General features: G+C 52.7%; 105 protein-coding genes, 4 tRNA genes and 3 rRNA genes (1 of these 112 cut by a window edge). 38 read left to right on the forward strand and 74 right to left on the reverse strand.

From position 1 onward, the window contains the following. Positions 1–143: 143 nt before the first annotated feature. The 3 genes from JM656_RS17145 to proB all read right to left on the reverse strand — a co-directional run bounded on the left by JM656_RS17145 (position 144) and on the right by proB (position 2702). Positions 144–219: transfer RNA gene (locus tag JM656_RS17145), tRNA-Thr, on the reverse strand. 114 nt (positions 220–333) lie between these two features. Next, positions 334–1587 carry a glutamate-5-semialdehyde dehydrogenase gene (gene proA, locus JM656_RS17150; protein WP_203358814.1) on the reverse strand — a complete coding sequence of 418 codons (1254 nt, stop codon included), beginning with the start codon at positions 1585–1587 and terminating at the stop codon, positions 334–336. Positions 1588–1598: 11 nt separating this feature from the next. Further along, positions 1599–2702, reverse strand: a complete 1104-nt coding sequence (gene proB, locus JM656_RS17155; RefSeq protein ID WP_203358815.1) for a glutamate 5-kinase — start codon at positions 2700–2702, stop codon at positions 1599–1601. 289 nt (positions 2703–2991) lie between these two features. On the opposite strand from proB, the gene phoE reads away from it, so the two are divergent. Continuing rightward, positions 2992–4047, forward strand: coding sequence for a phosphoporin PhoE (phoE, locus tag JM656_RS17160; RefSeq protein ID WP_203358816.1), 1056 nt, complete (start codon positions 2992–2994; stop codon positions 4045–4047). 45 nt (positions 4048–4092) lie between these two features. Here the strand turns inward: phoE and crl are convergent, their stop codons facing one another. The 3 genes from crl to gpt all read right to left on the reverse strand — a co-directional run bounded on the left by crl (position 4093) and on the right by gpt (position 6351). Beyond that, positions 4093–4491, reverse strand: coding sequence for a sigma factor-binding protein Crl (crl, locus tag JM656_RS17165; protein ID WP_192611196.1), 399 nt, complete (start codon positions 4489–4491; stop codon positions 4093–4095). A gap of 57 nt (positions 4492–4548) precedes the next feature. Then, positions 4549–5793 carry an esterase FrsA gene (gene frsA / locus JM656_RS17170; protein ID WP_203358817.1) on the reverse strand — a complete coding sequence of 415 codons (1245 nt, stop codon included), beginning with the start codon at positions 5791–5793 and terminating at the stop codon, positions 4549–4551. Between the two features lie 99 nt (positions 5794–5892). After that, positions 5893–6351, reverse strand: a complete 459-nt coding sequence (gene gpt / locus JM656_RS17175; protein ID WP_203358818.1) for a xanthine phosphoribosyltransferase — start codon at positions 6349–6351, stop codon at positions 5893–5895. A 260-nt stretch (positions 6352–6611) separates the two neighbouring features. Between gpt and pepD the strand changes: the two genes are divergently transcribed. Continuing rightward, entirely contained in the window at positions 6612–8069 is a 1458-nt protein-coding gene (pepD, locus tag JM656_RS17180) for a cytosol nonspecific dipeptidase (RefSeq protein ID WP_203358819.1), read from the forward strand. Positions 8070–8110: 41 nt separating this feature from the next. On the opposite strand, the gene JM656_RS17185 is transcribed toward pepD, so the two are convergent. Both JM656_RS17185 and dinB read right to left on the reverse strand, forming a co-directional pair. After that, a complete protein-coding gene (locus tag JM656_RS17185) occupies positions 8111–8569 on the reverse strand; it encodes a GNAT family N-acetyltransferase (RefSeq protein ID WP_203358820.1) in 459 nt (152 codons plus the stop codon). 2 nt (positions 8570–8571) lie between these two features. Continuing rightward, positions 8572–9627 (reverse strand): DNA polymerase IV, encoded by a 1056-nt coding sequence (dinB, locus tag JM656_RS17190; protein WP_203358821.1) that lies wholly within the window; start codon positions 9625–9627, stop codon positions 8572–8574. Positions 9628–9883: 256 nt separating this feature from the next. Here dinB and dpaA point away from each other — a divergent pair, with 256 nt between their 5' ends. After that, positions 9884–10624, forward strand: coding sequence for a peptidoglycan meso-diaminopimelic acid protein amidase (gene dpaA, locus JM656_RS17195; protein WP_203358822.1), 741 nt, complete (start codon positions 9884–9886; stop codon positions 10622–10624). On the opposite strand, the gene JM656_RS17200 is transcribed toward dpaA, so the two are convergent. Both JM656_RS17200 and lpcA read right to left on the reverse strand, forming a co-directional pair. After that, complete coding sequence (locus JM656_RS17200; protein WP_203358823.1) at positions 10595–11362, reverse strand: class II glutamine amidotransferase; 768 nt, start codon at positions 11360–11362, stop codon at positions 10595–10597. The genes dpaA and JM656_RS17200 overlap by 30 nt on opposite strands. Positions 11363–11407: 45 nt before the next feature. Beyond that, complete coding sequence (gene lpcA / locus JM656_RS17205) at positions 11408–11986, reverse strand: D-sedoheptulose 7-phosphate isomerase (protein ID WP_103776897.1); 579 nt, start codon at positions 11984–11986, stop codon at positions 11408–11410. A gap of 239 nt (positions 11987–12225) precedes the next feature. On the opposite strand from lpcA, the gene fadE reads away from it, so the two are divergent. The 3 genes from fadE (at position 12226) to JM656_RS17220 (ending at position 16144) form a co-directional block, all read left to right on the forward strand. Further along, positions 12226–14670: an acyl-CoA dehydrogenase FadE gene (gene fadE / locus JM656_RS17210; protein ID WP_203358824.1), complete on the forward strand. Its 2445-nt coding sequence runs from the start codon at positions 12226–12228 to the stop codon at positions 14668–14670. Positions 14671–14780: 110 nt separating this feature from the next. Continuing rightward, positions 14781–15551: an amidohydrolase gene (locus JM656_RS17215; protein WP_203358825.1), complete on the forward strand. Its 771-nt coding sequence runs from the start codon at positions 14781–14783 to the stop codon at positions 15549–15551. Between the two features lie 182 nt (positions 15552–15733). Beyond that, positions 15734–16144 carry a Spy/CpxP family protein refolding chaperone gene (locus JM656_RS17220; RefSeq protein WP_203358826.1) on the forward strand — a complete coding sequence of 137 codons (411 nt, stop codon included), beginning with the start codon at positions 15734–15736 and terminating at the stop codon, positions 16142–16144. 71 nt (positions 16145–16215) lie between these two features. Here JM656_RS17220 and JM656_RS17225 read toward each other — a convergent pair whose 3' ends face one another. The 9 genes from JM656_RS17225 to JM656_RS17265 all read right to left on the reverse strand — a co-directional run bounded on the left by JM656_RS17225 (position 16216) and on the right by JM656_RS17265 (position 25321). After that, on the reverse strand, positions 16216–16935 hold the full coding sequence (locus JM656_RS17225; protein WP_203358827.1) for an EAL domain-containing protein: 720 nt from the start codon (positions 16933–16935) through the stop codon (positions 16216–16218). A 1-nt stretch (position 16936) separates the two neighbouring features. Next, the gene (locus JM656_RS17230; RefSeq protein WP_203358828.1) at positions 16937–18604 is read right to left on the reverse strand and encodes an O-antigen ligase; all 1668 of its coding nucleotides are present in this window, start codon (positions 18602–18604) and stop codon (positions 16937–16939) included. 1 nt (position 18605) lies between these two features. Continuing rightward, positions 18606–19148 carry a fimbrial protein gene (locus JM656_RS17235; protein WP_203358829.1) on the reverse strand — a complete coding sequence of 181 codons (543 nt, stop codon included), beginning with the start codon at positions 19146–19148 and terminating at the stop codon, positions 18606–18608. Positions 19149–19157: 9 nt separating this feature from the next. Then, a complete protein-coding gene (locus JM656_RS17240) occupies positions 19158–20222 on the reverse strand; it encodes a fimbrial protein (protein ID WP_203358830.1) in 1065 nt (354 codons plus the stop codon). Next, entirely contained in the window at positions 20219–20824 is a 606-nt protein-coding gene (locus JM656_RS17245; RefSeq protein WP_203358831.1) for a fimbrial protein, read from the reverse strand. Before JM656_RS17245 ends, JM656_RS17240 begins: the two co-directional genes overlap by 4 nt. A 13-nt stretch (positions 20825–20837) precedes the next feature. Continuing rightward, positions 20838–21614 (reverse strand): molecular chaperone, encoded by a 777-nt coding sequence (locus JM656_RS17250; protein ID WP_203358832.1) that lies wholly within the window; start codon positions 21612–21614, stop codon positions 20838–20840. A 26-nt stretch (positions 21615–21640) separates the two neighbouring features. Then, positions 21641–24112, reverse strand: a complete 2472-nt coding sequence (locus JM656_RS17255) for a fimbria/pilus outer membrane usher protein (RefSeq protein ID WP_203358833.1) — start codon at positions 24110–24112, stop codon at positions 21641–21643. A 42-nt stretch (positions 24113–24154) separates the two neighbouring features. Beyond that, complete coding sequence (locus tag JM656_RS17260) at positions 24155–24649, reverse strand: fimbrial protein (protein ID WP_238929166.1); 495 nt, start codon at positions 24647–24649, stop codon at positions 24155–24157. 123 nt (positions 24650–24772) lie between these two features. Next, entirely contained in the window at positions 24773–25321 is a 549-nt protein-coding gene (locus JM656_RS17265; RefSeq protein ID WP_203358835.1) for a fimbrial protein, read from the reverse strand. A 642-nt stretch (positions 25322–25963) separates the two neighbouring features. Here JM656_RS17265 and JM656_RS17270 point away from each other — a divergent pair. Beyond that, entirely contained in the window at positions 25964–26752 is a 789-nt protein-coding gene (locus JM656_RS17270; RefSeq protein ID WP_203358836.1) for a winged helix-turn-helix domain-containing protein, read from the forward strand. 1 nt (position 26753) lies between these two features. Continuing rightward, entirely contained in the window at positions 26754–27272 is a 519-nt protein-coding gene (locus JM656_RS17275; protein ID WP_203358837.1) for a hypothetical protein, read from the forward strand. Between the two features lie 257 nt (positions 27273–27529). On the opposite strand, the gene JM656_RS17280 is transcribed toward JM656_RS17275, so the two are convergent. Both JM656_RS17280 and dnaQ read right to left on the reverse strand, forming a co-directional pair. After that, positions 27530–27606, reverse strand: a tRNA-Asp gene (locus JM656_RS17280). A 133-nt stretch (positions 27607–27739) separates the two neighbouring features. Further along, on the reverse strand, positions 27740–28471 hold the full coding sequence (dnaQ, locus tag JM656_RS17285; RefSeq protein ID WP_203358838.1) for a DNA polymerase III subunit epsilon: 732 nt from the start codon (positions 28469–28471) through the stop codon (positions 27740–27742). A 65-nt stretch (positions 28472–28536) separates the two neighbouring features. On the opposite strand from dnaQ, the gene rnhA reads away from it, so the two are divergent. After that, the gene (gene rnhA, locus JM656_RS17290) at positions 28537–29004 is read left to right on the forward strand and encodes a ribonuclease HI (RefSeq protein ID WP_203358839.1); all 468 of its coding nucleotides are present in this window, start codon (positions 28537–28539) and stop codon (positions 29002–29004) included. Here the strand turns inward: rnhA and JM656_RS17295 are convergent. Continuing rightward, on the reverse strand, positions 29001–29723 hold the full coding sequence (locus JM656_RS17295) for a class I SAM-dependent methyltransferase (RefSeq protein ID WP_203358840.1): 723 nt from the start codon (positions 29721–29723) through the stop codon (positions 29001–29003). The genes rnhA and JM656_RS17295 overlap by 4 nt on opposite strands. A 32-nt stretch (positions 29724–29755) precedes the next feature. Between JM656_RS17295 and gloB the strand changes: the two genes are divergently transcribed. Together gloB and mltD are read left to right on the forward strand one after the other, a co-directional pair. After that, positions 29756–30511 (forward strand): hydroxyacylglutathione hydrolase, encoded by a 756-nt coding sequence (gene gloB / locus JM656_RS17300; RefSeq protein ID WP_203358841.1) that lies wholly within the window; start codon positions 29756–29758, stop codon positions 30509–30511. Positions 30512–30582: 71 nt separating this feature from the next. Beyond that, positions 30583–31947 (forward strand): murein transglycosylase D, encoded by a 1365-nt coding sequence (gene mltD / locus JM656_RS17305; RefSeq protein WP_203358842.1) that lies wholly within the window; start codon positions 30583–30585, stop codon positions 31945–31947. Between the two features lie 47 nt (positions 31948–31994). On the opposite strand, the gene JM656_RS17310 is transcribed toward mltD, so the two are convergent. The 3 genes from JM656_RS17310 to JM656_RS17320 form a co-directional block, all read right to left on the reverse strand. Next, a complete protein-coding gene (locus JM656_RS17310) occupies positions 31995–32762 on the reverse strand; it encodes a class I SAM-dependent methyltransferase (protein ID WP_203358843.1) in 768 nt (255 codons plus the stop codon). Between the two features lie 74 nt (positions 32763–32836). Beyond that, the gene (locus JM656_RS17315; RefSeq protein WP_203358844.1) at positions 32837–33637 is read right to left on the reverse strand and encodes an endonuclease/exonuclease/phosphatase family protein; all 801 of its coding nucleotides are present in this window, start codon (positions 33635–33637) and stop codon (positions 32837–32839) included. A gap of 131 nt (positions 33638–33768) precedes the next feature. After that, complete coding sequence (locus JM656_RS17320; protein ID WP_203358845.1) at positions 33769–34944, reverse strand: MFS transporter; 1176 nt, start codon at positions 34942–34944, stop codon at positions 33769–33771. Positions 34945–35048: 104 nt separating this feature from the next. Here JM656_RS17320 and yafC point away from each other — a divergent pair, with 104 nt between their 5' ends. Further along, positions 35049–35960, forward strand: a complete 912-nt coding sequence (gene yafC, locus JM656_RS17325) for a DNA-binding transcriptional regulator YafC (protein WP_203358846.1) — start codon at positions 35049–35051, stop codon at positions 35958–35960. On the opposite strand, the gene dkgB is transcribed toward yafC, so the two are convergent. From dkgB to gmhB, 7 genes are all read right to left on the reverse strand, one after another. Then, entirely contained in the window at positions 35957–36760 is an 804-nt protein-coding gene (dkgB, locus tag JM656_RS17330; RefSeq protein WP_203358847.1) for a 2,5-didehydrogluconate reductase DkgB, read from the reverse strand. The genes yafC and dkgB overlap by 4 nt on opposite strands. A gap of 163 nt (positions 36761–36923) precedes the next feature. Beyond that, positions 36924–37000 (reverse strand) — tRNA-Asp (locus JM656_RS17335). A gap of 51 nt (positions 37001–37051) precedes the next feature. Continuing rightward, a 5S ribosomal RNA gene (gene rrf / locus JM656_RS17340) occupies positions 37052–37167 on the reverse strand. Positions 37168–37259: 92 nt separating this feature from the next. Then, positions 37260–40169, reverse strand: a 23S ribosomal RNA gene (locus JM656_RS17345). A gap of 216 nt (positions 40170–40385) precedes the next feature. Then, a tRNA-Glu gene (locus tag JM656_RS17350) sits at positions 40386–40461 on the reverse strand. 85 nt (positions 40462–40546) lie between these two features. Further along, a 16S ribosomal RNA gene (locus JM656_RS17355) occupies positions 40547–42088 on the reverse strand. Together the 16S, 23S and 5S rRNA genes with 2 tRNA genes alongside form the textbook arrangement of a ribosomal RNA operon. Before the next feature lie 368 nt (positions 42089–42456). Continuing rightward, positions 42457–43023 carry a D-glycero-beta-D-manno-heptose 1,7-bisphosphate 7-phosphatase gene (gene gmhB / locus JM656_RS17360; protein ID WP_203358848.1) on the reverse strand — a complete coding sequence of 189 codons (567 nt, stop codon included), beginning with the start codon at positions 43021–43023 and terminating at the stop codon, positions 42457–42459. Positions 43024–43210: 187 nt separating this feature from the next. Between gmhB and metN the strand changes: the two genes are divergently transcribed. The 6 genes from metN to proS all read left to right on the forward strand — a co-directional run bounded on the left by metN (position 43211) and on the right by proS (position 48922). Beyond that, the gene (gene metN, locus JM656_RS17365; protein WP_203358849.1) at positions 43211–44242 is read left to right on the forward strand and encodes a methionine ABC transporter ATP-binding protein MetN; all 1032 of its coding nucleotides are present in this window, start codon (positions 43211–43213) and stop codon (positions 44240–44242) included. Next, complete coding sequence (locus JM656_RS17370; protein WP_192611166.1) at positions 44235–44888, forward strand: methionine ABC transporter permease MetI; 654 nt, start codon at positions 44235–44237, stop codon at positions 44886–44888. The genes metN and JM656_RS17370 overlap by 8 nt, the downstream gene beginning before the upstream one ends. 39 nt (positions 44889–44927) lie before the next feature. Further along, positions 44928–45743: a methionine ABC transporter substrate-binding lipoprotein MetQ gene (gene metQ / locus JM656_RS17375; protein ID WP_192611165.1), complete on the forward strand. Its 816-nt coding sequence runs from the start codon at positions 44928–44930 to the stop codon at positions 45741–45743. Positions 45744–45861: 118 nt separating this feature from the next. Continuing rightward, entirely contained in the window at positions 45862–46266 is a 405-nt protein-coding gene (rcsF, locus tag JM656_RS17380) for an Rcs stress response system protein RcsF (protein WP_198906381.1), read from the forward strand. Next, on the forward strand, positions 46263–46970 hold the full coding sequence (gene tsaA / locus JM656_RS17385) for a tRNA (N6-threonylcarbamoyladenosine(37)-N6)-methyltransferase TrmO (protein ID WP_203358850.1): 708 nt from the start codon (positions 46263–46265) through the stop codon (positions 46968–46970). The genes rcsF and tsaA overlap by 4 nt, the downstream gene beginning before the upstream one ends. A 233-nt stretch (positions 46971–47203) precedes the next feature. Continuing rightward, positions 47204–48922 (forward strand): proline--tRNA ligase, encoded by a 1719-nt coding sequence (proS, locus tag JM656_RS17390; protein ID WP_203358851.1) that lies wholly within the window; start codon positions 47204–47206, stop codon positions 48920–48922. A gap of 61 nt (positions 48923–48983) precedes the next feature. Here proS and nlpE read toward each other — a convergent pair whose 3' ends face one another. From nlpE to JM656_RS17405, 3 genes are read right to left on the reverse strand one after another with little or no spacing between them, the layout of a single operon-like run. Then, on the reverse strand, positions 48984–49688 hold the full coding sequence (gene nlpE / locus JM656_RS17395; protein WP_203358852.1) for an envelope stress response activation lipoprotein NlpE: 705 nt from the start codon (positions 49686–49688) through the stop codon (positions 48984–48986). Positions 49689–49720: 32 nt separating this feature from the next. Then, positions 49721–50143, reverse strand: a complete 423-nt coding sequence (arfB, locus tag JM656_RS17400) for an alternative ribosome rescue aminoacyl-tRNA hydrolase ArfB (RefSeq protein ID WP_203358853.1) — start codon at positions 50141–50143, stop codon at positions 49721–49723. Continuing rightward, complete coding sequence (locus JM656_RS17405; RefSeq protein WP_203358854.1) at positions 50140–50685, reverse strand: YaeQ family protein; 546 nt, start codon at positions 50683–50685, stop codon at positions 50140–50142. Before JM656_RS17405 ends, arfB begins: the two co-directional genes overlap by 4 nt. 199 nt (positions 50686–50884) lie before the next feature. Here JM656_RS17405 and JM656_RS17410 point away from each other — a divergent pair, with 199 nt between their 5' ends. Both JM656_RS17410 and rof read left to right on the forward strand, forming a co-directional pair. After that, complete coding sequence (locus JM656_RS17410) at positions 50885–51085, forward strand: YaeP family protein (RefSeq protein ID WP_203358855.1); 201 nt, start codon at positions 50885–50887, stop codon at positions 51083–51085. Continuing rightward, a complete protein-coding gene (gene rof, locus JM656_RS17415; protein WP_162381175.1) occupies positions 51072–51332 on the forward strand; it encodes a Rho-binding antiterminator in 261 nt (86 codons plus the stop codon). Before JM656_RS17410 ends, rof begins: the two co-directional genes overlap by 14 nt. Before the next feature lie 91 nt (positions 51333–51423). On the opposite strand, the gene tilS is transcribed toward rof, so the two are convergent. From tilS to rpsB, 20 genes are all read right to left on the reverse strand, one after another. Next, positions 51424–52722, reverse strand: a complete 1299-nt coding sequence (tilS, locus tag JM656_RS17420; protein ID WP_203358856.1) for a tRNA lysidine(34) synthetase TilS — start codon at positions 52720–52722, stop codon at positions 51424–51426. A gap of 61 nt (positions 52723–52783) precedes the next feature. Next, entirely contained in the window at positions 52784–53173 is a 390-nt protein-coding gene (locus JM656_RS17425) for a VOC family protein (RefSeq protein ID WP_203358857.1), read from the reverse strand. Between the two features lie 61 nt (positions 53174–53234). Then, complete coding sequence (gene ldcC, locus JM656_RS17430) at positions 53235–55373, reverse strand: lysine decarboxylase LdcC (protein WP_203358858.1); 2139 nt, start codon at positions 55371–55373, stop codon at positions 53235–53237. Between the two features lie 98 nt (positions 55374–55471). Next, positions 55472–56431, reverse strand: a complete 960-nt coding sequence (accA, locus tag JM656_RS17435) for an acetyl-CoA carboxylase carboxyl transferase subunit alpha (protein WP_203358859.1) — start codon at positions 56429–56431, stop codon at positions 55472–55474. Positions 56432–56443: 12 nt separating this feature from the next. Continuing rightward, the gene (gene dnaE, locus JM656_RS17440) at positions 56444–59926 is read right to left on the reverse strand and encodes a DNA polymerase III subunit alpha (protein WP_203358860.1); all 3483 of its coding nucleotides are present in this window, start codon (positions 59924–59926) and stop codon (positions 56444–56446) included. Positions 59927–59962: 36 nt separating this feature from the next. Next, complete coding sequence (rnhB, locus tag JM656_RS17445; protein ID WP_203358861.1) at positions 59963–60559, reverse strand: ribonuclease HII; 597 nt, start codon at positions 60557–60559, stop codon at positions 59963–59965. Next, entirely contained in the window at positions 60556–61704 is a 1149-nt protein-coding gene (gene lpxB, locus JM656_RS17450; protein WP_203358862.1) for a lipid-A-disaccharide synthase, read from the reverse strand. The genes rnhB and lpxB overlap by 4 nt, the downstream gene beginning before the upstream one ends. Beyond that, positions 61704–62492 carry an acyl-ACP--UDP-N-acetylglucosamine O-acyltransferase gene (lpxA, locus tag JM656_RS17455; RefSeq protein ID WP_203358863.1) on the reverse strand — a complete coding sequence of 263 codons (789 nt, stop codon included), beginning with the start codon at positions 62490–62492 and terminating at the stop codon, positions 61704–61706. The genes lpxB and lpxA overlap by 1 nt, the downstream gene beginning before the upstream one ends. Before the next feature lie 3 nt (positions 62493–62495). Further along, entirely contained in the window at positions 62496–62951 is a 456-nt protein-coding gene (fabZ, locus tag JM656_RS17460) for a 3-hydroxyacyl-ACP dehydratase FabZ (RefSeq protein WP_003018528.1), read from the reverse strand. A 105-nt stretch (positions 62952–63056) separates the two neighbouring features. Further along, positions 63057–64082: a UDP-3-O-(3-hydroxymyristoyl)glucosamine N-acyltransferase gene (lpxD, locus tag JM656_RS17465; protein WP_203358864.1), complete on the reverse strand. Its 1026-nt coding sequence runs from the start codon at positions 64080–64082 to the stop codon at positions 63057–63059. Positions 64083–64085: 3 nt separating this feature from the next. Further along, positions 64086–64571 (reverse strand): molecular chaperone Skp, encoded by a 486-nt coding sequence (skp, locus tag JM656_RS17470; protein WP_192611148.1) that lies wholly within the window; start codon positions 64569–64571, stop codon positions 64086–64088. A gap of 122 nt (positions 64572–64693) precedes the next feature. Continuing rightward, positions 64694–67123, reverse strand: coding sequence for an outer membrane protein assembly factor BamA (gene bamA / locus JM656_RS17475; RefSeq protein ID WP_203358865.1), 2430 nt, complete (start codon positions 67121–67123; stop codon positions 64694–64696). A 29-nt stretch (positions 67124–67152) separates the two neighbouring features. Then, positions 67153–68505: a sigma E protease regulator RseP gene (rseP, locus tag JM656_RS17480; RefSeq protein ID WP_203358866.1), complete on the reverse strand. Its 1353-nt coding sequence runs from the start codon at positions 68503–68505 to the stop codon at positions 67153–67155. 11 nt (positions 68506–68516) lie between these two features. Then, complete coding sequence (gene cdsA, locus JM656_RS17485; RefSeq protein WP_192611145.1) at positions 68517–69374, reverse strand: phosphatidate cytidylyltransferase; 858 nt, start codon at positions 69372–69374, stop codon at positions 68517–68519. A gap of 12 nt (positions 69375–69386) precedes the next feature. Next, a complete protein-coding gene (gene ispU, locus JM656_RS17490; protein WP_162381150.1) occupies positions 69387–70145 on the reverse strand; it encodes a (2E,6E)-farnesyl-diphosphate-specific ditrans,polycis-undecaprenyl-diphosphate synthase in 759 nt (252 codons plus the stop codon). A 188-nt stretch (positions 70146–70333) separates the two neighbouring features. Continuing rightward, positions 70334–71530, reverse strand: coding sequence for a 1-deoxy-D-xylulose-5-phosphate reductoisomerase (gene ispC, locus JM656_RS17495; RefSeq protein ID WP_203358867.1), 1197 nt, complete (start codon positions 71528–71530; stop codon positions 70334–70336). A 95-nt stretch (positions 71531–71625) separates the two neighbouring features. Then, on the reverse strand, positions 71626–72183 hold the full coding sequence (frr, locus tag JM656_RS17500; RefSeq protein ID WP_203358868.1) for a ribosome recycling factor: 558 nt from the start codon (positions 72181–72183) through the stop codon (positions 71626–71628). Positions 72184–72335: 152 nt separating this feature from the next. Then, positions 72336–73061, reverse strand: coding sequence for a UMP kinase (gene pyrH / locus JM656_RS17505; protein ID WP_046475796.1), 726 nt, complete (start codon positions 73059–73061; stop codon positions 72336–72338). Positions 73062–73212: 151 nt separating this feature from the next. Further along, positions 73213–74064, reverse strand: a complete 852-nt coding sequence (tsf, locus tag JM656_RS17510; RefSeq protein WP_203358869.1) for a translation elongation factor Ts — start codon at positions 74062–74064, stop codon at positions 73213–73215. Positions 74065–74200: 136 nt separating this feature from the next. Next, positions 74201–74926 carry a 30S ribosomal protein S2 gene (rpsB, locus tag JM656_RS17515; protein ID WP_203358870.1) on the reverse strand — a complete coding sequence of 242 codons (726 nt, stop codon included), beginning with the start codon at positions 74924–74926 and terminating at the stop codon, positions 74201–74203. Positions 74927–75247: 321 nt separating this feature from the next. Here rpsB and map point away from each other — a divergent pair, with 321 nt between their 5' ends. From map to JM656_RS17535, 4 genes are all read left to right on the forward strand, one after another. Then, a complete protein-coding gene (map, locus tag JM656_RS17520) occupies positions 75248–76042 on the forward strand; it encodes a type I methionyl aminopeptidase (RefSeq protein WP_203358871.1) in 795 nt (264 codons plus the stop codon). Positions 76043–76155: 113 nt separating this feature from the next. After that, positions 76156–78828: a bifunctional uridylyltransferase/uridylyl-removing protein GlnD gene (gene glnD, locus JM656_RS17525; RefSeq protein ID WP_203358872.1), complete on the forward strand. Its 2673-nt coding sequence runs from the start codon at positions 76156–76158 to the stop codon at positions 78826–78828. A gap of 30 nt (positions 78829–78858) precedes the next feature. After that, the gene (gene dapD, locus JM656_RS17530) at positions 78859–79683 is read left to right on the forward strand and encodes a 2,3,4,5-tetrahydropyridine-2,6-dicarboxylate N-succinyltransferase (RefSeq protein WP_203358873.1); all 825 of its coding nucleotides are present in this window, start codon (positions 78859–78861) and stop codon (positions 79681–79683) included. 110 nt (positions 79684–79793) lie between these two features. Continuing rightward, positions 79794–80180, forward strand: a complete 387-nt coding sequence (locus JM656_RS17535; protein ID WP_192611139.1) for a DUF3461 family protein — start codon at positions 79794–79796, stop codon at positions 80178–80180. A gap of 124 nt (positions 80181–80304) precedes the next feature. Here JM656_RS17535 and JM656_RS17540 read toward each other — a convergent pair whose 3' ends face one another. The 3 genes from JM656_RS17540 to dgt all read right to left on the reverse strand — a co-directional run bounded on the left by JM656_RS17540 (position 80305) and on the right by dgt (position 83977). Next, a complete protein-coding gene (locus JM656_RS17540; protein ID WP_203358874.1) occupies positions 80305–80715 on the reverse strand; it encodes a helix-turn-helix domain-containing protein in 411 nt (136 codons plus the stop codon). A gap of 178 nt (positions 80716–80893) precedes the next feature. Beyond that, entirely contained in the window at positions 80894–82330 is a 1437-nt protein-coding gene (gene degP / locus JM656_RS17545) for a serine endoprotease DegP (protein WP_203358875.1), read from the reverse strand. Positions 82331–82462: 132 nt separating this feature from the next. Further along, positions 82463–83977 carry a dGTPase gene (gene dgt, locus JM656_RS17550; RefSeq protein ID WP_203358876.1) on the reverse strand — a complete coding sequence of 505 codons (1515 nt, stop codon included), beginning with the start codon at positions 83975–83977 and terminating at the stop codon, positions 82463–82465. Between the two features lie 83 nt (positions 83978–84060). Between dgt and mtnN the strand changes: the two genes are divergently transcribed. The 3 genes from mtnN to JM656_RS17565 are packed head-to-tail and all read left to right on the forward strand — an operon-like array spanning position 84061 to position 86213. Next, positions 84061–84759 (forward strand): 5'-methylthioadenosine/S-adenosylhomocysteine nucleosidase, encoded by a 699-nt coding sequence (gene mtnN / locus JM656_RS17555; RefSeq protein ID WP_203358877.1) that lies wholly within the window; start codon positions 84061–84063, stop codon positions 84757–84759. Continuing rightward, positions 84752–85552, forward strand: a complete 801-nt coding sequence (gene btuF, locus JM656_RS17560; protein WP_203358878.1) for a vitamin B12 ABC transporter substrate-binding protein BtuF — start codon at positions 84752–84754, stop codon at positions 85550–85552. The genes mtnN and btuF overlap by 8 nt, the downstream gene beginning before the upstream one ends. 37 nt (positions 85553–85589) lie before the next feature. Continuing rightward, on the forward strand, positions 85590–86213 hold the full coding sequence (locus JM656_RS17565; protein WP_203358879.1) for a TRIC cation channel family protein: 624 nt from the start codon (positions 85590–85592) through the stop codon (positions 86211–86213). A gap of 44 nt (positions 86214–86257) precedes the next feature. Here JM656_RS17565 and erpA read toward each other — a convergent pair whose 3' ends face one another. Genes erpA through clcA form a run of 3 tightly spaced genes read right to left on the reverse strand, consistent with a single transcriptional unit; the run spans position 86258 to position 88104 of the window. Further along, the gene (erpA, locus tag JM656_RS17570; protein WP_006686771.1) at positions 86258–86602 is read right to left on the reverse strand and encodes an iron-sulfur cluster insertion protein ErpA; all 345 of its coding nucleotides are present in this window, start codon (positions 86600–86602) and stop codon (positions 86258–86260) included. Next, positions 86595–86759, reverse strand: a complete 165-nt coding sequence (yadW, locus tag JM656_RS22525) for a small protein YadW (protein WP_370552279.1) — start codon at positions 86757–86759, stop codon at positions 86595–86597. The genes erpA and yadW overlap by 8 nt, the downstream gene beginning before the upstream one ends. Then, entirely contained in the window at positions 86683–88104 is a 1422-nt protein-coding gene (gene clcA / locus JM656_RS17575; RefSeq protein ID WP_203358880.1) for a H(+)/Cl(-) exchange transporter ClcA, read from the reverse strand. The genes yadW and clcA overlap by 77 nt, the downstream gene beginning before the upstream one ends. Before the next feature lie 151 nt (positions 88105–88255). Between clcA and hemL the strand changes: the two genes are divergently transcribed. Continuing rightward, complete coding sequence (hemL, locus tag JM656_RS17580; protein ID WP_192611131.1) at positions 88256–89536, forward strand: glutamate-1-semialdehyde 2,1-aminomutase; 1281 nt, start codon at positions 88256–88258, stop codon at positions 89534–89536. A gap of 103 nt (positions 89537–89639) precedes the next feature. Here hemL and fhuB read toward each other — a convergent pair whose 3' ends face one another. The 6 genes from fhuB to hrpB all read right to left on the reverse strand — a co-directional run bounded on the left by fhuB (position 89640) and on the right by hrpB (position 100900). After that, positions 89640–91622, reverse strand: a complete 1983-nt coding sequence (fhuB, locus tag JM656_RS17585) for a Fe(3+)-hydroxamate ABC transporter permease FhuB (protein ID WP_203358881.1) — start codon at positions 91620–91622, stop codon at positions 89640–89642. Then, positions 91619–92509 carry a Fe(3+)-hydroxamate ABC transporter substrate-binding protein FhuD gene (gene fhuD, locus JM656_RS17590; RefSeq protein WP_203358882.1) on the reverse strand — a complete coding sequence of 297 codons (891 nt, stop codon included), beginning with the start codon at positions 92507–92509 and terminating at the stop codon, positions 91619–91621. Before fhuD ends, fhuB begins: the two co-directional genes overlap by 4 nt. Then, positions 92509–93306: a Fe3+-hydroxamate ABC transporter ATP-binding protein FhuC gene (fhuC, locus tag JM656_RS17595; RefSeq protein WP_203358883.1), complete on the reverse strand. Its 798-nt coding sequence runs from the start codon at positions 93304–93306 to the stop codon at positions 92509–92511. The genes fhuD and fhuC overlap by 1 nt, the downstream gene beginning before the upstream one ends. Before the next feature lie 48 nt (positions 93307–93354). Beyond that, a complete protein-coding gene (fhuA, locus tag JM656_RS17600; protein WP_203358884.1) occupies positions 93355–95598 on the reverse strand; it encodes a ferrichrome porin FhuA in 2244 nt (747 codons plus the stop codon). Between the two features lie 219 nt (positions 95599–95817). Then, positions 95818–98349, reverse strand: coding sequence for a bifunctional glycosyl transferase/transpeptidase (gene mrcB, locus JM656_RS17605; RefSeq protein WP_203358885.1), 2532 nt, complete (start codon positions 98347–98349; stop codon positions 95818–95820). Between the two features lie 121 nt (positions 98350–98470). Further along, positions 98471–100900 carry an ATP-dependent helicase HrpB gene (hrpB, locus tag JM656_RS17610; RefSeq protein WP_203358886.1) on the reverse strand — a complete coding sequence of 810 codons (2430 nt, stop codon included), beginning with the start codon at positions 100898–100900 and terminating at the stop codon, positions 98471–98473. Between the two features lie 73 nt (positions 100901–100973). Between hrpB and thpR the strand changes: the two genes are divergently transcribed. From thpR to panD, 9 genes are all read left to right on the forward strand, one after another. Beyond that, positions 100974–101504, forward strand: a complete 531-nt coding sequence (gene thpR, locus JM656_RS17615; RefSeq protein WP_203358887.1) for an RNA 2',3'-cyclic phosphodiesterase — start codon at positions 100974–100976, stop codon at positions 101502–101504. 13 nt (positions 101505–101517) lie between these two features. Further along, complete coding sequence (sfsA, locus tag JM656_RS17620) at positions 101518–102222, forward strand: DNA/RNA nuclease SfsA (RefSeq protein ID WP_203358888.1); 705 nt, start codon at positions 101518–101520, stop codon at positions 102220–102222. A gap of 177 nt (positions 102223–102399) precedes the next feature. Next, positions 102400–102855, forward strand: a complete 456-nt coding sequence (gene dksA / locus JM656_RS17625; protein ID WP_003829221.1) for an RNA polymerase-binding protein DksA — start codon at positions 102400–102402, stop codon at positions 102853–102855. Positions 102856–102927: 72 nt separating this feature from the next. Continuing rightward, the gene (gluQRS, locus tag JM656_RS17630) at positions 102928–103824 is read left to right on the forward strand and encodes a tRNA glutamyl-Q(34) synthetase GluQRS (RefSeq protein WP_203358889.1); all 897 of its coding nucleotides are present in this window, start codon (positions 102928–102930) and stop codon (positions 103822–103824) included. Between the two features lie 59 nt (positions 103825–103883). After that, a complete protein-coding gene (gene pcnB / locus JM656_RS17635; RefSeq protein ID WP_238929257.1) occupies positions 103884–105281 on the forward strand; it encodes a polynucleotide adenylyltransferase PcnB in 1398 nt (465 codons plus the stop codon). Then, positions 105278–105757, forward strand: a complete 480-nt coding sequence (gene folK / locus JM656_RS17640; RefSeq protein ID WP_203358891.1) for a 2-amino-4-hydroxy-6-hydroxymethyldihydropteridine diphosphokinase — start codon at positions 105278–105280, stop codon at positions 105755–105757. The genes pcnB and folK overlap by 4 nt, the downstream gene beginning before the upstream one ends. 119 nt (positions 105758–105876) lie before the next feature. Then, on the forward strand, positions 105877–106668 hold the full coding sequence (gene panB, locus JM656_RS17645) for a 3-methyl-2-oxobutanoate hydroxymethyltransferase (RefSeq protein ID WP_203358892.1): 792 nt from the start codon (positions 105877–105879) through the stop codon (positions 106666–106668). 126 nt (positions 106669–106794) lie between these two features. Further along, positions 106795–107649, forward strand: a complete 855-nt coding sequence (gene panC / locus JM656_RS17650; RefSeq protein ID WP_203358893.1) for a pantoate--beta-alanine ligase — start codon at positions 106795–106797, stop codon at positions 107647–107649. Between the two features lie 93 nt (positions 107650–107742). Further along, positions 107743–108123 (forward strand): aspartate 1-decarboxylase, encoded by a 381-nt coding sequence (panD, locus tag JM656_RS17655; protein WP_203358894.1) that lies wholly within the window; start codon positions 107743–107745, stop codon positions 108121–108123. A 6-nt stretch (positions 108124–108129) separates the two neighbouring features. Here the strand turns inward: panD and JM656_RS17660 are convergent, their stop codons facing one another. The 4 genes from JM656_RS17660 to JM656_RS17675 all read right to left on the reverse strand — a co-directional run bounded on the left by JM656_RS17660 (position 108130) and on the right by JM656_RS17675 (position 111658). Next, positions 108130–109359, reverse strand: a complete 1230-nt coding sequence (locus JM656_RS17660; protein ID WP_203358895.1) for a polysaccharide deacetylase family protein — start codon at positions 109357–109359, stop codon at positions 108130–108132. 62 nt (positions 109360–109421) lie between these two features. Then, a complete protein-coding gene (locus tag JM656_RS17665) occupies positions 109422–109862 on the reverse strand; it encodes a PTS sugar transporter subunit IIA (protein ID WP_203358896.1) in 441 nt (146 codons plus the stop codon). Between the two features lie 102 nt (positions 109863–109964). Continuing rightward, positions 109965–110735, reverse strand: coding sequence for an ABC transporter permease (locus JM656_RS17670; protein ID WP_203358897.1), 771 nt, complete (start codon positions 110733–110735; stop codon positions 109965–109967). Continuing rightward, entirely contained in the window at positions 110732–111658 is a 927-nt protein-coding gene (locus tag JM656_RS17675) for an ABC transporter ATP-binding protein (protein ID WP_203358898.1), read from the reverse strand. The genes JM656_RS17670 and JM656_RS17675 overlap by 4 nt, the downstream gene beginning before the upstream one ends. 108 nt (positions 111659–111766) lie before the next feature. Between JM656_RS17675 and can the strand changes: the two genes are divergently transcribed. Continuing rightward, positions 111767–112429 carry a carbonate dehydratase gene (gene can, locus JM656_RS17680; protein WP_203358899.1) on the forward strand — a complete coding sequence of 221 codons (663 nt, stop codon included), beginning with the start codon at positions 111767–111769 and terminating at the stop codon, positions 112427–112429. A 103-nt stretch (positions 112430–112532) separates the two neighbouring features. On the opposite strand, the gene hpt is transcribed toward can, so the two are convergent. From hpt to JM656_RS17695, 3 genes are all read right to left on the reverse strand, one after another. After that, positions 112533–113069, reverse strand: coding sequence for a hypoxanthine phosphoribosyltransferase (gene hpt, locus JM656_RS17685; protein WP_203358900.1), 537 nt, complete (start codon positions 113067–113069; stop codon positions 112533–112535). Between the two features lie 346 nt (positions 113070–113415). Next, the gene (locus tag JM656_RS17690) at positions 113416–114720 is read right to left on the reverse strand and encodes a glycoside hydrolase family 28 protein (protein ID WP_203358901.1); all 1305 of its coding nucleotides are present in this window, start codon (positions 114718–114720) and stop codon (positions 113416–113418) included. A gap of 28 nt (positions 114721–114748) precedes the next feature. After that, positions 114749–115343, reverse strand: partial view of an MFS transporter gene (locus tag JM656_RS17695; RefSeq protein WP_203358902.1) — the 3' portion only. It continues 833 nt past the right edge of the window; only the last 595 of its 1428 coding nucleotides appear in the window; its start codon lies beyond the right edge, outside the window; its stop codon occupies positions 114749–114751.

The raw sequence follows: 115343 nt of genomic DNA on the forward strand, positions 1-115343 counted from the left end.
ACTTTGGTGGCTGGTGGCTGGTGGCTGGTGGCTGGTGGCTGGTCAGGACTACTGGCATACATTGCGGATGCTTACACAGTGCTTACATGACTGGCTGGTATTCAGAGGAGAGTGGAATTTTAAGGGCTAACTGCTTGATATCATGGTGCCGATAAGAGGAGTCGAACCTCCGACCTTCGCATTACGAATGCGCTGCTCTACCAACTGAGCTATATCGGCCCTGATGAGGACATGTCCACAAGTGCGAACACGGGGTAGAAGGTTAAAACTAACCGGGCGATGCGTCAATGGCCTTGCGAATCAAACGCCTATTTTTGCATCACCCGGTGTCAATTATGCACGAATAGTGTCGTCACCAATGCCAATCCACTTGTAAGTGGTCAGTGCTTCCAGTCCCATCGGACCGCGTGCGTGCAATTTTTGCGTGCTCACGGCCACTTCTGCACCGAGACCAAACTGGCCGCCATCGGTAAAGCGTGTCGAGGCGTTAACGTACACCGCAGATGAATCCACCTCGTTTACGAAACGATCGGCGTTGCGCAGCGTACGCGTCAAAATGGCGTCAGAGTGTTGAGTGCCATGCTCACGAATATGGGCAATAGCATCATCGAGGTCAGTCACGATTTTGACATTCAGATCCAGCGACAAAAACTCGTCGTCGTACTCTTGCGCTTTCACCGCCACTACGTTCGCCGGTCCCGCTTTCAGCGTTGGCAGCGCCGCGTCGTCAGCGTGCAGCGTAACACCGCTCTCCGCCATCTGCTGGCTCAGTGCAGGCAGAAAACGCTCTGCGATATCCTGATGCACCAGCAGCGTTTCCACCGTGTTACAGGTGCTCGGGCGCTGGGTCTTAGCATTAACGATGATCTTCAGCGCCGGCGCAATCTCTGCGCTGTCGTCAACATAGATATGGCATACCCCAATCCCGCCCGTGATCACCGGGATCGTAGCGTGTTCGCGGCACAGTTTGTGCAGCCCAGCGCCGCCGCGCGGGATCAGCATGTCGATATATTTGTCCATGCGCAGCATTTCGTTCACCAGCGCACGATCCGGGCTGTCGATCGCCTGTACGGCGGCTTCTGGTAGACCGCAGGCTTTTAATGCCTGCTGGATCACGCTTACCGTCGCCGCGTTAGTGCGATACGTCTCTTTCCCGCCGCGCAGAATCGCAGCGTTGCCTGTTTTCAGGCACAGGGACGCAACATCAACGGTGACGTTAGGACGCGCTTCGTAAATGACGCCAATGACGCCCAGCGGCACGCGACGGCGTTCCAGGCGCAGGCCGCTATCCAGCAAACCACCGTCGATCACCTGTCCGACCGGATCGGCCAGATTACAAACCTGACGAACGTCATCGGCGATAGATTTCAGGCGTGCTGGCGTTAACGCCAGACGATCCAGCATCGCTTCGCTGAGACCATTTTCGCGCGCCTGGGCAACGTCCAGCGCATTCGCAATCAGGATGCTTTCAGTTTGCGCTTCCAGTTCATCGGCTATTTTTTCCAGCACGCGGTTTTTTTCACGGCTGGAAAGCAGCGCCAGCTTATACGACGCTGCTTTGGCAGCAATACCCATTTGTTCCAGCATACGTCGGCTCCTTAACGGGTGATCATGTCATCGCGATGGACGGCAACCGGACCATATTCATAGCCAAGAATAGCGTCAATCTGTTGAGAGTGGTGACCCGCAATACGGCGCAGCGCGTCGCTGTTATAGCGGCTAACGCCATGGGCGATATCACGCCCTTCCAGATTGCAGATGCGGATCACTTCACCACGCGAGAAGTTACCTGTCACGCTTTTAATACCTTTTGGCAATAACGAGCTACCGCGTTCCAGAATCGCCGAGGAGGCGCCTTCATCAACGGTAATTTCACCGGCGGGCGGCGCACCGAAGATCCAGCGCTTACGGTTCTCCAGTGGTGAAGCCTGCGCGTGGAAGCGTGTACCGACGGAAACACCTTCCATCACATCACCAATGACACCCGGTTTGCTGCCTGCGGCAATGATCGTGTCAATACCTGCGCGGCAGGCTACATCCGCCGCCTGTAGCTTCGTTCCCATACCGCCAGTCCCAAGGCCAGAAACGCTGTCCCCGGCAATCGAACGCAGCGCGTCATCAATACCGTAAACGTCTTTGATTAACTCGGCTTGCGGGTTGGTGCGCGGGTCGGCGGTGAACAGCCCCTGCTGATCGGTCAGCAGCAGCAGTTTATCGGCACCGGCCAGAATCGCCGCCAGCGCAGAAAGATTGTCATTGTCGCCGACTTTAATTTCAGCGGTCGCAACCGCATCGTTCTCATTAATGACAGGGACGATGTGGTTGTCCAACAACGCACGCAGCGTGTCACGGGCGTTAAGAAAACGCTCCCGATCTTCCATATCTGCACGCGTCAGCAGCATCTGCCCGACATGAATGCCATAAATAGAAAATAGCTGTTCCCAAAGCTGGATCAGACGACTCTGCCCTACCGCTGCCAGCAGCTGTTTAGACGCAATGGTCGCCGGGAGCTCTGGATAACCAAGATGCTCACGCCCGGCGGCAATCGCCCCCGAGGTAACGATAACAATACGATGCCCCGCGGCATGTAGCTGCGCACATTGGCGAACAAGTTCAACGATATGGGCACGGTTCAGGCGGCGCGATCCGCCTGTTAGCACACTGGTGCCAAGTTTTACCACCAGCGTCTGACTGTCACTCATGATTCTCTGCCGTTCAAAGTGGGAAAAATGATATCAAACGAACGTTTTAGCAGGACTGGCGGCGGTTGCCAATAACCAGCGTACAAAGCATGAGACTTTGTTGAGCAGGATCAGCAAGCGTAGCGGCAATTTTTGACGTTTTTATTACTGTAATAATAAATCACCCTTTTTTAAAAATAGTCTTAATTTGTCATAAAACCTTCACTGCCAAACGTTAAAAATCCTCCTGTTTTTTTAACGGGGATCGCACCCAGCAAATTTTAGTGCGTTATTTAAATCAGGAATGAAAATGAAAAAGAGCTCTCTGGCATTAATGGTGATGGGTATTGTTGCATCAGCCTCTGTACACGCAGCAGAAGTCTATAACAAAGACGGAAATAAACTGGATGTATATGGCAAAGTGAAAGCAATGCACTATATGAGCGACAATGACAGTAAAGACGGCGACCAAAGTTATGTGCGTTTTGGGTTTAAGGGCGAAACGCAAATTAATGACCAATTGACCGGCTATGGTCGCTGGGAAGCAGAATTTGCCGCCAACAAAGCAGAAAGCGATTCATCACAACAAAAAACGCGTCTGGCCTTCGCGGGTTTGAAATTAAATAATATGGGCTCTTTTGATTACGGTCGTAATCTGGGCGCACTGTATGATGTCGAAGCCTGGACCGATATGTTCCCGGAGTTTGGCGGTGACTCTTCCGCACAGACCGATAACTTTATGACCAAGCGCGCCAGCGGTCTGGCGACGTACAGGAATACAGACTTCTTTGGCGTTATCGATGGCCTCGATATCACACTGCAGTATCAGGGGAAAAACGAAGACCGTGATGTGAAAAAACAAAACGGCGACGGTTTTGGCACCTCTCTGACCTATGATTTCGGCGGCAGTGATTTCGCCATCAGCGGCGCGTATACCAACTCTGACCGAACCAATGAGCAAAATCTACAAAGCCGGGGCACCGGTGATAAAGCGGAAGCCTGGGCGACCGGCTTAAAATATGATGCTAACGATATTTATCTGGCAACCTTCTATTCCGAAACCCGCAATATGACCCCCATTTCGGGTGGTTTTGCGAATAAGACACAAAACTTTGAAGCCGTGGCCCAGTATCAATTTGACTTTGGTCTGCGCCCGTCGCTGGGGTATGTCCTGTCAAAAGGTAAAGATATTGAAGGTGTAGGCGATGAAGATCTGGTGAATTATATCGATGTCGGCGCGACATATTACTTCAACAAAAATATGTCCGCATTTGTTGATTATAAAATCAACCAACTTGACAGCGACAATAAGCTCGCGATCAACAACGATGATATCGTTGCTGTGGGGATGACCTACCAATTCTGATGCGATGGCCGGATGGCTTCGTGAAGCCATCCGGCCAAATATCTATTACGCGGATAATTTAACCGGCTCTTTAAAGTTCTCAGCGGGTTCCAGCGCCAGATTTAAAGACTTCAGCAACTCGCGCAATTTTTCATGAAACTCGCGTAAGGTGTATTCCAGTCGGTCCACAACCTCAGCCTCTTTTATGGGTACGGCGGTCCAGTTACCGTCTTTGTCAAACAGACCAAACTGGTAGCTGTAGGTAAAGCGCTTCTCTTGCGCTTCCAGTTCCATCCACCATCCCCAAAACTCACGCTTTTCAGGCGCAGGCTTCACGTTGACGCAAACTGCCAGACAATCGAAAAAAAATCGATTATCTTCGCACTGCCCTTCACGGATGTAAGGGCCGAGCGCGGTAAATTTCTTAATCAACCTACTTCTCGGGTGTCCACTCGGTAACGTCATTGCGATCTCCTTAGGTGAAGCAACTGTTTTACCAAATCGATAAAATTTAGCAATCTCTTAACACAATCTCTGATTGATCCACTCAGCAATTTCTTTCAGAGCTTTGTCAAAATTGCGATACACCGGATTAAACGGGATCTCCATCAACTTACCGTCCGAAGATGAAGATGTGATTAAGCGCGACTCCTCTTCCGGACTAAACGGATCATTTTTCCAGAAGCCCGATAACATCGGCGTAGGACAACGTCTACCCAACAATCCCTGAACCTTCAGAGAGTAGCGATTCAGTTCGACCCGCAGAGCTTCATCGGACGCATCGTGCATCCCCAGACGGCTAGCCAGAACGTCAAGATACATTTCGGGTACTGCCCCCTGCCGTTGCGGATCGCTTAACAGCGCATGTACCACTGGCCCCAGACACGCCACTGCTTTCAAACGAGGCGCTTCGAGATAAGCCAGGCGTACCGCGACGTTAGCGCCAAAGCGAAAACCAAATGCCGCTACGCGGGTATGATCCACCCAGGCAACGTCAGGCAACGCTCTCAGGACATGCTGATGCAATTGACTGGAGTCCTGCGTCAATTTCCATTTTGAGGAGAAGCCCACCGACGGCATATCCAGCGTCAACATGGCAATACCGCGCGGCGCGAAATAGCGCTCATACAGCGTGTAATAGTCGGTTTGCATGGCATCGAGGCCCCCGCACATTAACACCGTTGGGAACGGGCCTTCGCCTTTTGGCATATGCAAAAAACCGGTAATCGGCGCGCCGCCGGGCACGGAGAATTCTATTTCACGTAATGTACCGGGTAATCGTTGCGCTGCCTCTTCATAGGCACGGTTCGCCAGAGCCTGTGCCTGCTCCGCCAGATCGTCGCCTTTCAAATGTGGATAGGCGGCAACGCTGTATAAGGTCGCTGCATGTAACCAGTGGCGGCCGCTGAGTTGCGCGTCTTGCTCCTGGCTGGCCTTCTGCTGCCACTCCATGGCCTGTTTTGCCCATTCATAGATCCAGTTGCCGCCACGATAGCCGATGACCGTGTCGTACAGCTCCTTGTCTGTCCGCTCGGCCTCGCTCATGACAATGCGGGCCTGCACTTCAAGGATTTCACGTGGATCAACGCCGCGCCAGATCCACATCAGACGGTTAACCATGCGATACCAGTGTGGAATGGTTTTACCATCCAGCGTGGACTGCACAGACGACGACGGCCCGTTATTGAATCGACGGACAAGCGTTGACGTTTCAGGGTGTTTGAAGCGGGGTTTAAACAGGGTTTCGCTGAGGTTAGCCTGTGACATTCGTGCAGCCTCCATAGGTACTTACTGAGGCCTATTGTAACGCGTGTGTGAGTAAAAAGAACAACGCCCGGCATTACCGGGCGTTGAAAATTTCAGAGATTAGCGACCGGAAATCGGCGGAATGAACACGACGCCCATATCCCACGGTTGCTCAATCCAGGTATCCTGAGGAATATCAACAACATAATCGTTCACCAGCGGACGACCAGCCGGTTTCGCGAAGATGGTGACAAAATGTGCCTTGGGATACATTTCACGGATTGCCACGGCGGTGCCGCCGGTATCGACCAGGTCATCGATCACGATGAAACCTTCGCCGTCGCCTTCCGCACGTTTCACCACTTTCAGCTCGCGCTGGTTGTCGTGGTCATAGCTGGAAATGCAAACGGTATCGACATGGCGAATACCCAACTCACGCGCCAACAATGCGCCCGGTACCAGACCACCACGGCTAACGGCAATAATGCCTTTCCATTGTTCAGAAGGCAGCAGGCGGCTTGCCAGTTTGCGTGCGTGAATCTGCAACATGTCCCAGGTGACGACGTATTTTTCGCTCATGTGAAGTGTCCCAGCCTGTGTATCTACGGCTTAAAAAGTGTTCGAGGGGGAAATAGGTTGCGCGAGATTATAGAGATCTGACGCGCTAAAAACCAGTGTTTAGCGGAATCCGCCCCTCTTTTACGTGCTTTCTACTACCCGCCGCCGGATAAAGTGGTATTCTCAATTGCATCTCGCAAGCCTGACTTGTGGTGTTTTATATTCTGCTAACCCTGTGGCCTGCAAGAAAGTTTCGCAGGACATCGCCAAGGAGACTCATCGTGTCTGAACTGTCTCAATTATCTCCACAACCGTTGTGGGATATTTTTGCAAAAATTTGTTCTATTCCTCATCCTTCTTATCATGAAGAACAACTCGCTGAGCACATTGTCGGCTGGGCAAATGAGAAAGGTTTCCACGTAGAGCGCGACCAGGTCGGGAATATCCTGATTCGCAAACCTGCTACCGCTGGGATGGAAAACCGCAAGCCGGTCGTCCTGCAGGCGCACCTCGATATGGTGCCGCAGAAAAACAACGACACCGTACACGACTTCGCCAAAGATCCTATCCAGCCGTATATCGACGGCGAATGGGTGAAAGCGCGCGGCACAACTCTGGGGGCGGATAACGGTATTGGTATGGCTTCCGCTCTGGCGGTGCTCGCCGATGATTCTGTGGCGCACGGTCCGCTGGAAGTGCTGCTGACCATGACCGAAGAAGCAGGTATGGATGGCGCATTTGGCCTCCAGGCAAATTGGCTGCAGGCAGACATTCTGATCAACACCGACTCCGAAGAAGAAGGTGAGATCTACATGGGATGTGCCGGTGGTATCGACTTCACCTCTAACCTGCCGCTGACCCGCGAAGCGGTTCCCGCAGGTTTCCAGAGCTTCAAACTGACCCTGAAAGGGCTGAAAGGCGGCCACTCTGGCGGCGAAATTCACGTCGGTCTGGGTAATGCCAACAAACTGCTGGTTCGCTTCCTGGCGGGCCATGCTGAAGAGTTAGATCTGCGTCTGATCGATTTCAACGGCGGTACTCTGCGTAACGCTATCCCGCGTGAAGCCTTTGCTACCGTTGCCGTTGCCGCTGATAAAGTCGATGCCCTGAAAGCCCTGGCGAACACTTATCAGGAAATCCTGAAAAACGAACTGGCGGCAAAAGAGAAAAATCTGGTTGTTCTGCTGGATGCCGTTACCAACGAGAAAGCGGCGCTGACCACATCCTCTCGCGATGGCTTCATCCGTCTGTTGAACGCCACGCCAAACGGCGTGATCCGCAATTCCGACGTGGCGAAAGGCGTCGTCGAAACCTCCCTGAACGTGGGTGTGGTCACCATGACTGACGACAACGTGGAAATCCACTGCCTGATCCGCTCGCTGATCGACAGCGGTAAAGACTACGTGGTCAGCATGCTGGATTCTCTGGGCAAGTTGGCTGGCGCGAAAACGCAGGCGAAAGGCGGTTACCCAGGCTGGCAGCCGGATGCCAACTCCCCGGTCATGCACCTCGTGCGTGAAACCTATCAGCGTCTGTTTAACAAGACGCCGAACATCCAGATCATCCACGCCGGTCTGGAATGCGGTCTGTTTAAGAAACCGTACCCGGATATGGACATGGTTTCTATTGGGCCAACCATTACCGGTCCGCACTCCCCGGATGAACAGGTTCATATCGAAAGCGTAGGCCATTACTGGACCCTGCTGACTGAACTGCTGAAAGCGATTCCGGCCAAATAAGTTGCTCTCCTGCCCGGTAGGTTCAGCTTACCGGGCAATTTTCACATCGCGGCCTTTCGCATGACGAAATTGGTAAAAACCGCCCCTCTGGCCTCTACCTGTTGCTCTTTGACTATCTGATAACCTTGCCCAAGAAAAAATGGTCTTGCGGTGATGCTGGCTTCGACCCAAAAAACCGTATCAGGATGCCGTCGTTCCAGATGGTGAAGCAGGCAGGTCGCCACGCCCAGGCGTTGTGCGGTCGGCAAGACAAATAGCAGGTCGATGTAATCCTGTCGGGCCGTGAGGAACCCCACAATTCTCTGCTGGCAAACCGCCACCAGCCCCTCCGATTGCCGCAGTTTCTGGTGCCAGGCAATCTCATCAATTTGCGCCCACGCGGCGATCTGTTCCGGCGAGAAATCCTGACTGGCTCCCTCTCTGATAGCGCTGAGGAAAATCTCGCACAGCGCATCGAAATCATCAGGTTGATATTCCCGAATGTATACGTCAATCGTCATGGTCAAAGCCCCAGCAGCAGTTGTCTTTCCAGTTGCGGATCCAGCAGCGTCACGTGTAATCCGACCAACCGGACGCCGCGTCCTCCCCGACGTTCATCCCAGGTTTTTCTGGCTGTGGCGATCAGGTCTTCTTTCGTTAACCGAGGCCAGACATGTTCCTGCGTGGTCTGCTGAAAATCATTAAACTTTAATTTGATGCCCTGGCGGGCGATGAGCAAATCCGGCTTTACCTTTGCCAGACGTCGTTCGAGTTCAGGATACAATCGTTCAATGATCGCCTCGCACTCGGCCCATTCATGAATATCTTCCGCCAGCGTACGCTCAACGCCGACCGATTTACGTAGCCGTTCATTATTCACATCCCGCTCATCAATGCCCTGGCTGCGCTCCCACAACACCCGACCAAACTTGCCGAAGCGTTTGAGTAACATCGCCAGATCGTAGCGCTGCACATCCTCACAGGTGCGTAGCCCCATCGACTCCAGTTTGGCGGCAGACACCTTCCCGACCCCAGGAATTTTTGCCAGCGGCAACGTTTTGATAAACGCAGGTACATCGGCGGGGGCAATGACATATTGCCCGTTCGGTTTATTAAGATCGGAGGCGATTTTTGCCAGGAATTTCACTGGGGCAATTCCCGCAGAGGCCGTCAATTGCAGCTCGTTAAAGATCGTCTGACGGATTTCCTGGGCAATCAGCGTGGCGGAACCCTGGCAGTGAGTACTATCAGTAACATCCAGATAAGCCTCATCCAGCGAAAGCGGTTCGATCAACGAGGTATAACGCGAGAAGATCGCCTGAATTTGGCAAGAGGCCTCTTTATAAGCCTCATAGCGCCCCGGCAATAACGTGAGATGAGGGCACAGTTTAAGCGCCATTCCAGTGGGCATAGCGCTACGCACACCAAATTTACGCGCCGGATAGTTCGCGGTGCTGATCACTCCCCGGCGCTCGCGACTGCCGCCAATAGCAACAGGAATATCGCGCAGTGCGGGGTTGTCGCGCATTTCAACCGCAGCGAAAAAGCAGTCCATATCGACATGTATGATTTTACGCATCTCCCCTCTCCCCCGCACATCACTGTTTAAGTATACAGTATTAATGTGCAATAAAAAGAGCGTAAATCCGTCCGTTTCCGACTGAACTTTCCTTTAGTGTCTTATATAAAGGAATACTAAATTGTAAACGCTATACGAGAGACTTGCGAAAAACTTCAGTGGTGCTAATGTGAGCGCTCCAAATCCAGATTAGTCCGATTTGGGGACTCTTTTGCCGTTCTGGCATGTGTAACCGTTTTATCAAGGAAAAAGCAGTATGCGTAAAATCGCATTGTTTATTGCGATGCTTTTGATTCCGTGCGTCTCATTCGCCGGTTTGCTGAGCAGCAGCAGCCCGACCATGCCAGTCAGCAAAGAGTATAAGCAACAGTTGATGGGGTCGCCGGTCTATATTCAGATCTTCAAAGAAGAGCGCACCCTTGATCTCTACGTCAAGATGGGCGAGCAGTATCAATTGCTCGACAGCTACAAAATTTGCAACTATTCCGGTGGGTTAGGCCCTAAACAACGCCAGGGCGACTTCAAAAGTCCTGAAGGCTTCTATAGCGTTCAGCGCAGTCAGCTCAAACCGGACAGCCGCTTCTACAAAGCCATCAATATCGGTTTCCCCAATGCTTATGACCGCGCTCACGGGTATGAAGGGAAATATCTGATGATTCACGGTGCCTGCGTTTCCGTCGGCTGTTATGCCATGACCGATAGCGGTATTGATGAGATTTTCCAGTTTGTTACAGGCGCGCTGGTCTTTGGCCAGTCCAGCGTTCAGGTCAGCATTTACCCGTTCCGCATGACCGATGCAAACATGGAGCGCCATAAGTACTCCTATTACAAAGATTTCTGGGCGCAGTTAAAACCGGGATACGACTACTTTGAACAGACCCGTAAACCACCGACTATTTCGGTTACCGGTGGTCGTTATGTAGTCAGCAAGCCGCTGAGCCACGAAGTGGTCCAGCCGCAACTGGCATCAAACTACGCGCTCCCCGAGACAAAATAATCGCCATTCGCCTGGCATGATCTTTTGCCAGGCTTCATTCCCTGTCAGCGGTTGGGTGGCAATCACGGTGACCACATCATTGGGTGTGGTTTCCGAGCTAAAGTCGATCTCAACGTCCTGATCCAGCAATGTCGCCACGCCAAACGGCGCACGACGCGTGATCCAGTACAAATTCGTTGAGCAGAACGCCATCACATAGCGCCCGTCTGACAGCAGCATATTAAAAACACCCTTCTCGCGTAATTCCCCTGCCAGCGTGGCAATGTATTTAAAGACAGATGTCATATTGCCCGGCGTGCGCGGGTAGCGGGCGGTCAGTTTGTGTAACAGCCAGCAAAAGGCCTTTTCGCTGTCAGTTTCGCCGATGGGACGGAAATTGCCGGTCTCCAGGGATTTATACCCGGTGAGTTGCCCGTTGTGGGCGTAACTCCAGTTTCGTCCCCATAACTCACGCGTAAAGGGATGGGTATTTTCCAGCGCCACTTCCCCACGATTCGCCTGACGAATATGCGCAATCACGGAACACGATTTAATCGGGTAGTCCTGCACCAGTTTCGCAATGGGGGAATTAAAGCTTGGTTGCGGATCTTTGAAGGTGCGACAGCCTTTACCCTCATAGAAGGTAATTCCCCAGCCGTCTTTATGCGGCCCGGTTCCTCCACCACGCTGCACCAGCCCGGTGAAACTAAAACAGATATCGGTGGGCACATTGGCGCTCATCCCGAGCAGTTCGCACATACTTCACCTCCACAACAGCGGGGGCGCAACGCCCCCAGCGAAGATTTACTTAACCATCTCTTTTTCAATTAACTGAATCAGGATATGGATAACTTTGATATGGATTTCCTGGATACGATCAGCATAGCCAAAATGCGGTACGCGGATTTCGATATCCGCACTGCCCGCCATTTTGCCGCCGTCTTTACCGGTCAGGGTGATGACTTTCATTCCCTTTTCACGCGCTGCAGCAATCGCCTTGATCACGTTGCCTGAATTTCCTGACGTGGAGATCCCCAGCAGAACATCACCTTCGCGCCCAACGGCTTCAACGTAGCGGGAGAAGACATAATCGTAACCAAAATCGTTACTGACGCAGGAGATATGGCTGACATCAGAGATAGCAATGGCCGGATAACCCGGGCGGTTTTCACGATAGCGACCGGTCAACTCTTCCGCAAAATGCATTGCATCGCAATGGGAGCCGCCGTTACCACAGGAAAGTACCTTGCCGCCCGCTTTAAAACTGTCTGCCAGCAGGACCGCTGCGCGCTGAATGGCGTGAATATTGGCATCATCTTTTAAAAAATTAGCCAGCGTTTCCGCCGCTTCGTTCAGTTCGTTACGAATAAGATCCTGGTACATGAGGATATCCTTCAGCATAAATGTAAATGACAGGATGCAGTGTACCGGATACCACAGAAAGCGAGAAGTCCAGGCCACCGGAAGCCCCCTGTCTTTTGATTTTTTGTGCCGGAGAAAACGGCAACAATGTGAGCTTTGTTGTAATTATTTTGTAAACATATTGCTAAAAGAAATGACATCCACTACAACCATATCATCACAAGTGGTCAGACCTCCTACAAGAAAGGGAGCTTTTCGTTATGATGATTTTGAGTATTCTCGCAACAGTTGTTCTGCTCGGTGTACTGTTCTATCACCGCGTAAGCTTATTTCTCAGCAGTCTTATCCTGCTCGCCTGGACTGCCGCGCTTGGCGTCGCTGGCCTGTGGTCAGTCTGGCTGCTGGTTCCTCTGGCCATTATCCTCGTACCGTTTAACTTTACGCCGATGCGTAAATCGATGATTTCTGCCCCGGTGTTTCGCGGTTTTCGTAAAGTCATGCCGCCAATGTCTCGCACCGAGAAAGAAGCTATCGACGCGGGTACGACCTGGTGGGAAGGCGATTTATTCCAGGGCAAACCCGACTGGAAGAAACTGCACAACTATCCACAGCCTCATTTAACGGCTGAAGAGCAGGCGTTTATTGATGGTCCGGTGGAAGAAGCCTGCCGCATGGCGAACGATTTCCAGATCACCCATGAACTGGCCGATCTTCCTCCCGAGCTGTGGGCCTATCTGAAAGAACATCGCTTCTTCGCGATGATCATCAAGAAAGAGTACGGCGGCCTCGAGTTCTCCGCCTATGCGCAATCTCGCGTACTGCAAAAACTCTCTGGCGTCTCCGGGATCCTGTCGATCACCGTGGGCGTCCCTAACTCGTTAGGCCCGGGTGAGCTGCTGCAACATTACGGTACTGAAGAACAGAAAAATCATTACCTGCCGCGTTTGGCGCGGGGCCAGGAGATCCCTTGCTTTGCGTTGACCAGCCCGGAAGCCGGTTCTGATGCTGGCGCGATCCCAGACACCGGTGTGGTTTGCATGGGTGAATGGCAGGGTCAGCAGGTGCTGGGTATGCGCCTGACCTGGAACAAGCGTTACATTACGCTGGCGCCTATCGCCACGGTGTTAGGTCTGGCGTTTAAACTCTCGGACCCGGAAAAACTGCTGGGCGGCGAAGAAGATCTGGGTATCACCTGTGCGCTGATCCCCACCACCACGCCTGGCGTTGAAATCGGTCGCCGTCACTTCCCGCTAAACGTTCCGTTCCAGAACGGCCCGACACGTGGAAAAGATATTTTCGTCCCGATCGATTACATCATTGGTGGACCGAAAATGGCCGGTCAGGGCTGGCGTATGCTGGTGGAATGTCTGTCGGTTGGCCGTGGCATTACCCTGCCGTCTAACTCTACCGGTGGTGTTAAATCGGTAGCCCTGGCGACCGGTGCCTACGCGCATATCCGCCGTCAGTTCAAAATTTCTATCGGTAAAATGGAAGGGATTGAAGAACCGTTGGCGCGTATTGCAGGCAATGCCTACGTGATGGACGCGGCGGCATCGTTGGTTACGTACGGTATTATGCTGGGCGAAAAACCCGCAGTGCTCTCTGCCATCGTGAAGTACCACTGTACCCACCGCGGACAGCAGTCTATTGTCGACGCAATGGACATCACGGGCGGTAAAGGCATCATGCTGGGCGAAAGCAACTTCCTGGCGCGTGCTTATCAGGGCGCCCCTATCGCCATTACCGTTGAAGGCGCGAACATTCTGACCCGTAGCATGATGATCTTCGGACAAGGCGCCATTCGCTGCCATCCTTACGTCCTCGAAGAGATGAACGCCGCGCAGAAAAACGACGTCAATGCCTTCGATAAATTGTTGTTCAAACACATTGGTCATGTCGGCAGTAATAAAGTGCGCAGTTTTTGGCTGGGCCTGACTCGCGGGCTGACCAGTCACACGCCGACAGGGGATGCCACGAAGCGTTACTATCAGCACCTGAACCGTCTGAGTGCTAACCTGGCACTGCTTTCCGATGTCTCAATGGCAGTGCTGGGCGGTAGCCTGAAACGTCGTGAGCGCATCTCTGCGCGCCTGGGCGATATTTTAAGTCAGCTGTATCTCGCCTCTGCCGTACTGAAGCGTTATGACGATGAGGGCCGTCACGAAGCCGATCTGCCGCTGGTTCACTGGGGCGTCCAGGATGCGTTGTATCAGGCTGAACAGGCGATGGACGATCTTCTGCAAAACTTCCCGAACCGTTTGGTGGCAGGTTTGCTGAACGTGGTGATCTTCCCGACAGGTCGCCACTACCATGCACCTTCCGACAAACTGGATCACAAAGTCGCGAAGATTCTGCAGACGCCGAGCGCAACCCGTACCCGCATTGGTCGTGGCCAGTATCTGACACCAAGTGAACATAACCCGGTCGGTTTACTGGAACAAGCGCTGCTGGATGTGATGGCCGCAGACCCTATCCACCAGCGTATCTGCAAAGAGCTGGGTAAAAACCTGTCATTTACCCGTCTGGACGAGCTGGCGCATAACGCACTGGCGAAAGGGTTGATTGACAAAGATGAAGCAGCGATTCTGGTCAAAGCCGAAGAAAGCCGCCTGCGCAGTATCAACGTTGATGATTTTGAACCCGAGGAGCTGGCGACACAGCCGGTAAAGTTGCCGGAGAAAGTGCGTAAAGTCGAAGCCGCATAAACATCCGCTACCCGTTCCAGCCCCGCTTTACGCGGGGCTTTTTTATTGCCACCTATCCGCCGTGGCGCATGCTACAGTGTAAAAATGCTGCTTAACGAGGAACCACGATCGTGCCCGGTTTGAAAATCACGCTTTTGCAACAACCTCTGGTCTGGATGGACGGTCCTGCCAATTTGCGCCACTTTGACCGGCAACTGGAAACCATCGCCGGACGTGACATCATCGTATTACCCGAGATGTTTACCACCGGCTTTGCCATGGAAGCGGCAGCCCGCTCACTCTCTCAGGAAGCCATCATCGAGTGGATGCGCACAAGGGCTGAACAGACCAATGCCCTGATTGCAGGCAGTGCGGCGCTACAGTCAGAACGCGGGCCGGTTAACCGATTTTTACTCGTTGAGCCGCAAGGAACCGTTCATCATTATGATAAACGTCACCTGTTCCGTATGGCGGAGGAACATCACCATTATGAACCGGGTACTGAGCGCGTCATTGTGAACTGGCGAGGCTGGCGTATCCTGCCGCTGGTCTGTTACGACCTGCGTTTTCCGGTGTGGTCCCGCAATCTCAACGATTATGATCTGGCATTGTTCGTGGCTAACTGGCCTGCTCCGCGTTCATTACACTGGCAGGCGTTGCTGACCGCGCGGGCCATTGAAAATCAGGCATATGTTGCAGGCTGTAACCGGGTCGGTACTGACGGCAACGGCCACCATTACCGTGGAGACAGTCGGGTGATTAGCCCGCAGGGCGAGATTATCGCCACGGCTGAACCCCATCACGCAACCCGCATCGATGCAGAGTTATCGCTCAGCACGCTGCGGGAATACCGGGAAAAATTCCCGGCATGGCAGGATGCCGATCCGTTCACGCTGCAATAAATCCGCGCGCCACTTCCGCTATGGCGAACCGTTTCCCATAGCGGGGATTGTTTCACTCAGTAACCTCCCGTAAAACAAATTCGCGTGGCGCCCCTCACCTTTCAACGTATCCTGAGCGAGATATTCACTCATCGTTTACCCGTGGTAAGCACAGTTCAAAATTTCTTTATCAGGATGAAATAATGAAGAATTTCGTACGTATGACCTTAGTCGCTGCAGCGCTGGCTGGTGCCTCTTTCAGTACTTTTGCATCAAACGTGTCTGATACACCCGTTCCTTCCCAGGATCCGGTGGTGCAACAGCTTAAGCTGACCGACACTCAGGTTGAGCAAATTAAAAAGCTGCACAGCGAGCTGGAAGCTAACGTGAGCAAGATTTCCATGAAGGACATTAAAGACGGCGAACTGATCAATGTCATTAGATCCGGGAAATGGGACGAGTCCGCAATAAACAAACAGCTGACGGCGATCGGCAGTGTTGAACAGCAATCCCGCTACTACCGCGTGAAATACTACTTTGAGCTGAACAAAGTCTTAACGCCGGAACAGCGTAAACTGGTACAAAATGAGATTGCCCAGACGCTGAGCGAATAATGTCGATAGCCCGTTGCGCCAGGTAGCGGGCTTTCCTGATTTTATTAGCATGAAAATAACGAAGCCCTGCCTCATTGCGGATTAAAGTCTTCAGGCAAAACTTCCTGCTCAAACAGATATCCCTGTACGGCATCAGCGCCGCTTACACGGCAAATGGCATAATCCTCTGGTGTTTCAACCCCTTCGATCACCACCCGTCCCCCCAGTCCACGGAATTGATTGACCAGAATAGTCAGCTGCGATCCCGATGCCCTGAACTGATGAAACAATCCGGTTTCGATTTTGACCGCATCAAATTGAATGCCAGCCTGCCGCCAGATAAAAAACTGCGCCGGTGACACGTCATCCAACCAGATGCGAAACCCATACCGTATGAGAGTGTTTAATGCAGCGCACACCTCCTGCTGTTCTGCCTTTTCCAGACGCATCATCGTGCCAGGATCCTGAATTTCGATAATGATCCGCCCCTGATGCACCTGTTCAGTAAGCAGGCTTACCCACCGCTGGCAGGTCAGCATCCTGACAGATAAATTCAGCGAAAAGCATCCCCGCAGCGCCAGTACCCGCTGCATTTGCCACAGAAAGAGTTGCTGCTTCTCTATTACGGAAAGGCGCTGGAAAAACAGATCCAGATGCTGCGGTGTCCGTACCAGGCTCAATACCTCGCGGACATCCCGCGCTGCATCATGAAAAAAATGGATACGCTGCAGGCGGATCCCGGTGATCTGCGTCAGTTCGGCATTGCGGGGAAGCTCTGGCGTATAAAGAGCCGGTTCACTGAGTCTGTTCATGTCATTCCATTTTTTGATTAAAAGGGCGTCGTGCATCCTGCAACCAGGGGATACGGCGATCGTTTGGGTATTCGAGGTAAAAGCGTGCCGCCAGACGACGCGCACCGGGTATATCGTGCTGCTGCAACGCAAGCAAGATTTGCGTGAAGGAGATATTCGGGTCCGGGTGAACACGCACGTATTCAGGCGCCCAGCGGCGAACCGGCACTAGCCAGAGAGCATCCCGGGTTCGCTGATAACGTTGCAGATAACCCATTTCGACATCAAACCGGTAACGCGTGGCCAGCAGCCATCCACCCACAGGGAGTGATTCGGCAAGACGCCACTGTTCTGACTGCCGCTCCGCCGCCGTCAGTCGTTGTTGCGTCTGCAGCGTGAGGAGCAACAACGGCGTCAAGGTCAGTGCCGCGATAAACGCCACCACGCGAACAAAGTCAGTCGCAGGAAGCGCCAGCCGGCGCCTGCTCACCGCGCTGTCTGCACAACGTAGCAACAGGATCAGTAGCAGCCAGTGAGGTGTCGACTGTCTGACTGGGTATTCCGTCAGCATATGAATCACCACGGGCAGCGCTGCCGCCAGGCATGCACGCCGCCAGTGATTTCCACTGATCCAAAGCCAGAAACCGCCTGCAATAAAACAGACCGCGCCAGCCAGACCGACCAGGCCGCCCTCCACCATCCACAGCATCAGTTCGTTATGTGGATGCGACATGCTGCTCAGCCCAAAACGCCCCGCACGTTCAAGAAATACCGCGGCAAAACTGCCGACACCCCAGCCCATCCACGGTCGTTCTACAAACAGCGCCAGAGACGTTTTCAGTACCGACCAGCGAACATGAGATGACGTCAGATGATCCACTGTCGCAACAGACAGGAAATGGCGAGTGACTTCCCCCATCGCCATTCCAGCCGCCACCAGCACCAGGAGTCGCAGCAACGTCCGCCGTTGCGAAGGAAAAATGGCCAGCAGCAATACTTCTCCAACGGCCAGAGACAAATAGCCGGTTTGCGACTGACATTCATGCAGCACAAATCCCATCAACACACAGGCAAACCCAATGGCTATCCGGGTTCGTCCATGGATCCGTAAAAAGAGTAGCGCCGACAGCAATACGCCACAGGCGGTAAAACTGGCCATCAGATTGACCTGCTGAAAAATGCCGTAAGGCCGCGTACTGCGCCACCAGGCAAACTCCCAGTAGCCAACGCCCGGCAGATGCAAATACTGATAGACAAACGCGAGGCATTCGAGGAGACAGGCACCCCATAACAGAGCCAACAAGACCGTCAGTGTGTTTGCCGTCAGCGGAATTTGCAGCACCACCAGGTATAAAAATACGCCGCCCAACAATGCGCCTGCCACCAGCAATGCCTCCGTTTTCCAGACCACGGGCGTCAGCAGGCAAAGCAACGTTAGAATCAGCGCTCCCGCCATAAAACCGACGGCAGGTAACGTGAGACGCCAGCGTCGACGGGGCAGCAGCACAGACGCGCTCCCCGTCAGCACCACGGCGTAGATCCAGGACAGAATATTGAGCGGTAACGACAGACCGCTGCCGCCGTTATTCGGCCAGTAAAGATGCATACCCCCACACCAGAAAAGCAGACTGGCAGCTAGTAAGAATCTCTGCGCGGACAACGGGGCTATACGATTCAGTGTGTTCATCATGCTACTGGTAATTCAGCGTCCAGGTTCCGCTGGCGCTAAACGGGCCGTACTCAAGGGACTGGTTTTTTATCGCCGTCGGCTCTGCCGCGACCCATGCCAGAAAATTGAGTGTCATCGACCCTTCAGTAATCTCTTTCACTGACGTGCTCTCGCCGAGCCGGATTGCCGTACCATTCTCTTCACTCATCCCAATGCCGATCCCAGCCGCACCGCCTTGCTCACTGCTGTCCAGCGCCAGATGATCGGGTAATTCCGCATCTTCGGTGCCACCGAAGGTGACGGAGATCCCGCGAAAAACCTCTGGGTTACAGTCGCGTAACTGAATACTGAATTTTTCTGGCTTACTGCGCCCCGACGAATAGAGATCCTGGGTGGCTATCTGCCCAAAATCGACCTCAATTTTATCGCCCCCCGGAGGAAGGCTGCAGGCGAGCGCCCTGACGGTGCCGTGAAAATACATATCGCCGCCGACCAGTTTAGTGTCAGCCTGCGTCATACCGCTGAGCAACAATGCACTAACCGCAATTAACGTCCTGAATCTCATGGCATCACCCTACTGAAACTGCGCAACAACGGTGGCAGAGGCTTCAAACTCCCCCTCCTTAACGCTACCCACGCCCGGCTTTGCCACCGGTGCGGCAGTGAGATTCCAGTCGCCCTGGTTCTGGTAGAAGCCCTTCACGTTGTAAAACTGATTCGGCACCACGGGGTTTCCGCTCTCATCCTTAATGACGATCCCGAGATCGTCGCGTTTTTGCCCATTGCTGAGAGTTCCGAGGAAATGATCGTTAAACCCCGCGGTACCTGAGGCCGTGCTGGTTTGTACGCCGAGATCAATGTTCAGCGCCCCCTTGTCAAAACTGCCGCCTTCACAGACCACGTGTATGGGGATCGACTTGCTGAAATTGGTGCCGTTGAGTTTTGCGGCGGAACCGGGCAGATCGCCAAATTCAATACTGATCTTGTCGCCCCGGTTAAAGGTGCATTTATCCGGCACGGTAATCAGCCCGGATTTAATCACCACCCGGGAAATCGCTGTTGTTGGTGTAGGCCCCGAGTTACCCATGCGCCCGGCAACCTCCAGCAGGGACTGCGAAGCAATATTGATGCCGTTAATTATTGGTTTGGTGACTATAAACGTCACTTTTCCTTTCGAACCACTTTTAACGTTAGTGGCGCGTACGTAGCCTTTACGCTTCTTGCAACTGTTATTGCTGTTGCGGTTAGAAACATTGGTAAAAGGTGCCTGAGCATAATTGTTATAGCGTCCGGCAACCCACACCTGCACTTCCACATCCAGATACTCGTTCAGACGAAAACGGTTCGGTCCCTGGTTTGAGAGAGGCATCGTCGAGGTCGTGGTGTAGTAAATCGGCTGTCGGGAGATATCCGCCTGCTCGCAGTGAAAATCCACCACATACAAGCTTCCCAGATTCCAGGTAAACGGGTTTGTTCTTCCGCCCGCGTGGTTTTTGCTCACATCCAGTGATTTCAGCTCAATCTCATATTGATGTGGCGCCCCCCCCTGCGGCTCCCCTTCCCCCTGAGTAAACGCCTGCGCTGCCAGCGGACAGCCTGCCAGTACTAGCCACAACAGCGTTTTGTGCAATACGCTCATAGATACTCCAGCTTCAGTCTGACCAGACCGTTAAATTCGCCAGCGGTCACCTCACGCCCGATGGATTCCAGCGCCGCGAGAAAGTATATGGCGTTATCTCCCGGTTTAAGGATCCACATACGCTGCGGCTGACTGAGGTGGATCAACTGATTACGTTCAGTCAACAACCGGATGCCCGCTCCCCGCACATCGCCATGAATACGGCCCAGATCGCTGTTTTCCGGCGCGCTTTCGGCCATCAGCGTCATCGAAACGCCGCGTTCCACCGTGCTGTGCGTCCGTTCAGGCATTTCACTTGTCTGCCCGGGGAAATCCCGCAGGGTATGACCGGAACCTTTTAAGCAGTCGTTCAGGTACAGCGTGACCAACACCGGATCGCTTCGATCGCCGCCCTGGCGAAACCGGCTGGCGGAAATATCACCAAGATCGATGGTCTGGTCGCGTGACGCCATATCCAGCACACACGGCGAAACGAAGACCCGACCGTGAAAACGGACGTTGCCATACTCGCCGGACACGTTGCTCATATCCTGGCGCCCGCCTTTGGCCTGAACCGTACAGGCCACTCCCGCCATCAGCAGAGCGCAAAGCATCTTTTTCATTTACCGAGTCCTGTTACCGGGGCTGCTTCTCCATTGGCAATGCCTTACACACATTGCCTGTGCAGCTGAAATTCAGTTCGGGATGACCACCAAAATCGTTCACGTACATCATGCTGAACTGGCTGACGCTGCCGTCAGTGACGATGAAATCGTGAGAGGATTTTGGCGATACCATAATTCCGGGGAAGTCCGTCAGCTTGCCACCTCCTTGCGCTTCCGGCTTACGACTCAGGCCGATGAGGGTGACGAAATAAGGCGTCGGGTTATCCACGGTCCAGTGGGTGCCCTGCTTGTGAAAGACCACCTGGTTCTGCCACACAGCACCGGGGGTTTCCGGCACGATGGCGGTCGGACGGTAAAACAACTTGATGCGCGACTGCATCGCCAGCTGCAGTACGTTCGGCTTGTCCGGTTTGGGCGGAATTTCGCGAACGTTCAGGTAGAAGAGGCTTTCGCGATCCTGCGGCAACGCGTTAATGCCACCGGTTTTTGTGACGCGGGCAATGCCCTTTTGCCCACCGTTGATGCGTTGCAGCGGCGGCAGGACCATCAACGGCGAGGTGATTTTTGTCCCGCTTGCATCTTCCACCCACGACTGCGCCAGAAACGGGATACTCGGGCTGGTGTTGGTTAAGTTCGCACTGACAGAGCGAGCATCACCGGTGATAATCAGTCGGGTGCGGTCGAGCGCAATGCCCGCCCATGAGGTATTGATCTCTGCGGCAAACAGCAAACCGCAGGCCACAGGTTTCAGCCAGCGCTGCACGGAGTAAAAAGCTTGGTTTTTCATGACACGATTCATTCAAGTTATGGAAATTATTCACAAGGCAACAGCACGTTGCCTTCCGGATTGAGTTGTTGCGGTACCTGTAAGTGACACTGCGCGCGACCGCCCCAGGCAACGGAAAGACGTTCGGCAGGATTCACACCGGCAATCCAGGCCATGCCGTTTTCCATCACCATGGCGACGCTGACGCCGTTGGCATTGAATACTTCGGCACCAAACGGCGGTACCGAACCATCTTTCAGGCGCAGCAGCGCCATCATTTTTTGCCCCTGAGCCACGGCAAAGCGCTGATAGCCAATCGCCCCTTCCGTCAGGGTATTGGTGACGATGGCTTTGGTGGCGGAAATGTCTTCATCCATCGCGTCCACGTCGATGCGGGTATCAAAGCTGTGATAACTCACGACATCCGGCACCACGGCAATGCCGAAGCGGTTCGAATGCGCCTGTTCACCGTTCAGCGGCACGTTAGCGACACCGTCGGTATCGACCATCACGCGGGCGGTGTTCATCGACGCCTGGCTGTTGTGAAGCGCCGCACCGTGACGCGTCGCGGTGAAGCCGCCACGCATCGTGCCGCCAACTGAGAAATAGCGTGACTGCTGCCAGCTGACGTTCGATTCCAGCTCAGCCATCATGCTGCGGTGCTTGTAATAGCCATCAAACGCAGTGCGCCCTTCACCAGAGACCCCGGCGCGCAGACGCCACGGGTTGTTGCTATCGCGGTTATCGGAATACGAAACCATCTGGCTGGTCTGGTTGCCGCTGTTTTGCAGTTCATAATCCATTGAACGACCATCGTTCCACGGAATTGAGAGGGAGAGCGAGAGGCTGTCATCCCGTTTTCCCTGATACTCAGAGCGGTAAGCCGAAAGGTTGGTGCTAATCCCCCGAATCCCGGCGAACGAAAAGCTGTGCCCCATCGACATCCCGTAACGATCCTGTGAACGGCGGTCCCAGTAGTTCTGGTGGGTGTAGGTCAGGTATAGCGTCGTGGCCAAACGCGGATCGTCAGCAAAAAAGGTCTTGTTGCCGGTGATGGTGTACATCTCTTTCTCGTTCCCGACACTGTCGTTATTTTCATACTGTTCGTCGAGGAACTGCGAGAAAGAGCGGAAGTTTCGCTGCGAAAAGCGGTAACCCGCAAAGGTGATGGCACTGTTGTATTCATCAAAGGTTTTGGCATAGCTGAGCTTAAAGGACATGCCTTTTTTCTCATCCTGATGCTTCACCCGACTCACGGATTGCGTCGCATCAGCCGACAACGCACCCAGCCAGCTCAGATCCCGCCCGATACCCATCGACCAGGCGTTATAGCGCTCACCTGCCAGCAACGCACCGCCATACAGAGACCACGCATTACTGACCCCCCATGAAAAATCGCCGCTGTAAAACGCCGGTCCCTGAACGTCGTGGTTATAACGCGAAGGCTTACCGACAGCGGTGTTATAACGCACGTAGCCCGGACGCGTCAGATAGGGAATATCGGCCGTGTTGACCTGAAAGGTTTGTACGGCGCCATCTTGCTCTTCGACTCTTACATCCAGCGTGCCGCGTACCGAGCCGTGCAGATCCTGAATATTAAACGGCCCCGCAGGAACGGTGGTTTGATAGATGACTCGCCCCTGCTGGCTGACGGTCACTTTTGCGTTGCTGCGGGCGATACCGTGAACTTCAGGCGCGTAGCCCTGCAAATTCGGCGGCAGCATGCGCTCGTCGCTGGCGAGGTTAACGCCTGTGAAACGCACCGAATCAAATACCTGAGAATTCAGGTAGATTTCGCCTACCGTCAGCTTAGCGGCCTGCATCGGCAACGGCCGATAGGCGTAGATCTGGTCCCAGTCAATACTTCCCCGATTATTATCCGAGGAGTAATCAGCCTGATACTGTCCGCGAAAACGCCAGCCGCCGAGGTTAAACCCTGTCTGCCCGTAGCCCGACAGAGAGCGGTAATGACCGCCGCCTTGTTCGTAGTGTGTGGTCTGACCCGAGATGCTGTAGTCAAATATCAGCCCCGCCACGCCATTATCCCAACGTTCAGGCGGCGTCCAGTCAGGATCGGTATATTTCATCCATGCCTGCGGTACGGTAATGTCCAGCACCCCGGCGCTGTTATTTAATGCCACCCCCGGCAAACGGGAAATGTCATAGCAGGTCTCAGTAACCGGACGAATATGCACCAGCGCCTCTTCTTTGAGCGCCAGTAATTCGAGCTGTTCCGGCGTCAGGCATGCCATGGATTTATGTTTATTTTCAGGATCGACAATATAGCGGATCGACTGTTGTGGGATCTCCTGACCATTAATGCGAACATCCAGAAGATATTCGCCGGGTGTGACAAAGTTGCCTTCAGAAAAGCGCTGCAAATCTACATTCTGCCTGTCGCTGGCATCCAGAACGTCGGTATTAAATTCAATTGACTCATCCGCTTCAACCCATGAAGAAGCGCAGACCAGAGCAATAAAAAGCGCCAGACGTGTTTTATCTGTTTTCAGCGTGATCATTTTCGTTCGCAAACCTTCAGATACCCGAATTGCCGGTGCGGCTCAGAGATAATTCACAACAAAATGCGTGGCCGCGGTAAATTCACCGGATGTCATTCGTCCGTCGCGGGAGATCAAATAAGCCGTAAAATTGAGCGTGTTTTTTCCTGGGTTAAGCGCATAGTCCGGTGACGGTTCGCCCAGATGAATTTGCTGTCCTTTGCTGTCATATATTTCTATCGCTAAATTTTCAGTTTCCGACTGCACGCTCAGATAATCGGGATTATCGCGATCGGATGCGCCGGAAAAGGTAATGTTGGCGCGTTGAAACACATTCCCTGGGTGTTGAGAATCCCCTAATGAACATCCCAACAAATGAATACTGAAATCGTGCGCCGAGACTTTTTCGGGCTTCCCGGAAATATCCCTGGCGGAGAGGTCGTCAAATTCAACCAGCAGCGAGCGGTCCCGCGGATCGACATAGCAGGCAGCCTCAATAATATTTCCCCGCATCCGCATTTTGCCGGGCGTACTAGCGATATGATCTGTGCCAGCCATAACCCATGCTGGCGATATAAAGATAAAAAGCAGTAACGTTCGCCATCCAGGCATAACCGCATTTCCTTTCAGTGAATCGCAGGAAGGGTTAAGCAGGCGCAATAATGCGCCCGCAGCAGATCATTACTGATAGTCGATCTGGAAATTAACGGTGGATTCGAAATCACCTGGAGTCACCGCTGCAGAGGCGTTGCTCGCCTGCAGGTAAGCCACGAAATCGATATCGGTTTCGCCGTCGGTGATGTTGACCTCGGAAGCGGCTTCGCCCCATTTCACTTCCTGGTTGCCGCTGTCAATCATACCGATGCCCGCACCCTGCGCAGTACCAGAGGTGAATGCAGCCAGCGCGTTGTTGTCCTTGTCAATTGTTGCCGGGGTGTAGGTCACGGTTGCGGTTTTCGCGACTGTCGTATCACAACCCTGCAGAACGATTTTGGCATGCTTAACACCAGCACGCTGATTGTCTTTTAACTGAGACGTCGGGATCTCGCCAAAATTTACCTGTACTGGGCTAGATTCAGGAGCCAGACCGCATGCGGAATTCACCAAAGAACCGGTGAAATGAATTTTACCGTTAGTCGGTTCTACCTTTTCAGCAGCAAAACTAGAAGCGGCAGTAAAAGTCATTCCCGCCATCAGCGCACAGGCCATAGCCACGTTTTTCATTTTCATATTAAATCTTAACCTTATATCTATTTTTGGTTATTTCGACGTTCTATTCCCGCAGACGATTTTTGTCTGGGAAATCCTGATATTCAGGTAGCAGCGGTGCATTTCCTTGCAGATAATCCCTCTCAAGCTACTCCTTATTTTGAACTTCACAGGCATTACATACGGAATACCCTCCACAGCCGTTCACGCTGTTTCGGGGTTTATATTAAGTCGTTGAAAAAATGAGACAACGAGAAAACCTGCTCTCCATCAAACTCAGGGAATCGTGTTGTTTCACAGCCACTGAACGGATCAATCACGAAAAACAGACCAAACAAAACACAAAAACCAGCACAAAACACTACTTTTTATATTATTTATAATATTTTTATCTGTTCTGTATTTTTTAATTTAGCTTAAATGATAAAAAAAAGTATTTATGAATATTTTGTAAAAATGACAATGGATATCAAATGTGAGCCATGACAATAAGATAGCGAAGACGAGAAGAAGAATTGGTAATTTCAGAAAAGGATATTAAAATATTGTTATGAAAACATTAAAAAAACGTTCTTTGGTACAACCATTTTTTATAAATGAATTATGTTATGCTATTGCCTTAACCACTCGAATGCGAGATTTCCTGCCTTAAAGGAGACATCAGTGATTTCTCATATACCAATAAAAAAAATCAAATCCGTAATTATCGGTGATGGCCTTATTTTTAGACCGCATAAAAATACGCTAAAAGACCTAACCTCTGGTGAAACGGCCACACTGAATAATGTAGCATCACTATTACTGCTGTATTTATTGCAAAATGGTAAAGAGATTTCCACGCGCGACGAGATTCTGCTGAATGTTTTCCAGCACAATGGAGCCAGAGCGACAGATGCTAATCTCAACCAGCATATTTCATTTCTACGCAAAGCAATAACGTCAACGGGACACCCTGCAGAATTCATCGTGACGATTCCCCGTATGGGATTTCGAATGGGCGATGTCAGTATCAATATTCAGCAACGGGAAGAGGTACAGATTCCTGACAAAACTCCCACCTCGATGCCGGCACAAAAGAAGAAGAAGCATAACCGATGGCCTGTTGCGATAACCGCATTAATTACCGGCATTGCTGTGCTGGCGACGGCCTGGTTGACCTGGATACCTAATGAAATCTACATGACGGATGCTTCTATTCTCAGGACGATCAACTATGAGAAATGCCGTGTGCATATTTTAGGTAATGCCCTCACCGACACCATTACCGAAAAGAAGGCGCGGGATATTTTCCAGTCCGTTGGCATTAACCCGGACTGTTCACACACGAAAGATCTCTATCTCAATACCTGGTCGAGCAACCATAACCTGATTGACTGGTCGTTTGCTGCTGAATGCGGTCTTAACCTCGGCTATTACCACTGTGCCAGCCTGTATCGTCATCATGAGGAATGATATGAAGCCGGAAAGCGATCACTCTCCTTTATTGTGGTCAGTCGTGATTACCATTTGTGGGCTGGCGGCTATCGCCTTCCTCATCATTACCGGAGATGCGAAGAAAAAAGAGATCAGTTTTTCCTGCTCTTCGGAATTCACGTCGATACTCGACGTCCATAACTCGAAGAAGGTACTCAATGGGATCCTGTTGATAACCAGCTACAACTCCGGGCACCTTTCACTGTCAGTACAAGGGAAGTTCAAAAGCGATGAGGGCGAGTTCACTGTTGACCGTAAACTGTTCTTTCGCTACGCCAGCCCACTCGGCCATACCGCAGGCGTTTTCACCCTCACCCCCGACGGACGTGAAAAAGCCCCCGATGATGATGCAGCAGATGAAATCGATTATCTTTTTTTCGACGCCTACAAACGCGTCGACAAACTGTACATGCTGAAACGCATTAATAAAGAAACGATCATTATCGGTGATAGTTTTTCACCCCGCTTAGCCTGCGTGATGAATCGCTTTTCAGGTTAACCGCTCAGTAATCTTCGTCAGATTAAAGATGACATGGTGTGCTGTATTTACCGGCGCCTTCCCTGCCGTGCTCGCTGGCAGGAAGTCGTCGGGCGAGAGTCTACTCCACGAAAGCGCAACAATTGTGTTGAGGGAGAGATCGGTGAGCGGCTCCAGGAGGAAGGTAACAAACCAAAGGGGAATGGCATACCGGGGGAAAATACAAATATGAAAACGACGAAGGCCTGAATCATTTCTGATTCAGGCCTTCTGAATAGTGGCGGAATGGACGGGACTCGAACCCGCGACCCCCTGCGTGACAGGCAGGTATTCTAACCAACTGAACTACCACTCCGCGTTGTGTTCCGCTTGGGAACGAAGCGAATATTACGGATTGCTTCGCACCTCGTCAACGCTTTTTCTCACGTTTCGAATCGTTTGCTGTAAAAATCGCCCGAGAGGTTATTTTTAGCGCGTAAAAAGGCAAACTAGGCTCGCCAGAGACAACTTCCGCCCTTCTTCTGAACAAGGTCAAGACGCGACTCATGCGCCGCCAGCTCTTCATCAGTGGCTAAAACAACGCGTAACCTACCCGCCTGGCGAACAATGCGTTGGATCCCCGCCTCACCCTGCTGCTGCTGACTTTCCCCTTCCATCGTAAAAGCCATCGTCGTTTGACCGCCCGTCATCATCAGATAAACGTCGGCCAGAATCTGGGCATCGAGCAATGCGCCGTGCAGGGTTCGTTTGCTGTTGTCTATTTCATAACGTGAGCACAACGCATCGAGGCTGTTACGCTTGCCAGGAAACATCTTCCTCGCCAGCGCCAGGCTATCGGTCACTTTGCAGAAGGTGTTCGTCTTTGGGATGTCGCGATGGAGTTTACCGAACTCATAATCCATAAAGCCGATATCAAACGACGCGTTATGAATAACCAGTTCAGCGCCCCGAATGTAATCGAGGAACTCATCGGCTACCTCGGCAAACGTCGGTTTATCGAGCAAAAATTCATCTGCAATACCGTGTACCCCGAACGCTTCCGGGTCCACCAGCCGGTCAGGTTTAAGGTAGACGTGGAAGTTATTCCCCGTCAGACGACGATTGACCACCTCGACAGCACCAATTTCAATAATCTTGTGCCCTTCGTAGTGCGCGCCGATCTGGTTCATACCCGTGGTTTCGGTATCCAGGACGATCTGTCGTGTAATTGCAGTGCTCATAGCGGTCATTTATGTCAGACTTGTCGTTTACAGTTCGATTTCAAATTACAGGAAGTCTACCAGAGATGCTTAAACAGGTAGAAATTTTCACCGATGGTTCTTGTCTTGGCAATCCAGGGCCTGGCGGTTATGGCGCTATTTTACGCTATCGCGGCCGCGAAAAAACCTTTAACGAAGGGTATACCCTCACGACGAATAACCGCATGGAGTTGATGGCGGCCATTGTCGCACTGGAAGCACTGAAGGAGCACTGCAACGTTGTGCTCAGTACTGACAGTCAGTACGTCCGCCAGGGGATTACGCAGTGGATCCACAACTGGAAAAAACGTGGCTGGAAAACCGCGGATAAAAAACCGGTGAAGAACGTTGATCTCTGGAAGCGTCTCGACGCGGCGTTGGGCCAGCACCAAATTAAATGGGAATGGGTAAAAGGCCATGCCGGCCATCCGGAAAATGAACGCTGCGATGAGCTTGCACGTGCCGCCGCAATGAATCCCACTCAGGAAGACACCGGGTATCAGCCGGAAACTTAGGCGTCGGGTTTACGGTAATGGCGGGTCGCACCGACAGTTTGTCGAATCCGCGCTGTGTTTTTATTTTGTTTCATTGGGTTAAGCGTGAGCGGAATGGTTCGCTTGCGCGCGACAATAAGCTGCAGACAACCCAATGCCGGAACATGCGCACTCAACAGCTTCCCGCCCTGCTTTGCCCAGGGCAAGACGTGAAAGCGGCTATAGTGTAACACTTCAAAATTCAGCAGGGATAACCAGTCGAACTGACGCATAAGCGTAAACATTCGGCTGTTATAGGGGCTCGTTTTACGTAATACCGGCACCAACTTGCGTAATCCCATCAGGCTCACAGGATTGAACCCGCTTAACACAAGCCAGCCATCATCAATTAACACGCGGTCAGCTTCATTAAGTAAACGGTGCGGATCTGCGCACCAGGGCAACGTATGCGCCAACAAACACACATCAACAGATTTATCGGCAAAGGGCAGATGCAATGGGTCGGCCTGAACCTGGACCGGCGAACCTTGTGCGGAAACATTTACCTGGTGGGAGACAGCGCACGCTTCCGAGTTGATTTCTGCGCTTAAATTACCGACCTTAAGCAGGTGAAAACCATACATTTTAGCGAACCACGGGTTAAGTTGTTGTTCCAGCGCCTCACGATAGTACTCACCCCAGGGCAGATCGCCCCAGCATTCAGGTGCTATAGCAGTTTGAGGGATCCTTGCCGGTTTCATCACGACCTTCCGCTACGTTTGAGAGGTAATCTATGAATCTTAACAGTATTCCCGCGTTTCAGGACAATTACATCTGGGTTCTTACTAATAATGAAGGACATTGCCTGATTGTCGATCCCGGTGACGCAAAACCGGTGTTGGATGCGATTGCGGAGCATAACTGGCAACCGGAAGCGATTTTACTCACTCATCATCATCAGGATCACGTTGGCGGTGTGAAAGAACTCCGTGAGCATTTTCCTAAAATTGTGGTTTACGGACCGGCAGAGACACAAGATAAGGGAACGACTCAGGTAGTCAAAGATGGCGAAAGTGCCTTCATTTTAGGGCATGAATTTAGTGTATTTGCCACACCGGGTCACACTTTAGGACATATCTGTTACTTTAGCCACCCTTATCTATTTTGCGGGGATACTCTGTTTTCAGGGGGATGTGGACGTTTGTTTGAAGGCACTTCAATTCAAATGTATCAATCACTTAAAAAAATATGTGCACTTCCTGATGATACATTGGTGTGTAGCGCCCATGAATATACGTTATCAAATATTAAGTTTGCACTCAGCATCCTACCGCACGATTCGTTCATTAATGAATATTATCGTAAAGTTAATGAGTTACGCGCAAAAAACCAAATGACACTACCCGTTACTCTGAAAAATGAGCGGCAAAACAATATTTTTCTAAGAACGGAAGATATTGATTTAATTAATGAAATAAACAAAGAAACAATATTGCAACACCCTGAAGAGCGTTTTGCCTGGTTAAGGTCAAAGAAAGACAGGTTCTGACAATTCCTACTTGTCATTCGCAAACTTCGCCGTTATGATCGGTCGTCTTTTAAGCAACTATTGACACACACATGAAGGCAAAAGCGATATTACTCGCCTCTGTCCTGCTCGTGGGGTGCCAGTCGTCTCAGAACGCTGGTGTTCAACAGCACGCACAGAGCCTTTCTGCAGCTGGTCAAGGGGAAGCAGGAAAGTTTACGAGTCAGGCTCGATGGATGGACGATGGGACGTCTATCGCGCCGGATCAAGACCTGTGGGCTTTCATTGGTGACGAGCTAAAGATGGGAATTCCGGAAAATAACCGGATTCGCGAACAGAAACAGAAATATTTACGCAATAAGAGCTATCTCCACGATGTAACTTTACGGGCAGAGCCGTATATGTACTGGATAGCCGGGCAAGTTAAAAAACGTAACATGCCTATGGAACTGGTACTACTACCCATAGTGGAGAGCGCTTTTGATCCTCACGCGACGTCTGGCGCCAATGCAGCTGGCATTTGGCAGATCATTCCGAGCACGGGGCGCAATTATGGTTTAAAACAGACGCGCAGTTATGATGCACGTCGCGATGTTGTGGCATCCACAACGGCGGCGCTGGACATGATGCAACGTCTGAACAAAATGTTTGACGGCGACTGGCTGTTGACCGTAGCGGCTTATAATAGCGGCGAAGGTCGCGTGATGAAGGCGATGAAAGCGAACAAAGCTCGTGGCAAAGCGACGGACTTTTGGTCACTTCCATTACCTCAGGAAACGAAGCAGTACGTGCCAAAAATGCTGGCTTTGAGCGATATTCTCAAAAACAGCAAACGCTATGGCGTGCGTCTGCCTACGACAGACGAAAGTCGGGCGTTGGCGCGTGTTCGCTTGAGCAGTCCGGTAGAAATGGCGCAGGTTGCAGATATGGCGGGAATTTCCGTCAGCAAGCTAAAGACGTTTAATGCTGGCGTGAAAGGCTCTACGTTGGGTGCAAGCGGCCCGCAATACGTGATGATTCCAAAGAAGCATGCAGCACAACTGCGTGAGTCTCTGGCTTCCGGCGAAATTGCGGCGGTACAGTCAACGTTAGTTGCAGATAATACGCCACTGAACAGCCGTAGCTACACGGTTCGCTCTGGCGACACGCTTTCGGGCATCGCTTCGCGTCTTGGCGTGAAAGCAAGCGATCTGAAGCAGTGGAACAATCTGCGTGGTTCCAGCCTGAAAGTTGGGCAAAGTTTGACGGTTGGCGCGGGCACTAGCGCGCAGCGACTGGCTAACAACAGCGACAGTATTACCTATCGTGTGCGTAAAGGGGATTCTCTTTCGAGCATCGCTAAGCGTCACGGCGTTAACATCAAAGATGTGATGCGCTGGAACAACGATACGGATAATCTGCAGCCCGGCGATCAGCTAACGTTGTTTGTGAAAAACAACGGTATGCCAGACTCCTGATAAGCATAATGTGAAAAAGGCACCGATTCCCCCGGTGCCTTTTTTATTTACGCTTTACGCGCTTCAATCATGATGGTGTCGCTGGTAAAGGAACCATCCTCCTGCAACGCAAAGTAGCCCTTCACCTCCCCCGATGCGCTCTCCTGATACATGCGTATGGCTTGTGCTAATGCGGCCGGTGTGCGCATCCGTGCTACCCATGAGCTGAATTCCAGGGGTAAACGATCGGTCAGCAGCGTGTCGACGACCAAATTCGCGTTATTAATGAAAGACAGCCACTCGCCGCTTGAATAGTTACGCACGTGCGAGGTATCACGCAACGCTTCAACCGTCTGCAACCAGATGTCACGAACCGGATGCCCTGGCGACATCACATCCATCATTATCAGTCTGCCACCCGGTTTCAATACACGGCACACCTCACGCAGCGCCATACCAACATCATGCCAGTGATGGGCTGAATAACGGCTGATAACCACATCAAACACGTGATCGTCGAAGGGTAACTTTTCGGCATAACCTTGCCGCGTAGCAATATTACTTAACCCTTTCTCGCTCGCAGCTTGTGCAACGACTTCCAGCATTTGAGAGGACAAGTCGTACGCCACAACGCGTTGCACATTCTGTGCGGCAATAAAACTGGCATGCCCCGCCCCACACCCCATATCCAGAACATGAGCCAGAGGAAACGCAGACAGTCTTTGCGCCAGACGCTGTAAATCACGGCCAGTGGCGTGTACGGCACTGGTTAAATAGGCATTCGCCTGCGAACCGAACTGTTTTTCGACGTTGTCATGATGAGAGTGTGTTGTCATTGTATTGCCCTTTTCTGGTTGGGAGGTAAAGGGCAGCACCGCTACTGGCCTGCCCTACGGCAGACCTGACACACCTACTGCTCAGGTTTGCCGGGACTGAATTCAACGAGTAGTGGGTTATGATCGGACGCGCGCGTGACCAGTACAGAGGCTTCACTAACGTTCAGACCACGATAAAAGACAAAATCGAGAGGACGGCCAAAGGCCCGACGGCGCTGATCATCCGTAAAGCGCACCTGACGAAGCGACATTTCACGCGCAAAGCGATACAGCGCATTCATGCGCTGGCGGCTCCAGGCATTGAAATCGCCTGCCATTATCACCGGGCCACTATGGTGTGCAATCTGGTCACCAATAGGAAGTAGCTGCTTACTGTACACATCGACCCCCAGGCTGAAATTAACCGCATGGATATTGACGACCATTAATAATCGCGAATCAGGCAACGGATAGACCGTTACCAGCGCAGATTTCGCCAGGCGTAAGATCGGCTCGCGTTCGCGCAGTGGGCAGCAGTATACAGGGTGAGCAGCTGAAAGCGTCATCACGCCGGAAGGATGTTGAGGCAGAACAAAAGCCGGAACCTGGTCAGCCGCCAGATAGTTTGCGGTGGCAAACTGCACCAGCTCTGGCGTGGTTTGCGCTTCTTGCAATAGAACAAGATGCGCATCTTTGCCGAAGTTCTTCAGCACCGACAGCCATTCGGCACGCTGCTGTTTGAAGATATTCCACACCAGGATCCGAATGCGGTCTTCACTGCTTAACGGCTCTCCGGCGGGTAATGCCTGGCCGATACTCGCAAACGACCCAGGCGGTAAAATCCGTTCTGCAGGTTGTCCGGCGACATAGCGCATGGCATAGGTGTTTTTTCGCACTTTTGACTTTCAAACCTCTATAACGTCAACCAGCCCGGATCCGGACTGGTTCTTCTGTTATAGGGATTTTAGCTCACACTTTCAACGGACAATTACATATTGTTTTGTAAGCGAGCACTTACATCAACAGCTTAGCCCAGGGCAACGCGTGACGGTTTATCCAGCCTTCCACTGACTCCCATGAGTAAGAAGGCTCCCAGCACAATCACCGCGCCAATCCACGGCGTTTGTGCTAAACCAAAATGCTGTACGGTTTGCCCGCCCACGACGGATCCTATCGCAATCCCAATGTTGAATGCCGCAATATTCAGGCCTGAAGCGACATCCACGGCATTGGGCGTAAATTGTTCCGCTTTTTGTACCACATATACCTGCAATCCTGGCACGTTGCCAAAAGCAAAGATCCCCATCACCAGGATGGTCGCCAGCGCAGCATATTGTACTGATGCCGTGAACTGGAAGACCATCAACAACACAACCAGCGCGGCAAAGATAAATTTCAATGCCGGAACTGCGCCATGCTTATCCGCCAGCTTACCGCCCCAGATATTGCCGATAGCAACAGAAACACCATACCCCAGCAAAATCCAGCTCACGGCTGCCGGTGAAAACCCCGCCAGGTTCTGCATCATTGGTGCCAGAAAGGTAAACGCGGAAAATACGCCACCGTAGCCTAACGCGGTGATGGCATAGATAATCAGCAGGCGTGGGTGTGTTAACACGCGTATCTGATCGCGGATCGTCGCGGCAGCACGGCCTGGTATATTCGCCGGAATCAGAATCAGGCTGCTGATCAATGCGATGATACCGAGCATTGAGACAGCAAGAAACGTTTCACGCCATCCAAAATGCTGACCGATAAATGTTCCCAGCGGAACGCCGGTGACCAGGGCAACAGTTAAGCCGCCAAACATAATGGCAATGGCTGACGCGGCTTTCTCTTTTGGCACCAGACTCGTCGCAATTGTCGAGCCAATAGAGAAGAACACACCATGCGCCAGTCCCGTCAGCAGACGAGCGACTACCAGTGTCATATACCCAGGTGCCTGCCATGCCAAAATATTCCCGGCAGTAAACAGAACCATCAATGCAACCAGCAACTGTTTACGCGGTAAACGTCCGGTTAATGCTGTCAGCACTGGAGCGCCGATCGCGACCCCCAGAGCGTAGATTGAGACCAATAACCCCGCAGAAGGCAACGAGATCGCCAGTTGTTCGGCAATGGTAGGCACCAGACCCACTATCACAAATTCGGTTGTGCCAATTGCAAAGGCACTGATTGTCAGTGCAAGTAACGCTAACGGCATAAGTCACTCCATATCATCACTAAGTAGATGACACGTAGTATGCAGTGGTGTTTTAATGACAAAAATATCCAAAATCTCAATATAATTTTGCTTCAGGTGCAAAAATGAAAGCAACATCAGAAGAACTCGCGATTTTTGTTGCTGTGGTAGAAAGTGGTAGTTTCAGCCGCGCCGCAGAACAACTTGGCCAGGCTAACTCTGCCGTTAGTCGTGCCGTCAAAAAACTGGAAATGAAATTGGGTGTGGGTTTGCTTAATCGCACAACACGCCAGTTAAGCCTCACAGAGGAAGGCGAGCGTTATTTCAGGCGCGTACAGTCAATATTGCAGGAAATGGCCGCCGCCGAGACGGAGATTATGGAAACGCGCAATACCCCACGTGGATTGCTGCGTATAGATGCCGCAACACCGGTGACGCTTAACTTTCTGACGCCGCTGATCAAGCCATTCCGCGAACGTTATCCGGAGGTAACTCTTTCGTTGGTCTCCTCGGAGACCTTTATCAATCTTATCGAGAGGAAGGTTGATGTGGCGATCCGCGCAGGTGCATTAAGCGATTCCAGTCTTCGCGCTCGCCCACTGTTTACCAGTTACCGTAAAATTATCGCTTCGCCGGATTACATTGCACAGTATGGTAAGCCCGAAACCGTCGCCGATCTGAAAGATCATCTCTGTTTAGGTTTTACCGAACCGGCTACGCTGAATACCTGGCCGGTCTCCTGCTGCGATGGGCAGCTTCATGAGATTACCAGCGGGCTTTCTTCTAATAGCGGAGAGACGATAAAGCAGCTGTGCCTGAGCGGCAACGGGATCGCGTGTCTGTCAGACTATATGATTGCGAAGGAGCTGGAGCGGGGAGAATTTGTTGAACTGCTCGCCGAACATCGTGTTCCGATCGAGATGCCGTTTAGTGCGGTTTACTACAGCGATAAGGCAGTCAGCCCGCGTATTCGCGCGTTTATCGATTTTCTCAGTGAACATGCGGGTAGCATTACCACCCGCACGCAGGTGAGTTAATCCCAGTTCGGTGCCAGCCCTTCCGGACTCACCAGACGATCGTTGCAATCCAGTGCGGCGATCGCTTTTTTGTCCTCAGAATCCAGTTGCAGATCCAACGCCTGCAGGTTGCTTGCCAGATTTTCACGCCGGGTTGAGGACGGGATCACTGAATAACCTTCACCCATCGCCCATGCCAGAATCACCTGAGCAGGAGTGGCGTTATGCTTCGTCGCGATACGGATAATCGTCTCATCTTTCAATGCCTTGCCATAAGCCAGTGTCATGTAGGAGGTAATGTGAATACCGTGTTCGCTCGCCCAATCCACCACCTTACGGTTTCGCAGATACGGAGAGAGTTCGATCTGGTTCGTTGCGATATTCCCGACACCGATCGCGCTAATCGCTTTTTCCATGAGAGGGATAGTGAAGTTCGAAATACCAATTTCGCGCGTCAGACCTTGTTTTTTCGCATCCAGCAGCGCCTGCATAAACTCTTCTACTGACACCGCATCATTAGGTGACGGCCAGTGAATCAGGGTTAAATCAACATAGTCCGTGCGCAGTTTTTTCAGACTCTCTTTGAGGCTTGGGATCAGCCTCTCTTTGCTCAGGTTTTCTGTCCAGATCTTGGTGGTGATGTAGAGTTCGCTGCGCGGTACGTTGCTTTCTGCTATTGCCTGGCCGACAGCGGCTTCATTATCATATATTTGTGCAGTATCAACAGCACGATAACCCAGCTCAATAGCGGTTTTTACGGATGCGATGACGACGTCGTCTTTCAGGCGAAAAGTGCCTAAACCAAATGCAGGGATTGTCATTGAATTCCTCTTTATTAATGCTGTTCATTAGCAGAGGAGGATTATCGCTGTGACAGATATGAGAAAAAAGAGGGTAAAACGCAGAAGATTTTTGCGAATGTAGCAATAACCAAATCGCAGATAAAGAAAAAGCCCTGAGTGTTAACTCAGGGCTCTTAATAAGTGGCGGAACGGACGGGACTCGAACCCGCGACCCCCTGCGTGACAGGCAGGTATTCTAACCAACTGAACTACCGCTCCACCGAATTTTTCTACAACTACCGGAATACTCCGGTTACTGCTTAATTTGATGCCTGGCAGTTCCCTACTCTCGCATGGGGAGACCCCACACTACCATCGGCGCTACGGCGTTTCACTTCTGAGTTCGGCATGGGGTCAGGTGGGACCACCGCGCTACAGCCGCCAGGCAAATTCTGTTTTCAACACACCTCTACGGTCTGTCGATTAATCTGTATCAAGCTGATTATTGGTCTCTTCGCCAAAACACCTTTGGCGTTGTAAGGTTAAGCCTCACGGTTCATTAGTATCGGTTAGCTCAATGTATCGCTACACTTACACACCCGACCTATCAACGTCGTAGTCTTCAACGTTCCTTCAGGAGACTTATAGTCTCAGGGAGAACTCATCTCGGGGCAAGTTTCGTGCTTAGATGCTTTCAGCACTTATCTCTTCCGCATTTAGCTACCGGGCAATGCCATTGGCATGACAACCCGAACACCAGTGATGCGTCCACTCCGGTCCTCTCGTACTAGGAGCAGCCCCCCTCAATTCTCCAGCGCCCACGGCAGATAGGGACCGAACTGTCTCACGACGTTCTAAACCCAGCTCGCGTACCACTTTAAATGGCGAACAGCCATACCCTTGGGACCTACTTCAGCCCCAGGATGTGATGAGCCGACATCGAGGTGCCAAACACCGCCGTCGATATGAACTCTTGGGCGGTATCAGCCTGTTATCCCCGGAGTACCTTTTATCCGTTGAGCGATGGCCCTTCCATTCAGAACCACCGGATCACTAAGACCTGCTTTCGCACCTGCTCGAGCCGTCACTCTCGCAGTCAAGCTAGCTTATGCCTTTGCACTAACCTCCTGATGTCCGACCAGGATTAGCTAACCTTCGTGCTCCTCCGTTACTCTTTAGGAGGAGACCGCCCCAGTCAAACTACCCACCAGACACTGTCCGCAACCCGGATCACGGGTCTACGTTAGAACACCAGCCATTAAAGGGTGGTATTTCAAGGTTGGCTCCATGCAGACTGGCGTCCACACTTCAAAGCCTCCCACCTATCCTACACATCAAGGACCAGTGTTCAGTGTCAAGCTATAGTAAAGGTTCACGGGGTCTTTCCGTCTTGCCGCGGGTACACTGCATCTTCACAGCGAGTTCAATTTCACTGAGTCTCGGGTGGAGACAGCCTGGCCATCATTACGCCATTCGTGCAGGTCGGAACTTACCCGACAAGGAATTTCGCTACCTTAGGACCGTTATAGTTACGGCCGCCGTTTACCGGGGCTTCGATCAAGAGCTTCTCCTTACGGATAACCCCATCAATTAACCTTCCGGCACCGGGCAGGCGTCACACCGTATACGTCCACTTTCGTGTTTGCACAGTGCTGTGTTTTTAATAAACAGTTGCAGCCAGCTGGTATCTTCGACTGATTTCAGCTCCACGAGCAAGTCGCTTCACCTACATATCAGCGTGCCTTCTCCCGAAGTTACGGCACCATTTTGCCTAGTTCCTTCACCCGAGTTCTCTCAAGCGCCTTGGTATTCTCTACCTGACCACCTGTGTCGGTTTGGGGTACGATTTTGTGTTACCTGATGCTTAGAGGCTTTTCCTGGAAGCAGGGCATTTGTTACTTCAGCACCGTAGTGCCTCGTCATCACACCTCAGCGTTAATAAGGAACCGGATTTACCTGGAACCTCCGCCTACATGCTTAAACCGGGACAACCGTCGCCCGGCCAACATAGCCTTCTCCGTCCCCCCTTCGCAGTAACACCAAGTACAGGAATATTAACCTGTTTCCCATCGACTACGCCTTTCGGCCTCGCCTTAGGGGTCGACTCACCCTGCCCCGATTAACGTTGGACAGGAACCCTTGGTCTTCCGGCGAGCGGGCTTTTCACCCGCTTTATCGTTACTTATGTCAGCATTCGCACTTCTGATACCTCCAGCAACCCTCACAGGCCACCTTCAACGGCTTACAGAACGCTCCCCTACCCAACAACACATAGTGTCGCTGCCGCAGCTTCGGTGCATGGTTTAGCCCCGTTACATCTTCCGCGCAGGCCGACTCGACCAGTGAGCTATTACGCTTTCTTTAAATGATGGCTGCTTCTAAGCCAACATCCTGGCTGTCTGTGCCTTCCCACATCGTTTCCCACTTAACCATGACTTTGGGACCTTAGCTGGCGGTCTGGGTTGTTTCCCTCTTCACGACGGACGTTAGCACCCGCCGTGTGTCTCCCGTGATAACATTCTTCGGTATTCGCAGTTTGCATCGGGTTGGTAAGTCGGGATGACCCCCTAGCCGAAACAGTGCTCTACCCCCGAAGATGAGTTCACGAGGCGCTACCTAAATAGCTTTCGGGGAGAACCAGCTATCTCCCGGTTTGATTGGCCTTTCACCCCCAGCCACAAGTCATCCGCTAATTTTTCAACATTAGTCGGTTCGGTCCTCCAGTTAGTGTTACCCAACCTTCAACCTGCCCATGGCTAGATCACCGGGTTTCGGGTCTATACCCTGCAACTTAACGCCCAGTTAAGACTCGGTTTCCCTTCGGCTCCCCTATTCGGTTAACCTTGCTACAGAATATAAGTCGCTGACCCATTATACAAAAGGTACGCAGTCACCCTGATAAATCAAGGCTCCCACTGCTTGTACGTACACGGTTTCAGGTTCTTTTTCACTCCCCTCGCCGGGGTTCTTTTCGCCTTTCCCTCACGGTACTGGTTCACTATCGGTCAGTCAGGAGTATTTAGCCTTGGAGGATGGTCCCCCCATATTCAGACAGGATACCACGTGTCCCGCCCTACTCTTCGAGTTCACAACACATGCGATTTTGTGTACGGGGCTATCACCCTGTATCGCCGGACTTTCCAGACCGTTCCACTACCACACATGCTGATTCAGACTCTGGGCTGCTCCCCGTTCGCTCGCCGCTACTGGGGGAATCTCGGTTGATTTCTTTTCCTCGGGGTACTTAGATGTTTCAGTTCCCCCGGTTCGCTTCATTACGCTATGTATTCACGTAATGATAGTGTGACGAATCACACTGGGTTTCCCCATTCGGAAATCGCCGGTTATAACGGTTCATATCACCTTACCGACGCTTATCGCAGATTAGCACGTCCTTCATCGCCTCTGACTGCCAGGGCATCCACCGTGTACGCTTAGTCGCTTAACCTCACAACCCGAAGGTGTTTCGTAAAACACATCGTGTTGCGAAAATTTGAGAGACTCGAACACACCGCTTGTCTGTTCTTATTACGGAGAACAGACACAGTGTGTCGTTTCAATTTTCAGCTTGATCCAGATTTTTAAAGAGCAAATATCTCAAACATGACTCGGAAGTCAGTTTTGAGATATTAAGGCAGGTGACTTTCACTCACGAACCAGCAAGTGGCGTCCCCTAGGGGATTCGAACCCCTGTTACCGCCGTGAAAGGGCGGTGTCCTGGGCCTCTAGACGAAGGGGACACTGAAGTCTCAATCGCAAGACGCCTTGCTATTTACTTTTCATCAGACAATCTGTGTGAGCACTACAAAGGCAGGTTCTTTAAGGTAAGGAGGTGATCCAACCGCAGGTTCCCCTACGGTTACCTTGTTACGACTTCACCCCAGTCATGAATCACAAAGTGGTAAGCGCCCTCCCGAAGGTTAAGCTACCTACTTCTTTTGCAACCCACTCCCATGGTGTGACGGGCGGTGTGTACAAGGCCCGGGAACGTATTCACCGTGGCATTCTGATCCACGATTACTAGCGATTCCGACTTCACGGAGTCGAGTTGCAGACTCCGATCCGGACTACGACATACTTTATGAGGTCCGCTTGCTCTCGCGAGGTCGCTTCTCTTTGTATATGCCATTGTAGCACGTGTGTAGCCCTACTCGTAAGGGCCATGATGACTTGACGTCATCCCCACCTTCCTCCAGTTTATCACTGGCAGTCTCCTTTGAGTTCCCGGCCGAACCGCTGGCAACAAAGGATAAGGGTTGCGCTCGTTGCGGGACTTAACCCAACATTTCACAACACGAGCTGACGACAGCCATGCAGCACCTGTCTCACGGTTCCCGAAGGCACTAAAGCATCTCTGCTAAATTCCGTGGATGTCAAGAGTAGGTAAGGTTCTTCGCGTTGCATCGAATTAAACCACATGCTCCACCGCTTGTGCGGGCCCCCGTCAATTCATTTGAGTTTTAACCTTGCGGCCGTACTCCCCAGGCGGTCGACTTAACGCGTTAGCTCCGGAAGCCACGCCTCAAGGGCACAACCTCCAAGTCGACATCGTTTACGGCGTGGACTACCAGGGTATCTAATCCTGTTTGCTCCCCACGCTTTCGCACCTGAGCGTCAGTCTTTGTCCAGGGGGCCGCCTTCGCCACCGGTATTCCTCCAGATCTCTACGCATTTCACCGCTACACCTGGAATTCTACCCCCCTCTACAAGACTCTAGCCTGCCAGTTTCGGATGCAGTTCCCAGGTTGAGCCCGGGGATTTCACATCCGACTTGACAGACCGCCTGCGTGCGCTTTACGCCCAGTAATTCCGATTAACGCTTGCACCCTCCGTATTACCGCGGCTGCTGGCACGGAGTTAGCCGGTGCTTCTTCTGCGGGTAACGTCAATCGACACGGTTATTAACCGTATCGCCTTCCTCCCCGCTGAAAGTACTTTACAACCCGAAGGCCTTCTTCATACACGCGGCATGGCTGCATCAGGCTTGCGCCCATTGTGCAATATTCCCCACTGCTGCCTCCCGTAGGAGTCTGGACCGTGTCTCAGTTCCAGTGTGGCTGGTCATCCTCTCAGACCAGCTAGGGATCGTCGCCTAGGTGAGCCGTTACCCCACCTACTAGCTAATCCCATCTGGGCACATCCGATGGCAAGAGGCCCGAAGGTCCCCCTCTTTGGTCTTGCGACGTTATGCGGTATTAGCTACCGTTTCCAGTAGTTATCCCCCTCCATCGGGCAGTTTCCCAGACATTACTCACCCGTCCGCCACTCGTCACCCAAGGAGCAAGCTCCTCTGTGCTACCGTTCGACTTGCATGTGTTAGGCCTGCCGCCAGCGTTCAATCTGAGCCATGATCAAACTCTTCAATTTAAGTTTGATGCTCGTGAATTAAACTTCGTAATGAATTACGTATGTTCACTCTTGAGACTTGGTATTCATTTTTCGTCTTGCGACGTTAAGAATCCGTATCTTCGAGTGCCCACACAGATTGTCTGATAAATTGTTAAAGAGCAGTTGCGACGCGCTTTAGCGCTCTGTCGCGAGGTGGCGTATATTACGCTTTCCTCTTTCAGAGTCAACCCTGATTTTCAGGATTTTTCTCTTCAACCGAACCGGCTGTTTGTGTGAAGTGATTCACATCCGCCGTGTCGATGGAGGCGCATTATAGGGAGTTATTTCGGGCTGACAAGTCAAAAATAGAAAAAAAACGCCAACCGTTCACCTTTTCACCATAATGCCTATTTTTGCTGCTTTTTGATGGCCTGAGGCAGATCTGCAAGGCTATTTATCACCCAGTCTGCTGCATTTTCTGCTTCAGGGGTGACAGGTTTACCTGTACGCACCAAAACTTTTGTCCCTACATTGGCTGCTGCCGCTGCCTGCATGTCTTCTACTTTATCGCCGACCATATAAGAAGCAGCCATATCGATGTGCAGGAAATCGCGAGCGGAGATAAACATACCGGGATGCGGTTTACGGCAATCGCAGACCTGACGGAACTCTTCCACACTCCCCTGCGGGTGATGCGGACAATAATAGATACCGTCCAGTTCAACATCCCGGTCGGCCAGAGACCAGTCCATCCATTCAGTCAGCGTTTCAAACTGCGCTTCGGTAAACTTACCGCGTGCAATACCCGACTGGTTGGTGACAACCACCAGCGCATACCCCATCTTCTTAAGTTCACGCATTGCGTCGATAACGCCATCGATAAACTCAAACTCGTCTATTTCATGCACGTAGCCATGATCCACATTGATTGTGCCATCACGGTCGAGAAAAATTGCAGGTACTGATTTTGCCACCGGTTTACTCCTGAATAAGGTATATGCCGCTAGTATCGCATGTTTCCGCAAGCAAGAAAGTGCTCATCGTCGAAAGCTGGATTGATTTAGACGTCTGGATGCCTTAACATCCATCTTGTTGACGGCGTCGACCGTATCAGGCAGACGAAAATGCCACGGCTAACTTAATTACGATAATAAATAATCAATGATTAAACTTTCGAATATCACCAAAGTGTTCCAACAGGGGACTCGCACCATTCAGGCTCTGAATAATGTCAGCCTGCATGTCCCTGCCGGGCAAATTTATGGCGTTATTGGCGCCTCCGGTGCCGGTAAAAGTACATTAATTCGCTGTGTAAACCTGCTTGAACGTCCAACCGAAGGCAGCGTGCAGGTTGGAGGTCAGGAACTGACTACGTTGTCAGAATCTGAGCTGACAAAATCCCGTCGCCAGATAGGCATGATTTTTCAGCATTTTAACCTGTTATCTTCACGTACCGTATTTGGTAACGTCGCTTTGCCGCTGGAACTGGACAACACGCCGAAAGACGAGATTAAGCGTCGCGTGTCAGAGTTGTTAGATTTGGTTGGCCTCAGTGATAAACATGACAGCTACCCGGCCAATCTCTCGGGCGGTCAAAAGCAACGTGTCGCGATTGCCCGCGCACTGGCCAGCAATCCGAAAGTCTTGCTGTGCGATGAAGCCACCAGTGCACTGGATCCGGCAACAACGCGCTCCATTCTGGAGTTATTGAAAGACATTAACCGTCGTCTCGGTCTGACCATTCTTCTTATTACGCATGAAATGGACGTGGTTAAACGTATCTGTGACTGCGTAGCGGTGATCAGTGACGGCGAACTGATTGAACAGGACACGGTGAGCGAAGTGTTTTCACACCCGAAAACCCCGCTGGCACAGAAATTTATTCAGTCCACCCTGCATCTGGATATTCCGGAAGATTATCTGGAACGTTTAAAACCCGAGCCGCACGCAGACAGCGTCCCAATGCTGCGTATGGAATTTACCGGTCAGTCGGTTGATGCCCCTCTGCTCTCAGAGACGGCACGTCGCTTCAACGTGAATAACAACATTATTAGTGCGCAGATGGATTACGCAGGCGGTGTGAAGTTCGGCATCATGCTGACGGAGATGCACGGTACGCCAGAAGAAACGCAAGCTGCCATTGCCTGGCTGCAGCAACACCATGTAAAAGTAGAGGTACTGGGTTATGTCTGAGCCGATGATATGGTTGCTGGTGCGTGGCGTCTGGGAAACGCTGGCAATGACTTTTGTGTCCGGCTTTTTTGGTTTTGTCATTGGACTGCCAGTGGGCGTGCTGCTGTATGTCACTCGTCCAGGGCAAATTATTGAGAACGCAAAGCTTTACCGTACGCTTTCTGCGTTGGTCAATATTTTCCGTTCTATCCCTTTCATTATCTTATTGGTGTGGATGATTCCATTCACGAGAATGATTGTTGGCACGTCAATCGGTCTACAGGCGGCCATCGTACCGCTGACGGTTGGCGCCGCGCCGTTCATCGCACGTATGGTAGAAAACGCCCTGCTGGAAATCCCTGCCGGGCTTATCGAAGCTTCCCGGGCGATGGGGGCCACACCGCTGCAGATCGTACGTAAAGTGCTCCTGCCAGAAGCATTGCCTGGTCTGGTGAACGCAGCAACCATTACGCTCATTACGCTGGTCGGCTACTCGGCGATGGGTGGTGCCGTCGGCGCTGGCGGGTTGGGCCAAATTGGCTATCAGTATGGTTACATCGGATACAATGCGACCGTGATGAATACGGTGCTGGTATTACTCGTCGTTCTGGTTTATTTAATTCAGTTATCCGGCGATCGCATCGTTCGGGCAGTGACGCACAAGTAACATTAAACACAACACAAATAACTCATTAAGGAAATAAGCATGGCGTTCAAATTCAAAACCTTTGCGGCAGTTGGAGCCTTGATCGGTTCTCTGGCACTTGTGGGTTGCGGCCAGGATGAAAAAGATCCGAACCACATCAAAGTGGGCGTGATTGTCGGCGCGGAACAACAAGTTGCTGAAGTGGCCCAGAAAGTGGCAAAAGAAAAATACGGTCTGGATGTTGAGCTGGTCACGTTCAACGACTATGTTCTGCCAAACGAAGCGCTGAGCAAAGGCGATATCGATGCTAACGCGTTCCAGCACAAACCTTATCTGGATCAGCAGATCAAGGATCGCGGCTACAAACTGGTGGCAGTAGGCAATACGTTCGTTTACCCGATTGCTGGCTACTCCAAAAAAATCAAATCGCTGGATGAGCTGCAGGACGGTTCACAGGTCGCTATCCCAAATGACCCGACTAACCTTGGTCGTTCCCTGCTGCTGCTGCAAAAAGTGGGCTTGATCAAGCTGAAAGAGGGTGTTGGCCTGCTGCCGACGGCGCTGGACGTTACCGAAAACCCGAAAAACCTGAAACTGGTTGAGCTGGAAGCGCCACAGCTGCCGCGTTCTCTGGACGATGCACAGATTGCACTGGCAGTGATCAATACGACCTATGCAAGTCAGATTAACCTGACCCCAGCAAAAGACGGTATCTTTGTTGAAGACAAGGACTCCCCGTACGTTAACCTGGTCGTCACTCGTGAAGATAACAAAGATGCTGAAAACGTGAAGAAATTCGTTCAGGCTTACCAGTCTGACGAAGTCTACGAAGCAGCAAATAAAGTCTTCAATGGCGGCGCGGTTAAAGGCTGGTAATTTTTAGGCTGTTTGCACAATCTGTAATATTATTCAGGACGGGCGAAAGCCCGTCTTGTCATTTATGCAGGCAACTGATTCAATATCTGACGATTAGATCATTCATTGAGGAAATATTATGCGTGCTTTACCGATCTGTTTAGTAGCACTCATGCTGAGCGGCTGTTCTATGTTAAGCAGATCCCCTGTTGAACCCGTTCAAAGCACCGCAACCCCGCCTAAAGCGGAGCCGGAAAAACCAAAAGCACCGCGCGCGACACCGGTCAGAATTATTACCAATGCTGAAGATTTAGTGGGTAAACCGTTCCGCGATCTTGGCGAAGTCAGCGGTGAATCCTGCCAGGCATCGAATCAGGACTCCCCTCCGAGTATTCCAACCGCGCGCAAACGCATGCAGATTAACGCATCTAAAATGAAAGCTAATGCGGTACTGCAGCACAGCTGCGAAGTCACCAGCGGTACGCCAGGTTGCTACCGTCAGGCGGTTTGTATTGGTTCGGCCCTGAACATTTCGTCTAAATGAGCCATTTTCAGTTCGAGCAAATAGGCGTTATCCGCTCCCCTTATAAAGAAAAGTTCGCTGTTCCGCGCCAACCGGGTCTGGTGAAAAGCGCCAACGGCGAACTGCATTTGCTCGCACCTTATAACCAGGCCGATGCTGTTCGCGGCCTGGAAGCGTTTAGCCATTTGTGGGTGATTTTTGTCTTTCACCAGACAATGGAAGGCGGATGGCGCCCCACAGTGCGGCCACCTCGCCTGGGCGGCAACGCCAGAATGGGCGTTTTCGCCACGCGCTCCACTTTTCGTCCGAATCCCATCGGGATGTCGCTGGTCGAGCTAAAAGGAATTCATTGCCAGAAAGACAACGTCATCCTGAAATTAGGCAGTCTGGACCTGGTGGACGGAACGCCAGTCATCGACATCAAACCCTACCTACCGTTTGCTGAGGCGCTGCCGGATGCCACAGCCAGCTATGCGCAACATGCGCCCATAGCCGAAATGAAGGTCAGCTTTACTGCCGAGATTGAGCAGCAACTTCTGTCACACGAAAAGCATTATCCGCAATTAAAAGCGTTTATTCGCGAAGTGCTGGCGCAGGATCCGCGCCCTGCCTATCGTAAGGGTGAAGAGACGGGCAAAACCTATGCCGTGTGGCTACACGATTTCAACGTGCGCTGGCGCGTCACTGAAGAGGGTTTTGAAGTCTTTGCACTGGAACCACGGTAATTTCGCGGCCTTCTCTTTTGACATCCCTTTCTCGCTGGTAAACTAGCCCCTAAATAATTCGAGTTGCAGGAAGTTAGCGACGCAGTGAACCCCCTGGAGCGTACACCAGTACGTGACTGGGGTGAACGAGGAAAGCCAACGCACATGCAACTTGAAGTATGACGGGTAAATCACTTTTTTTGTGTCAGGCTCGCATTGAGCCTGTTCGATCGTCCAACTGGAACCGTAACAACATGCGTACTAGCCAATACCTGCTCTCCACTCTGAAGGAGACACCTGCCGACGCCGAGGTTATCAGCCACCAGCTGATGCTGCGCGCCGGGATGATCCGCAAGCTGGCCTCCGGGTTATACACCTGGCTGCCGACCGGCGTGCGCGTCCTGAAAAAAGTCGAAAATATCGTGCGTGAAGAGATGAACAACGCCGGTGCCATCGAGGTGTTAATGCCAGTGGTTCAGCCATCTGAACTGTGGCAAGAGAGTGGTCGTTGGGAACAGTATGGCCCGGAACTGCTGCGTATTGCAGACCGTGGCGATCGTCCGTTCGTACTCGGCCCGACTCACGAAGAAGTGATCACCGATCTGATTCGTAACGAACTGAGTTCTTACAAACAGCTGCCGCTGAACTTCTACCAGATCCAGACCAAATTCCGTGACGAAGTTCGCCCACGTTTCGGTGTGATGCGTTCCCGTGAATTCCTGATGAAAGATGCTTACTCTTTCCATACGTCTCAGGAATCCCTGCAGGAAACCTACGACGCCATGTACGCGGCTTACAGCAAAATCTTCAGCCGTATGGGCCTGGATTTCCGTGCTGTGCAGGCTGATACCGGTTCTATCGGCGGTAGCGCATCCCATGAATTTCAGGTGCTGGCGCAGAGCGGCGAAGATGATGTGATCTTCTCTGACTCTTCTGACTACGCAGCAAACATCGAATTCGCTGAAGCCGTCGCGCCGAAAGAGCCACGCGCTACTGCGACTCAGGAGATGACGCTGGTTGATACGCCGAACGCGAAAACCATCGCCGAACTGGTTGAACAGTTCAATCTGCCGATCGAAAAAACCGTGAAAACCCTGCTGGTAAAAGCAGTGGAAGGAAGCGCTTACCCGCTGGTTGCGCTGCTGGTTCGTGGCGACCACGAGCTGAACGAAGTAAAAGCAGAAAAACTGCCGCAGGTTGCCAGCCCGCTGACCTTCGCGACCGAAGAAGAAATTCGTGCCGTGGTGAAAGCAGGCCCAGGTTCTCTCGGTCCGGTGAACATGCCGATTCCGATGGTTATTGACCGTACCGTGGCTGCGATGAGCGACTTCGGCGCGGGCGCGAACATCGACGGTAAACACTACTTCGGCATCAACTGGGATCGCGATGTTGCAACGCCTGAAGTCGCGGACATCCGTAACGTGGTCGCTGGCGATCCAAGCCCGGATGGTAAAGGTACGCTGCTGATTAAACGCGGTATCGAAGTCGGTCACATCTTCCAGTTGGGTACGAAGTACTCTGAAGCAATGAAAGCGGCCGTACAGGGCGAAGATGGCCGTAACCAGATCCTGACCATGGGTTGCTACGGTATCGGGGTCACTCGCGTTGTGGCGGCGGCGATTGAGCAGAATTACGACGATCGCGGCATCGTATGGCCTGACGCCATCGCCCCGTTCCAGGTTGCGATTCTGCCGATGAACATGCACAAATCCTACCGTGTGCAGGAGCTGGCCGAGAAGCTGTACGCAGAGTTGCGTGCGCAGGGTATCGAAGTGCTGATGGACGATCGTAAAGAGCGTCCGGGCGTGATGTTTGCCGACATGGAGCTGATTGGTATTCCGCACACCATCGTGCTGGGCGACCGTAACCTCGACAACGACGATATCGAATATAAATATCGTCGTAACGGCGAGAAGCAGCTGATCAAAACCGGTGACATTCTTAACTATCTGGTGAAAGCCATTAAAGGTTAAGCCATAAAAAACCCCGCAAATGCGGGGTTTTTTTATAACGTTATTCGCAACGATTCACGCGTTATTTACTGGCGCAATCCTGACCAGAAATAAATTTCATCGCTTTATCCGCCATCAGTGTTTTTACCTTCTCACCCGTATCCGGATTGGCTTCCAGCGTAAAGTGACCTTCAACCGTCAGCAGAACGGGTTTGCCCGTTTCCCCACGCGCCGATAAATAGTCTCGTTCCAGTTGGGCATTATTCGCTACCGGCATCCGTTTTCCGGTTGCACAATCGGTAAAGGTCGCCGCGTCAGCCATATAGAAATACATGCCGCGCATGGGCATTGGCGTTACCGGCAGGCTGGCAGACACAGACTCAAGCGTGTAGTTGAACTGCGACTCAATCGGATTACCTTCACGATCGAGCATCTCCAGAGCATCGCCTTTCGCGCGATAGTAAGACTTCTCGCCTTTACTGTCCGTCAGCACCAGCTTATCAGCGGTACGTGCCCATGTGCCGTATGAAGCAAATGACGAAGGCTCTTTGCGTACACCCTGATAGCGTTCGTTCATCACCCATGTTCCGTCTTTTTCAAGAAACAGAGACGTTTCAATGCCTTCGCAATCCGCGCAGGGCAATACACCGCGCCAGCTTTGCTGCATTGGTTTTAATTCTGCTGCCTGTGCGGGCTGTAACGCCTCCACGTCGTGACGATTATTACACCCCATTAATGAAAAGAGTGTACAGGCTGCCACGACGGACAAAATCGCTGTTTTCACCATGAATTCCTTATAAAAATTTTCAATCTCGCTCGTCAATCCTGAGAATGGCGAACTTTACCGCGTAGCGCTTTCACTGAAGACTTTTGCGCCTTCGACGACAACCGACGCTCCTTTGCAGCGCGCCCAGGTCGCGTCGCCAGACGGCTTTTCTGTACTGCGGTTAATTCTTTTATAACCGCCACTAACCGGGCAATTGCGGCTTCCCGGTTTAGCTCCTGGCTGCGGTATTCCTGCGCCTTGATAATAATGACACCCTCCTGACTAATCAGATGGTGACTGGCGCTTAACAGGCGTTCCTTATAATACTCTGGCAGCCCGGAGGCCCGAATGTCAAAACGCAAATGGATAGCCGTCGACGTCTTATTAACGTGCTGCCCACCCGCTCCCTGAGCACGAATCGCCGTGATCTCCAGCTCATTGTCGGGAATAGAGACGTTTCGGGAGATAACGATCATGAAGCCTGTTGCCACGCAGACAGATGAATTTCCAGATTATTCTGAGCATCCGACAGCCAGATAGCGCCATCTTGTATGGTCGCCTGCAATGTCATGGTACGACCGGCAAAATCGCTCAGTTGCGCCAGCTGTTCATCATCCAGATACCACACGGACAAGTTAGAGAACTGCGCGCACTTGCTCTGGTTTTGTTGCCACCAGATTTGTGCAGCGCGGCTATTGTAGGTAAACAGCGCGACCTCTGCGGCCTGAGTACAGGCTTTCTTAATACGGCGCTCATCGGGGAGTCCAAGCTCAATCCACAAATCAATACCGAGGTGATCGTTACGCAGCCACGCTTCCGGCTCATCTTCCGCACTCAGGCCGCGCGTAAACTGTAGCCGTTCATCGGCATATTTAATCCACGCCAACAAGCGCAGCATCATGCGCTCCTGCGTTTCAGAGGGGTGACGCGCCAGCGTTAATGTCGCATCAAGGAACTGGTTGCGATCCAGGTCCGCCACATTGACAACAGCTTTATAAATTGTCGCTTTAAGCGCCATGAGAGAGCTCCTTTCGAATCAGGCGCACATTGTAACGAAATCGGCGCCAAAAGGCTGTTAACGGATGCCTTATGTCTCCTCTATCAAGACGCTGATATTGCTTGAATGAGTATGGTATAGTCACCTTGCTAAACAGAGTTTATCTTCGTAGGCTTAGACTTGCATCCACGGTTAAGTCAGAATGCTGACAGGAGGGCATGTGGAAAAATATTGTGAGTTAATACGCAAGCGGTACGCGGAAATCGCCAGCGGAGACTTAGGGTATATCCCGGATGCGCTGGGTTGCGTATTGAAAGTGCTTAATGAAGTGGCGGAAGACAGCGCCATTTCAGAGTCGGTCAGGGAAAAGGCGGCCTATGCTGCCGCGAACTTACTGGTGAGCGATTATGTCAATGAATGAAACATATCAACCCATCAATTGCGATGACTACGACAATCTCGAGCTCGCCTGCCAGCATCATTTAATACTGACGCTGACGCTGAAAGATGGCGAGGTTATGCAGGCAAAAGCCAACGATCTGGTCTCTCGTAAAAACGTGGAATACCTGATTGCAGATGTCTCAGGCGAAACGCGTGAGCTACGTCTCGACAAAATTTCCAGTTTCAGCCACCCACAAATTGGAACCGTGGTGGTCAGCGAATCCTGAATATGTGTTGCCGGATGGCGGTGCAAGCACCTTATCCGGCCTACTCTCCATGCGATATGTAGGCCCGATAAGCGCAGCGTCATCAGGCATTTCAGATGCGCTTATCCCACACCAATTTCACACCCGATTCATCCTCTGCAAGCCCCTCACGCGTCACAAATACTCCAGCAGCCGCAATCAGCGTTTCGCCGTAAAACAGCATCGGCGTGGTATCCCGTCGCCAGGAGGGAACACCCAGCTCCTGCCAGATTTTCTTCAATTTGCGTCCACCATTGCGCCCCACAATGTGCAGTAATCCAGATGCTTTAAAACGGATACTGACAGGCTCGTCGGCACGTGGCATTCGCAGGTCACCACCGGTCACCAGGTGTACAGTTCCAAGGCCCGCAGGCAACATCAGCGGCGTTTGCCACGACAGCCAGCTCAAAACCGTATCGCTTTGCCCTGCAACGGATTTAACCCACCACAGTTGTGACTGGTAACGACGGATTTCATACTCGCCAAAACGCAAGCACGGGGAGGCATCCTCGCGCGCCAGCGCCGCTTCCTGCCAGATTCGTTCCAGCCCGTCACGCGAGGGCATCGGCGCATTCTGCGCCGCCAGCCAACGACGTAATATTGCAGCACGGCGGGCATCGCTCATCGCCATGAGCGGTTCCAGCTGTAGCGAGCCTTGCGGCGTGGTGCAGTCAGCAACCTCGTTAGCTAACAACTCATCCAGCAGGTTCTCCTGCTCAGCGCACAATGCGGCGCTACGGGCTGTCGCCCCGGCAAAGTGCGGCCAGCGTTGTTGCAGGAGCGGAATGATGCGCAGCCGTAAATAATTACGATCGTAGGCATCATCCTGATTGCTCTCATCTTCAATCCAGCGTAACTCATGCGCTCTTGCCCACTGTTCAAGCGCGCTACGCGTTTCCATCAGCAGCGGGCGAATAAGAGACGAACCGGCAAACGGCGAACGCTCCCCCATCGACGACAGACCCGCCGGACCGCTACCGCGCTTAAGCGCCAGCAGAAAGGTTTCGCACTGGTCGTCGAGGTGTTGGGCGGTGACCAGCACTTCACCGGGCAGCAATGTTCGGGCAAAAGCGTCATACCGCGCGCGGCGAGCCTGCGCCTCAATCCCTAGCCCCTTATCCTCAAGCTGGACGCGCTCGACCACCAGCGGCACCTGCCATTGCTGACAAACCGCTTCACAGTGGGCCACCCAGCTGTCGGCATGGGGACTGAGTCCATGATGAACATGAATCGCGCGCAGAGTGAGGCCTGGGCTATGTTGCCGCCACTGCACCAGTTGATGCAGAAGCACAGTGGAATCCAGACCACCGCTAAAAGCCACCAGAATCTGGCGGCAGGTCAGAAGAGAAGTGTTCAGGGTGAGTGTCGTCATGATGCTTACTTACTGTGGCGTTGCCCGGCACGTTACCGGGCAGAAGCCGTAATGACAAGTCTTACTGCTCGTACAACTCAAGCGGCAACCCGTCAGGATCATTAAAAAAGGTGAAACGTTTGTGGGTAAACGGATCAATACGCACTGGCTCGCATTTCACGCCGTTTTCTTCCAGATGCGCAATGGCCTTTTCCACATCATCCACGCTAAAGGCAAGATGACGCAAGCCACAGGCTTCTGGTCGACTGGGGCGCGCCGGCGGGAAGGGAAACGAAAACAGCTCAATGACATACTGCCCGTTTAACGCCAGGTCACCTTTCCAGGAGTCACGCTCCTCTCTGTACGCTTCGCTCATCAGCGTAAATCCCAGCACATCGCAATAAAATGCCTTACTGGCGGTGTAGTTTGTCGCGATGATCGCAATATGGTGAACCTGTTTTAATCCCAGCATAGCGTCTCCTTTAGGCATGTTGTCAGCACGTTACCCGTCAAACACTGGCGAAAGCAAGCTGTTAGACCGTTTTTAGGACTCTCACACGGTATACCCCATCGTCATCCTGCTTCGCACCATGAATATCCGTTTCAAACCCGGGATAGTGATGGCCGATAGAACACAGCATTAACAGAAAATCGAGCACAGCCCGACTCTCTTCAGTGATCATTTCCCCCGGCATCAGCAGCGGTACTCCCGGTGGATAAGGCAACACCATATTGGCCGAAATACGCCCCACCAGTTGATCAATCGCGATGGTTTCGACTTCACCTTTGATTTGCCGCTGCCAGGCTTCGTGAGGCGTCATTTTCATTTCAGGCAATGTATCGAACGCCCGCAGCATCAGGCCAGAAAGATCGTGCTGACGGATCAGTGTATGGATCCCCTGAGCCAGATCCTGAATCCGCATATTTCGATAAAAATCGGGATCTTCCGCGTACAGATCCGGCAGCATATTTTTAACGCGAAGATTAAGATCGTAGGAGCGTTTGAACTCAGTCAGACCGCGCAGCAATCCCATCGCCCGCGTTTTATCGATACCGATGCTAAACAGGAACAACAGGTTATACGGCCCTGTTTTCTCAACAACCACACCACGTTCATCAAGGAATTTCGCCACCAGCGCCGCCGGTATCCCTTCCTCGCTCATGGTGCCCAGCTCATCCATCCCCGGCGTCAGGATCGTGACTTTGACCGGGTCGAGAAACATGTGATCGCTATCGGCATCGGAAAATCCATGCCACGCTTCCCCTGGCGCGACGGGCCAGCACTGCGCGTCATCGACATCTTCTGGCTGCCAGATATCAAAGAACCAGCTATCCGACTCTTCCCGTAATCGCTGCACCTCTTTGCGGAAATGGAGCGCGCGTTCTACCGAACGGTTGATTAACCGCTTACCCGGATTTCCACGCAGCATTGCCGCCGCCGTCTCGATGGATGCCACAATGGGATAGCTGGGTGACGTAGAGGTGTGCATCATAAATGCTTCGTTAAAAGTGTCCTCATCGTACTCACCTTTAATATGGATGAGGGATGCCTGGGATAAGGCCGCCAACATCTTGTGCGTAGATTGCGTTTCGAAAATCACTTTCCCTGGCACCCGCTCACCGCTCATTCCGCTTTTCCCCTGATAGATCGGATGAAAATGGGTGTACGGCACCCAGGCAGAGTCAAAATGAATCGAAGGCACCTCCAGTGTTTGCTTGATCCAGGTCGTGTTATAGAGCAAGCCGTCGTAGGTCGAGTTGGTGATAACCGCATGCACCGGCCACTGCGCCCGCGCCGTTTCTGCCACTTTGCGTTCAATGTTGGTACGGGAAAATTCGCGTCGGGGGATCCCGCCAAGAATGCCAAGCGCATTTCGCGTGGGTTTCAACCAAATAGGAACCACATCGCTCATCATCAGCAAGTGCGCGAGAGATTTATGACAGTTGCGATCGATAAGCAGCGTACTGCCTGCCGGAGCCGCATACATCCCGACAATTTTATTCGATGTCGAGGTTCCGTTCGTCACCATGTAGCTCTGTTCTGCGCCAAATGTGCGGGCAATGTATTCTTCGGCTTCCAGATGCGGCCCCGTATGGTCCAGCAAAGATCCTAACTCGGTAACAGAGATAGAGACGTCGGCTTTCAGCGTATTACCGCCGAAAAAATCATAGAACAGGCAACCAACAGGACTCTTTTGGTATGCGGTCCCCGCCATATGGCCTGGCGTACAAAAGGTATACTTCCCCTCTTTCACATAGGTAAACAGCGCCCGGGTAAACGGCGGTGTGATGTTTTCCAGGTATTCGTTAGTGTACTGGCGAATGCGCGTTGCGATATCGTCGGACTGACCCAGCGCGTACTCAAAAAACCACAGAGCCATCCGCATATCCTGCGCACTCACATCCATGGTCGAGTGCGTATTAATAAACGCGTAAAGGGGAAGATATTCGTTCAGTTGATTTATATCGCTACACAGTTCGAGGCTGTACTCATCCCAGTCAAAAATCACGCCGCAGATCCGCGGGTTATGTTCGATAAACTTGAGCAGGTCAACGCTATTTTGTGGCCAGATTATCTGGAATCCCTGTGATTGCAGGGAGTGTTCAAGTTCCTTGATGGGCTCGTCTTTATAAAAAACCCCGTGCGGTCCCATTATGGCAATGATATTCATGCGTTCCTCCTGGAAAATCCTTAGCTAATCATAGCCTGGTCAAACCGCAGGTAAAAAAAAGGGCCACAAAAAGTGGCCCTTTTCAGAAAAGTAGAGAGTTACGCGTAGCCGTAGCTCATCAGGCGCTGATAACGACGGTTTTTCAAATCGTCTTTGCTCAACACATCGAGATCGGCCAAATCAGACAACAATTGCGCTTTCAAAGAAGCCGCCATGGTTTCCGGGTTGCGATGCGCGCCGCCCAGCGGTTCTGGAATGATCGAATCAATCAGCTTCAGCTCTTTCAGACGCGGGGCGATGATGCCCATTGCTTCTGCAGCCAGCGGCGCTTTGTCGGCACTCTTCCAGAGGATAGAGGCGCAACCTTCCGGAGAGATAACGGAATAGGTGCTGTACTGCAGCATGTTAACCTTATCACCCACACCAATCGCCAGTGCGCCGCCTGAACCACCTTCACCGATAACGGTACAAATCACCGGAACGCTCAGACGCGACATTTCACGCAGATTGCGTGCAATGGCTTCAGACTGACCGCGCTCTTCCGCACCGACGCCTGGATAGGCGCCCGGGGTGTCGATAAAGGTAATGATCGGCATGTTGAAACGCTCGGCCATTTCCATCAGACGCAGCGCTTTACGATAGCCTTCTGGCGCTGGCATACCGAAGTTACGACGGATTTTTTCTTTAGTCTCACGGCCTTTCTGGTGACCAATGATCATCACCGGACGACCTTCCAGACGTGCGATGCCGCCGACGATAGCTTTATCATCTGCATAAGCGCGATCGCCCGCCAGTTCGTCAAATTCATCAAACGCCAGGCGGACATAATCCAGGGTATATGGACGCTGTGGATGGCGTGCCAGTTGGGCCACCTGCCATGCACCAAGATCGGCGAAGATTTTGCGCGTCAGTTCTACGCTTTTTTCGCGCAGACGATGGACTTCTTCATCGATGTTAATATCCAGTTTCTCATCCTGACGGCTCACCGCAGTCAGAGAATCGATTTTAGCTTCCAGCTCTGCAATCGGCTGTTCAAAATCAAGGAAATTCAGACTCATAGTATTCCTGTATTAGTCAAACTCCAGTTCCACCTGCTCCGAACCAATGAGGCCACGGAGATCGTTAAGTAAACGATCGCTCGGAGAGACACGCCACGATGCGCCAAAGCGCAACCGCGCACGTGCATCCGCCCTCTGATAGTAGAGATGTACTGGAATTGTCCCCGAGCGGTGGGGTTCCAGAGACTGACGGAGTCGGTTTAAAAGCTGGTCATCAATTTGCCTGTCCGTCAGCGAGATAGCAAGCCCGCGAGCATATTTTTCCCGGGCTTCGTCAATATCCATCACTTCGCGGGCGGTCATTTTAAGCCCCCCGCTGAAGTCATCAAAGCTGACCTGTCCGCTGACGATAAGTATGCGGTCTTTTTCCAGCAATTGCTGGTATTTATCCAGGGCATCGGTAAACAACATGACTTCCAGACGCCCGGAACGGTCATCCAGGGTACAGATGCCGATACGATTGCCGCGCTTGGTGACCATAACCCTTGCGGCAATGACGAGCCCCGCAGCCGTGGTGATTTTACCACGTTCTGTCGGATGCATGTCTTTCAGCCTGTAGCCTCCGACATAGCGCTCAATTTCTTTTAAATACTGGTTGATGGGGTGTCCCGTCAGGTACAAACCTAACGTTTCTCTCTCCCCATCTAACACCACCTGCTCAGGCCATGGCTGGCAGCTGGCGTAGGATTGCTCAACTTGTTCCGGTTCTTCCGCCAGAACACCAAACATATCCGCCTGGCCGATGGCTTCTGCTTTTGCGTGCTGATCGGCGGCTTTCAGGGCATCGCCCAACGCATTCATCAGTGCGGCCCGATGCGGCCCAAGGCGGTCAAACGCCCCGGACATGATCAGTTTTTCCAGCACCCGGCGGTTAAGCTTTTTGGTGTCCGTACGCGCGCACAGATCAAATAATTCCCGGAAATAGCCGCCTTCGTTACGCGCTTCAATAATAGCTTCAATCGGACCTTCGCCCACGCCTTTAATCGCGCCGATGCCGTAAACAATCTCACCGTCATCATTGACGTGGAAATGATACAGTCCGGAGTTGATATCCGGCGGCAGGATCTTCAGCCCCATGCGCCAGCACTCATCCACCAGGCCAACCACCTTCTCAGTGTTGTCCATATCGGCGGTCATTACCGCGGCCATAAACTCAGCCGGATAGTGCGCTTTCAACCACAGCGTTTGGTACGATACCAGTGCATAAGCAGCGGAGTGAGATTTGTTAAACCCGTAACCAGCGAATTTCTCCACCAGGTCAAAGATTTTCATCGCCAGTTCGCCGTCGACGCCGCGTTTTTTCGCACCTTCTTCAAAGGTACCGCGCTGCTTGGCCATCTCTTCCGGCTTTTTCTTACCCATCGCACGACGCAGCATATCCGCGCCGCCGAGCGTATAGCCGGAGAGTTCCTGGGCAATCTGCATCACCTGTTCCTGGTACAGGATGATGCCGTAGGTTGGCTCCAGAACCGGTTTCAGACACTCATGCTGCCATTGAACATCCGGATAGGAAATCTCTTCGCGGCCGTGCTTACGGTCGATAAAGTTATCTACCATCCCCGATTGCAACGGACCAGGGCGGAACAGCGCCACCAGTGCGATCATATCTTCGAAGCAGTCAGGCTGCAGACGTTTGATCAGGTCTTTCATGCCGCGGGATTCAAGCTGGAAGACCGCAGTGGTCTCCGAACGCTGCAGCATGTCGAAGCTTTTCTTGTCGTCTAACGGAATCGCTGCGATATCCAGCGGTGGCTCGCCGTTTTTCTCACGACGGGCGTTGATCATCTCCAGCGCCCAGTTAATGATGGTAAGCGTACGTAGACCCAGGAAGTCGAACTTCACCAGCCCGGCATATTCCACGTCGTTTTTATCAAACTGGGTGACCGGATGCAGCCCCTGTTCATCACAGTACAGCGGCGCAAAATCGGTAATTTTGGTTGGCGCGATCACCACACCACCGGCGTGTTTACCGGCGTTACGTGTGACGCCTTCCAGCTTACGCGCCATATCAATTAGCGCTTTAACTTCTTCATCTGCCTCGTAAATTTCCGGCAGCTGTGGTTCTGCTTCAAACGCTTTTGCCAGCGTCATGCCCGGATCGGGAGGCACCAGCTTAGAAATGCGATCAACAAAGCCGTACGGGTGCCCCAGCACGCGGCCGACGTCGCGGATAACCGCTTTTGCCGCCATCGTACCGAAAGTAATGATCTGCGATACCGCATCGCGACCATACATTTCCGCCACATGCTCGATCACCAGATCGCGTTTCTCCATACAGAAGTCAACGTCGAAGTCAGGCATGGAGACACGTTCCGGGTTAAGGAAACGTTCGAACAGCAGGTCAAATTCCAGCGGATCAAGGTCGGTAATTTTGAGTGCATAGGCCACCAATGAACCCGCACCGGAACCACGTCCCGGCCCTACCGGCACGCCGTTATCTTTCGACCACTGGATAAACTCCATAACGATCAGGAAGTAACCCGGGAAACCCATTTGGTTAATAACCTGAAGTTCAATATCCAGACGTTCGTCATAGGGTGGGCGCTTCTCTATACGCTCTGCTTCGTCCGGGAACAAAAACGCCAGACGCTCTTCCAGCCCCTCTTTCGATTTTTTGACCAGGTAATCTTCGGTGGTCATGTCTCCGGTCGGGAACTGCGGCAGGAAGTATTCGCCCAGACGTACCGTGACGTTACACCGCTTGGCTATCTCAACGGTATTTTCCAGCGCTTCCGGAATGTCGGCAAAAAGCTCGCACATCTCCTCTTCGCTGCGCATATACTGCTGCGGCGAATAGTTACGCGGACGCTTTGGATCGTCAAGGGTAAAGCCATCGTGGATGGCGACGCGAATTTCATGTGCATCAAAATCGCCCGTTTCGAGAAAACGGACGTCATTGGTGGCCACAACTGGCAAGCCGCGCGTTTCAGCAAGCGCTACCGCCGCATGCAGGTACGTCTCTTCATCTGGTCTGCCGGTGCGAATAAGCTCAAGGAAGTAACGATCGGGAAAATGTTCTTCGTAAAATGCGACACACTCTTCAGCCAGCGCGCTATTCCCACGCAGCAGACAACGCCCTACATCGCCCATCCGCCCGCCCGAGAGCAGGATCAACCCTTCTTTAAGCTCGATCAGCCAGTCTCGATCAATAATCGGCCCGGCAGCGCCATAACCGCGCTGATACGCTTTAGAGATCAATAACGTCAGATTCTGATAACCGGTATTGTTCGCCGCCAGTACTGTCAGTTGGGTGAGCTCATCGCCCAACTGCTCGCTCTGAACGTGAAAATCAGCGCCGACGATAGGTTTTATCCCCGCGCCGTGGCCCGCTCCGTAGAACTTCACCAGACCGCAAAGGTTAGTGAAATCGGTGATCGCCAGCGCAGGCATGCCCAACGCGGCCGCCTTTTTCACCAGCGGTCCGGTTTTCGCCAGCCCATCGATCATAGAGTAGTCGCTGTGCACCCGCAGGTGGACGAAACGTGGTTCAGACATCTTTAGATTCCGGTTTACTTATTCTCGACGCAAGAATCAGGACGCAAGTCCCAGTGCTCGTTTGACAGGAGCAAAGCTGCGTCGGTGATGCTCCGTCGCACCATGTTCAGCAAGCGCCTCCAGATGAAAAGCGGTTGGATAACCTTTGTGTTGCGCAAAGCCATATTGGGGAAATACGGCGTCCAGCGCGGTCATCTCAGCATCTCGCGTAACTTTTGCCAGAATGGATGCGGCACTTATTTCCGCCACCCGGCTATCGCCTTTCACCACGGCCATAGAAGGCACCGGCAGCGCCGGGCAGCGATTACCGTCTATCAGCACGTATTCCGGCACAATATGCAGGCCCGCAACGGCTCGCTGCATCGCCAGCATGGTCGCGTGCAAAATATTCAGCTCATCGATCTCATGCGGCTCCGCACGTCCCAGGCTCCAGCTTAACGCTTTTTCTTTAATTTCGTCATACAGCGCCAGGCGACGCTTTTCTGAAAGCTTTTTTGAGTCGTTGAGCCCTACAATTGGGCGAGCCGGATCAAGAATGACAGCGGCGGTAACGACCGCGCCGACCAGAGGTCCGCGCCCAACTTCATCCACACCGGCCACTAAATGGGTATGTGGATAAACAAATTCAATCATCGTGCTAACTCCAGAACTGCATCCGCCGCCTGCTCATCGGCATTGCAACGGATCTGCTGATGCAGTGCGCGGAATGTGTCGTGCATGGCGTGGCTGGTTTTACCGTTTGCCAACAGGGGCAATAATGCTTCCGCCAACGCATGCGGTTCACACTCTTCCTGCAACAGCTCTTTGACTAACTCTCTTCCTGCCAGCAGGTTAGGCAGCGAAACATAGTCAGTTTTTACCAGTCGTTTCGCTAACCAGAACGTGAAGGGCTTCATGCGATAGCCCACCACCATCGGACATTTCGCCAGCATACACTCCAGCGCCGCCGTTCCCGACGCCAGCAGGGCGGCGTCGCTCGCCACCATGGCTTCACGTCCCATTCCATCAAGCGAATGGACAGAGAGCTCAGGTGCCACTTCAGCTTTGATTCGCTCGAACTGCTCGCGACGTTTGGCATTGACCAATGGCACCACGACTTCAAGATCGGGATAGTGTTGCCGCAACAGCTGCGCGGTTTTCAGGAAGTCAGCGCTAAGCATTTCGACTTCTGCGCCACGGCTGCCAGGTAACAATGCGAGGCAATGGGCATCATGAGGGATCCCCAGCACATCGCGCGCCGCATTTTTATCCGGGTCCAGCGGCATGGCATCCGCCATCGTGTGACCAATAAAGCGGCACGGTACATTAAATTTGTCGTAAAACGCTTTTTCGAAAGGCAGAAACGCCAGCACCATATGGGTGGATCTGCCTATTTTGAAAACGCGTTTCTGTCGCCACGCCCAGACGGACGGACTGACGTAATGAATGGTTTTGATACCCTGCTTTTTGAGGTTGCCCTCAAGGGTGATGTTAAAATCCGGGGCATCAATGCCCACAAAGACATCCGGTTGCAGTTCGGTAAAACGCTTCGTCAGATCGGCACGAATGTGCAGCAAACGGCGCAGGCGTCCAAGCACTTCAACAATGCCCATCACCGCCAGCTCTTCCATTTCGTACCAGGCTTCACAACCTTCGGCCTGCATGAGTGGACCGGCAACACCGACAAAACGGGCGTTGGGCACACGTAATTTGAGAGCACGGATTAGACCTGCACCAAGAATATCGCCGGAGGTTTCTCCGGCGACCAGGGCAATCGTTAAAGGGCGCTGTTCAGCCATTAACGAATCAGACCGCGTGTTGAGCGGGCAAAGAAATCACTGAATAGCTGAACTTCCGGGTACTGCTTCGCCAGTTCGGCGATTTCCGGTTTGGCTTCTTCCAGCGTTTTGCCGCTACGGTACAACGCTTTATAGGCGTTGCGGATCGCAGTGATCGCTTCGCGGGTGAAACCGCGGCGCTTCAGCCCTTCGATGTTAACGCCAAACGGCGTCGCGTGGTTGCCCTGAGCAATAACATACGGCGGAACATCCTGAGCAACGCCAGAACAGCCGCCAACCATTACGTGGGCACCGATAATGCAGAACTGGTGCACAGCGGTCATGCCGCCGATGATAACAAAATCATCAAGCGAAACATGGCCCGCAAGGGTGGCGTTATTGGCCAGAATACAGCGGTTACCGATCGTACAATCATGTGCCACGTGGGCATTGATCATCAGTAAGTTATCGCTGCCCACCTTCGTCAACCCACCGCCCTGCACTGTGCCACGATGAATGGTGACGCTTTCGCGAATGCGGTTACGATCGCCAATTTCCACACGGGTCGGTTCACCCGCATATTTCAGATCCTGGTTAACTTCACCGATAGAGGCGAACTGATAAATCTCATTATCGCGACCAATTTTAGTATGGCCATTCACGACAACGTGAGACTTCAGTACGGTACCCTCACCAATTTCTACATGGGGTCCAACAATACAAAAAGGGCCAATGTGAGCGTTAGCGCCAATCGAGGCGCCCTCTTCCACAATGGCGGTAGGATGAATAAAGGCGGATTTATCAATCACGTATCAGGCCTCCCGGCTACGGGCACACATCATAGTTGCTTCGCAAACGACTTTACCGTCAACCAGAGCAACCCCTTTAAAGCGGGTCAGGCCACGGCGTGTTTTCTCGAAAGTGACTTCCATAATCATCTGATCGCCTGGCACGACAGGACGCTTGAAGCGTGCTTCGTCAATACCCGCGAAGTAATACAGTTCACCTGGCTCCAGTTTTCCTACGCTTTTAAATGCGAGGATACCTGTTGCCTGAGCCATCGCTTCCAGAATCAGCACGCCCGGAAAAATCGGTTTGCCTGGGAAATGCCCCTGGAAAAATGGCTCGTTAACGGAGACATTCTTCACTGCGCGCAGAAAACGACCTTCTTCAAAATCCAGCACACGATCAACCAGCAAAAACGGAAAACGGTGCGGCAGAAGTTCTAAAATCTCTTCAATATGCAGAGTATGAGTGTTAGTAGTCAAAATACTCTTCCTGTCTAAATATACTAAAAGGCAATAATAACACGGCCTGCCGCAATCGAAAGAATGCTGACAGGCCGGAAAGTTTGGCACGCAAAAGGTGAAGCGTTAGTCTTGCTGATTAACCTTGCGCTCAATCGCTTTGAGACGCTTGCTCATATCATCAATGTTCATCACCAGCGCAGCGGTTTTACGCCATACTTTATTAGGTTGCAACGGAATGCCTGAGGAATAGACGCCAGGTTCAGTGATGGGACGCATCACCATACCCATGCCAGTCACCGTGACTTTGTCGCATATTTCCATATGCCCGTTGATCACACTGGCGCCGCCAATCATGCAGTAACGGCCAATCTTCAGGCTGCCCGCCATAATGACGCCACCGGCAACCGCCGTATTGTCGCCAATCACGACGTTATGTGCAATCTGACACTGATTATCAATGATCACACCATTACCGATAATGGTATCGTCAAGCGCACCACGATCGATAGTTGTACACGCGCCGATCTCCACGCGATCACCGATAATAACGCGACCAAGTTGCGGGATCTTCACCCAATTACCACGATCGTTGGCGTAGCCAAAACCGTCTGCACCCACAACCGTGCTGGATTGGATCAGACAATTTTCACCAATATGAATGTCGTGGTAAATCGTCACATTTGCCCACAAGCGTGAACCTGCGCCGATTTTTGTATTCTTTCCAACGAAGCAACCCGGACCGATAACCACGTTATCGCCGAGCGTTACGCCAGATTCGATCACCGCATTTGCACCTACGGAGACATTGCTACCCAGCGTCGCCGTTGCATCAATCACTGCACTGGGTGCAATGTTTTGCGCTGGCTGTGGCGTGGTATCTAAAATTTGTGCCATTCGCGCATACGTCAGGTAGGGATTCTTCACTACCAGGGCGGCACTCTTAGCAAAAGGAAGATCATCCTGCGTCATCACGACGGCAGAAGCCTGACATAAGGCCAGATGTTCACGGTACTTAGGATTTACCATGAACGTGATATTACCTGTTTGCGCAGATTGCATGGACGCAACGCCGGTGATGACGATATCGCCATCACCGTGTAATTCTGCATCCAACTGCTCTGCTAAATCAGCCAGTCGAATTGAAGGCATTACTTATTTAACCTGTTTCAGTACGTCAGCGGTGATATCTTTCACTTCGCTGCTGTTGTAAGCAACGGTGTTAGCATCAACGACCAGATCGATATCCTGGCTGTTAGCGACGGATTTCACAGCAGTCTGGATACGAGTAACCAGTTTGCCACGTTCTTCGTTGGAACGGCGCGCACGATCCTGCTCAAAAGACTGTGCTTTCTGAGCAAAAGTCTGGCGTTGAGCCATTACTTCTTTTTCCAGCTTAGTACGATCGCTGCCAGCCTTCATAGACTGCAGACGTTGCATTTTAGATTGCAGATCGGATTCCATACGCTGCAGTTCGCTGGCACGGCCTTTGAACTCATTTTCCAGCGTGCTGGAAACACCCGTCTTCTGCGCAACCTGCTGGAACAGACTACCCATGTTGACGATTGCAATTTTGTCAGCAGCCTGTGCGGACGTAACCATCGCTAAACCGAGACCTGCAGCTAATAACCACTTTTTCACAATAAACTCCTTACCATCCCATTTGCACCCGAAGGTGCAGCTCTTTGCGTGGCCAGGCGACCCTTAATGGGATCGCCAAAAGTCATCGCTACACAACACTTACATTCCTTTGCGAAGAACAGTTACCAAGTTTTACCAATGTTAAACTGGAACTGCTCTTTTTTGTCTCCATCGTAATCCTTAAACGGCTGGGCATAGGAGAAGACCAACGGCCCCAATGGGGACATCCATTGTAATGCGATACCTGCAGACATACGGATATTGCTTGGATCGCTGTAGTCCGGATAACCGGCATACTTGCTGGAATCCCAGTTAGTATCCCACACGGTACCCATATCCCAGAAGAACGAGGTACGGACCGAGTTGGCGTATTTTTCGCTAATGAACGGCGTTGGGGTAATGAACTCCAGGCTGGCGACAGCCATCGCGTTACCGCCCACTGCATCATCAGATTCGCACGGCGCTGTGTTAGTGCTTGCGCACTCGTTTTCGAAATCATCGTCACCGTCATGACGACTGTTCGCAGGTAAATACAGAGCCTTCGGACCAATGGTATTGGACTGGAAACCACGCACGGTGCTTGAACCACCCGCATAGAAGTTCTCATAGAACGGCATTTCTTTGCCGCCTAAGCCATCACCATATCCCCAACGGGTACGACCCAGAACCACCCATTTGTGATCATCATCAATCGGCACATAGGTCGCCGTATCCAATGTCGCTTTGTAGTATTCGTTGTCTGAGCCCGGAATGGTCACTTTACCGTTCAGGTTGATACGCGTCCCTTCCGTCGGGAAATATCCGCGGTCAAGTTTGTTGTACGTCCAACCATAGTTGAAGGTGAAGTCATCTGCAGCAAAACTGTTGTTATCATTCGTCGGGTCTGGATTTTCCCCCATCGAATCAAGATAACGCCACATCGCTACCTGCGGCTGCATGTTAGACAGTTTGTTATGCACATAACCTAAACCGGCACGCAGCGTGTTGTATTCGTTGATTGGGAAGCCCAGCGTGACGTCCGTACCATAACTTTTGTTGGTATAGTCGGACAGGTCAGCATCATCAGCTTCAAAGTCGTTATAGAAGACACGACCACCGAGGCTAACGCCATCAACGGTAAAGTACGGGTTCGTTATAGACAACTCAGTATAGGTTTGATAGTCGTTTTTGGTACCGTTGATCCCAACGGAATAACCCGTACCCAACCAGTTGTCCTGCTGAACGCCCGCCTGGAAGCTGACGCCGCTTTCCGTACCGTAACCAATACCGAAGTTGAAGCTACCGGTGTTACGTTCTTTGACCTTGTACACCACATCAACCTGATCCGGGACGCCTGGAACACGCTGTGTATCGGTGTCGACGGTTTCAAAGTAACCCAGACGGTTCAGACGCTCTTTACCCTGATCGACCAGGTCGCTGCCTAACCATGCCCCTTCCATCTGACGCATTTCACGGCGTAAAACGGAATCTTTGGAGGTATCGTTACCTTCAAAACGGATCTTACGCACATAGAAACGGTTACCCGCATCCACGTTCACACGTAATTTTACGGTTTTGTCAGCATCGTTGATTTCAGGCTGCGACTGTACACGCGGATATGCATAACCATAGCGACCCAGAAGCTTCTTGATATCATCTTCCATTTTGGTCACTTTGGTGCCGTTATAGAGTTCGCCTGGCTCTATCTTCGTCAGGCTCTCAATTTCAGCTGAATGACCCGCCAGGTTACCGCTCACCTCAACGCCCGAAAGCTTGTACTGCTCGCCTTCGGTGATGTTAACAGTGATGTAGATCCCTTTCTTGTCCGGTGTCAGACTTACCTGCGTAGAGTCGATATTGAAACGCGCGTAACCGCGATCCAGATAGTAACTGCGCAGCGTTTCGAGGTCGCCCGCCAGTTTCTGTTTCTGGTACTTACGGTCGCCCACGACGTTCCACCACGGTACTTCATCCCGCAGCTGGAAGTGAGAAATGAGTTCGTCAGTGCTGAAGGCATGGTTACCGACGATATTGATCTGTTGGATCTTCGCCGATACGCCTTCCTGGAACACCAGTTTGAGGTCAACACGGTTACGCGGCAACGGTGTGACAACCGCTTTCACGCTGGCACTGTATTTACCGACGCTATAGTAGAAGTCTTCCAGTCCTTTTTCGATATCAGCCAGAGTGGTGCGATCCAGAGATTCGCCAACACGCACGCCAGACGCCTCGAGGTTTTGCTTAAGCATTTCTTCTTTCACCGATTTGTTACCGGAGAAAGTAATGCTGGCAATCGTCGGACGTTCTTTTACCTGAACCAGAAGGGTATCACCGTCGCGCAGGACACGGACATCCTCAAAGTTACCAGTGGCAAACAGAGCGCGAATGGTATTACTGATATCTTCATCATTAACCGTGTCGCCTGTGCGCACCGGCATACTGAGAAGGGCCGCACCAACAGCGACTCGCTGCAGGCCTTCGAAATGAATGTCCTTCACTACGAACCCTTCAGCACCGTATACGGTGGCGCTGCTAAACAGCAGCGACGCTATGAGCAACTTTTTCATCGCCATCGTTATTATGCGTTCTTCCTAACACTCTCTTACAACCGAGAGAAATCATTGAAAAGTGCAAGCCCCATTAACAACACCAGCAAAATCGAGCCAATGCGATAACTAAAGTCTTGAACCCGCTCGGATACCGGACCGCCCTTCAGCTTTTCAATCGCCAGGAACAGCAGATGCCCCCCGTCAAGAACGGGCAACGGAAACAGGTTGATTATCCCTAAGTTCACGCTGATAAGCGCAAGAAACATCAGGTAATAAATGCCCCCAAACTCCGCTGACATCCCAGCCCCCTGGGCGATAGAAATCGGCCCACTGAGGTTGTTCAGTTTCACATCACCGGTAATCAATTTTCCCAGCATACTGACCGTCAGCTTCATCAACTGCCACGTTTTGTCCGTGGCCTCGAGGATGGCGCTGAATGGCCCATACTGGCGTACTGTCTTGTACTCATCTGGCAGAGGAATAATTTTAGGCACCACGCCCGCAAAACCTTCTGCTTTACCGTTAACCGATTTTGTATCCGGAATTAACGTCAAAGACAAGGAACTCCCCTGTCTTTCGATTTCGAGTGCTAACGGCTTACCCGGATTATCGCGCACCAGCGTCACGAACATCATCCATTGCGTTAGCGATTGACCATCGACTTTAACGATCCTGTCGCCAGCTTGCAAACCCGCCTTACTTGCTGCGGAGTTCGTTTGCACTTCTGACAACACGGGTTCAATCTGTGGACCGCGTGGTCGAATCCCTAAAGACGATACAGGATCTTCTTTGTCTGGCTCAAATGCCCACTGACGCAAATCCAGCGTTTTGTCCTGTCGTTGGTTGCTACCAAACGGCGCCACGCTGATAGTCGTATGCTCATCGCCGATTTTCGACACCAATTGTAAACGGACGGCATCCCAATCAGGGGTTTCGATACCATCAACGGCTTTAAGTTCCGTTCCTGGACGAATTTGCGCCTGGGCAGCAATGGAGTTGGGCGTTATTTCGCCAACGACCGGACGCACACCAGGGACACCGATGATAAAGACCAGCCAGTAGGCAAATATAGCGAAAAGGAAGTTTGCAATCGGACCAGCGGCGATAATCGCCGCCCGCTGTCCAACGGTTTTGTTGTTGAATGCATGGTGGCGCAGTTCCGGTATCACCGGCTCTGCGCGCTCATCCAACATTTTGACGTAACCGCCGAGGGGGATAAGAGCGATGACATACTCAGTGCCAAAACGATCGGTGCGTCGCCAAAGCGCTTTACCAAAACCAATGGAAAAGCGCTCGACACGAACGCCGCAGCGCCGGGCAACCCAGAAATGACCAAATTCATGCACGGTGATAAGCACACCCAGTGCGATGATGAATGCAGCCAGATTCCAGAGAATACTCAGCATAATACCTTCCGTTAAAGCGTCCTGAATACCAGCAACAGCAGGCACGCAAAGACCGGTACTGCAGCCGTCAGGCTATCAATACGATCCAGAATACCACCATGTCCAGGGATCAAATGACCGCTATCCTTAATTCCCGCTTCACGCTTAAACATACTCTCCGTTAAGTCACCCAGCACAGAGGCCAACGCAGCAACAATAGAGCATATGAACAAGGTTGAAGGCGCGACATCAAGGTTAGCCCACATACTGTAACCCCATGAGATCACCGCAGCGGTCACCAGACCACCAATGAAACCTTGCCATGTTTTACCGGGAGAAACTTTTGGCGCCAGCTTATGTTTGCCAAACAGTTTGCCAAACATATACGCCCCGGAGTCAGCTCCCCAGACGAGGATCATGACATAGAGCAGCCACACGGCGCCACTGTAATGATTCTCATCATAGTGCCAGGCGCGAAGCGCCAGCATTCCCCAAAAGAAGGGAACGATGGTCAATACGCCGAAAATAACGCGTAATGTCTTCGAATTACGCCACATTGCGGCTGAGCCCGGATAAAACAACACCAGCAATAACGCCACAACCCACCAGCCTAGCGACAGCCAAAGCGAGGCTTCAACAAGCGGTTGGCGAATATTGTGATGATATTCGGGTAATAAAAATAGCATCAGTGCCAGCAATAACCCGCACAGCACCGCCAGCCAGACCCGTTGTGTACGAGTGGCAAAACCGCTTAACTGTCCCCATTCCCAGGCGGCCAGCATACAAACGACCAGCGTAACAATGGCGAACCCCACCGGCGGCAGCAGAAAAAGCGCCGCGATGACAACAGGTATTAAAACAAAAGCAGAAATCAGGCGATACTTCAGCAAAAGCGACCCCCATCAGGCTTTGTCATCACCGGGCTCGGTGCCGCCGAAACGACGCTCTCGATTAGCAAAGGCATGCAGCGCACCTTCAAAGTCTTGTTCATCGAAATCGGGCCAAAGAACATCAGTAAAGTAAAGTTCGGCGTAGGCAATTTGCCACAGCAAAAAATTACTGATGCGATGCTCTCCCCCAGTCCTAATTACTAAATCCACAGGAGCCAGCTCATGCATGCAGATTTGCTGACTTAGCATTTCTTCATCGATCTGATCAGGGCGCAGCAGACCTTCCTGCACCTGTTCTGCCAGTTGCCTGACTCCCTGGACAATATCCCAACGTCCGCCGTAGTTCGCGGCAATATTCAGCGTCAGCCCGGTATTCTGGGCCGTTAGCGCTTCAGATTTGCGAATACGTTCCTGCAAACGCGAGTTAAATCGACTGGTATCTCCAATAATGCGCAGACGAACGTTATGGCGATGCAGGCTTTTTACTTCACTATCAAGCGCCCACACAAACAGCTCCATTAACGCACTGACTTCCTGCGCTGGTCGGTTCCAGTTCTCACTACTAAAGGCATACAGCGTTAACGCGTCAATACCGTTATTGGCAGCGAAAGACACAGCACGGCGGACAGATTTTGCCCCGGCCTTGTGCCCAAAGGCTCGAATCTTCCCTTGTTTCTTCGCCCAGCGACCATTGCCATCCATAATGATCGCAACATGACGACAGCCATGTGCTGGCAAATTTTCGCTTAATGGTTGAGTTGCAGACAACATAACGCGTTTTTAGTCCCTGAAAGGATTTAACGGTACTCAGGAATACTGAAGCCTTTACAAAAAAAAGCCGTGTCAAACCACGGCTTACCTGACCGAAAAAAGCCAAATACCTACGATCAGGTGGCGCAGACTATATCACTGAAGCACAACGCTAACAAATAGCACGATCTACTGTAGATGGATTATCGTCATACGGAGAGTCGCGTCACTTGCTTTCTGGCGACTTCCCGTGCGACAGCATCGACCCTCAGTACGTCGTCTACGCTTTGTGGCTCCTGCAGATCCATGTTATCCAGCACCGATAAATTCAGACTGGCAATATCGGTAAAACGAATCTGCTGTGCAAGAAATGCGGCAACAGTGACTTCATTTGCCGCATTAAGCGCGGTTGTGGCAGCTTGCCCCTGCTCGAAGGCGTCCATGGCCAGTTTCAGGCACGGATAGCGCTGATAATCCGGCGCGGAAAACGTCAACGCGCTGAGCGAGCAAAAATCAAGCGGCTTCACGCCAGAGGAAACACGATTCGGCCATGCCATCGTATGGGCAATTGGCGTGCGCATGTCCGGTTCCCCCAATTGCGCCAGCACACTACCGTCCTGATAACGCACCATGGAATGGATCACAGACTGCGGATGAATCAGCACTTCCATCTGACTTGCGCTGGCATTGAACAACCAACGCGCTTCAATGTATTCCAGACCTTTATTCATCATAGTGGCCGAATCGACAGAGATTTTTCTCCCCATCGACCAGTTCGGATGACGGCATGCCTGATCGGGCGTCATCGCCGTCAGATCGTGCAATGGCGTTTCACGGAACGGGCCACCAGACCCGGTAAGCAAAATCGACATTACGCCATTTTGCTCCAGGTCAGCGTATCCCAGGTTGTGCTGAATAGGTTGCGGTAAACTCTGAAAAATCGCGTTATGTTCGCTATCTACCGGTAAAAGCTGGGCTTTACTGTGTTTCACCGCATCCATGAACAGCCGCCCGCAGGTCACCAGCGACTCTTTATTCGCCAGCAGGATGGTTTTCCCCGCATGGATAGCCGCCAGCGTCGGCAACAGACCGGCAGCGCCAACAATCGCCGCCATCACCTGATCAACGTCATCAAGCGCCGCCATATCACAGGCCGATTGTTGCCCGCTCAGTACCTCAGTACGGCTGCCATGCTGCAAAAGCGCAGCTTTCACCTGACGGGCGCTATTCTCATCGTCCATCACTGCGTAACGCGGGGTGAATTCCAGGCACTGCTCGACCATACGGGTAACATTTTTACCCGCCACAAGTGCAACAATACGGAAATTGTCTGGGTTATGGCGCACCACATCCAGTGTGCTGCAACCAATAGAGCCGGTTGAGCCCAGAATGGTTAAATGCTTCATAAGACGTCCAGAAGAATTGAGATACGATAAAAAGCAAAACGCCGCCAGCCAACCCTTACAGGTTTTCTGTGCGGCGTTTTAGTCGTACAGGGAAATCAGAACTGCATCAGTTCTGTTTCTTTTTCTGCCAGCGCCGCATCAACTTTCTTGATGGCTGCGTCGGTCATTTTCTGCACGTCTTCCTGAGAACGACGATCGTCATCTTCGCTGATCTCTTTCTCTTTCAGCAGAGCTTTCACTTTGTCGTTCGCATCGCGACGTACGTTACGTACGGCAACACGTGCTTGTTCAGCTTCACCACGAACGATTTTCGTCAGATCTTTACGACGTTCTTCCGTCAGCGGAGGCAGCGGAACACGAATATCGCTACCTGCAGAGCTTGGGTTCAGGCCGAGGTCAGAAGCCATAATCGCTTTCTCAACAGCAGGCCCCAAAGAACGGTCAAACACGTTGATTTTCAGAGTACGGGAATCTTCTACCGTTACGCTTGCCAGCTGACGCAACGGCGTCGGCGTGCCGTAATATTCTACGACAATGCCATCCAGCAGGCTGGGAGAAGCACGACCCGTGCGTATTTTGCTGATTTGGTTTTTGAACGCTTCGACGCATTTGTCCATGCGTACTTCAGCATCTTTTCTGATTTCGCTAATCACGTTACGAATCCTTGAAAACTTGTCTCAGTCAGACCAGACAGTCGCACACAGTGGCAGTGTGCTAAGTATAGCCCTGATTAATTCATATACGGGTAAGAGCCTCTCCCGCGACAGTAAAGCGGAATATTACCTGTATTTGGACATCACGGGAATTATTCCGTGATTAAAGTCCCTTCTTTTTCGCCCATCACAACACGACGCAGCGCACCAGGCTTGTTCATGTTGAATACACGAATCGGCAATTTGTGGTCACGAGCCAGCGTGAACGCAGCCAGATCCATCACTTTCAGCTCTTTATCCAGCACTTCATTGTAGGTCAATTGCTCGTACATGGTCGCGGTTGGATCTTTCGCAGGATCGGCAGTAAATACACCATCTACTTTGGTGGCTTTCAGTACAACGTCCGCTTCAATTTCAATACCACGCAGGCACGCTGCGGAATCGGTAGTGAAGAACGGATTACCCGTACCAGCGGACAAAATAACCACACGGTTATTACGCAGCAGGCTGATTGCTTCTGCCCAGCTGTAATTGTCGCATACGCCGTTCAGGGGAATAGCAGACATCAGGCGGGCGTTCACATAGGCGCGGTGAAGCGCATCGCGCATTGCCAGACCGTTCATTACGGTGGCCAGCATGCCCATGTGGTCGCCCACAACGCGGTTCATACCCGCTTTCGCCAGACCAGCACCACGGAACAAGTTACCGCCACCAATTACCACACCAACCTGAATACCCAGTTCAACCAGCTCTTTGATTTCCTGAGCCATACGATCCAGTATGCTTGCGTCGATACCGAAGCCTTCCGTACCCTGCAGAGCTTCGCCGCTCAACTTAAGCAGAATGCGTTTATAGACGGGTTTTGCATTGGTAGCCATGTTTCTTTCCTGAGACTGTCAACGATTAAGATGGGGGTTAATTCTGGCGACATATGATATGTCGCATATCAGCACAGAAACGCCTGGCGTCTGTCTGAATTTTGCCTGACGGACACAAAAAGAAGCCGCCCTCAGGCGGCTCCTTATAAAATTAAGACTGCTTGGACATCGCAGCAACTTCTGCTGCAAAGTCAGTCTCAACTTTCTCGATGCCTTCGCCCACTTCAAAGCGGATGAAGCCAGTAACGTCAGCGTTGTGCTCTTTCAGCAGCTGAGCAACAGATTTGCTCGGCTCCATAACGAACGGCTGGCCAGTCAGAGAAACTTCGCCGGTGAATTTCTTCATGCGGCCTTCAACCATTTTCTCTGCGATTTCTTTCGGCTTACCGGACTGCATCGCGATGTCCAGCTGAACCTGGTATTCTTTCTCTACCACTTCAGCAGACACGTCTTCCGGCTTAACGAATTCTGGTTTGCTTGCAGCAACGTGCATTGCCAGCTGTTTAACCAGTTCTTCGTCAGCGCCAGTTGCAGCAACCAGAACACCGATACGCGCACCGTGCTGGTAGTTACCCAGAATTTCGCCTTCCAGGGAAGCAACGCGACGGATGTTGATGTTCTCACCGATTTTAGCAACCAGAGCAACACGTTCTTCTTCGAACTGTGCTTTCAGAACTTCAACGTCAGTGATTTTGCCAGCAACGGCAGCGTCCAGTACTTTGTCAGCAAATGCCTGGAAACCAGCATCTTTAGCAACGAAGTCAGTCTGGCAGTTAACTTCCAGAATGAAAGCGATGTTGCCGTCGATTTTGGTTTTGATTACGCCGTCAGCAGCAACGTTGCCTGCTTTTTTCGCCGCTTTGATCGCGCCGGATTTACGCATGTTTTCGATTGCCAGCTCGATGTCGCCATTAGCTTCAGTCAGTGCTTTTTTGCAATCCATCATGCCTGCGCCGGTACGCTCACGCAGCTCTTTTACCAGGGATGCGGTAATTTCAGCCATTCTAAAATCCTCGGAAGATTTGATCTGCCCGGCCATAAACCGCACAGATTTAAAAGTGAAAAAGGGGGCCATATACAGGCCCCCTAACCAAACGTGATACTACCTGGTCTATAAGGGCTCTAACGAGCGTGCCTTATTATTCAGCTTCTACGAAGCTTTCTTCCGCCTGGGAAGCCAGATCCTGAGAACGGCCTTCACGAACGGTTGTAGCTACAGCGCCCAGGTACAGGCTAACAGCACGGATTGCGTCGTCGTTACCCGGGATAACGAAATCAACACCGTCCGGATCAGAGTTGGTATCAACGATAGCAAATACCGGAATACCCAGGTTGTTTGCTTCTTTGATAGCAATGTGCTCGTGGTCAGCATCGATAACGAACAGAGCGTCCGGCAGACCGCCCATGTCTTTGATACCGCCCAGGCTGTTTTCCAGTTTCTCAAGCTCACGAGTGCGCATCAGCGCTTCTTTCTTGGTCAGCTTTTCGAAAGTACCGTCCTGAGACTGAGTTTCCAGGTCTTTCAGACGTTTGATGGACTGACGAACGGTTTTCCAGTTAGTCAGCATACCGCCCAGCCAGCGATGGTTCACGAAGAACTGGTCGCAGCTGTTAGCAGCGTCTTTCACCGCTTCGCTTGCAGCGCGTTTAGTACCAACGAAAAGGATTTTGCCTTTGCGAGAAGAGATCTTGTTCAGTTCAGCCAGAGCTTCGTTGAACATCGGTACAGTTTTCTCAAGGTTGATGATGTGAACTTTGTTACGCGCACCGAAGATGAACGGCTTCATTTTCGGGTTCCAGTAACGGGTCTGGTGACCAAAGTGAACACCAGCCTTGAGCATGTCGCGCATGGAAACAGTTGCCATGATTAAAACCTCTATATATAAAGTTGGGGTTATGCCTCCACGTATCCCATATTACCGACCCCAAAGGGCACCCCGGAATATGTGCCGATACGTGTGTGTTGTTACACAAAGTGAGATTTGTCGCTTCCGTCTATCTTGTGTATCTGAGAGAGAACGGAAGTCCGGCGCGCTTTATACCACAAATACGCCGCAGACACCAATAATTGTTGGCAGTCTGTGCTGTTAATGATTCTCAATTTGGCAGCGTGTACCCCTGACTGATACCATTGACAGCACTTACACAATTATTGTCGAAATAATCGACACTGATGGACAGAATTCATGGCTATCTCAATCAAGACCCCTGAAGAAATCGAAAAAATGCGCGTCGCTGGCCGTATGGCTGCCGAAGTGCTGGAAATGATCGAACCGTATATCAAACCGGGCGTCAGCACCGGTGAACTGGATCGTATCTGTAACGACTATATCGTTAATGAACAGCATGCTATATCCGCATGTCTGGGCTATCACGGCTACCCGAAATCCGTCTGCATCTCTATTAATGAAGTGGTGTGTCACGGTATTCCGGATGATGCCAAGCATCTGAAAGATGGCGATATCGTCAACATCGACGTGACCGTCATTAAAGACGAATACCACGGCGATACCTCAAAAATGTTTATCGTCGGCAAACCTACCATTCTGGGCGAACGTCTGTGCCGTGTGACGCAGGAAAGCCTGTATCTGGCACTGCGGATGGTAAAACCGGGCATCCGTCTGCGTACGCTGGGTGCCGCCATTCAGAAATATGCGGAAGGCGAAGGTTTCTCCGTGGTGCGTGAATACTGCGGTCACGGCATTGGTCGCGGCTTCCATGAAGAACCGCAGGTTCTGCACTACGATGCTGATGACGGTGGCGTTGTGCTGCAAACCGGGATGACATTCACCATTGAACCGATGCTGAACGCCGGTGATTACCGTATCCGTACCATGAAAGATGGCTGGACGGTAAAAACGAAAGATCGCAGCTTGTCCGCACAGTATGAGCATACTATTGTGGTGACAGAGAATGGCTGTGAAATTCTGACATTACGCAAGGATGACACCATCCCGGTGGTAATCACGCACGACGAATAATTTTTTGCCTGATGGCGATGCTCCCGCATCTTATCAGGCCTACAAATTGCACTATCCCGTAGGCCGGATAAGGCGCTCGCGCCGTCATCCGGCTTTTTAATGGGTGGCATACGATGAAAACTCTTCCAGAACAGCATGCGAACACGGCCCTCCCCACCCTACCTGGCCAACCGCAAAACCCGGGCGTCTGGCCGCAACATGAACTCACCTGCGCGGACATAAAAGCCCACCTTGATGTCTTTCAGCGTTGGCTGGGTGAGGCCTTTGACGAAGGCGTTTCCGCCGAAATGCTCATTGAAGCCCGTACCGAATTTATTGACCAGCTCCTGCAGCGACTGTGGATCGATTACGGCTTTGGGCAAATTAGCGATGTCGCGCTGGTGGCGGTTGGCGGCTACGGTCGCGGCGAACTTCATCCGCTTTCCGACATCGACCTGCTAATCTTAAGCCGTAAAAAGTTGCCCGACGCGCAGGCGCAAAAAATTGGTGAATTGCTGACCCTGTTGTGGGACGTCAAGCTGGAGGTAGGGCACAGCGTGCGGACTCTGGAAGAGTGTCTGCTGGAGGGATTGTCGGATCTCACCGTCGCCACCAACCTGATTGAAACACGTCTGCTCATTGGCGATGTCGCGTTATTTCTTGAATTGCAGAAACACATCTTCAGCGAAGGGTTCTGGCCGTCTGAAAAATTTTTCGCCGCGAAAGTTGAAGAGCAACACCTGCGCCATCACCGCTATCACGGTACCAGTTACAATCTGGAACCTGACATCAAAAGCAGTCCTGGCGGTCTTCGCGATATTCATACTCTGCAGTGGGTGGCGCGTCGCCATTTTGGCGCGACATCGTTAGACGAGATGGTCGGTTTCGGCTTTTTAACGCAGGCGGAACGTGCCGAGCTGAACGAGTGCCTGCATATTCTGTGGCGCATTCGCTTTGCACTCCACCTGGTGGTCAGCCGTTACGATAACCGTCTACTGTTTGACCGCCAGTTAAACGTTGCCCAGCGCCTCAACTATAGCGGCGAAGGCAACGAACCGGTCGAGCAGATGATGAAGGATTATTTCCGGGTCACCCGCCGCGTCACTGAACTTAATCAGATGCTGCTGCAACTGTTTGACGAAGCGATCCTCGCGCTGTCCGCTGACGAAAAACCGCGCCCCATTGATGACGATTTTCAGTTACGCGGTACGCTGATCGATCTGCGCAGTGAGGATCTGTTTATCCGTGAACCGGAAGCGATCCTGCGGATGTTCTACACCATGGTACGCAACAGCGCGATCACGGGCATCTATTCCACCACGCTGCGTCATCTTCGCCACGCGCGTCGCCATCTTAATCAGCCGCTGTGCTACATCCCGGAAGCACGATCGCTGTTTCTGAGTATGCTGCGCCATCCCGGCGCCGTCAGTCGTGGTCTGTTGCCGATGCACCGTCACAGCGTACTGTGGGCCTATATGCCGCAATGGTCGCACATCGTCGGTCAAATGCAGTTTGACCTGTTCCACGCCTATACCGTGGATGAGCACACCATTCGGGTCATGCTGAAGCTGGAGAGCTTCGCCAAAGAAGAGACGCGTCAGGCTCACCCGCTATGCGTGGATCTCTGGCCTCGCCTGCGACAACCCGAGCTGATTTTTATCGCCGCGCTGTTTCATGATATCGCCAAAGGACGCGGCGGCGACCACTCGGTTCTGGGCGCGCAGGACGTGCTTAAATTCGCCGAGCTGCACGGTCTGAACTCACGCGAAACGCAGCTGGTTGCCTGGCTGGTGCGTCATCACCTGCTGATGTCTGTCACGGCGCAGCGGCGGGATATTCAGGATCCGGAAGTGATCAAGCAATTCGCCGAAGAGATGCAAACAGAACACCGTCTGCGTTTCCTGGCCTGTCTGACGGTAGCCGACATTTGCGCCACCAATGAAACGCTGTGGAATAGCTGGAAGCAGAGCCTGTTGCGTGAACTCTATTTCGCCACCGAGAAACAGCTCCGCCGGGGAATGCAGAATACGCCAGATATGCGCGAGCGTGTGCGTCATCACCAGTTGCAAGCCCTGGCGCTGCTGCGTATGGATAATATTGACGAAGAGGCGCTACATCACATCTGGTCACGCTGTCGCGCCAACTATTTTGTCCGCCATAGCCCAAATCAGCTGGCCTGGCACGCACGACATCTGTTGCAGCATGACCTCAGTGATCCATTAATTCTTCTCAGCCCGCAGGCCACGCGCGGCGGAACCGAAATTTTTATCTGGAGTCCGGACAGACCGTATCTGTTTGCCGCCGTCTGCGCCGAGCTGGACAGGCGTAACCTGAGCGTTCACGACGCGCAGATTTTCACCACTCGCGACGGCATGGCGATGGATACGTTTATCGTTCTGGAACCCGATGGCAGCCCTCTTTCGTCGGATCGCCACGAAGCCATCCGTTTTGGGCTGGAGCAGGCAATCACACAGCGCAGTTGGCAACCGCCGCAACCGCGTCGACAACCGGCCAAGCTCCGCCATTTCACCGTCGAGACCGAAGTGAATTTCCTGCCGACCCATACCGACCGGAAATCGTTCCTGGAATTGATAGCACTCGATCAGCCTGGCCTGTTGGCGCGGGTCGGGCAAATTTTTGCCGATCTGGGAATTTCGCTTCATGGCGCCCGAATTACAACCATTGGTGAGCGAGTAGAAGATTTATTCATAATCGCCACAGCCGACCGGCGTGCGCTTAATAATGAGCTGCAGCAGGAAGTGCATCAACGGTTGACAGAGGCCCTCAATCCAAACGATAAAGTGTAGTGTGTTTATTTATATGGAAAGAGTTTAACAATGCAGCAGTTACAGAACGTTATTGAGTCAGCTTTCGAGCGTCGTGCCGACATCACTCCGGCAAATGTAGACACCGTGACCCGTGAAGCGGTTAATCAGGTCATTTCTCTGCTGGATTCCGGCGTGCTGCGTGTCGCAGAAAAGATTGATGGCCAGTGGGTCACCCATCAGTGGCTGAAGAAAGCGGTACTGCTCTCTTTCCGTATTAACGATAACCAGGTTATCGACGGTGCGGAAAGCCGCTACTTCGATAAAGTGCCGATGAAATTCGCCGACTACGATGAAGCGCGTTTCCAGAAAGAAGGCTTCCGTGTGGTTCCGCCTGCGGCAGTGCGTCAGGGCGCGTTTATCGCACGCAATACTGTGCTGATGCCATCCTACGTGAACATCGGCGCTTACGTTGACGAAGGCACCATGGTTGATACCTGGGCGACCGTTGGCTCCTGCGCGCAGATTGGTAAAAACGTTCACCTTTCTGGCGGCGTGGGCATCGGTGGTGTTCTGGAGCCACTGCAGGCTAACCCAACCATCATCGAAGACAACTGCTTTATCGGCGCGCGTTCAGAAGTCGTTGAAGGGGTGATCGTGGAAGAGGGTTCCGTGATCTCCATGGGCGTGTACATCGGTCAAAGCACCCGTATTTATGATCGCGAAACCGGTGAAGTGCATTACGGTCGCGTTCCGGCAGGTTCGGTGGTTGTTTCTGGCAACCTCCCGTCCAAAGATGGGAAATACAGCTTGTACTGTGCCGTGATTGTGAAAAAAGTGGATGCGAAAACCCGCGGCAAAGTGGGCATCAACGAGCTGCTACGCACCATCGACTAATCATGATTAGAAAAAGCGGGGGCAACCCCGCTTTTTTTATATCTTCTGGTGGCGGAAAAAGAACTTTTCGTTAATTATTCAAAGGTTATGTTGAGATTAAGGGTACCGCTATGTACGACAATCTGAAAAGTCTGGGCATTACCAATCCTGAAGAAATCGATCGTTACAGCCTGCGGCAAGAAGCCAACAACGATATCCTGAAAATCTATTTCCAGAAGGATAAAGGCGAATTCTTTGCCAAGAGCGTTAAGTTTAAATATCCTCGCCAGCGCAAAACGGTCGTCGCTGATGGTGTTGGTCAGGGGTACAAAGAGGTTCAGGAGATCAGCCCGAATCTACGCTATGTGATCGACGAGCTGGATCAAATCTGCCAGCGTGACCGCACCGAAGTCGATCTTAAACGTAAGATCCTCGACGATTTACGTCATCTGGAATCGGTCGTGACCAATAAGATCAGCGAGATTGAAGCCGATCTTGAGAAGTTGACACGCAAATAACGCGGTTTGTTGCCGGGTGGCGGCTTCGCCTTACCCGGCCTACCCATTGATGCGCGCCCGCCGCCACCCGGCTTTATTTTGCCTGAGGGCACTACGTTTATCAGGCCGACAAAACAAATCCCGCCTACCGTTGTTCATCCAGTTGCAATGCCACATACAACAACAACCTATCGTCAAAATTCCCTAAATCCAGCCCGGTGAGTTTAGAGATTCGGTTCAGGCGATACTCCAGCGTATTACGGTGGATAAATAACGCTTTTGACGTCGCCAGCGGCTGTACGTTGTGGCGAAACCACGCCGCCAGTGTCCGGCGCAATAATCCGTTGTTATCCATGGATTTCAGTCGTGCTAACGGCCTCGCCAGCTCATTATCAATATCGACAACGCGCCCTTGCGACAACACCAGCAATGCACCTTCGTGCAATTCACCAATACGTTCGCGATCGCCGCTGCCGATAATACGCCCACGGGCATCCATTACGTTGATATTGGTATCAATGATGCGCATGGTCCGCGACACGATATCCTGTGCCATGCTGGTATCAAGATGCCAGCCATAAACCCTCCTGTGAGCGGAACTCAAGCATAGGGAAGATGTTAGCCTGCAACATTGTGCAGATGCACAAACAGACGGGGAGATATATGGAGTTGTGGGAAACTTCACAAAACGGGGGAGAACCCTTTCCCCAACGGGGAAAGGGGTTGGCGAGAGATTACTGCATCAGCAGGTAGATGGAGCTATCGCCACGCTGAATGTTCAGTGCCAGCACAGACGGTTTGCTGTCGAGGATTTTACGCAGTTCAGCGATGTTTTTAATCGCCTGCTGGTTTGCCCCAACGATCACGTCCCCTTTCTTCAGGCCAATCATGGCAGCCGGAGAATTGGCTTTGACGTTATTCACGACAACGCCCTTATCCTGGCCTTTATTGCTCATCTCCGCACCTTCAATACCGCTGAAGATGGTGCTGGAGTCGACCTGATTCTGGTTGCTTTGCTGCAGCTCCAGACTTACTGTAACAGGCTTGCCTTCGCGCAGCAGACCCAGGCTGATTTTGCTGCCAATCGGCATCGTTCCTACCTGAGCGCGCAGTGCGGCAAAACTGCTGATCGGCTTACCGTTCAGAGACGTAATGACGTCACCCGCTTTAATGCCCGCTTTCGCCGCCGACGAGTTCGGCAATACCTGGCTTACGAATGCGCCACGCTGCGCATCGACTTTCATTGCTTTCGCCAGCTCAGAGCTCAGTTCGGTCCCCAGAATCCCCAGCTCCCCGCGTTTCACCTGACCGTACTCGACCATCTGGGCCGTCAGGTTTTTCACCATGTTGCTTGGGATGGCAAAACCGATACCGATATTGCCGCCGTCCGGCGCAAGAATAGCGGTGTTAATACCGATCAATTCGCCATTCAGGTTCACCAGCGCACCACCGGAGTTACCCCGGTTGATGGCGGCGTCAGTCTGGATAAAGTTTTCATAGTTCTCTGCGTTCAGACCGCTACGGCCTAGCGCAGAAACAATACCGGACGTCACCGTCTCACCCAGACCGAACGGGTTACCGATGGCAACGGTATAATCCCCCACGCGCAGCGTGTCAGAGTCCGCCAGCTTAATCGCCGTCAGATTTTTCGGATCCTGAATCTGGATCAGCGCAATATCGGAGCGCGGATCTTTGCCGACGACCTTCGCATCGAATTTACGGCCATCGCTCAGTTGTACTTTGATAACGCTGGCTTTGTCGACCACGTGGTTGTTGGTCACAACATAACCTTTTGCGGCGTCAATGATGACACCGGAACCCAGCGCCATGAATTTTTGTTGCTGACCGCCGCCGTTATCGCCGCCCTGCTGCACCCCGCCCTGACAGAAAGGCGAGCTCTGGAATGGCGAGCCATCCTGACAGAACGGAGAATCTTCACCGAAAAACTGCTGGAAGTTACGCGGCATACGCGGCGTATTCACCGTCGTGCTGCCTTCCACGTTAATACTCACCACCGATGGCATCACTTTTTCGAGCATCGGCGCCAGACTTGGCATCTGCTGGGCTGTTGTTGCTGAAGACGCCGTCTCAGCCGCCGTTGCAGACAGGGGGGACAACGCCAAACCTAAACTCAGAGCCAGTGCACTCATTGCTAATGTGGTTTTTTTCATGTGTTTCGATCTCGATTAACAGATAACGCAAAATTGCTGTGTACATCAGATTCGTTTTATAGCGCGAAGTTCCGGTATAAAGTTTCTGGAAACGGTAAATATTTATTGTTCATCTTTACAAAAGGCTGAATATTATTCAACCGCCATCAGTCGGCGATATTCATCCCAGGCATACAAATCGGTCATCCCGCTGATATAATCCTGGATCAGACGGCAGCGATAATAATATTCCAGCGTGGCGTATTCCGGGGAATCTGAGGCTAATTTACCCACCACTTCAACATAGGCCAGGCGGTGACGCGTAGAGAGCTTTTGGAATAGTCTGGACTCAATAGGAAAGCGTTTCAGTCGTTCGTTATCCACCAGCTCAGAAAAATCTAATAACGACATTTTTAATAACGGCTGATAAATCTCCAGCAAACCGCTGATCACCCGATATCCTTGTAATTCCAGTTGTTCGACATCCGGGTGGCTAAACACGTGTTTTACCGCGACATTCTTATATAATTCAAGCAACTGACTGAAGCCACTGGCATCTTCCAGCAATGCATGATTGAAATTACCGTCAAAGATTTGCGGCAAATTATCAATAAAGCGCTGGGCAGCATACGGCACCAGTTTATTAAGTGTATTCACGCGTAAATACATAAAAAACTGGTCTTCCGTACTGCGGCTTAATGAATTGGCGCGCGATTTCTCCCAGGCATTCTCAACCACCTGTGTGAACAGTGAGCCTTTTTCATGATGCCCCCAGGCTTCATAAAGATGATGATAAAGCTGCTCCACGCTGAAGATTCTTTTCTCAACAGCATCCTCAAGATCGGCCACACAATATGAAATGTCGTCAGCCGCCTCCATAATCCACGCCAATGGATATCGGCTGTAAGGCGCCATTTCAAGCTCTTTACGTAACCGCTCAATATAGGGTTCTTCAGAAAGATAGTAGCCCGGCTTTTTCATTAAATAGGTATGTGAGGAAGGCGTTTCACCCCGCCACCAGGCGGGTCGCGTATATTTTAAAATACCGCCCACCTGCGCCCAGGTCAGATTCATTCGCATCAATGTATGAACCAGACGTATCCCCTGCGCATTCCCTTCAAACTGACATAGGTCCTGGCGCACTTTACGACGAAGATGATTCACTGACTCCTCACCCTCACGCAATCGCAGCGCGGCAACGACACAACGATCGTCACTGAGTGGCTGGCTTTCCGCATCTGCCGGGAACAAACGCTGGCGAAACCAGTCGTTAATCGCCGCCTCGCCAAAATGCCCAAACGGCGGGTTGCCGATATCATGCATCAGGCAAGACATCTCCACGATGCTCTCAAAAGGACCGGTCAACTCATCAAGGCCGTACTTCTCTAACAGTTTCAGCTCTTTAAGGCGACTCAGTATCTCTTTAGCGATATAACGCCCAACCTGCTGCACTTCCATAGAGTGCGTCAGACGCGTCCGCACCGCCGCATTGCGCTCAAGGGGGAACACCTGCGTTTTCTGTTGCAGACGGCGAATCGCGGGTGAATTGATGATCCGACCACGATCGCTCTCAAAGATCCGTAGAATTTCATGCTCAGATTTCGTGCCCTGCGGTGAGCGATAACGACGGTGCCAGTTAATTTTATTTCGGAAATCGATCTGTGCCATGTTCTCTCCCGCCTGAGCAATGCGCTTCACCTTAAGCGCATGATAGACTATGCCCTCAAATCTGGCTTATCGCGAGTAAATCTATGAAAATCGGCATCATTGGTGCAATGGAAGAAGAAGTTACGCTGCTGCGTGACAAAATCGAAAACCGTCAGACAATTACCCTTGGCGGTTGTGAAATTTACACCGGCCAACTGAACGGAACCGAGGTTGCGCTACTGAAATCAGGCATCGGTAAAGTCGCGGCTGCGCTGGGCGCAACTCTGCTTCTCGAGCGATGCAAGCCGGATGTCATTGTTAACACCGGTTCTGCGGGCGGCCTGGCGCCGACGCTGAAAGTCGGTGACATCGTGGTTTCTGACGAAGCGCGTTATCACGATGCCGACGTCACCGCGTTTGGTTATGAATTTGGTCAGCTTCCGGGTTGCCCGGCAGGTTTTAAAGCGGATGACAAGCTGATCACGGCTGCCGAATCCTGCATCGCAGAACTGAACCTGAATGCGGTTCGCGGGTTGATCGTCAGTGGTGACGCCTTCATTAATGGCTCAGTCAGTCTGGCGAGGATCCGCCATAACTTCCCGAACGCGATTGCCGTAGAGATGGAAGCGACCGCTATCGCGCACGTTTGCCATAACTTTAACGTGCCTTTTGTGGTGGTTCGCGCCATTTCTGACGTGGCCGATCAGCAGTCTCACCTCAGCTTTGACGAGTTCCTGGTGGTTGCCGCCAAACAGTCCAGCCTGATGGTGGAAACGCTGGTCCAGAAACTGGCACATGGCTAAATCATTATCCAGGGCGCTGGCCGCCCTGCTTCTCACTCTTCCGGTGTGGCTGTCTGCCGCGCCGCGCGTCGTATCTCTTTCCCCCGCTAACACCGAACTCGCCTTTGCCGCAGGCATTACCCCCGTTGGCGTTAGCAGTTATTCCGACTATCCCCCGGAAGCGAAAGGCATCGATGAGGTTTCTACCTGGCAAGGGATGAATCTGGAACGGATTGTGGCGCTAAAGCCCGATCTGGTTATCGCCTGGCGTGGCGGGAATTCAGAACGACAGGTCAATCAACTGACCTCTCTGGGCATCGACGTCATCTGGATAGACGCGGAAACCATTGAGCAGGTCGCTGGCGCGTTGCAGCAACTGGCTGCCTGGAGCCCCGATCCCGAGAAAGCCAAACGTGCGGCGCAAACCTTGTTGGATGAGTATGCTCAGCTAAAATCTCAGTATGCAGAGAAACCGAAAAAACGGGTGTTTCTCCAGTTTGGCATCAATCCGCCCTTTACCAGCGGAAAAAACTCGATTCAGAACCAGGTTATTGAGCTTTGTGGTGGAGAAAATGTCTTTGCCGATAGTCGGGTTCCCTGGCCGCAGGTGAGTCGCGAACAGGTGCTGGCAAGGGATCCCCAGGCGATCGTCGTCGCAGGAGATTCGGGCGAAATTCTCAAAATCAAACAATACTGGGGAAATCAGCTAAAAATTCCGGTTATTCCACTCACCAGTGACTGGTTTGAACGCGCAAGCCCGCGTATTATCCTCGCCGCAAAACAACTCTGTAATGCGCTTTCACAAGTGAAATAGAGCCAGGCCCCGCCAGGCTCTCAGTGGGGATTCGACAATGCTCGTCTATTGGCTCGATATTGTAGGCACAGCGGTATTTGCTATCTCTGGCGTATTACTGGCCGGAAAACTGCGCATGGACCCTTTTGGCGTTCTGGTTCTTGGCGTTGTCACGGCCGTTGGCGGGGGAACCATTCGCGATATGGCGCTGGATAACGGGCCGGTATTTTGGGTAAAAGATCCGACCGACCTGGTGGTGGCGATGATCACCAGCATGCTCACCATTGTGCTGGTGCGTCAGCCCAGACGACTGCCTAAATGGATGCTCCCGGTATTGGATGCCGTTGGCTTAGCGGTGTTTGTCGGTATCGGCGTGAACAAAGCCTTTATTGCCGGAAGCGGTCCACTGGTCGCCATCTGTATGGGCGTGATTACCGGCGTCGGCGGCGGGATTATTCGTGATGTGTTAGCCCGCGAAGTCCCCATGATTTTACGCACTGAAATTTATGCAACGGCCTGTATCATCGGCGGTATTGTGCATGCTACTGCGTATTATACGTTTGATATTCCACTGGAGACGTCCAGTATGATGGGGATGGTCGTGACGTTGCTCATTCGACTTGCCGCCATTCGCTGGCATCTGAAGTTGCCGACCTTTGCACTGGATGATCGCACCAGATAGCAAAAAGCCGTGTCTATGACACGGCTTTTTCATGTTCAGTACAATCAGATACTGAAGGACGAGCCACACCCGCAGGTGCTTTTTGCGTTCGGGTTGGTCACGACGAAACGAGAACCTTCCAGACCTTCGGTGTAGTCAACGGATCCGCCCACCAGATACTGCAGGCTCATCGGATCGACAACCAGACCGACGCCCTGTTTCTCAATGGTCATATCGCCATCGTTCACCTGATCATCAAAGGTGAAACCGTACTGGAAACCGCTGCAACCACCACCGGTGATATACACACGTAATTTCAGATTCGGGTTATCTTCATCAGCGATCAGGCTTTTTACTTTATTGGCTGCTGCTTCAGTAAATTGCAGTGGCAGCGCTACGTCATCACTCATTTTTTGCTCCAAACGACATTGGCAATTGGGCAAATTCTAACCCAATACTCTTGTCATTATCTAATACCCTGGTATTTCGTTCAAGTATTCTCGCCAGCGGTAACGCCCTGGCTTTTTGCCGCCTGCTCTGCGTCCTGCTTTGCCAGCGTGCGGGCAAGGATTGTAGAGTATAGCGGTTTTCCGCCCATAAATTGCGCTAACAGTGTTGCGCCAAGACAGGTAATAATCATTGGCAAAATGAGCTGATAGTTATCGGTCATTTCCAGCACCAGCACAATCCCCGTCAACGGCGCACGCACAGATGCCGCCAACAGGGCTCCCATTCCGGCAATCGCAAACGTCCCCGCCTCAAGATGATATTGCGGGAAAAATACCGCCGCCGCCATGCCAAACGCGGTGCCCAGTAACGTCCCCAACGCCAGCATCGGCGCAAAAATACCGCCAGGCGCGCCGGATGAAAAACAGAGCAGCGTGGTAATGACCCGGGCGATAAAAATAAACAGCAGGAGTCCAACGCTGAAATTACCGGCTGCGGCAATGGGGATCAGGTTAAATCCTCCGCCGGCCGCCTCCGGTTTAATCAGCCCGAGAATACCGCACAGCCCGCCGATAGCGCCGCCCATCAATACCCATTTTTTGATATCGCCGCCATGAAAGCGTTGGAACATATCCTGGGTACGCAGCACCAGGGTATTGAAGACCGGCCCCACGCAGCCAAAAACCATCCCGAGGATCAAATAGAGCCACAGGGTGTTAACCGGCGCATTCGACAGTTTCCCCACCTCAATGATCGGCGCTTCACCGTTGAAGATCCGAAACACGATGCTGGACATGATAACCCCAGTGAACACCGCCTTGATCGAAATAAGGTTGTAACGAAACTGCGGACGCATCTCTTCAAGAATGAATAAAATGCCCGCCAACGGCGCGTTAAAAGCGGCAGAAAGCCCCGCAGCCGCGCCGGTTGCCAGTAACGTGTGGCGCGCTTCGGCGCTGCGCATGCGAAACACATCCAGCACCATGCGACCGATATTACCGCCGATCTGCACCGTGGGTCCTTCGCGTCCGAGCACCATCCCCGCGCCGAGCGTCCCCATGCCTCCCACAAACTTAACGGGCAGTACGCGCCACCAGCGCACGGGACGCAGCTCTTCCAGAGCGCCTTCAATTTCTGGGATACCCGAACCACCGGCCTCCGGCGCAAATTTACGCACCAGAAAATAACCGACCATCGCAAGCCCGGCAGAGAAAATAAAGGCCAGCGGCCAGACCAGCAGCGCATGGTCTGCGACATGGGCCAATGAGCCGAGACGCTGGTTCTGAACCCAGGTCACCGCTTTTTCGAATGCCACGCCAACCAACCCAGTGACAGTACCGACAACGGCCGCCATCAACAAAATCGCCAGCGGCGTTTTATCGCGCTCAACAAGTCGGCGGATCAGATCCCTGCGCCGTAAGCGCAAAACGTGCTGTGCTTCAAAAGAGGGAGTGTCTGTTTTCATCGGATGATCATTAATTGGTAATACAAATACAGAGACGGCATTCTACTCGTCCCAATGATGAAAATCCCCTGTAAATCGTGTTGTTTCAAATGCGGATAACTTTACTTAGAATAGCGGGCATTCACTTTTTCTACGAACCAGGAACCCATCCATGAGTAAGTCTGAAAACCTCTACAGCGCAGCACGCGAGCTTATCCCCGGCGGCGTTAACTCTCCTGTTCGCGCCTTTACTGGCGTGGGGGGAACTCCGCTGTTTATCGAAAAAGCAGACGGCGCGTATCTGTATGATGTCGATGGCAAAGCCTACATCGATTACGTCGGTTCCTGGGGACCGATGGTGCTGGGTCACAACCATCCGGCGATCCGTAACGCGGTGATTGAAGCTGCCCAACGGGGTCTGAGTTTCGGTGCCCCTACCGAGATGGAAGTGAAAATGGCGGAGCTGGTCACCAATCTGGTGCCGACCATGGACATGGTACGTATGGTGAACTCAGGTACCGAAGCCACCATGAGCGCCATCCGCCTGGCGCGCGGCTTTACGGGTCGCGACAAGATCATCAAATTTGAAGGCTGCTACCACGGTCACGCCGACTGCCTGCTGGTCAAAGCCGGTTCCGGCGCACTGACGCTGGGTCAACCGAACTCACCGGGCGTACCGGCAGATTTCGCTAAACATACCCTGACCTGTACTTACAACGATCTGGACTCGGTTCGCGCGGCATTCGAACAGTATCCGCAGGAGATTGCCTGCATCATCGTTGAGCCCGTCGCAGGTAACATGAACTGCATCCCACCGCTGCCGGAATTCCTGCCTGGCCTGCGCGCGTTGTGCGACGAGTTCGGTGCACTGCTGATTATCGACGAAGTGATGACCGGTTTCCGCGTCGCGCTGGCTGGCGCACAGGATTACTACGGTGTGACGCCGGACCTAACGTGCCTGGGCAAAATCATCGGCGGCGGTATGCCTGTCGGCGCTTTCGGCGGTCGCCGCGATGTGATGGATGCGCTGGCCCCGACCGGTCCGGTTTACCAGGCGGGAACGCTTTCCGGTAACCCTATCGCGATGGCAGCCGGTTTTGCCTGTCTGACCGAAGTCGCCCAACCGGGGATCCATGAAACGCTGAATGAGCTGACCACGCAACTGTCAGAAGGTTTGCTGGAGGCGGCACAGGAGGCGGGAATTCCGCTGGTGATGAACCATGTTGGCGGTATGTTCGGGATATTCTTCACCGATGCCGAGTCCGTGACCTGCTACCAGGATGTGATGGCATGTGATGTGGAGCGCTTTAAGCGTTTCTTCCATCTGATGCTGGATGAAGGCGTTTATCTGGCGCCGTCAGCGTTTGAAGCGGGCTTTATGTCCGTAGCGCACAGTGTGGACGATATCAATAACACCATCGACGCAGCACGTCGGGTGTTCGCGAAGCTGTAAAATACGAGATTACGTATTGTAGGCCGGGTAAGGCGTGAGCCGCACCCGGCTTTTTTTGCCTGATGGCGCTAACGCTTATCAGGCCTACATGTAAAAACCAATTTTACCGACTCTGCTTTCTCAACAGATAGATAAAGTACGGCGCACCAATAAACGTCGACAGTAATCCCGCCGGGATCTGATACGGGAACAGTACCATCCTGCCGCACCAGTCAGCGAAGACTAACAGCACGCCCCCCGCCAGCGCCGACATCATCATATGCGGCATCGTCCGGCGAAAACCTAACATCCGCGCAATGTGTGGCGCCATCAGTCCGACAAAGCTCAGCGGGCCAATAGTCATCGTCGCCGTCGCCGTCAGACACGCGGCCAACATCAACAGGCCAATGCGCGAAGGCGTCAACGCCATCCCCACAGCCCGTGCGGTATCGCCGCCTAACGGTAAGATGGTCAGCCAACGACGACACAGCGGCGCAATCGCCAGCAAAATCACCATCACGATCCCGGTATGCAGCACTTGCTCACCTGAGGCGTTATAGGTCGAACCTGAGATCCAGGTTAACACTTCCGCCATTCGCGGATCGCCGCTTGCCTGCAACATCATCAATAGCATGGTGAATGCGGTACTGAGCGCCATCCCCGCCAGTAACATACGGTGTGGAGAGAACCCTCCGCGCCCCGCGGCGATCATAATGATCAGCAACGTCACTGCCGCGCCAAGACTCCCGGCAGGCAGTAACCAGCCGAACGCGTTTCCCGGAACCAGAAACAGCATTAATACCACGCCAAACGCCGCGCCGGAGCTTATCCCCAACACTTCCGGGCTCGCCATCGGGTTGCCGGTCAGGCGTTGAATAATACACCCGGCGACCGCCAGCATCACACCAGCAATCATAGCGGCCAGAATACGTGGCCAGCGCCAGGGCATTAACTCATCCAGCATTGCGCCACTGGCCCACGTCCAGCCGTGCACATCACGTCCTAGCGAGAGCGCCACAATCACCACCGCCAGCAGCACCACGCCGCCTGCCAGCGCAAAACCCAGCACATGCTGTCGTTCGGCTGCAATCCTGTCATTCGCATTCATCGCCGGCATGCTCATACTGCGCAGGCGCGGAAGTAGCCACAGAAGCAGCGGCGCGCCAATCAACGCGGTTGCCGACCCGGTGGACACTTCCATCCACACCCGCGTCAGCCAGAGAATGATTTGATCGGAAAGCCAGAGGATCAGCGCCCCAATCAGTGGCGCTAACATCAGACGCGCAAGCAGACGCCGCGCGCCGAGCATTTTCGCGAGCAGCGGCGCAAACAGACCGATAAAGCCGATAATCCCCACCGCGTTCACCAGTAGCGCACTGATCACAATCGCCAGTGACAGTACCGCCAGGCGTGCCAGCGACAAGGCCAGTCCCAGATTACGCGCCACGCCGTCGTCTAACCCCATCAGGGTCATGGGGCGTAACAGCAGCAAAGTGAGCATCACCCCGCCCAACAACTGCGGCCACAGGCGCTGCACGCCGCCCCAGTCCGTTTGCGTCAGCGTCCCGGAACTCCAGAGAAACATACTTTGTAGTTGATCATGATGGAAAAGGACCATCAGTTGATTGATTGCCCCGCAGTACAGGCTGACGACCAGCCCGGCGAGAATTAACGTCACCGGAGACAGACGTTTCCCCCATGCGACGCCAAACACCACGGCACCGACGATACAGGCACCCGCCAGCGCGGCGAATTGCGTTGTCAATGCGCCGGGGAGCGCCCACAGGGTGGTGATGGTGATCCCCAGTTGCGCACCGGTTGCCACACCCAACGTCGTCGGCTCCGCCAGCGGGTTACGCAGCACCTGCTGAAAGAGTACGCCCACCAAACCCAGCCCAGCGCCCACCAGCAAAGAGATCGCCAGACGCGGCAGCAAGCTGTAGTGGAACAACATCTGCTCAACCACATCAATATCGGGTGACCACACCGCCTGCAGCCACTGGCTACGCGGCAGTGCGATCGAGAAATTAGTCCAGGTTAGTCCGGCGGCGACAATCAGCAGCACCGCCAGAAATGACGCCGGAAACAGCGCAATACGTTTACTCACGCCTTGCCTCCCAGCGCATTATCAAGAATACGAACAAAATGCATGGTGGAAAGCGTTGCACCATAGAACCAGACGGCGGGCACCTGCTGAAAACGCCCGGCACGCACAAACGGCATCGCCTGCCACAGCGGTGTGGCGGTCAATGCGTCCATCTCACGGTGGTTACCGTGATCAAAACAAATCACATCAGCCTCTTTATAGGCCGCCAGACGATCAATCCCCACCACGGTGCTTCCCCAAAAATTGGTTTCACCCTGCCAGGCATTACGAATGCCATACTCGTCCAGCACTGGTTGAAAGAGGCAATTCGGCCCGAAGATCAGCATATGACGCGAATCCAGCAGGCTCGTGATCAGCAACGGTCTCTCCCCGCGCTGCGTAAAGCGAGTTTTCTGGCTTTCAATAAAGCTGTCGAACTCCGCCAGATGGCGTTGGGCTACGGGTTCTACATTGAGAAGTTGCGCCATCTCAGTGAGCGACTGGCGCGCCACTGCTAAGGGATTTTTGCCGTCACTGAAGTTAAACCCACGCCCTGGCGCAATACGTGCCAGCTTCTCAGGCGAAGGACCATATCCTGCCGACCAGACCATAAATGAGGGTTTCATCTCGGTCAGCAGTTCCAGATTTGGCTCCGTACGCAGACCCACGTCAATCACGGAATCCGGCAACGGCGGTTCGTTGACCCACAAACGGTAGTTAGGAATATCCGCCACGCCGTAAGGCGTAATACCCAGCGCCAGCAGGAGCTCTACCGGCAGCCATTCCAGCGCCACGATACGCTGCAGGTCGACTGAGGCGGCGTGCGCCTGCCCCATTTTCCAGAGCAACGGAGAAAGCGCCATCGCAGTTAATAAGCGACGGCGAGAAAGAGGATATAAACCACTCATTAATAAACAAAACTCACAGGTGCGGTGCCCGCAGGGTGCGGTAAAATCCCCATCGGGATGCCGTAAATCTGTTCCAGTGTTTCACCACACATCAGTTCGGCGGGCGTTCCCTGCGCAATCATTTCACCGCCACGCAGCGCGACCAGATAGTCGCAGTAGCGCGCAGCCATGTTGATATCATGAAGCACAGCAATCACGGTCAGGCCGCGCTGCTGGCTTAAACGGTGCACCAACGCCAGCACATCAACCTGGTGCGCAATATCCAGCGCCGAGGTGGGTTCATCAAGCAACAGGCAGCGACTATCCTGCGCCACCAGCATCGCTATCCATGCCCGCTGACGTTCGCCACCGGAAAGACTATCCACCAGCCTATGCGCCAACGGTTTTAAACCGACCAACGCAATGGCTTCTTCCACTTTCTCTCTGTCGGCCACGCCAAAACGACCCAATGCGCCATGCCACGGATAACGCCCAATCGCGACAAGTTCACGCACCGTCATCCCTTCAGCCTGCGGCAACTGCTGCGGCAGGTATGCGACTTTGCGCGCAAACGCTTTACTGCTCCAGTTTTCCAGCGGCAGATCATCCAACAAAATCTCACCTTCCGAAGGTGGCTGATGTCGCCCCAGCATTTTCAGCAGGGTGGATTTACCTGAGCCGTTATGCCCGATAAGTCCGGTCACTTTGCCGACAGGAAAGGTCAAAGAGAGAGGATGCAGCAGCGTGCGTCCAGGCACGCGAAAGGAGACTTTGCGCAACGCAAACGTCGTGTCGGAATGGGTTGTGTTTTCCTGCATAGCGGCCAACTTGTATAGCGGGCACGGAAAACCGTGCCCTAAGAGAAATTAGAAACGGAAGGTTGCGGTTGCAACAACCTGACGTTCCGCGCCCCAGAAGCAACCATACGTGTTGAAGCAGCTGGCGACGTATTCACGATCAAGCAGGTTGTTGACGTGGAGTGCCACGTTGGAACCCGCCATACCCACGCGAGCCAGGTCGTAGCGTACTAACGCATCCATAACCGCATAACTGCCCACTTTAAAGGAGTTTGCCGGGTCACCATAGCTTGAGCTGCTAAAACGTCCCCCGGTACCCAGCGTCAGACCAGACAATGCGCCATCATAAAAGGTGTAATCCCCCCACAGTGACGCCATGTGTTCCGGCACCTGTGCAGGCGTGTTGCCTTTGTATTTGGTGTCCGTCGTGTATTCAACATCGGTATAGGTGTATGAACCGACGATGTTGACACTCGCCGACAGCGCCGCTTTCGCTTCGATCTCAACGCCACGCGCACGAATCTCACCACCATCAACCGAGAAGAATGAACCCGACGGGTCCGCCATCAGGTTGTTGGTTTTCGTCAGTTGATACAGGGCACCGGTAATCACGATCGGGCGATCTTTCGGTACATACTTCACGCCGACTTCGTACTGTTTGCCTTTTGAAGGGGCAAACAGATTACCTTGCGCATCAGTCTGTGAAGACGGTTCAAACGATTCGCTATAGCTGAAGTAAGGTGTCACACCGTTATCGAACAGGTAGTTTACACCGCCACGCCAGGTGAACTGGTTGTCATCACGCTCTGAGGTCGTGCCGGAAACGCGGTTAAACGACTCCTGATCGGCCCAGTCATAACGACCGCCCAATGTTACCAGAACTTTATCCCACTGAGCCTGATCCTGAATATACAAACCCGTCTGTTTCTGCTTGTTCAGCACCTGATAAGGACCAGAGGTGGCCGGATCTTTCGAATTAAAATCGAAATCGCCGTTCACCGGATTGTTCAGATCCAGCAGCGGAACCGAGTCGTCATAACCAAACCAGGAGTTGATGTCATTACGCATACGCATAAAGTCAACGCCAGTCAGCAGGACATGGTCGACATCGCCGGTTGCAAAGTTACTCTGCAACTGGGTATCCACAGCGAAGTTCTGTAATTTTTCATCATCAACAACGTACTTACGCGCGAGGTAGTGTCCTTTGTCTTCCGGAGCAAGCGCCGCACATTGTTTGCTGCCCGCGTTCGCCGGGTCGGTGCAGACGCCATAGCCGTAGACACTGTTTTGCGAGGTTTTATTTTCCGCAAAGCGCAGGTTCTGACGCACGGTAAAGGTGTCGTTAAATTCGTGATCGAAGCTGTAGCCCACCATTTTCTCGTTACGAGAGTAGGTATTGTTGTCAGCACCTTCGTTGAAATCGGTAGGCAGACGCTTACCGTTCGGCAATTCAGACACGGTCCCCTCTTTTGGCAACCAGCCGTAGTAACCGGTCTCCGGCTCGTTCTGGAAGTAAGAGAGGAAGGTGAAGTTGGTTTTGTCATCCGGACGCCAGGAGAAAGACGGCGCGATGGTATAGCGCTGCTCTTCTGCGCCCTGCTGCTGCGCATCGGCGGAGCGCGCCAGGCCGGTTAAACGATAGGAGTAAACGCCATCGTCATCCAGCGCATCGCTGAAGTCAAACCCGGTCTGGAACAGGTTGTCGGTGCCCATTTTAAACTGAACTTCTTTCAGGGGCTCCGTGGTTGGACGCTTGCTGACCATGTTCAGCAAGCCGCCCGGGTTGCTCTTTCCGTAAAGAACGGAAACCGGACCGCGCATCACTTCCGCGCGCTCCAGCATATAGGGGTCGATCACCGCATCGTTGTAGAAGTTGCCCTGCATCTTCAGGCCATTCAGATAGTTATTCTGGCTTTGGCCATCGGCGGCGAAACCGCGGATAATCAGGTAGTCATAGGTGTTGGACGCGCCACGGGTGCCCACGGCAACGCCTGGGGTGTAGCTGAGCGCCTCTTTTACGGATTTAGGCTGGTGCAGCGCCATCTCTTCGGCAGTCACCACGGAAATAGACTGAGGCGTCTTTTCAATCGGGGTATCCGTTTTGGTCGCCGTAGCGGACTGTCGTGCTGCGATGGTGGCTGCGGGCCCCCATGCGCTTTCTTGCGGGGCAGGTGCGGCAGTAACAGTAATGGTTTCTTCTTTCGGTTGAACCGCTGCCTGTGCATAGACAGACATGCCGCTAACCGCTGTGGCTACTACGACTGCGATTTTACGCAGCGAGTAGGTTGGCTGAGCAGTTTTGAAACGCGCCATTGGTATATCTCTGATGAAAAGTGAATGATAACGTAAACGAGAATTATTATTATGCCGCAGCATAATATTCGAAATACTGGCGAGATCGCAAGCGATACGCGACCCTGAGAAAACTGAGGGGTTAAGAAATAACCAGATGAAAAGAAGGGGTTAATCAATCAGGCGAAATCGCCTTGCCGTACGGCAAAAGAAAACCCGCCGAAGCGGGTTTTGAGGGCATCAGTTACTGCCAAACATATCCTTTATCCAGCCTGCGACGCCGTCACCGTCTTGCTTCTCCTGCTGTGGCGGTTGCTGTTGTTGCTGCTGCGGTTGAGAGGACTGATCAAACGGATTGCCCGATTGCGGTTGTTGCATCATCTCGCCCTGCTGGCACAGCGCATCAGGATCGGTGGTCCAGACCGGGAGCGTACGCATTCCGCCGCCACACACAAAGTTGCCGTCGTAATCCACGCCCATGTCCACAATGTCTTCCGGTGGTGTTAGCACCAGCGGAGTTGGCGTCTGGTTGGCCAGGTAACGTTGATAAATCGACATCGCACCGCTAGCGCCGTACAGTTTGGTTGGCTGGTTATTATCACGGCCCACCCAGGTAATCGTGACCTGGCTACCGTCAATACCGGCAAACCAGGTGTCCACGTTATTGTTGGTGGTCCCGGTTTTACCTGCCAGATGCAGTCCCGGATATTTCGCGCCCAGCTGACGTCCGGTACCACGCTGTATAACCTGCTGCATGGTCCACAGTGTCATATAGGCCGCCTGTGCCGGAACCGCGCGTTCCGCCTGCGGGAAGCTCTGATAGAGCACCGAGCCATCTTCAGCAATCACCGAACGTAACGCCGACAACGGCGCACGGTTACCGCCGCTGGCGATCGTCTGGAACGCTTGCGCGACTTCGATTGGCGTCAGGTTCAACGCCCCGAGCAGCATCGCCGGCACCGGATTAAGCTGATCTTTCGGCGCGCCCAGCTTCAGCCAGGTATCGGTGACGGCAGGCAGCCCCAGCGCCATCCCCAGATTTACCGTCGGCACGTTCATTGAACGCGTCAGGGCATCCACCAGCATCACTTTACCGCTCTCGCTGTAGCGACGGTCATCGTTCTGCGGCGACCAGACCTGGCCGTTTGGCTGACGCAGAGCAATCGGTGCATCGGCGATCCAGGTATTGAGACGATACAGTTTCGGCTGACTGAGCGCGGTCAGGTAGGTCGCCGGTTTCGCCAGCGAGCCAATGGAACGGCGCGCCTGCATTGCACGGTTATAACCGGCAAACTGCGGTTCAGCCCCACCGACCATCGCACGCACTTCGCCACTGAAGCGGTCAACCACCACGATAGCCGTTTCCAGATCGCTGAGTTTGCGCTGTTTCTTCAGTACCGGAATCCCCTCAACGGCGGCTTTCTCAGCGGCATCCTGCGCCACCGAGTCAAACGTCGTGAAGATCTTCACCCCTGAGAGGTCCTTAACCTTGTCGCCCAGCTTTGTCTGTAGCTCCTGACGCACCATCTGCATGAACGCCGGCTGCGGAGAGATCACCCCACCGCGCGGCTGCACGCCCAATGGACGCGCGCTCAGCATTTCGTAAAGTTCCTGGTCAATGACCTGCTGCTGTTGCAGCAGGCGTAACACCAGGTTACGACGCTCCAGCGCCAGTTTCGGGTTACGCCACGGGTTATAGATGGACGCCCCTTTCACCATCCCCACCAGCAAGGCCTGCTGATCAAGACTCAGTTCCTCAACCGGACGACCAAAATAGTACAAACTCGCCAGCGGGAAGCCGCGAATTTCATTGTCGCCGCTCTGACCGAGGTACACTTCGTTCATGTACAGTTCGAGAATGCGGTCCTTGCTGTAACGCGCATCCATCAGCAGCGCCATGTAGGCTTCGTTGGCTTTACGCCAGTAGGAACGTTCGCTGGAGAGGAAGAGGTTTTTCACCAGCTGCTGAGTCAGCGTACTCGCCCCTTGCACCGTACGTCCGGCCGTCAGGTTCGCCAGCACCGCGCGCCCGATGGAGTACAGGCTGACCCCATCATGCTCATAGAAATGACGGTCTTCGGTCGCTAACAGCGTATCCACCAGCAGATCCGGGAAGCCGTTGCGCGGTACAAACAGACGCTGTTCGCCGTTCGGTGAAGAGAGCATCGTGATCAGGCGAGGATCGAGACGGAAGAAACCGAACTGGCGGTTGTTGTCCATGTTCTCGATAGTGTCGAGATGATCGCCATCAAACGTCAAACGTGCCCGTACCTGCCCTTCTTTGCTATCCGGGAAGTCAAACGGACGACGAATCATCTCAATGCTGTTCGCCTGCACGGTGAACTCGCCAGGGCGCGTCATTTTCGACACCTGACGATACTGGGTCGCTTCCAGCAACTTCACCATTTCGTTTTTGCTGACTGGCATTTCTGGTTCAAGGTTTACCATGCGGCCATAGACTGCCGCGGGCAATTGCCAGACTTTGCCATCAATACGGCTACGGATTTTTTGATCCAGATAGACGCCGTAAATGGCAATCAGCACCACAAAAACAATCGACAGTTTTAGCAGCAGCCAGACCCAGCCGCGCTTACCACGAGGCTTACCGCCTTTGCCTTTACCCTTACGCGGCATCGGTTCTTCATCCTCATAGTCATCATCATAATCGTCGTCATACTCTTCATCTCTGAGTCGACGACGGCTCACCTTTTGTTTCACCGGACGCGTCGGTTTCCCTTTACGCCCGATTGGCTCGCGGTCATTCCCCGCCATGCTTTTTCTCCGCTACGTTCAGGCGCAAAGGCCTGATTCTCTGTTCTTCCGCCAGAGGACAGAAGAAGAAATCTCTCAATTTTTGCTGCTCGTACGCCGGATGGCATCCGGTCTACAAATACTACGAATACTTTTTGGTGCGCCGCGTCGGCGCGGTATTCGCCGGATCGTCCGGCCACACATGTTTGGGATAGCGTCCTTTCATCTCCTTTTGCACCTCACGGTAGGCGCCCTGCCAGAACGCGCTTAAATCCCGCGTGATTTGCAGCGGTCGCTGCGCCGGTGATAATAACTCCAGCACCAGCGGAACGCGCCCCTGAGCAATAGTAGGTGTTTGCGCTTCCCCAAACATCTCCTGCATTCTGACGGCCAGCGCAGGCGGGTTATCGTCATGATAGCGAATGGCTATCCGGCTTCCCGTCGGCACAGTGTAATGCGCAGGCAGTTCACTATCCAGACGTTGCAGCATAGACCAGTCCAGCAAACTGCGTAACGCCAGACCCACATTCACGGCCTTCAGCCCACGCAGAGAGTGCACACCGGTCATCTGCGGCAGTAACCAGGATTCCAGGCTAGCCAGCAAAGAGGCCTCATCCACAGCAGGCCACGCGTACTCCGGCAGCCATTTTGCCGCGCAGTGCAAACGCAGCCGTAGCTGCTCTGCTTCCGGCGTCCAGTTGAGCACACTTAAGCCTTTATCGCGAATGCCATTCAGCATCGCCTGATGCAGTTCGTCTTCAGAAGGTTTGGCAAGTGGCTGAACTTTTACCGTCAGTTGCCCGATACGCAACCGTCGTAGCGCTTTCAGCGTGCCTTGCGCGTCATCCCACTCAACCGTGTCGGATTGCTGCAAGAGTGCAGGACACGTCTGGATCAGCGCGTCGATCTCCAGCGGCAGCGCCAGCAAAATACGCGCATCCGGTGAGGCGCTCCCTTGTAACAGCAGCGGAGCAATCAGCCACTCATGGCGACCCAGCGCGTCATCGGCATCCAGTTTTGCCCCCATCCCGTTCGCCAGTTGGTAGCGTCCGTCCAGCCCGCGCCGACGCGCAATGCGATCGGCAAATGCGTGGGCAAGCAACGGGGCTATCAGACGGCTGTCTGGTTCCGAGGCGCGCACGTTGAGGCGTTTCAGAAGTTGCTGACTTCGCTGCTGCCAGCCAGGATGATGACGTGAAAACGCGACGCTTAAATCGCTGCTCCCTCCCCGCGGCGGTTCTTCAAGTATCGCCGCGAGCTTCGCCGCCGTTGCGGCTTCACTGCTGTTGCTGGCGCTCACCAGCATCGCCGCCAGTCGGGGATCGTTGCCGAGCGCCGCCATTTTTTGACCTGTTGCGCTCAGGCGATCGCCGTCCAGCGCGTTCAGCATCTGTAACAGCCGCTTAGCCGCCAGCAGATGGGTCGCGGGCGGAAGATCTAACCAGGTGAGCTGAGCGGGATCGTGACATCCCCATTGCAACAGCTCCATCAGCACGCCCGACAGATCGCTTTGCAAAATCTCCGGCTCGCTTTGCGCTGCAGCTCTCTCTGCCTGATCTTTAGGCAGAAGGTGAAGACAGATCCCCGGTTCCAGTCGCCCCGCACGTCCCGCGCGCTGCGTCATGGAGGCCTGGCTGACGCGCTGGGTTATCAGGCGCGTCAGCCCGGTTCGTGGATCAAAACGCGCCACGCGCTCCTGCGCACTGTCCACCACCAGGCGAATCCCTTCGATCGTTAAACTGGTTTCGGCAATATTGGTTGCCAGCACCACTTTGCGCATCCCGGCGGGCGCCGGCAAAATGGCTTTCCGCTGGTCATCCAACGACAATGCTCCGTAGAGCGGGCACAGCAGAACATCGCTCCCCACGCGTGACGTCAGGTGTTCCTGTACGCGTTGGATCTCCCCTACGCCGGGTAAAAACAGCAGCAGCGATCCCGACTCGCTGCGCAGTAAATCCGCCGTGGCAATGGCCACAGCCTCATCAAAACGCAGTTGCGCCGCCAGTGGCTGGTATCGACGTTCGACAGGAAAGGTGCGCCCTTCGGAGACCACCACCGGCGCATCCGGCAGCAGCTGTTGTAAGCGGTCGTTATCCAGCGTCGCGGACATGATCAGCAGTTTTAAATCGTCGCGCAGCCCCTGCTGTACGTCCAACAGCAACGCCAGCGCCAGGTCAGCCTGTACACTGCGCTCGTGAAATTCATCGAGGATCACCATCCCGATGCCGTTAAGCTCCGGGTCGCGTTGGATCATTCGTGTCAACACGCCTTCGGTGACCACTTCAAGCCGCGTCTGTGGCCCCACGCAGCTTTGTGCCCGCATCCGGTAGCCTACCGTTTCACCGGTTTTTTCGTTCAGGAGTTCCGCCAGTCGCTGCGCCACATTGCGCGCTGCCAGACGGCGTGGTTCCAGCAGGATAATCCGCCCCTGGATGCCTTTATGCGTCAGGAACTGCAGCGGCAGCCAGGTTGATTTCCCGGCGCCAGTCGGCGCGCTCAGTAAGACCTGGGGGGCGCTATCAAGGGCGGTGAGCAGTTCAGGCAGTACGGCGGCTACAGGCAACGACGTCACAAATGACTCCAGAGGGTTAACTTTCTTCGCGCTGCATTGTAGCATCGCGTTAATTCATAACCGAGTACCCATCATGACTGAGCCAAAACGGCTGTTCTTTGCGATTGAATTGCCCGGCCCTGTTCGTGAGCAAATTATCACCTGGCGCGCCGCCCATTTTGCCCCTGAGGATGGTCGTCCGGTGGCCAGCGCAAATCTGCATCTGACGCTGGCCTTCCTGGGCGACGTCAGCCCGGAAAAACAACAGGCGCTGTCACAACTTGCAGGACGCATTCGTCAACCGGGGTTTACGCTCAAACTGGATGACGCGGGCCAGTGGCTACGTTCGCGCGTCGTCTGGCTGGGGATGCGCCAGCCGCCGCGGGGACTTCTGCAACTGGCTAACATGCTGCGGGCGCAGGCTGCGCGTAGCGGCTGTTATCAGAGTCCTCAACCTTTTCATCCGCATATCACCCTGCTGCGCGACGCCAGCCATGCCGTAGCGATTCCACCGCCAGGTTTCTGCTGGTCGTTTCCGGTGACAGAATTTTCCCTTTATGCCTCTTCATTCGAGCGGGGACGTACGCGATACACCGCTCTGCAACGCTGGACGCTTGCCGAATAACCAAGGAACTCAGATGAAATTCTCTCCCCCTTTACAGCGCGCGACGCTGATTCAGCGCTATAAGCGTTTTTTAGCCGATGTGATCACGCCAGACGGCACCGAATTAACGCTGCATTGCCCTAATACAGGGGCAATGACCGGCTGTGCGACAGCAGGCGATACCGTTTGGTATTCGGCGTCAGAAAATACGAAACGAAAATATCCTCATACCTGGGAATTAACTGAAACTCAGTCCGGGGCATTCATTTGCGTTAATACACTGTGGGCAAACAGATTAACGAAAGAGGCAATAGAAAATAACCACCTGCCGGAATTGTCAGGCTACAGTGTCTTGAAAAGCGAAGTAAAATACGGCGTCGAACGTAGCCGTATTGATTTTATGTTACAGGCAGATTCCCGACCCGACTGCTATATTGAAGTAAAATCGGTTACGTTGGCGGAAGAAGAGTATGGTTATTTTCCCGATGCCGTTACTGAACGCGGTCAGAAACATCTTCGGGAACTGATGAGCGTAGCGGCTGCTGGCCATCGCGCGGTGGTGTTATTTGCGGTGCTGCACACAGCCATTACACGGTTTTCACCCGCGCGGCATATCGATGCAAAATATGCGCGACTCCTGATTGAAGCACAACAAAAGGGGGTAGAAATTCTGGTTTATAAAGCGGAACTTTCTGCCGAAGGCATGACTCTTAATGAACCGTTGCCCATTACATTGTAGTGGTAAAAACAACTGGTTAATTAGTATTCTGGCCGCGTGCGCAAATACGCTTTTCCTCACAGGGTTGTCAAGTGTTAGGTATAGATAATTGCTATCCGGAAAAGCATCTGCTATTTATAGCGACCTGATTTTTCCCCCGAACATGGGGATCGATAGTGCGTGTTAAGGAGAAGCAACATGCAAGAAGGGCAAAACCGTAAAACATCGTCCCTGAGTATTCTCGCCATCGCTGGGGTGGAGCCGTACCAGGAGAAGCCGGGCGAAGAGTATATGAACGAAGCCCAGCTGTCGCACTTCAGACGTATTCTGGAAGCATGGCGTAATCAACTTAGGGATGAAGTCGATCGCACTGTAACTCATATGCAGGACGAAGCAGCGAACTTCCCTGATCCGGTGGACCGTGCCGCACAGGAAGAAGAGTTCAGTCTTGAACTGCGTAACCGCGATCGTGAACGCAAATTGATCAAAAAGATCGAGAAAACGCTGAAGAAAGTAGAAGACGAAGATTTCGGCTACTGCGAATCCTGCGGTGTAGAAATTGGTATTCGTCGTCTGGAAGCGCGTCCGACAGCCGATCTGTGCATCGACTGCAAAACGCTGGCTGAGATTCGCGAAAAACAAATGGCGGGTTAATCCCGGCCATTTTTACCACCTTCAATCCAGGCGGGAGTCACTCCCGCCTTATTTTTTTATGTTTCTTAATTCATGACAGAGTCACACTATATTGGCCGCTTCGCCCCTTCCCCTTCCGGCGAGCTACACTTTGGTTCGTTGATCGCGGCGTTGGGCAGCTACCTGCGGGCGCGCTCGCAAGACGGCATCTGGCGAGTGCGTATTGAGGACATTGACCCTCCTCGTGAAGTTCCCGGTGCCGCAGACACTATCCTGCGTCAGCTGGAACATTACGGTCTGCACTGGGACGGCGACATACTATGGCAATCTCAGCGCCACGATGCTTACCGGGAAGCGCTGGCCTGGCTCTTTGAACAAGGTCTTAGCTACAACTGCACCTGCTCGCGCGCCAGAATCCAAAGCCTTGGGGGGATTTACGACGGCCATTGCCGCACCCTTGCCCATGGACCAGAACATGCTGCCGTGCGTATTAAACAGCAGCATCCCGTCACCCAGTTTTATGATGTGCTGCGCGGGGATATCCAGGCGGACCGTCATCTGGCGCAAGAAGATTTTATTATTCATCGCCGCGACGGCCTGTTTGCCTATAACCTCGCGGTGGTGGTGGACGATCATTTTCAGGGCATCACTGAAATCGTGCGCGGCGCGGACTTAATCGAACCCACCGTTCGACAAATTTCGTTGTACCAACAATTCGGCTGGCAAGCGCCTGACTATATTCATCTTCCGCTGGCGCTCAACGAACAAGGCGCTAAACTCTCCAAGCAGAATCATGCACCTGCGCTGCCGCAAGGCGATCCGCGCCCGGTACTCATTGATGCGTTACGCTTCCTGGGTCAGAACGTCGCGTTAGAATGGCAGGAGATGAAAGTGGAAGAATTGCTGCAAAATGCGGTGAAGAACTGGACGCTTGCGACAGTGCCTGCATCGTCTATTGTAAATTCAGCGTTCTCAAACGCGTCATGCTGAGCTATGATTAGCCGCTATTTTTTTGTCCTGATTGAAGTTTGACACTACCGAGGTGCACTATTTTTACCCGAGTCGCTAATTTTTGCCGCAAAGTGCTAAGTCGCGAAGAGAGCGAGGCTGAACAGGTCGTCGCCCGTCCACATATGACGGTAATCCCGCGTGAACAGCACGGAATTTCCCGCAAAGATATCAGTGAAAATGCCCTGAAGGTAATGTACAGGCTCAATAAGGCGGGTTACGAAGCCTGGCTGGTCGGCGGCGGTGTGCGCGATCTTCTGCTCGGCAAAAAGCCGAAAGATTTCGACGTTACGACCAACGCCACACCTGATCAGGTACGTAAACTGTTTCGCAACTGTCGTCTGGTTGGTCGCCGATTCCGTCTGGCCCACGTCATGTTTGGTCCGGAAATCATCGAAGTCGCCACCTTCCGTGGTCATCATGAAAGCGGCGACACTGACCGCACCACGTCTCAGCGCGGACAAAACGGCATGCTGCTGCGTGACAACATCTTCGGCTCGATTGAAGAAGATGCACAACGTCGCGATTTTACGATCAACAGCCTCTATTACAGCGTGGCTGATTTTACCGTGCGTGATTATGTCGGCGGCATGAAGGATCTGGAAGACGGCGTGATCCGTCTGATCGGTAATCCGGAAACGCGTTACCGCGAAGATCCCGTACGTATGTTACGTGCTGTCCGTTTTGCGGCAAAACTCGACATGCGCATCAGTCCGGAAACCGCAGAGCCTATTCCACGCCTGGCAACACTGCTCAACGATATTCCTCCTGCACGTCTGTTTGAAGAATCGCTGAAACTTCTGCAGGCAGGCTATGGTTTTGAAACCTATAAAAAACTGTGCGAGTACAGCCTGTTCCAGCCGCTGTTCCCGACCATTACGCGCTATTTCACCGAAAACGGTGATAGCCCAATGGAACGCATCATCGCGCAGGTACTGAAGAACACCGACACTCGTATCCACAATGATATGCGCGTCAACCCGGCATTCCTGTTCGCCGCCATGTTCTGGTATCCGTTACTCGAGATGGCGCAGAAAATTGCGCAGGAGAGCGGTCTGGCTTATTACGACGCGTTTGCGCTGGCCATGAATGATGTGCTGGACGAAGCGTGCCGCTCGCTGGCGATCCCCAAACGCCTGACATCCCTCACGCGTGATATCTGGCAACTCCAGTTGCGTATGTCGCGTCGTCAGGGTAAACGTGCCTGGAAGCTGATGGAACATCCTAAGTTCCGTGCGGCTTACGATTTGCTGGCTTTGCGCGCAGAAGTGGAAAACAACACGGAACTGCAACGTCTGGTGCAGTGGTGGGGTGAGTTCCAGGTCTCTGCGCCGCCTGAGCAAAAAGGCATGTTGAACGAGCTGGATGAAGAGCCGGCCGCCCGTCGACGTCATCGTCGACCACGCAAACGCGCTCCGCGTCGTGAGGGCAGTGCATGACCCTTGCGTATATCGCAATTGGCAGTAATCTGGCCTCTCCGCTGGAGCAGGTCAATGCGGCAATTCAGGCGCTGGGAGAGATCCCGGAAAGCCGGATTGTCGCACTCTCCTCGTTTTACCGCACCCCGCCGCTGGGACCGCAGGATCAGCCCGACTATCTGAATGCCGCCGTGGCGCTGGAAACGACGCTGCTGCCGGAAGCGCTGCTGGACCATACCCAACGTATTGAGTTACAGCAGGGACGTGTCCGTAAAGCGGAGCGCTGGGGACCGCGTACGCTGGACCTCGATATCATGCTGTTTGGCGATCAAGTGATTAACACTGAACGTCTGACCATTCCCCACTATGACATGAAAAACCGCGGCTTTATGCTGTGGCCACTGTTTGAAATCGCGCCTGAGTTGGTATTTCCAGATAGCATCACATTGCGCCAACAACTCACCCTTCTTGCAGCAGAAAAACCTGCTTACTGGTAATTTTGGCTTTCCGCTTAACATGTTCTGCGGACGCGTTAATCATTTCCTTAAAATAATTGCCCCCCTGACTGCGACTGTTAGAATGCCGGATAATGATACTTTTATGATCCGGAAATGTTATGAAACCGACCACCATCTCGTTGCTGCAGAAACACAAACAAGACAAAAAACGCTTCGCCACCATTACTGCTTACGACTACAGCTTCGCCAAACTGTTTGCCGATGAAGGGCTGAACGTGATGCTGGTGGGCGACTCGCTTGGCATGACGGTACAAGGTCACGACTCCACCCTGCCGGTGACCGTCGAGGACATTGCCTATCACACCCGCGCCGTACGTCGCGGCGCGCCAAACAGCCTGCTGCTGGCTGACCTGCCATTTATGGCTTACGCCACGCCAGAACAGGCGTTTGAGAATGCGGCGGTGGTCATGCGCGCGGGCGCGAACATGGTCAAAATCGAGGGCGGTGCGTGGCTGGTGGATACCGTAAAAATGCTGACAGAACGCGCGGTGCCGGTTTGCGGACATCTGGGTTTAACGCCACAATCAGTCAATATCTTCGGTGGTTATAAAATTCAGGGGCGCGGCGATGCCGGTCAGGTGCTGTTCGATGACGCGCTGGCACTGGAAGCGGCAGGCGCACAGTTACTGGTGCTGGAGTGCGTTCCGGTTGAGCTGGCGAAGCGGGTAACGGAAGCGCTCTCCATTCCGGTGATCGGCATTGGCGCGGGCAATGTCACCGACGGGCAGATCCTCGTGATGCATGACGCGTTTGGTATCACCGGCGGGCATATTCCAAAATTTGCTAAAAATTTCCTGGCAGAAGCGGGCGACATCCGCGCCGCCGTGCGGCAGTATATTGCCGAAGTGGAGTCCGGTGTCTATCCGGGCGAAGAACACAGTTTCCATTAAGCTACGTTTGGATCGTGTAGGCCAGATAAGACGCGTGGCGTCACCATCCGGCATTTGTGCAGAGATGCCTGATGGCGCTGCGCTTATCAGGCCTACGGATAATCAGGCCACTAAAGGAGTCCTGTTGTGTTAATTATTGAAACCCTGCCGCTGCTACGCCAGCATATCCGTCGTCTGCGTCAGGAAGGAAAACGTGTTGCACTGGTGCCGACCATGGGCAACCTGCATGATGGCCATATGAAGCTGGTTGATGAAGCCAAAACGCACGCCGACGTCGTGGTGGTCAGTATTTTCGTTAACCCGATGCAGTTTGACCGTCCGGACGACCTGGTGCGTTATCCCCGTACGCTGCAGGAAGACTGCGAAAAGCTGAACAAGCGCAAAGTCGATCTGGTATTTGCTCCAGCGCCTGACCAAATTTACCCGCACGGCACTGAAGGCCAGACCTTCGTTGACGTACCGGGTCTCTCCACCATGCTGGAAGGTGCCAGTCGCCCTGGCCATTTCCGCGGCGTTTCCACTATCGTCAGCAAGCTGTTCAACCTGGTGCAGCCAGACGTTGCCTGCTTTGGCGAGAAAGATTTTCAGCAACTGGCGCTGATCCGCAAAATGGTTGCCGATATGGGCTACGACATTGAAATCGTGGGCGTTCCCATCATCCGCGCCAAAGACGGTCTGGCCCTGAGCTCCCGTAACGGTTATCTGACGGCTGAACAACGTAAAATTGCGCCGGGCTTACACAAAGTCATGAATGGCATTGCCGGGAAATTACTGGCCGGAGATCGGGATTGTGAAGAAATGATCGCCATTGCCGAGCAAGAGTTGAACGAAAAAGGCTTCCGCGCTGATGATATTCAGATCCGTGATGCCGACACCCTGCTGGAACTCACAGATACCAGCAAACGTGCGGTCATCCTCGTTGCTGCATGGTTAGGTCAGGCGCGTCTGATCGACAATCAGAGCGTTGCATTAACCCAGTAGACAGGGGTTAAAAATCGGGCAATACTGCCTGGAATTTCCTGAAGCTGTTAGAAATATCAGCTTTGTTATCGTTATGGTAGAAAGGTAGAAGTTATGATTCGCACTATGTTGCAGGGCAAACTCCATCGCGTGAAAGTGACTCAGGCGGACCTGCATTACGAAGGCTCTTGCGCTATTGACCAGGATTTTCTCGACGCGGCGGGCATTCTTGAGAACGAAGCCATTGATATCTGGAACGTCACCAACGGCAAGCGTTTCTCAACCTATGCCATTGCGGCTGAACGCGGCTCTAAAATTATCTCTGTAAACGGTGCGGCGGCACACTGCGCCAGCGTGGGCGATATTGTGATTATCGCCAGTTTCGTGAGCATGTCCGACGAAGAAGCGCGTCGCTGGCAGCCAAAAGTGGCCTACTTTGAGGGCGACAACGAAATGAAACGCACGGCGAAGGCGATCCCGGTACAAGTTGCCTGAGCAGAGTTACCCCTGCGGCTGATTGCTGATCAGCCGTGACATGGTTTCCAGCGAATCCGTTCTTAAGATATACAGGCGTTTCAGTAAGAACGGATTATCCCCCGGCTTTACCTTCCCTTTCACTGTCGTGACCGCCATATGGAATCCCGCATCATTAGCCGCTTTTACCGCCGTGGCGTTATAGCCGCCGAACGGATAAGAGAGATAAAGCACGTGCGGGTTAAACTGCGCCAGCGCGCGGCGTGAACGTGAAAAATCCATAAAAATGTTGTGATAGCTGCGGCTGAGCAGGATCGGCCGACGATTACCGTCTACCCGATGCAAAAAGTGCGTATGCGACTGGAAATCAAAGGTATCCCTGATCTCCTGCAGTTCAGAAATACTCATAAATTGCAGCGATTTGGGATCCCATTTCTGTGGATGTCCCTTAATGCGGGATGAAATGATAAAGGCTATCGCCTTAAAGCCATACTGCTTCAATACCGGATACGCATAGCGACTGACCGATTTCAGCCCATCATCAAAGGTAATGACCACCGCGCGCGCCGGCAGATTCATCCTATTGCGCACATACCCTTCCAGTTGGTACATCGTCAGCGTGGTATATCCCATGTCCCGCAGCCAGGTCATCTGGTTACTAAAAGCACGCACGGATGTCGTCGTCGAGGTATGGCGAAAACGGGTGTTCTCTTCATCGCGTAAAATATGGTGGTAGGTGAGCACGGGGATACCGTGATCTTCCTGCGCGTCCAGCGCGCTGACATAGGCAAGCCGGTTACCTACCCGTACCTGGTACCAGGTTTGGTTGAGTCGACCTTTTAACTTACTGATAATGGGATAACGTAGATTTTCTGCGAGTATGCCGAAAGGCGCGCTTCCCGCATCCGGCGCATTATAAACGGGCGTATCTTTCCAGGTGACCAGGTTCTGGTTGCTGAGGGGTTTATTAAGATCGCCCAGACCATCTTCCACTTTCTGATGACCCTGCACCGGCTCCAGGTGGCCTTTATCGATAAACCCGGTGCCGAAACCAAATTTGAATTCGTAATAATCTGCTGCAATGGGGTCAACAGAGATTATCTGCCCGGCACGAAGCGTTCCCACGTTCTTCATGCTGTTGCCAACTTGCGCCCAGATGGCGGCATCTTCCGTTGTCTGCATATAACGCGCAGGCAACGCAGCGTCAGTCCCTACTGAAACCAGCAGCAACAGAAGAAAAAAACCGTGTTTGATCATGAGAAATAGCCGGGACGTGAACACCCTGCCTATTGTAACAAAACCCTTCTCAATACCAACGGCTAATGCTCATACAAATCATGCAGCAACACAAAAGGGGGATTTTTTTGCTGCTGATGCCAGAGACTCGTCACCTCTGACATGCCACGCGCGACGATGTGATTGCGAAACTCAACGCTGCTCATCCCCTCTCGCGACGACAGCATTTTTTCCAGCAATGGCAGAGTGACGCCGGAAATCACCTCGCACTGAGAATGTTTATGGCTCAACAATGACGCAACGCGATAAGGCGCAGCGCCCGACACGTCGGTTAAAAAGATCACGCCTTCGCCGGAGTCCGTTTGATGCAACGCGTCACACAGCATGCGGCTCAACATATTTGCGCTTAATCCGCGCCAGAAATTCACCGCGCGGCATTGCGCCTGCGGGCCGTGTTTCTTTTCCAGACGATACAGCAGTTCCTCTGCACGATCGTCATGACAGGTAATGACCCAACCTAACATTGCCTACCTCCTTAGCAAGCAACTAGTTTATCAGGGGAATCAATAGGTAATGGTGACAACCGTCAAAGGATTCCCCTCCCAAAACGGGAGAGGAATGTGAAATCAGCTACGTAGCCCGCGTCCACGCTGGATCAAATACCAGCACAGCATGTAGAAAGCGACGGTGAAAATCACCAGTACACCAAACGTAGTGATTAACGGAACATCATGAATACCGAGGAAACCATAACGGAAACCACTGATCATGTAGACGATCGGATTCAGATGCGACAGCCCCTGCCAGAACGGCGGCAGCAGCGTCAACGAGTAAAATACCCCGCCGAGATAGGTCAGCGGCGTCAGCACAAACGTGGGGATCAGGCTGATATCATCAAAGGTTTTTGCGAACACGGCATTCAACAATCCGGCCAGCGAAAACAGCACCGACGTCAATGCCAGCGTTAACGCGACAAACAGCCACGAATGAACCTGAAACGGCACAAAGAACAGCGAAATTGCCGTCACCAGCACACCGACGCACAGCCCGCGCGCCACACCGCCGCCGACAAATCCGGCAATGATGACATGTGTTGGTACCGGGGCAACCAACAACTCTTCAATGTTGCGCTGAAATTTGGCGCTAAAAAACGACGACGCCACGTTGGCGTAAGAGTTGGTAATCACCGCCATCATGATAAGACCCGGCACGATAAACTGCATGTAGCTAAAACCATGCATTTCACCTATCCGCGAACCGATCAAGTTGCCAAAAATAATGAAGTAGAGCGTCATGGTGATGACGGGCGGAACCAGCGTTTGTACCCAGATGCGCATAAAGCGATGGATCTCTTTGGCCCAGATGCTTTTCAGCGCGACCCAGTAAAGCTGCATCATGCGCGATCTCCTTGTTTTTCATGAACCAGTGACACAAACAGCTCTTCCAGACGGTTCGCCTTATTGCGCATACTCAACACCTGAACCCCCTGCTCGCTGAGCTGGCTGAATACGCTGTTGATCCCCTGCTCGCGCAGCACTTCTACTTCCAGCGTGGCGGTATCCACCAGGCGATACTGATAGCCTTCGAGCTTCGGTAGCGGGCTTTTTGCCGCCAGATCGAGAATGAACGTTTCTGATTTCAGCTTCGAGAGCAGGTTTTTCATTGAGGTGTTTTCCACCAGCTCTCCGTGCTGAATAATCCCGATGTTGCGGCACAGCATTTCTGCTTCTTCCAGATAGTGGGTCGTCAGAATGATCGTGGTGCCTTTGTCGTTTAAATCCTTCAAAAAACCCCACATTGAGCGGCGAAGTTCGATATCGACGCCCGCTGTCGGTTCATCAAGGATTAACAGTTTCGGTTCATGCATAAGCGCACGTGCGATCATCAGGCGCCGCTTCATCCCCCCCGACAACATGCGCGCGCGTTCGTTACGTTTTTCCCACAAATCGAGCTGCTTTAGGTACTTTTCGCTGCGTATGATGGCTTCATTTCGTTCGACGCCATAGTAACCCGCCTGATTCACCACGATCTGCTGGACGGTTTCAAACGGGTTGAAGTTAAATTCCTGCGGCACTAAACCCAGCTGGCGTTTGGCATTGACCACATCTTTCGCCAGATCGTAGCCGAAGACGCTGACGCGGCCAGACGTTTTATTTACCAGCGAGCTGATAATGCCGATCGTGGTGGATTTTCCTGCCCCATTCGGCCCCAGAAGCGCATAAAAATCACCCGCTTCGACTTGTAAATCTATCCCACGCAACGCCTGAACGCCGCCAGGGTAGGTTTTTTTAAGTTGTTGAAGTTCCAGTGCAATGGTCATAAATTTTTACTTACCTTACGTTCCTACACTTTATATGTGGTTTAAATAATCCCGGAGTTGACCTATATTAGCCCAACGCGTTTATTTGGTTACAGGTCGTTAACCTCCATGAAAGACATAGATACACTCATCAGTAACAATGCACTATGGTCAAAAATGCTGGTGGAAGAGGATTCCGGATTTTTTGAGAAACTGGCGCAAGCACAGAAGCCGCGCTTTCTATGGATTGGATGTTCCGACAGTCGCGTTCCCGCAGAACGTTTAACCGGGCTTGAACCGGGCGAATTATTTGTGCACCGTAATGTGGCCAACCTGGTCATCCACACCGACCTCAACTGCCTCTCTGTCGTTCAGTATGCCGTTGATGTGTTAGAAGTTGAACATATTATTATTTGTGGTCACTACGGTTGTGGTGGTGTTCAGGCCGCTGTTGAAAACCCGGAACTGGGGTTGATCGACAACTGGCTGCTACACATCCGTGATATTTGGTTTAAGCATAGCTCCCTGCTGGGTGAAATGCCTCAGGAGCGTCGTATGGACACCCTGTGCGAGCTGAACGTCATGGAACAGATATATAACCTGGGTCACTCCACCATTATGCAGTCCGCCTGGAAACGCGGTCAGAAAGTGACGATCCACGGTTGGGCGTATGGTATTCATGATGGCCTGCTGCGCGATCTCGACGTGACAGCCACCAGCCGCGAATCCCTTGAACAGCGTTACCGTCAGGGAATTTCCAATCTCAAACAGAAACACATCAACCACAAGTAAGTTCACAATAAAATGCCGGGCGGCGGTGTCGCCTTACCCGGCATCTGGGCCTGGCTTCGCGTAAGCCTGATAAGAGAAGCGCCTCAGGCGCTTCTTTTTTTGATTACTCGTCCAGCAGTACCACTTTCCCAACATACGGCAGATGGCGATAACGCTGTGCGTAATCAATGCCATAACCCACCACAAATTCGTCCGGAATAGCAAAGCCCACGTATTCGACCGGTACGTCCACTTCACGACGAGTCGGTTTATCCAGGAGGGTACAAATCGCCAGTGATTTAGGCCCACGCAGGCTCAGGATTTCACGCACTTTTGACAATGTGTTACCGGAGTCGATGATGTCTTCGACGATCAGCACGTCTTTGCCACGAATATCTTCATCCAGGTCTTTGAGGATTTTAACATCGCGGGTCGTGGACATGCCGCTACCGTAGCTGGAGGCGGTCATAAAATCGACTTCATGAGATACCTGAACTTCACGGCACAGGTCCGCCATAAACATAAATGAACCGCGCAGCAGACCCACCAGCACCATATCACTGCCGCTGTCTTTATAACGCTCAGTAATCTGACGACCCAGTTCAGCAATACGTGCTTTGATCTCCGCTTCGGGGATCATGACTTCTACAGTATGTTTCATATCTCTAACCATATGATTTAAAAACAAATCACTCAATGCCTTCTCGGAATTGCACAGCATCGAAGCGCAAGGCACGCAGTATACCAGCAAAAGTAATTGTTCGCGGCATCCGTTAATAAGTCTAATTTTACAATTAGGATCCCGCCTCTTAAATCCAAAAGCCAACTACCATAAAAATAAAAAAACGAGATAAGATATTGTTATAACGGAAAATAACGCACAATGGTCGCGGCTCGCCTGGCAAAAAAATAGGCGACTCATGGTCGCCTATGCACAGCCGGATGATGAAAAGTAGCTGCCTGTTTTTTACAAAAGCAGCGTGGGGTCACCACGCTGCTTTTCTGTTTTAACGGTTATCAAACGTATCGTTGGAGCCGTCATTTTCTGCGGCAACAGACACAACAACGTCATCAAAGCGCAAATCATTCACCGCAACAATGCGTCCAAACTCCCTGGCTTCAATCCGACAGTTGCTAAAACTAATGTTCTCCATCGGTTTTTCTGGGAAGGCGACCAGATCGAACGCGCGTGCCGGTAAAGCATAGTCGGCATCCAGAGTGGCATTAACGTGACTAATGCGGATATTACGCACTTTGGTCATCTGTAAATGCTCCGGGATCTGCCTTGCTACTGCCTGCCAGTCTTCTGGCAGTTCATCAATGTTGTCAAAGAGTTTGCGGTTGTAGGAATTGTGCCAATCCATAATCCAGGAAAATGGGAATTGCACATTGTGCATCTGCAAATTTTCCACAACCACATCTTCCATGAAACCGCCACGCTCTTTCGACGACTTCATGCGCAACCCGCAATCAGAGTTCTCAAAGGTAATGTCATGCACATAGACATTCCGAATGCCGCCGCTGACTTCACTGCCCAGCGTCACGCCGTAGCCTGAGCGAATAAGACAGTTGTCGATTTCGATATGTTCCGCAATCTTACCGACCCGGTAACCATCGCCATCACGACCCGATTTGACGACAATACAGTCATCGCCGCACGACACATCACACCGGGTGACGCGTACATGGCTGGATGAATCAATGTCAATGCCGTCGGTGCTTGGCCCATGGTTATCACGGATGGTTAAACCACTCACCAGAACCTGGTTCGCATAGGTTATCTGTAAATTCCAGAACCCGGCACGTTCAAAGGTCAGATCAGAGATCGTGACGTTTTCTGCCTTGTAAATCAGGCAGGCGCGTGGGCGTTTAACGAGGTAGTCCGCAATCCAGCGCAGCCCTTTTTTGTCGTAATCGACGCGCAGTCCACTCTCTTTATCCGGACCACAATAGAGATCCCACCAGTGCGTACCCTGACCGTCAATCTTGCCAGGACCTGAGATCTCAATGTTGTTAACCTCAATAGCATTGAGTACCGCAGCGGGCCACATCATCTCAACGCCCGCGACCCGCGTTGGGATCTCCGGATAGTCAGAAAGATCGGTAGAACCCAGCAGGGTCGCGCCTTGCGCGAATTGCAATTTGCTCCCTTCTTTCAGAAAGAGCGAACCTACCAGGTAGTTCCCCGGTGAAATCACGACGGGAAGTCCCTGTTCAGCACCAGCATCAATAGCCCGTTGAATTGCCAAAGTGTCTTTCACAACACCGTCACCCATCGCACCAAAATCTTTCACTTCAATTTGTACAGGCATTAATTCAGTCCTTCTCTCATTCTCGGGGTTATTTGCTAATACCATTTAATTTATTCAGCGTTTTTTCCATTTCGAGCGTTTGTTTACGGTTCAATGGATAGAAATAAATCAGCGTTATCGCAGCCAAAAACAGGCATAAAGCAGGTAAGAGGTTCGCCATCGCGTAAATATTTTCCTGCACGGCACTGCTCTGGACGATCCCCCCCTTTGAAGAGGATTGATAACCGATAATGGCCAGCATGAAGCCGCCAATTGCACCCGCACACGCCTGACCCACTTTGCGGGCAAAGAAGTTCACACCATAAACGGTGCCATCCTCGCGGTCGCCGGTGACATATTGGTGATAATCACAAACATCCGTCATGAATGCCCAAATCATCAGGTTGAAGAGTCCAGCCCCCAGGGTCGCAAGGAACAGGAAGACCAGATAGGTTTTCGCATCCGTGATATGGCAGAAGTACATAACCAGATACATAACCACCGAAAAGAGCAGTGCGCCTACGCTGGCCTCTTTTTTACCAAACCGCTTCGTGAGCCAGGACGCCGATGGCGCCAGCAGGACCAGAGAACCGAAGGTAAACAGTAAAGCGACAGACATCGCCTCTTTGTTGTGGAAGTAGTCA

The organism is Citrobacter sp. R56, from assembly GCF_016811995.1.
Taxonomy (GTDB): Bacteria; Pseudomonadota; Gammaproteobacteria; order Enterobacterales; family Enterobacteriaceae; genus Citrobacter_D; species Citrobacter_D enshiensis.

Bases quoted from the DNA above. Each gene is read 5' to 3' on its own strand.
- can (WP_203358899.1), top strand. From the start codon at position 111,767: ATGAAAGACATAGATACACTCATCAGTAACAATGCACTATGGTCAAAA.
- phoE (WP_203358816.1), top strand. From the start codon at position 2,992: ATGAAAAAGAGCTCTCTGGCATTAATGGTGATGGGTATTGTTGCATCA.
- sfsA (WP_203358888.1), top strand. From the start codon at position 101,518: ATGAAATTCTCTCCCCCTTTACAGCGCGCGACGCTGATTCAGCGCTAT.
- JM656_RS17255 (WP_203358833.1), bottom strand. From the start codon at position 24,112: ATGATCACGCTGAAAACAGATAAAACACGTCTGGCGCTTTTTATTGCT.
- lpxB (WP_203358862.1), bottom strand. From the start codon at position 61,704: ATGGCTGAACAGCGCCCTTTAACGATTGCCCTGGTCGCCGGAGAAACC.
- accA (WP_203358859.1), bottom strand. From the start codon at position 56,431: ATGAGTCTGAATTTCCTTGATTTTGAACAGCCGATTGCAGAGCTGGAA.
- proA (WP_203358814.1), bottom strand. From the start codon at position 1,587: ATGCTGGAACAAATGGGTATTGCTGCCAAAGCAGCGTCGTATAAGCTG.
- metQ (WP_192611165.1), top strand. From the start codon at position 44,928: ATGGCGTTCAAATTCAAAACCTTTGCGGCAGTTGGAGCCTTGATCGGT.
- JM656_RS17370 (WP_192611166.1), top strand. From the start codon at position 44,235: ATGTCTGAGCCGATGATATGGTTGCTGGTGCGTGGCGTCTGGGAAACG.
- JM656_RS17320 (WP_203358845.1), bottom strand. From the start codon at position 34,944: ATGCCGTTAGCGTTACTTGCACTGACAATCAGTGCCTTTGCAATTGGC.
- bamA (WP_203358865.1), bottom strand. From the start codon at position 67,123: ATGGCGATGAAAAAGTTGCTCATAGCGTCGCTGCTGTTTAGCAGCGCC.
- JM656_RS17660 (WP_203358895.1), bottom strand. From the start codon at position 109,359: ATGATCAAACACGGTTTTTTTCTTCTGTTGCTGCTGGTTTCAGTAGGG.
- JM656_RS17260 (WP_238929166.1), bottom strand. From the start codon at position 24,649: ATGGCTGGCACAGATCATATCGCTAGTACGCCCGGCAAAATGCGGATG.
- JM656_RS17275 (WP_203358837.1), top strand. From the start codon at position 26,754: ATGAAGCCGGAAAGCGATCACTCTCCTTTATTGTGGTCAGTCGTGATT.
- glnD (WP_203358872.1), top strand. From the start codon at position 76,156: ATGAAAACTCTTCCAGAACAGCATGCGAACACGGCCCTCCCCACCCTA.
- JM656_RS17185 (WP_203358820.1), bottom strand. From the start codon at position 8,569: ATGACGATTGACGTATACATTCGGGAATATCAACCTGATGATTTCGAT.
- dnaQ (WP_203358838.1), bottom strand. From the start codon at position 28,471: ATGAGCACTGCAATTACACGACAGATCGTCCTGGATACCGAAACCACG.
- hemL (WP_192611131.1), top strand. From the start codon at position 88,256: ATGAGTAAGTCTGAAAACCTCTACAGCGCAGCACGCGAGCTTATCCCC.
- lpxD (WP_203358864.1), bottom strand. From the start codon at position 64,082: ATGCCTTCAATTCGACTGGCTGATTTAGCAGAGCAGTTGGATGCAGAA.
- metN (WP_203358849.1), top strand. From the start codon at position 43,211: ATGATTAAACTTTCGAATATCACCAAAGTGTTCCAACAGGGGACTCGC.
- tilS (WP_203358856.1), bottom strand. From the start codon at position 52,722: ATGACGACACTCACCCTGAACACTTCTCTTCTGACCTGCCGCCAGATT.
- ispU (WP_162381150.1), bottom strand. From the start codon at position 70,145: ATGTTGTCTGCAACTCAACCATTAAGCGAAAATTTGCCAGCACATGGC.
- map (WP_203358871.1), top strand. From the start codon at position 75,248: ATGGCTATCTCAATCAAGACCCCTGAAGAAATCGAAAAAATGCGCGTC.
- fhuD (WP_203358882.1), bottom strand. From the start codon at position 92,509: ATGAGTGGTTTATATCCTCTTTCTCGCCGTCGCTTATTAACTGCGATG.
- mrcB (WP_203358885.1), bottom strand. From the start codon at position 98,349: ATGGCGGGGAATGACCGCGAGCCAATCGGGCGTAAAGGGAAACCGACG.
- rof (WP_162381175.1), top strand. From the start codon at position 51,072: ATGTCAATGAATGAAACATATCAACCCATCAATTGCGATGACTACGAC.
- mtnN (WP_203358877.1), top strand. From the start codon at position 84,061: ATGAAAATCGGCATCATTGGTGCAATGGAAGAAGAAGTTACGCTGCTG.
- folK (WP_203358891.1), top strand. From the start codon at position 105,278: ATGACCCTTGCGTATATCGCAATTGGCAGTAATCTGGCCTCTCCGCTG.
- fadE (WP_203358824.1), top strand. From the start codon at position 12,226: ATGATGATTTTGAGTATTCTCGCAACAGTTGTTCTGCTCGGTGTACTG.
- JM656_RS17235 (WP_203358829.1), bottom strand. From the start codon at position 19,148: ATGAGATTCAGGACGTTAATTGCGGTTAGTGCATTGTTGCTCAGCGGT.
- JM656_RS17405 (WP_203358854.1), bottom strand. From the start codon at position 50,685: ATGGCGCTTAAAGCGACAATTTATAAAGCTGTTGTCAATGTGGCGGAC.
- thpR (WP_203358887.1), top strand. From the start codon at position 100,974: ATGACTGAGCCAAAACGGCTGTTCTTTGCGATTGAATTGCCCGGCCCT.
- JM656_RS17690 (WP_203358901.1), bottom strand. From the start codon at position 114,720: ATGCCTGTACAAATTGAAGTGAAAGATTTTGGTGCGATGGGTGACGGT.
- erpA (WP_006686771.1), bottom strand. From the start codon at position 86,602: ATGAGTGATGACGTAGCGCTGCCACTGCAATTTACTGAAGCAGCAGCC.
- JM656_RS17225 (WP_203358827.1), bottom strand. From the start codon at position 16,935: ATGAACAGACTCAGTGAACCGGCTCTTTATACGCCAGAGCTTCCCCGC.
- degP (WP_203358875.1), bottom strand. From the start codon at position 82,330: ATGAAAAAAACCACATTAGCAATGAGTGCACTGGCTCTGAGTTTAGGT.
- proS (WP_203358851.1), top strand. From the start codon at position 47,204: ATGCGTACTAGCCAATACCTGCTCTCCACTCTGAAGGAGACACCTGCC.
- fhuA (WP_203358884.1), bottom strand. From the start codon at position 95,598: ATGGCGCGTTTCAAAACTGCTCAGCCAACCTACTCGCTGCGTAAAATC.
- panD (WP_203358894.1), top strand. From the start codon at position 107,743: ATGATTCGCACTATGTTGCAGGGCAAACTCCATCGCGTGAAAGTGACT.
- clcA (WP_203358880.1), bottom strand. From the start codon at position 88,104: ATGAAAACAGACACTCCCTCTTTTGAAGCACAGCACGTTTTGCGCTTA.
- JM656_RS17565 (WP_203358879.1), top strand. From the start codon at position 85,590: ATGCTCGTCTATTGGCTCGATATTGTAGGCACAGCGGTATTTGCTATC.
- JM656_RS17265 (WP_203358835.1), bottom strand. From the start codon at position 25,321: ATGAAAATGAAAAACGTGGCTATGGCCTGTGCGCTGATGGCGGGAATG.
- pyrH (WP_046475796.1), bottom strand. From the start codon at position 73,061: ATGGCTACCAATGCAAAACCCGTCTATAAACGCATTCTGCTTAAGTTG.
- nlpE (WP_203358852.1), bottom strand. From the start codon at position 49,688: ATGGTGAAAACAGCGATTTTGTCCGTCGTGGCAGCCTGTACACTCTTT.
- JM656_RS17540 (WP_203358874.1), bottom strand. From the start codon at position 80,715: ATGGCACAGGATATCGTGTCGCGGACCATGCGCATCATTGATACCAAT.
- dinB (WP_203358821.1), bottom strand. From the start codon at position 9,627: ATGCGTAAAATCATACATGTCGATATGGACTGCTTTTTCGCTGCGGTT.
- JM656_RS17670 (WP_203358897.1), bottom strand. From the start codon at position 110,735: ATGATGCAGCTTTACTGGGTCGCGCTGAAAAGCATCTGGGCCAAAGAG.
- tsf (WP_203358869.1), bottom strand. From the start codon at position 74,064: ATGGCTGAAATTACCGCATCCCTGGTAAAAGAGCTGCGTGAGCGTACC.
- JM656_RS17250 (WP_203358832.1), bottom strand. From the start codon at position 21,614: ATGAAAAACCAAGCTTTTTACTCCGTGCAGCGCTGGCTGAAACCTGTG.
- tsaA (WP_203358850.1), top strand. From the start codon at position 46,263: ATGAGCCATTTTCAGTTCGAGCAAATAGGCGTTATCCGCTCCCCTTAT.
- frsA (WP_203358817.1), bottom strand. From the start codon at position 5,793: ATGTCACAGGCTAACCTCAGCGAAACCCTGTTTAAACCCCGCTTCAAA.
- btuF (WP_203358878.1), top strand. From the start codon at position 84,752: ATGGCTAAATCATTATCCAGGGCGCTGGCCGCCCTGCTTCTCACTCTT.
- JM656_RS17200 (WP_203358823.1), bottom strand. From the start codon at position 11,362: ATGTGCGAACTGCTCGGGATGAGCGCCAATGTGCCCACCGATATCTGT.
- JM656_RS17240 (WP_203358830.1), bottom strand. From the start codon at position 20,222: ATGAGCGTATTGCACAAAACGCTGTTGTGGCTAGTACTGGCAGGCTGT.
- dnaE (WP_203358860.1), bottom strand. From the start codon at position 59,926: ATGTCTGAACCACGTTTCGTCCACCTGCGGGTGCACAGCGACTACTCT.
- gpt (WP_203358818.1), bottom strand. From the start codon at position 6,351: ATGAGCGAAAAATACGTCGTCACCTGGGACATGTTGCAGATTCACGCA.
- rnhB (WP_203358861.1), bottom strand. From the start codon at position 60,559: ATGATTGAATTTGTTTATCCACATACCCATTTAGTGGCCGGTGTGGAT.
- JM656_RS17245 (WP_203358831.1), bottom strand. From the start codon at position 20,824: ATGAAAAAGATGCTTTGCGCTCTGCTGATGGCGGGAGTGGCCTGTACG.
- rpsB (WP_203358870.1), bottom strand. From the start codon at position 74,926: ATGGCAACTGTTTCCATGCGCGACATGCTCAAGGCTGGTGTTCACTTT.
- dapD (WP_203358873.1), top strand. From the start codon at position 78,859: ATGCAGCAGTTACAGAACGTTATTGAGTCAGCTTTCGAGCGTCGTGCC.
- JM656_RS17675 (WP_203358898.1), bottom strand. From the start codon at position 111,658: ATGACCATTGCACTGGAACTTCAACAACTTAAAAAAACCTACCCTGGC.
- rnhA (WP_203358839.1), top strand. From the start codon at position 28,537: ATGCTTAAACAGGTAGAAATTTTCACCGATGGTTCTTGTCTTGGCAAT.
- JM656_RS17230 (WP_203358828.1), bottom strand. From the start codon at position 18,604: ATGATGAACACACTGAATCGTATAGCCCCGTTGTCCGCGCAGAGATTC.
- JM656_RS17425 (WP_203358857.1), bottom strand. From the start codon at position 53,173: ATGCTGGGATTAAAACAGGTTCACCATATTGCGATCATCGCGACAAAC.
- mltD (WP_203358842.1), top strand. From the start codon at position 30,583: ATGAAGGCAAAAGCGATATTACTCGCCTCTGTCCTGCTCGTGGGGTGC.
- lpcA (WP_103776897.1), bottom strand. From the start codon at position 11,986: ATGTACCAGGATCTTATTCGTAACGAACTGAACGAAGCGGCGGAAACG.
- dksA (WP_003829221.1), top strand. From the start codon at position 102,400: ATGCAAGAAGGGCAAAACCGTAAAACATCGTCCCTGAGTATTCTCGCC.
- rseP (WP_203358866.1), bottom strand. From the start codon at position 68,505: ATGCTGAGTATTCTCTGGAATCTGGCTGCATTCATCATCGCACTGGGT.
- JM656_RS17220 (WP_203358826.1), top strand. From the start codon at position 15,734: ATGAAGAATTTCGTACGTATGACCTTAGTCGCTGCAGCGCTGGCTGGT.
- ldcC (WP_203358858.1), bottom strand. From the start codon at position 55,373: ATGAATATCATTGCCATAATGGGACCGCACGGGGTTTTTTATAAAGAC.
- panB (WP_203358892.1), top strand. From the start codon at position 105,877: ATGAAACCGACCACCATCTCGTTGCTGCAGAAACACAAACAAGACAAA.
- JM656_RS17665 (WP_203358896.1), bottom strand. From the start codon at position 109,862: ATGTTAGGTTGGGTCATTACCTGTCATGACGATCGTGCAGAGGAACTG.
- JM656_RS17310 (WP_203358843.1), bottom strand. From the start codon at position 32,762: ATGACAACACACTCTCATCATGACAACGTCGAAAAACAGTTCGGTTCG.
- hpt (WP_203358900.1), bottom strand. From the start codon at position 113,069: ATGAAACATACTGTAGAAGTCATGATCCCCGAAGCGGAGATCAAAGCA.
- arfB (WP_203358853.1), bottom strand. From the start codon at position 50,143: ATGATCGTTATCTCCCGAAACGTCTCTATTCCCGACAATGAGCTGGAG.
- dpaA (WP_203358822.1), top strand. From the start codon at position 9,884: ATGCGTAAAATCGCATTGTTTATTGCGATGCTTTTGATTCCGTGCGTC.
- dgt (WP_203358876.1), bottom strand. From the start codon at position 83,977: ATGGCACAGATCGATTTCCGAAATAAAATTAACTGGCACCGTCGTTAT.
- gluQRS (WP_203358889.1), top strand. From the start codon at position 102,928: ATGACAGAGTCACACTATATTGGCCGCTTCGCCCCTTCCCCTTCCGGC.
- gloB (WP_203358841.1), top strand. From the start codon at position 29,756: ATGAATCTTAACAGTATTCCCGCGTTTCAGGACAATTACATCTGGGTT.
- yafC (WP_203358846.1), top strand. From the start codon at position 35,049: ATGAAAGCAACATCAGAAGAACTCGCGATTTTTGTTGCTGTGGTAGAA.
- proB (WP_203358815.1), bottom strand. From the start codon at position 2,702: ATGAGTGACAGTCAGACGCTGGTGGTAAAACTTGGCACCAGTGTGCTA.
- rcsF (WP_198906381.1), top strand. From the start codon at position 45,862: ATGCGTGCTTTACCGATCTGTTTAGTAGCACTCATGCTGAGCGGCTGT.
- dkgB (WP_203358847.1), bottom strand. From the start codon at position 36,760: ATGACAATCCCTGCATTTGGTTTAGGCACTTTTCGCCTGAAAGACGAC.
- JM656_RS17295 (WP_203358840.1), bottom strand. From the start codon at position 29,723: ATGAAACCGGCAAGGATCCCTCAAACTGCTATAGCACCTGAATGCTGG.
- ispC (WP_203358867.1), bottom strand. From the start codon at position 71,530: ATGAAGCATTTAACCATTCTGGGCTCAACCGGCTCTATTGGTTGCAGC.
- crl (WP_192611196.1), bottom strand. From the start codon at position 4,491: ATGACGTTACCGAGTGGACACCCGAGAAGTAGGTTGATTAAGAAATTT.
- JM656_RS17535 (WP_192611139.1), top strand. From the start codon at position 79,794: ATGTACGACAATCTGAAAAGTCTGGGCATTACCAATCCTGAAGAAATC.
- fhuC (WP_203358883.1), bottom strand. From the start codon at position 93,306: ATGCAGGAAAACACAACCCATTCCGACACGACGTTTGCGTTGCGCAAA.